The organism is Streptomyces sp. 11x1, assembly GCF_032598905.1.
In the GTDB taxonomy this organism is placed as follows: Bacteria; Actinomycetota; Actinomycetes; order Streptomycetales; family Streptomycetaceae; genus Streptomyces.
This window is the reverse complement of the sequence record NZ_CP122458.1, coordinates 5,393,638-5,508,980: the sequence shown is the minus strand read 5'-3', so window position 1 is coordinate 5,508,980 and position 115,343 is coordinate 5,393,638. Positions and strand designations below refer to the sequence as shown.

At 70.7% G+C, this 115,343-nt stretch carries 91 protein-coding genes, 6 tRNA genes, 1 other RNA gene and 7 pseudogenes (1 of these 105 running past the window's edge); 53 read left to right on the top strand and 52 right to left on the bottom strand.

Annotated features, from left to right (window positions below; genetic code table 11):
- The 6 genes from P8T65_RS24135 to ffs all read right to left on the bottom strand — a co-directional run.
- A protein-coding gene (locus P8T65_RS24135) for a phosphoribosylaminoimidazolesuccinocarboxamide synthase (RefSeq protein ID WP_316727316.1) crosses the window boundary here: on the bottom strand, positions 1-364 show its start. 536 nt of this gene lie to the left of the window's left edge; only the first 364 of its 900 coding nucleotides appear in the window; its start codon is at positions 362-364; the stop codon falls past the left edge of the window.
- Between the two features lie 120 nt (positions 365-484).
- Positions 485-2,008, bottom strand: coding sequence for a N,N-dimethylformamidase beta subunit family domain-containing protein (locus tag P8T65_RS24130; protein ID WP_316727315.1), 1,524 nt, complete (start codon positions 2,006-2,008; stop codon positions 485-487).
- Between the two features lie 255 nt (positions 2,009-2,263).
- The gene (locus P8T65_RS24125; RefSeq protein ID WP_316727314.1) at positions 2,264-4,291 is read right to left on the bottom strand and encodes a hypothetical protein; all 2,028 of its coding nucleotides are present in this window, start codon (positions 4,289-4,291) and stop codon (positions 2,264-2,266) included.
- A 546-nt stretch (positions 4,292-4,837) separates the two neighbouring features.
- Positions 4,838-6,091, bottom strand: coding sequence for a phosphoribosylamine--glycine ligase (gene purD, locus P8T65_RS24120; RefSeq protein WP_316727313.1), 1,254 nt, complete (start codon positions 6,089-6,091; stop codon positions 4,838-4,840).
- 129 nt (positions 6,092-6,220) lie between these two features.
- Complete coding sequence (locus P8T65_RS24115; protein ID WP_316727312.1) at positions 6,221-8,755, bottom strand: DNA polymerase III subunit gamma and tau; 2,535 nt, start codon at positions 8,753-8,755, stop codon at positions 6,221-6,223.
- A gap of 45 nt (positions 8,756-8,800) precedes the next feature.
- An RNA gene (ffs, locus tag P8T65_RS24110) (signal recognition particle sRNA small type) lies at positions 8,801-8,897 on the bottom strand.
- A 119-nt stretch (positions 8,898-9,016) separates the two neighbouring features.
- On the opposite strand from ffs, the gene P8T65_RS24105 reads away from it, so the two are divergent.
- A tRNA-Ser gene (locus tag P8T65_RS24105) sits at positions 9,017-9,101 on the top strand.
- 292 nt (positions 9,102-9,393) lie between these two features.
- Positions 9,394-9,574: pseudogene (locus tag P8T65_RS24100) on the top strand (IS110 family transposase); the annotation flags it as partial.
- A gap of 4 nt (positions 9,575-9,578) precedes the next feature.
- On the opposite strand, the gene P8T65_RS24095 reads toward P8T65_RS24100, so the two are convergent.
- The gene (locus P8T65_RS24095) at positions 9,579-11,915 is read right to left on the bottom strand and encodes a 2OG-Fe(II) oxygenase (protein ID WP_316727311.1); all 2,337 of its coding nucleotides are present in this window, start codon (positions 11,913-11,915) and stop codon (positions 9,579-9,581) included.
- A 229-nt stretch (positions 11,916-12,144) separates the two neighbouring features.
- Between P8T65_RS24095 and P8T65_RS24090 the strand changes: the two genes are divergently transcribed.
- The 3 genes from P8T65_RS24090 to P8T65_RS24080 all read left to right on the top strand — a co-directional run bounded on the left by P8T65_RS24090 (position 12,145) and on the right by P8T65_RS24080 (position 15,863).
- Positions 12,145-12,873 (top strand): hypothetical protein, encoded by a 729-nt coding sequence (locus P8T65_RS24090; RefSeq protein WP_316727310.1) that lies wholly within the window; start codon positions 12,145-12,147, stop codon positions 12,871-12,873.
- Complete coding sequence (locus P8T65_RS24085; protein WP_316727309.1) at positions 12,870-14,186, top strand: helicase-associated domain-containing protein; 1,317 nt, start codon at positions 12,870-12,872, stop codon at positions 14,184-14,186. Before P8T65_RS24090 ends, P8T65_RS24085 begins: the two co-directional genes overlap by 4 nt.
- A gap of 255 nt (positions 14,187-14,441) precedes the next feature.
- Entirely contained in the window at positions 14,442-15,863 is a 1,422-nt protein-coding gene (locus P8T65_RS24080) for an ATP-binding protein (protein WP_316727308.1), read from the top strand.
- 334 nt (positions 15,864-16,197) lie between these two features.
- Here P8T65_RS24080 and gap read toward each other — a convergent pair whose 3' ends face one another.
- From gap to P8T65_RS24065, 3 genes are all read right to left on the bottom strand, one after another.
- Positions 16,198-17,250 carry a type I glyceraldehyde-3-phosphate dehydrogenase gene (gene gap, locus P8T65_RS24075; protein ID WP_316727307.1) on the bottom strand — a complete coding sequence of 351 codons (1,053 nt, stop codon included), beginning with the start codon at positions 17,248-17,250 and terminating at the stop codon, positions 16,198-16,200.
- A 140-nt stretch (positions 17,251-17,390) separates the two neighbouring features.
- Positions 17,391-18,350 carry a helix-turn-helix domain-containing protein gene (locus P8T65_RS24070; protein WP_316727306.1) on the bottom strand — a complete coding sequence of 320 codons (960 nt, stop codon included), beginning with the start codon at positions 18,348-18,350 and terminating at the stop codon, positions 17,391-17,393.
- A 110-nt stretch (positions 18,351-18,460) separates the two neighbouring features.
- A complete protein-coding gene (locus P8T65_RS24065; RefSeq protein WP_316731692.1) occupies positions 18,461-18,904 on the bottom strand; it encodes a hypothetical protein in 444 nt (147 codons plus the stop codon).
- A gap of 350 nt (positions 18,905-19,254) precedes the next feature.
- Here P8T65_RS24065 and P8T65_RS24060 point away from each other — a divergent pair, with 350 nt between their 5' ends.
- Positions 19,255-19,740 (top strand): TrkA C-terminal domain-containing protein, encoded by a 486-nt coding sequence (locus P8T65_RS24060; protein ID WP_316727305.1) that lies wholly within the window; start codon positions 19,255-19,257, stop codon positions 19,738-19,740.
- Positions 19,741-19,747: 7 nt separating this feature from the next.
- A complete protein-coding gene (locus P8T65_RS24055) occupies positions 19,748-21,115 on the top strand; it encodes a cation:proton antiporter (protein ID WP_316727304.1) in 1,368 nt (455 codons plus the stop codon).
- Positions 21,116-21,201: 86 nt separating this feature from the next.
- Here the strand turns inward: P8T65_RS24055 and P8T65_RS24050 are convergent, their stop codons facing one another.
- Positions 21,202-22,131: an NAD(P)-dependent oxidoreductase gene (locus P8T65_RS24050; RefSeq protein WP_316727303.1), complete on the bottom strand. Its 930-nt coding sequence runs from the start codon at positions 22,129-22,131 to the stop codon at positions 21,202-21,204.
- A gap of 206 nt (positions 22,132-22,337) precedes the next feature.
- Between P8T65_RS24050 and P8T65_RS24045 the strand changes: the two genes are divergently transcribed.
- Together P8T65_RS24045 and P8T65_RS24040 are read left to right on the top strand one after the other, a co-directional pair.
- Positions 22,338-23,318, top strand: coding sequence for a TauD/TfdA family dioxygenase (locus tag P8T65_RS24045; protein ID WP_316727302.1), 981 nt, complete (start codon positions 22,338-22,340; stop codon positions 23,316-23,318).
- A 99-nt stretch (positions 23,319-23,417) separates the two neighbouring features.
- The gene (locus P8T65_RS24040; RefSeq protein WP_316727300.1) at positions 23,418-24,446 is read left to right on the top strand and encodes a DUF72 domain-containing protein; all 1,029 of its coding nucleotides are present in this window, start codon (positions 23,418-23,420) and stop codon (positions 24,444-24,446) included.
- 89 nt (positions 24,447-24,535) lie between these two features.
- Here the strand turns inward: P8T65_RS24040 and P8T65_RS24035 are convergent, their stop codons facing one another.
- From P8T65_RS24035 to P8T65_RS24020, 4 genes are all read right to left on the bottom strand, one after another.
- Positions 24,536-26,593 carry a copper resistance protein CopC gene (locus tag P8T65_RS24035; RefSeq protein ID WP_316727299.1) on the bottom strand — a complete coding sequence of 686 codons (2,058 nt, stop codon included), beginning with the start codon at positions 26,591-26,593 and terminating at the stop codon, positions 24,536-24,538.
- 413 nt (positions 26,594-27,006) lie between these two features.
- On the bottom strand, positions 27,007-27,489 hold the full coding sequence (locus tag P8T65_RS24030; RefSeq protein WP_316727298.1) for a cupin domain-containing protein: 483 nt from the start codon (positions 27,487-27,489) through the stop codon (positions 27,007-27,009).
- Positions 27,490-27,517: 28 nt separating this feature from the next.
- Complete coding sequence (locus tag P8T65_RS24025) at positions 27,518-28,156, bottom strand: GNAT family N-acetyltransferase (protein WP_316727297.1); 639 nt, start codon at positions 28,154-28,156, stop codon at positions 27,518-27,520.
- On the bottom strand, positions 28,153-30,501 hold the full coding sequence (locus P8T65_RS24020; protein WP_316727296.1) for a penicillin acylase family protein: 2,349 nt from the start codon (positions 30,499-30,501) through the stop codon (positions 28,153-28,155). Before P8T65_RS24020 ends, P8T65_RS24025 begins: the two co-directional genes overlap by 4 nt.
- A gap of 79 nt (positions 30,502-30,580) precedes the next feature.
- Between P8T65_RS24020 and P8T65_RS24015 the strand changes: the two genes are divergently transcribed.
- The 9 genes from P8T65_RS24015 (at position 30,581) to P8T65_RS23975 (ending at position 37,069) form a co-directional block, all read left to right on the top strand.
- The gene (locus P8T65_RS24015) at positions 30,581-31,444 is read left to right on the top strand and encodes a siderophore-interacting protein (protein ID WP_316731691.1); all 864 of its coding nucleotides are present in this window, start codon (positions 30,581-30,583) and stop codon (positions 31,442-31,444) included.
- 121 nt (positions 31,445-31,565) lie between these two features.
- Entirely contained in the window at positions 31,566-32,159 is a 594-nt protein-coding gene (locus tag P8T65_RS24010) for an HhH-GPD-type base excision DNA repair protein (RefSeq protein WP_316727295.1), read from the top strand.
- A gap of 711 nt (positions 32,160-32,870) precedes the next feature.
- Positions 32,871-33,257 (top strand): hypothetical protein, encoded by a 387-nt coding sequence (locus P8T65_RS24005; protein WP_316727294.1) that lies wholly within the window; start codon positions 32,871-32,873, stop codon positions 33,255-33,257.
- A 60-nt stretch (positions 33,258-33,317) separates the two neighbouring features.
- The gene (locus P8T65_RS24000) at positions 33,318-33,473 is read left to right on the top strand and encodes a hypothetical protein (RefSeq protein ID WP_316727293.1); all 156 of its coding nucleotides are present in this window, start codon (positions 33,318-33,320) and stop codon (positions 33,471-33,473) included.
- Positions 33,474-33,808: 335 nt separating this feature from the next.
- Positions 33,809-34,105 carry a type II toxin-antitoxin system VapB family antitoxin gene (locus P8T65_RS23995; protein ID WP_003999914.1) on the top strand — a complete coding sequence of 99 codons (297 nt, stop codon included), beginning with the start codon at positions 33,809-33,811 and terminating at the stop codon, positions 34,103-34,105.
- Positions 34,106-34,260: 155 nt separating this feature from the next.
- A complete protein-coding gene (locus tag P8T65_RS23990) occupies positions 34,261-34,668 on the top strand; it encodes a helix-turn-helix domain-containing protein (protein WP_316731502.1) in 408 nt (135 codons plus the stop codon).
- The gene (locus tag P8T65_RS23985) at positions 34,665-35,348 is read left to right on the top strand and encodes an IS630 family transposase (protein ID WP_316724412.1); all 684 of its coding nucleotides are present in this window, start codon (positions 34,665-34,667) and stop codon (positions 35,346-35,348) included. Before P8T65_RS23990 ends, P8T65_RS23985 begins: the two co-directional genes overlap by 4 nt.
- A 132-nt stretch (positions 35,349-35,480) precedes the next feature.
- Positions 35,481-36,077, top strand: a complete 597-nt coding sequence (locus P8T65_RS23980) for an HD domain-containing protein (RefSeq protein WP_316727292.1) — start codon at positions 35,481-35,483, stop codon at positions 36,075-36,077.
- A 314-nt stretch (positions 36,078-36,391) separates the two neighbouring features.
- Positions 36,392-37,069, top strand: a complete 678-nt coding sequence (locus P8T65_RS23975) for a LytR C-terminal domain-containing protein (protein ID WP_316731690.1) — start codon at positions 36,392-36,394, stop codon at positions 37,067-37,069.
- Between the two features lie 30 nt (positions 37,070-37,099).
- Here the strand turns inward: P8T65_RS23975 and upp are convergent, their stop codons facing one another.
- Positions 37,100-37,735, bottom strand: a complete 636-nt coding sequence (gene upp / locus P8T65_RS23970; RefSeq protein WP_184892106.1) for a uracil phosphoribosyltransferase — start codon at positions 37,733-37,735, stop codon at positions 37,100-37,102.
- A gap of 302 nt (positions 37,736-38,037) precedes the next feature.
- On the opposite strand from upp, the gene P8T65_RS23965 reads away from it, so the two are divergent.
- The 8 genes from P8T65_RS23965 (at position 38,038) to P8T65_RS23930 (ending at position 43,115) form a co-directional block, all read left to right on the top strand.
- Positions 38,038-38,223 carry a hypothetical protein gene (locus tag P8T65_RS23965; RefSeq protein WP_184898289.1) on the top strand — a complete coding sequence of 62 codons (186 nt, stop codon included), beginning with the start codon at positions 38,038-38,040 and terminating at the stop codon, positions 38,221-38,223.
- 389 nt (positions 38,224-38,612) lie between these two features.
- Entirely contained in the window at positions 38,613-39,140 is a 528-nt protein-coding gene (locus tag P8T65_RS23960) for a hypothetical protein (RefSeq protein ID WP_316731689.1), read from the top strand.
- A 109-nt stretch (positions 39,141-39,249) separates the two neighbouring features.
- Positions 39,250-39,735, top strand: a complete 486-nt coding sequence (tadA, locus tag P8T65_RS23955) for a tRNA adenosine(34) deaminase TadA (protein ID WP_316731688.1) — start codon at positions 39,250-39,252, stop codon at positions 39,733-39,735.
- Between the two features lie 77 nt (positions 39,736-39,812).
- A tRNA-Ser gene (locus P8T65_RS23950) sits at positions 39,813-39,897 on the top strand.
- Between the two features lie 148 nt (positions 39,898-40,045).
- Complete coding sequence (locus tag P8T65_RS23945) at positions 40,046-40,222, top strand: hypothetical protein (RefSeq protein WP_184892104.1); 177 nt, start codon at positions 40,046-40,048, stop codon at positions 40,220-40,222.
- A 58-nt stretch (positions 40,223-40,280) separates the two neighbouring features.
- Complete coding sequence (locus P8T65_RS23940; protein WP_045562519.1) at positions 40,281-40,574, top strand: Dabb family protein; 294 nt, start codon at positions 40,281-40,283, stop codon at positions 40,572-40,574.
- A 223-nt stretch (positions 40,575-40,797) separates the two neighbouring features.
- Entirely contained in the window at positions 40,798-41,685 is an 888-nt protein-coding gene (locus P8T65_RS23935; protein ID WP_184892100.1) for an RNA polymerase sigma factor SigF, read from the top strand.
- Between the two features lie 509 nt (positions 41,686-42,194).
- Positions 42,195-43,115, top strand: a complete 921-nt coding sequence (locus P8T65_RS23930) for an RNA polymerase sigma factor SigF (RefSeq protein ID WP_184892098.1) — start codon at positions 42,195-42,197, stop codon at positions 43,113-43,115.
- A 396-nt stretch (positions 43,116-43,511) separates the two neighbouring features.
- Here P8T65_RS23930 and P8T65_RS23925 read toward each other — a convergent pair whose 3' ends face one another.
- Positions 43,512-43,712, bottom strand: coding sequence for a hypothetical protein (locus P8T65_RS23925; protein WP_184892096.1), 201 nt, complete (start codon positions 43,710-43,712; stop codon positions 43,512-43,514).
- A 171-nt stretch (positions 43,713-43,883) separates the two neighbouring features.
- Between P8T65_RS23925 and P8T65_RS23920 the strand changes: the two genes are divergently transcribed.
- The 4 genes from P8T65_RS23920 (at position 43,884) to P8T65_RS23905 (ending at position 48,597) form a co-directional block, all read left to right on the top strand.
- Positions 43,884-44,372: a MarR family transcriptional regulator gene (locus tag P8T65_RS23920; RefSeq protein WP_316727291.1), complete on the top strand. Its 489-nt coding sequence runs from the start codon at positions 43,884-43,886 to the stop codon at positions 44,370-44,372.
- Positions 44,373-44,494: 122 nt separating this feature from the next.
- Positions 44,495-47,020 carry an MFS transporter gene (locus tag P8T65_RS23915; protein WP_316727290.1) on the top strand — a complete coding sequence of 842 codons (2,526 nt, stop codon included), beginning with the start codon at positions 44,495-44,497 and terminating at the stop codon, positions 47,018-47,020.
- Positions 47,021-47,151: 131 nt separating this feature from the next.
- On the top strand, positions 47,152-48,021 hold the full coding sequence (locus tag P8T65_RS23910; protein ID WP_316727289.1) for a YceI family protein: 870 nt from the start codon (positions 47,152-47,154) through the stop codon (positions 48,019-48,021).
- 111 nt (positions 48,022-48,132) lie between these two features.
- Positions 48,133-48,597, top strand: coding sequence for a PPOX class F420-dependent oxidoreductase (locus P8T65_RS23905; protein ID WP_230217350.1), 465 nt, complete (start codon positions 48,133-48,135; stop codon positions 48,595-48,597).
- A gap of 99 nt (positions 48,598-48,696) precedes the next feature.
- Here the strand turns inward: P8T65_RS23905 and P8T65_RS23900 are convergent, their stop codons facing one another.
- The 11 genes from P8T65_RS23900 to P8T65_RS23850 all read right to left on the bottom strand — a co-directional run bounded on the left by P8T65_RS23900 (position 48,697) and on the right by P8T65_RS23850 (position 61,695).
- Positions 48,697-49,458 (bottom strand): TetR/AcrR family transcriptional regulator, encoded by a 762-nt coding sequence (locus P8T65_RS23900; protein WP_184892086.1) that lies wholly within the window; start codon positions 49,456-49,458, stop codon positions 48,697-48,699.
- Positions 49,459-49,622: 164 nt separating this feature from the next.
- Positions 49,623-49,787 carry a hypothetical protein gene (locus tag P8T65_RS23895; RefSeq protein WP_316727288.1) on the bottom strand — a complete coding sequence of 55 codons (165 nt, stop codon included), beginning with the start codon at positions 49,785-49,787 and terminating at the stop codon, positions 49,623-49,625.
- Positions 49,788-49,952: 165 nt separating this feature from the next.
- Positions 49,953-52,199 (bottom strand): glycosyltransferase family 39 protein, encoded by a 2,247-nt coding sequence (locus tag P8T65_RS23890; RefSeq protein WP_316727287.1) that lies wholly within the window; start codon positions 52,197-52,199, stop codon positions 49,953-49,955.
- Positions 52,196-53,662, bottom strand: coding sequence for a glycosyltransferase (locus P8T65_RS23885; RefSeq protein WP_316727286.1), 1,467 nt, complete (start codon positions 53,660-53,662; stop codon positions 52,196-52,198). Before P8T65_RS23885 ends, P8T65_RS23890 begins: the two co-directional genes overlap by 4 nt.
- 40 nt (positions 53,663-53,702) lie before the next feature.
- Positions 53,703-55,472 carry a HAMP domain-containing sensor histidine kinase gene (locus P8T65_RS23880; protein WP_316727285.1) on the bottom strand — a complete coding sequence of 590 codons (1,770 nt, stop codon included), beginning with the start codon at positions 55,470-55,472 and terminating at the stop codon, positions 53,703-53,705.
- Positions 55,469-56,209 carry a response regulator transcription factor gene (locus P8T65_RS23875; protein WP_033526721.1) on the bottom strand — a complete coding sequence of 247 codons (741 nt, stop codon included), beginning with the start codon at positions 56,207-56,209 and terminating at the stop codon, positions 55,469-55,471. Before P8T65_RS23875 ends, P8T65_RS23880 begins: the two co-directional genes overlap by 4 nt.
- A 341-nt stretch (positions 56,210-56,550) precedes the next feature.
- Positions 56,551-57,438: a DUF2797 domain-containing protein gene (locus tag P8T65_RS23870; RefSeq protein ID WP_316727284.1), complete on the bottom strand. Its 888-nt coding sequence runs from the start codon at positions 57,436-57,438 to the stop codon at positions 56,551-56,553.
- A 212-nt stretch (positions 57,439-57,650) separates the two neighbouring features.
- Positions 57,651-57,872: a hypothetical protein gene (locus P8T65_RS23865; protein WP_033526723.1), complete on the bottom strand. Its 222-nt coding sequence runs from the start codon at positions 57,870-57,872 to the stop codon at positions 57,651-57,653.
- Between the two features lie 571 nt (positions 57,873-58,443).
- Positions 58,444-59,634, bottom strand: coding sequence for an HTTM domain-containing protein (locus P8T65_RS23860; protein WP_316727283.1), 1,191 nt, complete (start codon positions 59,632-59,634; stop codon positions 58,444-58,446).
- On the bottom strand, positions 59,624-60,313 hold the full coding sequence (locus P8T65_RS23855; RefSeq protein WP_316727282.1) for a DUF5819 family protein: 690 nt from the start codon (positions 60,311-60,313) through the stop codon (positions 59,624-59,626). Before P8T65_RS23855 ends, P8T65_RS23860 begins: the two co-directional genes overlap by 11 nt.
- 161 nt (positions 60,314-60,474) lie before the next feature.
- Entirely contained in the window at positions 60,475-61,695 is a 1,221-nt protein-coding gene (locus P8T65_RS23850) for an ice-binding family protein (protein ID WP_316727281.1), read from the bottom strand.
- A 470-nt stretch (positions 61,696-62,165) separates the two neighbouring features.
- On the opposite strand from P8T65_RS23850, the gene P8T65_RS23845 reads away from it, so the two are divergent.
- From P8T65_RS23845 to P8T65_RS23835, 3 genes are read left to right on the top strand one after another with little or no spacing between them, the layout of a single operon-like run.
- Complete coding sequence (locus P8T65_RS23845; protein WP_316731687.1) at positions 62,166-62,495, top strand: helix-turn-helix domain-containing protein; 330 nt, start codon at positions 62,166-62,168, stop codon at positions 62,493-62,495.
- Positions 62,423-62,707 carry a winged helix-turn-helix domain-containing protein gene (locus P8T65_RS23840; protein ID WP_316727280.1) on the top strand — a complete coding sequence of 95 codons (285 nt, stop codon included), beginning with the start codon at positions 62,423-62,425 and terminating at the stop codon, positions 62,705-62,707. Before P8T65_RS23845 ends, P8T65_RS23840 begins: the two co-directional genes overlap by 73 nt.
- Entirely contained in the window at positions 62,620-63,237 is a 618-nt protein-coding gene (locus P8T65_RS23835; protein WP_316727279.1) for a transposase, read from the top strand. The genes P8T65_RS23840 and P8T65_RS23835 overlap by 88 nt, the downstream gene beginning before the upstream one ends.
- Before the next feature lie 90 nt (positions 63,238-63,327).
- Here P8T65_RS23835 and P8T65_RS23830 read toward each other — a convergent pair.
- Together P8T65_RS23830 and P8T65_RS23825 are read right to left on the bottom strand one after the other, a co-directional pair.
- A tRNA-Arg gene (locus P8T65_RS23830) sits at positions 63,328-63,400 on the bottom strand.
- Positions 63,401-63,600: 200 nt separating this feature from the next.
- A tRNA-Ser gene (locus P8T65_RS23825) sits at positions 63,601-63,691 on the bottom strand.
- A gap of 212 nt (positions 63,692-63,903) precedes the next feature.
- On the opposite strand from P8T65_RS23825, the gene P8T65_RS23820 reads away from it, so the two are divergent.
- Together P8T65_RS23820 and P8T65_RS23815 are read left to right on the top strand one after the other, a co-directional pair.
- Complete coding sequence (locus P8T65_RS23820; protein ID WP_316727278.1) at positions 63,904-64,503, top strand: SSI family serine proteinase inhibitor; 600 nt, start codon at positions 63,904-63,906, stop codon at positions 64,501-64,503.
- Positions 64,504-64,846: 343 nt separating this feature from the next.
- Entirely contained in the window at positions 64,847-70,087 is a 5,241-nt protein-coding gene (locus P8T65_RS23815) for a PAS domain-containing protein (protein ID WP_316727277.1), read from the top strand.
- Between the two features lie 124 nt (positions 70,088-70,211).
- On the opposite strand, the gene P8T65_RS23810 is transcribed toward P8T65_RS23815, so the two are convergent.
- The 6 genes from P8T65_RS23810 to P8T65_RS23785 all read right to left on the bottom strand — a co-directional run bounded on the left by P8T65_RS23810 (position 70,212) and on the right by P8T65_RS23785 (position 75,999).
- A complete protein-coding gene (locus P8T65_RS23810) occupies positions 70,212-71,870 on the bottom strand; it encodes a long-chain fatty acid--CoA ligase (RefSeq protein WP_316727276.1) in 1,659 nt (552 codons plus the stop codon).
- Positions 71,871-72,035: 165 nt separating this feature from the next.
- On the bottom strand, positions 72,036-72,662 hold the full coding sequence (locus tag P8T65_RS23805; RefSeq protein WP_316727275.1) for a SigE family RNA polymerase sigma factor: 627 nt from the start codon (positions 72,660-72,662) through the stop codon (positions 72,036-72,038).
- Between the two features lie 227 nt (positions 72,663-72,889).
- Positions 72,890-74,056, bottom strand: coding sequence for a lipid-transfer protein (locus P8T65_RS23800; protein ID WP_316727274.1), 1,167 nt, complete (start codon positions 74,054-74,056; stop codon positions 72,890-72,892).
- The gene (locus P8T65_RS23795; protein WP_316727273.1) at positions 74,053-74,466 is read right to left on the bottom strand and encodes a MaoC family dehydratase; all 414 of its coding nucleotides are present in this window, start codon (positions 74,464-74,466) and stop codon (positions 74,053-74,055) included. The genes P8T65_RS23800 and P8T65_RS23795 overlap by 4 nt, the downstream gene beginning before the upstream one ends.
- The gene (locus P8T65_RS23790; protein WP_316727272.1) at positions 74,463-75,455 is read right to left on the bottom strand and encodes a bifunctional MaoC family dehydratase N-terminal/OB-fold nucleic acid binding domain-containing protein; all 993 of its coding nucleotides are present in this window, start codon (positions 75,453-75,455) and stop codon (positions 74,463-74,465) included. The genes P8T65_RS23795 and P8T65_RS23790 overlap by 4 nt, the downstream gene beginning before the upstream one ends.
- A gap of 238 nt (positions 75,456-75,693) precedes the next feature.
- The gene (locus P8T65_RS23785; RefSeq protein ID WP_316727271.1) at positions 75,694-75,999 is read right to left on the bottom strand and encodes a hypothetical protein; all 306 of its coding nucleotides are present in this window, start codon (positions 75,997-75,999) and stop codon (positions 75,694-75,696) included.
- A 390-nt stretch (positions 76,000-76,389) separates the two neighbouring features.
- Here P8T65_RS23785 and P8T65_RS23780 point away from each other — a divergent pair, with 390 nt between their 5' ends.
- The 3 genes from P8T65_RS23780 (at position 76,390) to P8T65_RS23770 (ending at position 79,377) form a co-directional block, all read left to right on the top strand.
- Positions 76,390-77,286 (top strand): bifunctional DNA primase/polymerase, encoded by an 897-nt coding sequence (locus P8T65_RS23780; RefSeq protein WP_316727270.1) that lies wholly within the window; start codon positions 76,390-76,392, stop codon positions 77,284-77,286.
- A 145-nt stretch (positions 77,287-77,431) separates the two neighbouring features.
- A complete protein-coding gene (locus tag P8T65_RS23775) occupies positions 77,432-77,821 on the top strand; it encodes a hypothetical protein (RefSeq protein ID WP_316727269.1) in 390 nt (129 codons plus the stop codon).
- A 647-nt stretch (positions 77,822-78,468) separates the two neighbouring features.
- Positions 78,469-79,377, top strand: coding sequence for a hypothetical protein (locus P8T65_RS23770; RefSeq protein WP_316727268.1), 909 nt, complete (start codon positions 78,469-78,471; stop codon positions 79,375-79,377).
- Between the two features lie 32 nt (positions 79,378-79,409).
- Here P8T65_RS23770 and P8T65_RS23765 read toward each other — a convergent pair whose 3' ends face one another.
- On the bottom strand, positions 79,410-80,663 hold the full coding sequence (locus P8T65_RS23765) for an IS256 family transposase (protein ID WP_316727267.1): 1,254 nt from the start codon (positions 80,661-80,663) through the stop codon (positions 79,410-79,412).
- A gap of 293 nt (positions 80,664-80,956) precedes the next feature.
- Here P8T65_RS23765 and P8T65_RS23760 point away from each other — a divergent pair, with 293 nt between their 5' ends.
- Positions 80,957-81,181, top strand: a complete 225-nt coding sequence (locus P8T65_RS23760) for a hypothetical protein (protein WP_316727266.1) — start codon at positions 80,957-80,959, stop codon at positions 81,179-81,181.
- 128 nt (positions 81,182-81,309) lie between these two features.
- On the opposite strand, the pseudogene P8T65_RS23755 reads toward P8T65_RS23760, so the two are convergent.
- The 4 genes and pseudogenes from P8T65_RS23755 to P8T65_RS23740 all read right to left on the bottom strand — a co-directional run.
- A pseudogene (locus P8T65_RS23755) lies at positions 81,310-82,488 on the bottom strand (tyrosine-type recombinase/integrase).
- Positions 82,488-82,700 (bottom strand): helix-turn-helix domain-containing protein, encoded by a 213-nt coding sequence (locus tag P8T65_RS23750; protein ID WP_316727265.1) that lies wholly within the window; start codon positions 82,698-82,700, stop codon positions 82,488-82,490. Before P8T65_RS23750 ends, P8T65_RS23755 begins: the two are co-directional and overlap by 1 nt.
- A pseudogene (locus tag P8T65_RS23745) lies at positions 82,697-83,782 on the bottom strand (replication initiator); the annotation flags it as partial. The pseudogene P8T65_RS23745 and the gene P8T65_RS23750, both read right to left, overlap by 4 nt.
- Positions 83,779-83,889: pseudogene (locus tag P8T65_RS23740) on the bottom strand (helix-turn-helix domain-containing protein); the annotation flags it as partial. The pseudogenes P8T65_RS23740 and P8T65_RS23745, both read right to left, overlap by 4 nt.
- 152 nt (positions 83,890-84,041) lie before the next feature.
- On the opposite strand from P8T65_RS23740, the gene P8T65_RS23735 reads away from it, so the two are divergent.
- Complete coding sequence (locus P8T65_RS23735; protein ID WP_316727264.1) at positions 84,042-85,652, top strand: ISL3 family transposase; 1,611 nt, start codon at positions 84,042-84,044, stop codon at positions 85,650-85,652.
- 142 nt (positions 85,653-85,794) lie between these two features.
- Here P8T65_RS23735 and P8T65_RS23730 read toward each other — a convergent pair.
- A tRNA-OTHER gene (locus P8T65_RS23730) sits at positions 85,795-85,880 on the bottom strand.
- A gap of 162 nt (positions 85,881-86,042) precedes the next feature.
- On the opposite strand from P8T65_RS23730, the gene P8T65_RS23725 reads away from it, so the two are divergent.
- Positions 86,043-86,486: a DUF6083 domain-containing protein gene (locus tag P8T65_RS23725; RefSeq protein ID WP_316727263.1), complete on the top strand. Its 444-nt coding sequence runs from the start codon at positions 86,043-86,045 to the stop codon at positions 86,484-86,486.
- A 286-nt stretch (positions 86,487-86,772) separates the two neighbouring features.
- Here the strand turns inward: P8T65_RS23725 and P8T65_RS23720 are convergent.
- From P8T65_RS23720 to P8T65_RS23710, 3 genes and pseudogenes are all read right to left on the bottom strand, one after another.
- A protein-coding gene (locus P8T65_RS23720; RefSeq protein ID WP_399099893.1) for an IS3 family transposase occupies positions 86,773-88,025 on the bottom strand; the annotation gives its coding sequence in 2 pieces (ribosomal slippage) (positions 86,773-87,752 and positions 87,752-88,025; 1,254 coding nt in all).
- A gap of 731 nt (positions 88,026-88,756) precedes the next feature.
- Positions 88,757-89,522, bottom strand: a pseudogene (locus P8T65_RS23715) (transposase).
- Between the two features lie 102 nt (positions 89,523-89,624).
- Positions 89,625-90,143 carry a DUF6584 family protein gene (locus P8T65_RS23710; protein WP_316727261.1) on the bottom strand — a complete coding sequence of 173 codons (519 nt, stop codon included), beginning with the start codon at positions 90,141-90,143 and terminating at the stop codon, positions 89,625-89,627.
- Positions 90,144-90,651: 508 nt separating this feature from the next.
- On the opposite strand from P8T65_RS23710, the gene P8T65_RS23705 reads away from it, so the two are divergent.
- The gene (locus tag P8T65_RS23705) at positions 90,652-90,987 is read left to right on the top strand and encodes a hypothetical protein (RefSeq protein ID WP_316727260.1); all 336 of its coding nucleotides are present in this window, start codon (positions 90,652-90,654) and stop codon (positions 90,985-90,987) included.
- A 228-nt stretch (positions 90,988-91,215) separates the two neighbouring features.
- Here the strand turns inward: P8T65_RS23705 and P8T65_RS23700 are convergent.
- Positions 91,216-91,303, bottom strand: a tRNA-Ser gene (locus P8T65_RS23700).
- A 458-nt stretch (positions 91,304-91,761) separates the two neighbouring features.
- On the opposite strand from P8T65_RS23700, the gene P8T65_RS23695 reads away from it, so the two are divergent.
- The 3 genes from P8T65_RS23695 (at position 91,762) to P8T65_RS23685 (ending at position 94,512) form a co-directional block, all read left to right on the top strand.
- On the top strand, positions 91,762-91,953 hold the full coding sequence (locus P8T65_RS23695; protein ID WP_399099888.1) for a hypothetical protein: 192 nt from the start codon (positions 91,762-91,764) through the stop codon (positions 91,951-91,953).
- Positions 91,954-92,240: 287 nt separating this feature from the next.
- Positions 92,241-93,014: a hypothetical protein gene (locus tag P8T65_RS23690; protein ID WP_316727259.1), complete on the top strand. Its 774-nt coding sequence runs from the start codon at positions 92,241-92,243 to the stop codon at positions 93,012-93,014.
- Between the two features lie 994 nt (positions 93,015-94,008).
- The gene (locus P8T65_RS23685; RefSeq protein WP_316727258.1) at positions 94,009-94,512 is read left to right on the top strand and encodes a hypothetical protein; all 504 of its coding nucleotides are present in this window, start codon (positions 94,009-94,011) and stop codon (positions 94,510-94,512) included.
- Positions 94,513-94,635: 123 nt separating this feature from the next.
- On the opposite strand, the gene P8T65_RS23680 is transcribed toward P8T65_RS23685, so the two are convergent.
- On the bottom strand, positions 94,636-96,321 hold the full coding sequence (locus P8T65_RS23680) for a trypsin-like peptidase domain-containing protein (protein ID WP_316727257.1): 1,686 nt from the start codon (positions 96,319-96,321) through the stop codon (positions 94,636-94,638).
- Between the two features lie 298 nt (positions 96,322-96,619).
- Between P8T65_RS23680 and P8T65_RS23675 the strand changes: the two genes are divergently transcribed.
- From P8T65_RS23675 to P8T65_RS23665, 3 genes are all read left to right on the top strand, one after another.
- Positions 96,620-97,429, top strand: a complete 810-nt coding sequence (locus P8T65_RS23675) for a glycerophosphodiester phosphodiesterase (protein WP_316727256.1) — start codon at positions 96,620-96,622, stop codon at positions 97,427-97,429.
- A 267-nt stretch (positions 97,430-97,696) separates the two neighbouring features.
- Positions 97,697-98,326, top strand: a complete 630-nt coding sequence (locus P8T65_RS23670; protein WP_184892023.1) for an ATP-binding protein — start codon at positions 97,697-97,699, stop codon at positions 98,324-98,326.
- Positions 98,327-98,539: 213 nt separating this feature from the next.
- Positions 98,540-99,529: a DUF5926 family protein gene (locus P8T65_RS23665; RefSeq protein WP_184892021.1), complete on the top strand. Its 990-nt coding sequence runs from the start codon at positions 98,540-98,542 to the stop codon at positions 99,527-99,529.
- Between the two features lie 255 nt (positions 99,530-99,784).
- Here P8T65_RS23665 and P8T65_RS23660 read toward each other — a convergent pair whose 3' ends face one another.
- On the bottom strand, positions 99,785-100,627 hold the full coding sequence (locus P8T65_RS23660; protein ID WP_399099883.1) for a hypothetical protein: 843 nt from the start codon (positions 100,625-100,627) through the stop codon (positions 99,785-99,787).
- 54 nt (positions 100,628-100,681) lie between these two features.
- Positions 100,682-101,347 carry a bifunctional DNA primase/polymerase gene (locus tag P8T65_RS23655; RefSeq protein ID WP_184892019.1) on the bottom strand — a complete coding sequence of 222 codons (666 nt, stop codon included), beginning with the start codon at positions 101,345-101,347 and terminating at the stop codon, positions 100,682-100,684.
- Positions 101,348-101,860: 513 nt separating this feature from the next.
- Between P8T65_RS23655 and P8T65_RS23650 the strand changes: the two genes are divergently transcribed.
- Positions 101,861-103,384: a PP2C family protein-serine/threonine phosphatase gene (locus P8T65_RS23650; protein ID WP_316727254.1), complete on the top strand. Its 1,524-nt coding sequence runs from the start codon at positions 101,861-101,863 to the stop codon at positions 103,382-103,384.
- 722 nt (positions 103,385-104,106) lie between these two features.
- Entirely contained in the window at positions 104,107-105,600 is a 1,494-nt protein-coding gene (locus P8T65_RS23645; RefSeq protein ID WP_399099878.1) for an aminopeptidase P family protein, read from the top strand.
- Between the two features lie 227 nt (positions 105,601-105,827).
- Here the strand turns inward: P8T65_RS23645 and P8T65_RS23640 are convergent.
- Positions 105,828-106,655, bottom strand: a pseudogene (locus P8T65_RS23640) (triphosphoribosyl-dephospho-CoA synthase); the annotation flags it as partial.
- 9 nt (positions 106,656-106,664) lie between these two features.
- Entirely contained in the window at positions 106,665-107,612 is a 948-nt protein-coding gene (locus P8T65_RS23635; protein ID WP_316727252.1) for an intradiol ring-cleavage dioxygenase, read from the bottom strand.
- 382 nt (positions 107,613-107,994) lie between these two features.
- Between P8T65_RS23635 and fxsA the strand changes: the two genes are divergently transcribed.
- From fxsA to fxsT, 3 genes and pseudogenes are all read left to right on the top strand, one after another.
- Positions 107,995-108,192 (top strand): FxSxx-COOH cyclophane-containing RiPP peptide, encoded by a 198-nt coding sequence (fxsA, locus tag P8T65_RS23630; protein WP_316727251.1) that lies wholly within the window; start codon positions 107,995-107,997, stop codon positions 108,190-108,192.
- A gap of 123 nt (positions 108,193-108,315) precedes the next feature.
- A pseudogene (locus tag P8T65_RS47335) lies at positions 108,316-110,738 on the top strand (FxsB family cyclophane-forming radical SAM/SPASM peptide maturase).
- Between the two features lie 44 nt (positions 110,739-110,782).
- Positions 110,783-114,430: an FxSxx-COOH system tetratricopeptide repeat protein gene (gene fxsT / locus P8T65_RS23615; protein WP_316727249.1), complete on the top strand. Its 3,648-nt coding sequence runs from the start codon at positions 110,783-110,785 to the stop codon at positions 114,428-114,430.
- A 154-nt stretch (positions 114,431-114,584) separates the two neighbouring features.
- On the opposite strand, the gene P8T65_RS23610 is transcribed toward fxsT, so the two are convergent.
- Positions 114,585-115,031: an ATP-binding protein gene (locus P8T65_RS23610; protein WP_316727247.1), complete on the bottom strand. Its 447-nt coding sequence runs from the start codon at positions 115,029-115,031 to the stop codon at positions 114,585-114,587.
- Positions 115,032-115,343 lie beyond the last annotated feature (312 nt).

The following is a 115,343-nucleotide window of genomic DNA, read 5'->3' as shown; positions in this document are numbered from 1 at the left end:
CCAGGCCCGAGCCGGTGAGATAGCCGCGGGCGACGGCCTCGACCGGGACCATCGTGAGCGACTTGCAGATGAGGGTGCGGCCCGCCCAGTCGGCGGGGGCGCCCGGCGGGAGCTCGGTGCTCAGGACGTGGTTCGGGACCAGGTCGGCGAGCTGGTCGAACCACCAGAGGGACAGCTGCGTCAGGACCCGGCCCTTGTCGGGGATCTCCGTCGGCAGTACCCAGTCGAACGCGGACGTTCGATCGCTGGCGACCATCACGAGGTCGCCCGCCTCGTTCTGGTACAGCTCGCGCACCTTGCCGGTGTGCAGGTGCACCAGGCCCGGAACCTGGATCGGCTCGGGCTTTTCTACGAATCCGGACACGGTTCCTCCCCGTGGTGATGTCCAAGTGGCTCGATTCTCCCGTATGAGGGCGACCGGTCCTGCCCGGGGTTGCCTCGCAGAGAGTCGGCACGGGACCTGGCAGTGGACCCGGTACGGGACTCAGTCACGTTTGCAGATGCGGTCCAGGAGGTTCGCGGTGGCTCGCTGGACCCGGGTGTCGACGTGGCCCGGTCGGTCCAGGGCGGGGGACCATGCGAACGTCCCGGACGCGAAGACCCAGGCACCGGAGGGGGCTCGGTAGAGGGAGGTCTCCTGGTGGCGGACGACGTCGTCGGCGACCCGGTACGGGGAGTGGGCGAGGAGGATGCGGCCCTGGTGCTCGGGGAGCGGCGTGCGCGGGAAGTAGCGGTCGGCCTCACCGGCGACCATGCCCTCCAGCTCGTCGTTCTCGTGGGCGCCGGTCGCGTCCCAGAGCCAGTGGTCGGCGTTGCGCACGATCAGGGGGTGGGGGTCGGGGACCCGGCCCTCGTACTGGATCCCCATCAACTGCTGCTCGGGGCGGTCGATTTCGCGCCACAGTGCGGGTTTGCCGGGACCCCGGCGTTTTCGGCAGGTGAGGAGACGGTCGGGGGCCCCGGACGGGGACGGGCCCAGCTCCACCTGCCAGTACATGGTGTTGGAGGAGAGGAAGACGAGCGAGGTGCCGCCGTCCCGGGCGAGTTCGGCGGTGCGGCGCATCTGCGGCGACCAGTACTCGTCGTGGCCCGGGAACACCAGGCCCCGGTAGCGGGCCGGGTCCACGCGGCCGGAGTGCACGTCGCGGGCGTCGGCGTAGGCCAGGTCGTAGCCGTAGCGCTCGGCCCAGCGGATGAAGTCGTAGGCGTGGCCGACGTGCAGGGGGAGGCCGGCGCCGGCGTACGGGCGGTCGAAGGAGACGGTCGTCGCGGCGTCGGACTCACCGAGCAGCCGGCCTTCCTCGTCCCAGGCGTGGTAGAGGCTGGCGCCCGTACGGCCGTCCTCCGGATACAGGTTGTACGCCTGCCAGGTGATGTCCGGGAGCAGGAGCAGCAGGTCGGCCGGGCGGTCGTCGCGGACGGTGAACGGCACGTGGGAGCGGTAGCCGTCGGCGGTGGTCAGCACCGCCACGTACGCGCCGGTGTTCCAGTAGCTCGGGATCTGCAGCCGCCAGGAGAGCCACCAGTGATGGCAGGAGACGGTACGGTCGGCCGTGAGGGGCGGGGGCTGGACGATGCCGGAGAGGCGGGGGCTGGTGGTGATCTTCGCGGCGCCGTCGCCGCTGTAGTGGCCGATGCGATAGATGTCGACGCCGAATTCCTGGGGCGGGTCGACCGTGATGTGGAAGTCGATGGATTCACCGGGGGCGGCGGCGCCGGTCGCGGTGAAGCCCTTGATCTGGCGGCGCACGTCGTCGGCGGAGCGGGGGCCGCCCGGTGCGGTACGGGGAGCGGGGACGCGGGCGGGCGGGCGGGTGCGGCCGCCTTTGGCCGGGGCGTCGGTCTCCGGCGGGCCCGGCTCCACGTACCAGGGGACGACTTGGCCCGTGTCGTCGAAGTACGTCACATTGCCCCGTAGCCAGGGAACGGGGCCCTGGCCGAAGGGGTCCGTCACGGCGTGGGCGAGTGCGCCCGACTCCCAACGGCGGATGTGGTGCTCCGAGCCCATGAATGGTCCCCTCCCTCGTACCCCGTGAGCTTTCGCAAGCCCTTGCTATGTACGCGATCGGTCCCAGCACATCACATTACGCACGCGCTCCGTCACCGTTCGTTGCTAATTGGCGGCAGTATGGCGAGAGTGGAACAGGTGGCTCAGGGTGGGGAGTTGGGTCGGGTCGGCGGGGTGTGGGCGGCCGGGGTGGTTCGGCCGTTCGCCAGACCATCCCGTGCTGCAGACCATCCCGCGCATCAGCCATCCCATGCCTCAGACCAGGCGGACCGGTTTCTCCGGTCGGACGCCGAGGCGGCGGAGCCAGTCGCGGAGGGGGACGGGGTCGCCGTCCTCCACGAGGGTCAGCACCTTGGGGGCGAGGTCGGCCGCTCGTTCGCCGCCGACCAGGAGCGAGGGGCCGTCCAGCCAGTCCAGGCCCGGGGTCGCGCCCGCTGTGTCCATCGCCGCGCAGCAGACCATCGCGGTGACGTGCTCCGCCAACAGCTCACGGCCCGTGCGGGGTGGCTGCATCGGGAACAGCGGCAGCAGTTCGTCGTCCCACAGCGCCCGATCCGGTCCCTGCGCCTCGGCCCCGGCTCCCGCGGGGGCCGCGGGAGCCGGGGCCGAGGCCTCCTCCCGCGCCAACTCGGCGGTCAGCGCGGCGGCGAGGCCTGCGGACCGGGCGTTGGCGAGACCGGGTTCGTCGTCGTCCTCACCGAGCTCGCCGTGGCCGTGGTCAGCATCGGTGCCTGCGCCGTCGTGGCCGTGGCCGTCGTCACCGAGGTGGGATATGTGGTGCCGGTTCGGTTCCTGGGCGGGGTTGTGTTCGCGCGCCGGGTCGGGGGCCGGAGTCGGGGTGGGGCGCGTCAGGGTCGTCAGGTGGTTCAGGACCCGGGAGAGAGTGGGGCCGCCCGGGGCCGGGCCGGTGGGGTCCGGGCTCGGGGCGCTCGCGGTGTGGCTGACGCCCAGGGTGTCGAGGACGCGGTGGAGGCGGGCCGCGTCGGTGCGCCACTTGCGGTCCACGACCTCGTCCGGGTACTCGTGCCAGTCGACCGGGGACCAGTCGGCGCCGGACTCGGCGGGGCCGCCGTGGAAGAGGCGGGCCGCGAGGAGGGACGCGGCCTCGTCGACCGTGCCGGGCTCTTCGAGGAGGTCGCAGGCGGGGCGCTCGCCGAGCCGGGAGGCGAAGCCCTCGGCCAGGCGGTCGCGGCGGGACAGCTCCGTGAGCGCGGCGACGACGCCCGCGTCCAGACGGGACGGCCAGCGCCCCATCCGCCAGGCGGGCAGCGCGACCCGGGTGAGGAGGCGGTCCCAGCCCGCGTAGGCCAGGCCGACCTGCTCCTGGGCGACGATCCGCAGACCGTAGTCCACCGCCTGTGCACGCTCGGCCGCCGCGGCGGCGACCCCGCGCTCCATCTCCGCCGCGTGCCCCCGGCAGCCGCGCAGGAGCAGCCGGGTGACCCAGCCGACCCCCGCCAGCACCGACCGTACGAGCGGGCCGTGCGCCGGCGACGAGGTGACGGCCACGGCCGCGTCCAGTCCGCGTACGAAACGGCGGGCCGCGGCTATGTCCGGGTGCGCCGAGGGCCCCGTACCGGCGACGACCGGGGCCAGCACCGCTCGTAGCTCCCCGACCCGCATCCACCACAGGAAGGGTGAGCCGATGACGAGCACCGGGGCGGTGGGTGGGCGGTGTCGGCGGGGGGAGGAGGGTCCGGGCTCCACACCTGGACGCGGGCCCGAGTTCAGCCCCGAGTTCAGATCTGAGCGCAGGCCGGGTGCGGATCCGCGGGCGTCCGTCATCTCGTCGGCCCGGTCGGTGCCCGCGCCGCCGGTGCCCCGCTCGGCCGACTCGGGCCCGGCGGTCCCCGCGCGGGTCGCGGGCGTACTGTGGGACGGGTGGGTGCGGTCCTCCAGCCAGCTGTCGCAGTCCGGGGTGAGCGCTATCGCTGAGGGGTGCGGGACGTTCAGACGGTCCGCCAGGTCCCGGACCAGGCGGTAGAGATCAGGGGCCGCCTGCTCGGTGATCGAGACCGTGGGGCTCACGGCGGGCCGGGCGCGGGCGACGACGAGCGCGATACCGACGGCGGCGAGGAGCACGACGACGGCGAGGCCGGAGACCATCCAGCTCGCCATGGCCCAGCCCGGGCCGGTCAGATGGCCGGTCGATCTGCCGGCCAGCAGGACGACGGCGGCCGCCGCGGGCAGCAATGCCACGGCCAGCGCCCTGCTGCGGACCCGCAGCACGGCGAGGGCCCGGGAGCGCGCGGCCTGCGCGCCCGCCTCCTCACCATCTGCCATACCGGTCACGACCCGACGTCACCCCCTGCTGTCCCGTGTGGCGCACACCGCGACGACTGCGACGACTGCTCGTCGAAGTGGTCGCCGCCGAATGCCCTGACGTTGCTCACTCCCCCACTGTGGCACCCACCACTGACATCGCAATGCCGGTGGGCCAAGTGCCGGAACGCTTGCGCCGCACCCTAGTTGGGGGCCCGGCCGCCGTCAGCCGGATGGACCATCGCTCACTCGATGGAATGGCTTTGGGGAGAGGTGAATGACGCCGGGCAAGAACCGGGCCCCGGATTCCGAGGAATTTTCCAGGGGTTCCTGGGGGTCTCCGAGGGGCGCCGGGGCCTGGGGTTCGTACCCGTTGGTGATGCTTCGCATGCGGATGTCGCGAAGGGGGCGGATGTGTTCGGTTGTGTGTGCGGGGGGAGCGGCGCAAGTCGCAGGCGCGCCCTTCAAGCCAGTGACCGGCTCAGCCTGTGACCGGCTCAGCCTGTGACCGGCTCAGCCTGTGACCGGCTCAGCCTGTGACGGCTCGGCCTGTGACGGCTCGGCCGGTCACGCCTCGGCCGCTGCCTTCGCCGCAATGTCCGAGCGGTGCTGGGAGCCCTCCAGGCCGATGCGGGCCACGGCGGTGTAGGCGCGGTCGCGGGCCTGGGTGAGGTCCTTGCCGGTGGCCGTGACGGAGAGGACGCGACCGCCGGCGCTGACGACGTCGTCACCGGCGCGCTTGGTGCCGGCGTGCAGGACGTACGCGTGCGGGGCGTCCACCGCGGCGACCTCGTCGAGGCCGGTGATGGGGTCACCGGTGCGCGGCGTGCCGGGGTAGTTGTGCGAGGCCACGACCACGGTGACGGCCGCGTCGGCGCTCCACCGCAGGGGTTCGATGTCGCCGAGGGTGCCGTTGGCGGCGGCGAGCAGGACACCGGCCAGCGGGGTCTTGAGACGGGCGAGGACGACCTGGGTCTCCGGGTCCCCGAACCGGGCGTTGAACTCGATCACCCGTACGCCTCGACTGGTGATCGCCAGCCCCGCGTAGAGCAGGCCGGAGAACGGGGTGCCACGGCGCCGCATCTCGTCGACGGTCGGCTGGAGCACGGTCTCCAGAACCTCGTCGACCAGCTTCGGATCGGCCCACGGGAGCGGCGAGTACGCGCCCATGCCGCCGGTGTTGGGGCCCTCGTCGCCGTCGAGCGCGCGCTTGAAGTCCTGCGCGGGCTGGAGGGGGACGACGGTCACGCCGTCGGTGATCGCGAAGAGGGAGACCTCGGGGCCGTCCAGGAACTCCTCGATGACGACCCGGCCGCAGGCGAGCGCGTGCTCGCGGGCCTGGGTGAGGTCCGCCGTCACGACGACGCCCTTGCCGGCCGCGAGCCCGTCGTCCTTCACGACGTACGGCGCGCCGAAGGCGTCCAGCGCCTCGTCGATCTCCTCGGCCGTCGTACAGACGTACGACCGGGCGGTGGGTACGCCGGCCCCTGCCATGACCTCCTTGGCGAAGGCCTTGGAGCCCTCCAGCTGCGCGGCCTCGCCGGACGGACCGAACACCGGGATGCCCGCCTCGCGCACGGCGTCGGCGACACCCGCGACCAGCGGGGCCTCCGGGCCCACGACGACCAGGTCGGCCTCCAGCCGCGTGGCCAGCGCGGCCACGGCGGCGCCGTCCAGCGCGTCGACCGAGTGCGACTCGGCCACCTCCGCGGTGCCCGCGTTGCCGGGGGCACAGTGGAGTGCGGTGACATCGGGGTCGAGGGACAGCGAACGGCACAGCGCGTGCTCACGAGCACCGGTACCAATGACGAGGACCTTCACGGGGTCAGCCTAGCCGGAGGGGGCGGGGGGCTTTGTGGGGGCTTCCGAAAGGTGGGACGGCGAGGGCTTGTCGGATCGTACGACTCGTGGCGAGGCGCCCCCTCGCTACTTGTTTCGCTATTCGTTTCACTATTCGTTCGCGATCTCCTCGATCACCGTCGCGCCCAGCTCGCGCACGATCAGGTCGTGGCCGGAGAGGGCTGTCTCGTCGAGGTCGGGATCGTCGTCCTCGGGGATGTCGTCCTCGGGGGAGACGGGCGGGGGCTCGGGAGCCGGGGGCGCCACGGGGGCGACGGGCTGAGCGGCCGGGGCCGACTGGTGGGGCGCGGCCGTACCAGGGGATGCCGGGCGGGAGGAGGGGGCCGACGCCTGGGGCGGGCCGGGGCGGGAGGACGGGGCCGGGGAGCCGCCGTAGCCACCGGCGCCCGCGCCACCGCCGTAGCCGCCGCCTCCGTAACCGCCTGCGGCCGGGGCGGGAGCGCCGTATCCGCCGGGGGTGGCCGCTGGGGCCGAGCCGCCCGAGGTGTCGATGACGGCCTCGATCTTCCAGTGCACGTTGAACTGCTCGGCCAGGGCCGCGCGCAGGACGTCCTCGCTGCCGCTGCTCGCGAAGTTGTCGCGGGCGCCCGCGTTGACGAAGCCGATCTGCAGGGTGGTGCCGTCGAAGCCGGCCACGTGGGCGTTCTGGCTGAGGAGGATCCAGGTGAAGCGGCGGCGGTTCTTCACCGTCTCCAGGATGTTGGGCCAGAGGGTGCGGGGGTCGGGTCCGCCGGGGGCCGGGTTGTAGGAAGTGGCCGGGGTCGGGCTCGCCGCGGGAGGAGCGGGCTGGGCGTACGCCGGGGGCGCGGGTGCGGGTGCGGCCGGGCCGGGGGTGGGCGCGGACTGGGCGCCGGGCGCGGAGCCGCCACCGGCGGGCGCGGCGGTCGGCCATCCGCCGGGTCGGCGGCCGCTGCCCGCGGCGGCCGGGGTGGGCCAGGAGCCGGGAGCGGCGCCACCGGGTGCGCCCGTCGCGTTGGGGTGGGCGGGGGGTGGGGAACCCGCGCTCGGCTGGGCGTGCGCGGGAGTGGTGGGGGGCCCGGCAGGGGTACCGCCCGCGGCGGCGGCCGGGGCGACGGGCGCACCCTCGTGGGGTGCGGCCGGGCCGTTCCCGGCCGGGCCGGCTGCCGGTGCTCCGGCGGCGCCGCCGGAGCCGTACCCGTCCGAACCCGAATTCGAACCCGAGCCGGGAACGGGGCCGTGGCCGGCGCCGGGACCCTGCGCGCCCTGTGCTCCGCCGCCGTGACCGGAGCCGGGAGTGGACCCGGCCCCCGCACCGCGAACCGCGGCCCGAGCCGCCGCGGGCCCACCGCCCGGCGGAACCTGCGCGGCAGCCGGAGCCTGGGCGCCGTGCGGAGCCGAGGGGGCCTGCGGATGCGCAGCCATGCCCATGGGCTGGGCCGCTCCCCCGTGCGCGGCGGGCCCGGGCAGGTAACCCATGGCCGGCGCCGAGCCGCCGCCGGAGAAGTTCACCCCTCGTTCCAGGCGGTCCAGGCGGGCCATGACGGACCGTTCGTCGCCGTAGGTGGCGGGGAGGAGTACCCGGGCGCAGATCAGTTCGAGCTGGAGGCGGGGCGAGTTGGCGCCGCGCATCTCGGTGAGGCCCTCGTTGACGAGGTCGGCGGCGCGGCTGAGCTCGGCGGCGCCGAAGACGCCGGCCTGGGCCCGCATCCGCTCCAGGACCTCGGCCGGAGCGTCGATGAGGCCCTTGTCGATGGCGTCCGGCACGGCGGCGAGGATCACCAGGTCCCGCAGCCGCTCCAGCAGGTCGGCGACGAACCGCCGCGGATCGTTGCCACCCTCGATGACGTGGTCGACGACCTCGAAGGCCGCGGCCCCGTCCCCGGCGGCGAAGGCCTCGACGACCGAGTCGAGCAACGACCCGTCCGTGTAGCCGAGCAGCGATGTGGCCATGGCGTAGGTCACGCCCTCGTCCGTCGCGCCCGCCAGGAGTTGGTCCATGACGGACATCGAGTCACGCACGGAGCCGGCTCCGGCGCGCACGACCAGGGGGAGGACACCCTCCTCGACCGGGATCTTCTCCTTGCCGCAGACCTCGCCGAGGTACTCGCGGAGCGTGCCGGGCGGGACGAGCCGGAACGGATAGTGGTGGGTGCGCGACCGGATGGTCCCGATGACCTTCTCGGGCTCGGTGGTCGCGAAGATGAACTTGAGGTGCTCCGGCGGCTCCTCGACGACCTTCAGCAGCGCGTTGAAACCGGCCGACGTGACCATGTGGGCCTCGTCGATGATGTAGATCTTGTACCGGCTGCTCGCGGGTCCGAAGAAGGCTTTCTCCCGCAGCTCACGGGCGTCGTCCACGCCACCGTGCGAGGCGGCGTCGATCTCGATGACGTCGATCGACCCCGGTCCGTTGCGGGCGAGGTCCTGGCAGGACTGGCACTCACCGCACGGCGTGGGGGTGGGGCCCTGCTCGCAGTTCAGACAGCGGGCCAGGATGCGCGCGCTGGTCGTCTTCCCGCACCCGCGCGGCCCACTGAACAGGTACGCGTGATTGACCCGGTTGTTTCGCAACGCCTGCTGCAGCGGGTCGGTGACATGCTCCTGCCCGATGACCTCGGCGAACGACTCCGGGCGATATCGGCGGTACAGCGCGAGAGACGACACGCTTACGAGGTTATAGGCGCCCACTGACAACCCGGCGCCCGAGACGGCGAAGACCCCTCACGCACCCGCCAGAGCCAACCTACCCTTGCTGCCTTCCGGCCCTGGGGGAGTTCAGTCAGATAGCGCCGCGTGAGGGGCTGACCCCAGCCTACCCGATCCCCGGGGACCACCGACCCGCCTCCCCACCCCTCGCTCCCACCTTGATCACCGGCCGTCGAACGAGTTCGCAAGCACCCTCCGCCGTCATGTAATGTTTCCGGCGGAGGATTCGCCTAGAGGCCTAGGGCGCACGCTTGGAAAGCGTGTTGGGGGCAACCCCTCACGAGTTCGAATCTCGTATCCTCCGCAGTCGCCTGACCAGGCGAAACGAGGAGCCGAGCCGCAATTGCGGCTCGGCTCCTCGTTGTACGTTGGTTGCAGTTCTGGTTGCATTTATAGGCGACATTCGGAACATATCAACCGACAGGCAGGCGTACGTCCCGCGACTCCCGGCAGGCGGTCGGCACCGACTTGCGCTGCAGAGGTCCTATGGAACTTGGCTGTGGACGTCCCGGCGATTGCCGACGGTCAGGACCGACACGATCAACTGACGATCCTCAGCGGGGCAGACAACGCGGCGGTCGCCGGCCCCGGTCAGGGACGTGATGGCCCTCAACGAGCAGATCGCCGATTTGGACGAACTCGTCGAAGGCCGGTTTCGCGAACACGAACTCGCTGACAGTCCAGGGCGTCCCCGGCATCGGCGCCACCCTGGGCGGGGAGTTCCTTGCGGCCTTCGCCGGCGTCGCGCCCGTGTCTCGTGTCTCGTGTCTCGTGTCTCGTGTCACAGCCTCGTGTCGACTCCGGCCTCGCCGGAAAGGTCCCATGTCGAGGCCAGCCAGGCCAGGTCAGCTCCGGCCTGACGGCGGGTCGCCCGCTCGCGCGTGAACAGCTCCTCGGTCTTCGTCAGCACCAGCGTGTACGGGCGTCCCTGCCTCCTGGTCACATGGCTTACGGGCAGCTCGGCCGTGTCGATCCTGCTGTGCACGTGCCGCCGCCCGTCCTTCGCCAGCGGCCACTCCAGCGTCCGCCGCGACCGGGAGCCGAGAAACTCGCCCAGGCCGCCGCACAATTCACAGCCGCACCCGGTCCACGCCACCGACCAGTCGTCCGCGGCGCGCGGCGCCCGTCGCGCGAGCGCGCCGAGCCGGTCCCCGCACTCCCGCGCCACCGCTCCGAGCCCCGCCGACCGAAGCTCGCCCTCCGTCTGTTCCCGCGCCGCGTGACGCAGCATCGGCAGCAGGCACTCCAGGACCGTGTCCTGGCAGGAACGCAACGCCGCCATGATCCGGCCGCGCAGCTGAGCATCAGCCGCTTCCAGGATGCGCAGCAGCGGCAGGCTCAGCCGGTCCAACCGCGCGCGGCGGATCTCGGCCGGCCCGGTTGCGGCCCACAGCCGCAGCTCACCGTCCACCTGGGTCCAGGCGCCGGTCAACAGCAGCTGGGCCACCGCCGGACTCCGGGCGGAGCACAGCGCCGCGCACAGCTGGGGAAGCCGCTCGGTCCAGTCGTACCGGTGTTCCTCGAAGCGGTTCCGCGCGCCGAACCAGCCCTCGGTGACCTGGCCCAGCCACGGGACGCCGTACCGCTTCGCCACCGCGGCCAGGTCGTCCGCGTGTTCCGGAGTGAGCGCGTCGATCCGGAACGGCTCAAGGAGCATCGCGGCGGTCCCGGGCGCCCGAAGGCCCTCGGCCACCCGCAGCGCGCTCCCCAGCTGCCCGGGCTGTACACCACTGCCCTTCCAGAACGGCGCGAGGGACTCGGCCGCGGCACGTGCGCCGTCCCGGTCACCCGTGGTGATACGGGCCTGCAGTTCCTCCAGTGCCCACCGTGATCCGGCCTCGCCGCGCGCCGCGAAGGCCCGCTCCCGTGGCCACACCACGACCGCGGCCCGCCGGTACCAGCGGTCCAGTGTGTTGCCGTAGTTGCCCATGTAGCCCTCGTACTGGGAGTCATAGGGCTTCAGGTCCGTACTCGGGGTACTGGCGCAGCTCTCGTAGTCGCGGACGTAGAGCGAGATCTCCTCGCCGTCGGCGCCGTCCGGACCGGTCCACCAGCCGAGGGTGATCTCGTCGTCGATCAGCTCGCCCAGCTCGTAGTCCTCGTCGGCACCCGCGCCGTCGACCGCGGCTGCTTCCTCCCCCTCTTCCTCTCCGTCCTCCTCCTCGTCGTAGCCGTAGTCGTCCCAGGGGTCGTATCCGGCCGGAGTGGCGTCCCAGGTCTCCTTCACCTCTGCGAGGGCGAGTACCGTCTCGCACCCCGCCTGGGCCGCCGCGGCGCGCAGCAGCGCGGCACGCTCCGCGTCGGCGCCCTTGAGCCGGCCCCAGCCGAGACCCCGCTGCGTGTACTCGTGATCGAGCAGGTAGACGAGACGACGGGGCGGATCGGAGTACGGGCCGCCGTAGCGCGGCCTGGCCGGTGTGTCGAAGTGCTGTTCCAGGCAGTGCGCCAGGTCGTCGAGCGGGCCGGACTCCTGCTCCGGGGCGGCCCGCTCGGCCAGCAGGTTGAGCGTGAGGGTCACCCGGTAGCCGGTCCTGACCGGTGTCACCTTGTGCGGGCAGTCGGCGTAGAAGGCCACCAGGCCCAGCTCCGTCCTCGACGCACGGTAGGTCCGGCTCTGCCCGGCGTGCCCGATGACCAGCTCGCCGCCGGTGTGGGCCGAGGGCAGCGACAGCACCAGCGTGCCCACCATGGCGTCGTCCTTCTCCGAGTCCTGGTGGGGGAGGAAGAACTGCCCCTTGCCGTATACGAGGAGCGCGTGCGGCTCGGCCCTCAGCCTGGCCGACGCGGGGAACCCGAGTTCGTCCCGGAAGTACTCCAGCGCGCCGTCGAGCAGTGTCGGCCAGGCCGGGCCGCCCAGCGTGACCTGGTCCGGCGGGATCTGCCAGGTGTCGCGCACACTGCTGTCGCTCAGGGTGGCCTCCCCCCGGCCGAACAGTGCCGGACGAGCCACCGCGATCAGCTTCTTCACCTGCGGCGCGCGCAGCGGCAGACGCACCGGTCCGACCCCGGCCACCTCAAGGCGGACGCCGTCCGCCGGTGCGTCGAGCCGGGCGCTGAACTCCGTCGCCTTCGCACCGCCGAGGAGCACGCCCAGCCGCTCCCTCGCGCTCTTGGCCATCACTCCGTCCTCCCTGTTCCCACGGCCGTGCCGCCTCGCCCCGACTCTATGGAGCATCGGAACCGCGGGTGGCCGTCTCACCCGTACGGGAACGCCTTGCCCTGCACGGACGGACGGGGTCGGGATACGCCGGCTCGGACCTGCGTGCCCACGTACGTCCCCCATCCGGGGACAACGGGAACAGCCGACTCCCGCACCTAGCGCCCCGGCGCTGCGGAACAATGGCCCCGTGAACGACGACGATGCTCAACTTCTGTCCCAGGTACGGTCGCTGCGGGAGAAGGGGAGCGGACCGAAGCAGATCGCACGGGCCCTCGGGCTGAAGCCGGCCCGGGCCGGCGCGCTGGTGCGCCAGGTGGCCCACGAACAGCAGAGCACGGCCGCACCGGCCGCGCGCCCGGTGGTGGGCTGCTGGGTGAGCGCCGGCTGGAGCACGGACCTGGAGCTGTCCGCGGCCCCCGACTGGGCGCGCGCGGACGACGAGGTCGCTGGGGATCCCGGGGTCGCCGGTTTCGCCCAGGTCCTGATCGCCCGCCAGGAGCGGGCCAGCCGGGTCACCGTCTGCGGGTTCCTCGTCGACGTCTACTGCCTCGGCGTCAAGGACACCGTCGGCCCGCAGGTGATGGGCGGAGGATCACTGGACGCCTACGTACGCGACTACTACCGGGCGTTCGACCGACCTCCGCTGCGGATCGGCCTGGAGCAGGCGCAGAGCATCGTGCACGGTGGGGTGGCCTACGCGCGCGCCCTCGGCTTCGAGCCCGCGCCGGACTTCGCGCAGGTCTCCGTACACCTCGGTGAGCCCGGCCCGGCGGCCCCGCAGGTCGGCTTCGGCCGCCAGGGCAAGCCGCTCTACATCAACGGCCCACGCGACGACGCCCGGAAGATCGTACGGACGCTGGAGCGCACCTGCGGCGCCGGGAACTACGACTACGTCGTGGGTGCGGGGCCGCTGTGACCGGCGACCACGACGAGCGTCAGGTGCGCACGACCGAGCACGAGGCACAGGCCAATCTGCGGGCGGTGCTCCAGTTGTGCGCGGTGGGCCGACTGCGCTGCAGCGAGAAGACACTCCGCCCGTCCGCGGCGACGGTCAGGACGGTCGCGGAAGCGCTCAGCAGCGGCGACTTCTACGCCGAGGAACCGATCGCGTCCTTCGCCTGGCCGCTGCTGCTCCAGGCCGGCGGACTCGCCGAACTCGCTTCCGGCAAACTCGCACTGACCGCACGCGGCAGGGCGGCGCTGACCAAACCGGCCCACGACACGCTCGCCCTGCTGTGGCGGCGCTGGCTCAGCCACGGTGTGATCGACGAGTTCTCCCGCGTCGAGGCGATCAAGGGCCAACGCGCGGCGAACGTCCTCACCGCCGTCAAGCCGCGCCGGGCCCAGGTCGGCAAGGCCCTGGCCGCCTGCGCATCCGGTGAGTGGACCGATGTCGACACACTCTTCCGCACCATGCGCAAGGCTGGTCACGATCCCGGGATCGCCCGCACCGAGCGCGCCCTGTGGAAGCTCTACCTGGAGGACCCCGAGTACGGCAGCCTCGGCTACGACGGGTTCCACAACTGGGAACTCCTCCAGGGCCGCTACACCCTCGCCGTGCTCTTCGAGTACGCCGCCGTCCTCGGCCTGATCGATGTGGACTACCGGCCGCCAGTGGGCGCCCGCGACGACTACCGCGACAACTGGGGCGCCGACTGGACCGACTGCATCAGCCGCTACGACGGCCTCCTCGCCCTCCGCCTCAACCCGCTCGGCGCCTACGCCACCGGGCAGGCCGCCACCTACCTCCCCGCCCCCGCACCGGCCGACACCGTCCCGAAGGGTTCCGGCGGTCTGAAGGTGCTCCCCAACCACGACGTGGTGGCCCTCGACGGACTCACCCTCGCCGAGACCCTCCTCCTCGACGCCTTCGCCGAGCGCACCGGCGACCGCGTGTGGGCCCTGACCTCCGCCTCGCTGCTCGCCGCCGTCGGCTCGGGCCGCGACCTCGCCGAACTCCGTCACCATCTGGAGGCCGGCGCCGCTCCGCTCCCGCAGACGGTCACCTCCCCGCTGGACGACGCCGCCCGCCGCGTCGGCCAGATCCGTGACACCGGGCCGGTGCACCTCGTCGAGTGCGCGGACCCCGCCGTCGCGGCCCTCCTCGCCACCGACCGCCGCACCCGTACCCACTGCACCCGTCTCGGCGAACGACACCTCGCCATCCCCCTCGACAAGCTCTCCGCCTTCCGCAAGTCCGCCCTCGCCCAGGGCTACCCCGTCGGCTGACACACGCCATCGCCACCAGTGCGGCCATCACGGTCGAGTACATCGCCGCCTCCGGCAACCGGCCCGTACGCAGCCTTAGCCGCCTCGTGCTCGACCTGCCCTGCCTCGGAGCCTGATGCCATCGTCGGGACGCCGAGCGCGTCTTCACTCTCTCCCGCATCCACAGCGTCATGAGCGAACTGCACCGATAAGGAGATAGATGGTATCGATGGAGATAGTATCCCTGCCGATACTATTGCCATCGGGAGGCTTGCCATGCATCGCTTCATCGGGCGGGACCGCGAGCTGAACGTGCTCGGCAACGCCTTGCAGGTGGTTCACGATGCCGTCGGGACGGCGAAACCGGGGCAGTGCGTCCTCATGCGGGGAAGACGGCGGGTCGGCAAGTCCAGCCTCGTCGAAGAGTTCCTTCGGCGCACCGAGGTGCCGTACCTCTTCTTCACCGCGGCGGGCGGCACCGCGGAGGACGAGCTGACGGAACTGCTCGACGCCGTCGCCAGATCCACCCTCCCGGGACGGGAACTGTTCACGGAGGAGGCTCCAGAACAGTGGAACGCGGCGTTCAGGCTGCTTGCGGAGATCCTTCCCGACGACAGCCCGAGCGTGATCGTCATCGACGAAGTTCCCTATCTCATGGACCGCATCGACGCCTTCGAGGGCATGCTCCAGCGGGCATGGGACCGCCTGCTCAGCCGCAAGCCGGCGCTTCTCCTCCTGGTCGGGTCCGATCTGTCGATGATGGAGGCGCTGAACAGCTACGACCGCCCCTTTCACCAGCGGGGCCGGGAAATGGTCGTGGGGCCCCTGAACCCGGCCGACATCGGCGAGATGCTCGGCCTGTCTCCGGCGGCCGCGTTCGACGCCGCCCTGATCACGGGGGGTCTCCCCCTGATCTGCGCCGAGTGGCGGACGGGAGCGGATGTCTGGGAGTTTCTCCGCGACTCGCTGGACAACCCGATCTCGGCACTGCTGGTCTCCGCCGAGCGCTCTCTGGCCGCGGAGTTCCCACCACAGGCGATGAGCAGGGAGGTGCTGCGGGCCATCGGATCCGGGGAGCGGACCTTCACCAACATCGCGCGCGCGGCCGGCGGCATCGCCCACACGACTCTCACCCGAGCCACTGACGTCCTGACCGAGAAACGGGTCGTAGCCGCCGAGCTGCCGCTCTCACTGCGGCCGTCGAAGGAACGCCGCTACCGCGTGGCCGACCCCTACCTGCGGTTCTGGCTCGCGTTTCTGGATCCGCACATGGCGGAGATCGAGCGGATGCGGGGAGATCTCACATTGAGCCGGATCAAGGAGCAGTGGACGAGCTGGCGCGGCCGCGCGATCGAGCCCCTGGTCCGGGAATCCCTCGCCCGCCTCCTGCCGGACGGGCTCCTGCCGGCTGCCCCGGCGATCGGCGGGTACTGGACCCGCAGCAACGACGTCGAAATCGACTTGGTGGGCGCCGACCGACAGCCGGTGGCCAAGCAGTTGGTCTTTCTCGGCTCGGTCAAGTGGCTGGAGAACTCCCCGTTCGACAGCCACGACCTGGCCGCGCTGCAGAAGCACCGGGCAGCGATCACCGACGAGCCGGTACCGCTCGTGGCGGTCTCCCGCAGCGGGATCGGTTGTTCCGGCCTTCAGGCGGTGTACGGCCCTGAGGAACTGCTCAGCGCTTGGCGCAGAGTGTGAGCAGGAACTGATCTCTAGTTGCAGTTCTGGTTGCATTCACTGCCGTTCAGCACCGTCCACCGCCTGCCCTCAGCCGCATTCCGTCGCAGGTCAGGACGCCGCTGATCAATCCCGAACCCCCAGACGAACATTTGGAAAGCGTGTTGGGGGCAACCCCTCACGAGTTCGAATCTCGTATCCTCCGCCAGTGCCTCACCGGGCACGATGTCGAAGGGCCCCACCGTTCGCGGTGGGGCCCTTCGACGTGTCTCAGCCTTCGTTGTCCTGGCTTTTGTCCACAGCGGGTGGGTGACGTGTCTGGGGTCACATCACGCGTTCTCGGGGTCGGGTGTCGTCAGGGGGTGGCCAGGAGGGTGAGGGTGTCTATGACTCGGTTCGAGAAGCCCCACTCGTTGTCGTACCAGGCGACCACCTTGATGTGGCGGCCGTCGACGCGGGTGAGGGCCGAGTCGAAGATCGACGAAGCCGGGTTGCCCGTGATGTCGGCGGAGACCAGCGGGTCTTCCGAGTACTCGAGGACGCCGGCGAGCGGGCCCTCCGCCGCCGCGCGGTACGCCGCCAGGACCTCGTCACGCGTCACGTCCCGGGCCACGGTCGTGTTGAGTTCCACGATCGAGCCGACCGGGACCGGGACCCGGATCGAGTCGCCGGACAGCTTGCCGTCCAGGTTCGGCAGGACCAGGCCGATCGCCTTGGCGGCGCCCGTCGTGGTCGGCACGATGTTGACGGCGGCGGCGCGGGCGCGGCGGGCGTCGCGGTGCGGGCCGTCCTGGAGGTTCTGCTCCTGCGTGTAGGCGTGCACCGTCGTCATGAAGCCGTGCTCGATGCCGGCGAGTTCGTCGAGGACCGCGGCCAGCGGCGCGAGCGCGTTGGTCGTGCACGACGCGTTCGAGACGATCGTGTGCACGTCCGGGTCGTACGCGTCGGTGTTGACGCCGTACGCGAGCGTGACGTCCGCGCCGTCGGAGGGTGCGCTGACGAGCACCTTCCTCGCGCCCGCGTCGAGGTGGGCCCGGGCTGCCTTCGCCGAGGTGAAGCGGCCGGTGGCTTCCAGGACGATGTCGACGCCGAGTTCGCCCCACGGCAGCTGCGCGGGCTCACGCTCGGCCAGCACCGTGATCCGGCGGCCGTCGACGACCAGCGTGTTCCCGTCGACGGTCACCGGGCGCCCGAGACGGCCGGCCGTGCTGTCGTAGGCGAGAAGCCTGGCGAGGGTGGCGGGCTCCGTGAGGTCGTTGACGGCGACGATTTCGAGATCGCCGTCGAGAGCGCGGTCACTGCCCTTGCCGCTGCCCTTGCCGTTGCCGCTGGTGCTGTCGCGTTCGAGCAGTGCGCGCAGCACGTTGCGTCCGATGCGGCCGAATCCGTTGATCGCGATGCGAGTCATGAGTGGTGTCCTGTCCCTTCGATTCGCCTCCAGCGTCGCGCGCGGCACACCGGCGGGACAGCGGCGTGATCGCCACGGTTCACAAGGATCGCGCCACGTGGCCGCGGGGCGGCGGATCGCGCCACATGGTGGCGGGCGGGCTACTCGCCCTGGGTGAAGGTGCGCCGGTACTCGCTCGGTGTGGTGCCCAGGACCCGCTGGAAGTGCAGCCGCAGATTCGCGCCCGTGCCCAACCCGACGTCGGCGGCGATCTGCTCCACGCTCCGCTGCGAGCGCTCCAGCAGTTCACGCGCCACGTCGATACGGGCCCGCATGACCCACTGCATCGGCGTGTACCCCGTGTCCTCGACGAAGCGCCGCGAGAACGTGCGTGGCGAGACCGCCGCGTGCCCGGCGAGAATGTCCAGGGTCAGGGGCTCACCGAGCCGGTGCAGCGCCCATTCACGGGTGGCGGCGAACCGCTCCCCGAGCGGCTCGGGCACGCTGCGCGGTACGTACTGCGCCTGGCCGCCGCTGCGGTACGGGGCCGCGACCAGGCGCCGGGCCGCGTGGTTCGACGCGGCCACTCCGAGGTCGCCGCGCAAGATGTGCAGGCACAGGTCGATGCCCGAGGCGGCGCCCGCCGATGTCAGCACGCTGCCCTCGTCGACGAACAGCACGTTCTCGTCGACCCGGACCAGCGGATGCTTCGCCGCCAGCGCCCGTGCGTAGTGCCAGTGCGTCGTGGCGCGTCTGCCGTCGAGCAGGCCCGTCGCGGCGAGCGCGAAGGCGCCCGTCGAGATGGCGGCGAGCCGCGTGCCGCGGGTGTGGGCTTCGATCAGCGCCTCTACGACGGCCCGCGGCGGGTCGTCGCGGTCCGGGAACCGGTACCCGGGGATGAAGACGATGTCGGCCCAGGCGAGCGCGTCGAGGCCGTGGGCGACGTAGTACGACAGGCCGTCGCCGCCGGTCACGAGACCGGGGGTCGCCCCGCACACGCGCACCTCGTACGGCATGCTCGCGCGGGTCGTGAACACCTGCGCGGGGATGCCGACATCGAGCGGCTTCGCACCCACGAGCACCAGGACGGCGACGCGGTGCAGGCGGGGGGACGACGGCACGGGGACAGGGTACGAGGAGCGGGGGGCCGGTCCCTACGTCCCGCGCACCAGGGAATGTTGTCCACCAGGGAATGTTGTCGCGGTCGCCGTCGCGGGCGTCGCGGTCATGGTCAGTGGGTGTGCGGCCAGTCCGGCGGCTCAAGGGTGGGTGGGGCGTGTGCCGTGGTGAGGCGGCGGTAGGCGGCGCGGGCCTGGAGGAGGCGGGCCAGGGTCGTGCCAGTGAGGGCGGCGGTGAGGAGGCAGACCAGCCAAAAGGTGTCGCGGGGGTTGGCCCAGGTCAGGACACCTGCGGGTGGGATGGCGAAGCCGTTGAGGAAGAGCCAGCACAGGGCGGCCGTACCGGGGGCCGCGATGAAGCGGGCGCAGCCGCCGAGCAGTGCGGCGAGCAGGGACAGGGCCGCCAGGGCGAGGCCGGGGCGGTCCGTGCCGACCAGTGCGTTCAGGAGGGCCACCAGCGCCATCGCGCCCCCGAAGGCCGTCGCCCACACCAAAGGGGTCGCCACGGGTCGGGGGACGGGGCGCGGGCCGCTCCCCAGGGACACCCACTGGATCACGGGCACGCTCCGGGGGTCTGGAGAGCTTTGGCAGAGGAGGGTGTCCGCGCGGTGTGGGGGCCCCTCGTCCGGCTTCTCGCGTGAGCCGGTCGTGGGGTGGCGGTCCGAGGGGCCGTGGCGTGTGCCGTCGGGGTGCCCGCTGTGCGGGGTGTGGGGACACCCGTGGGGGTCATGGTGCTGGTTCCTTTCGGTCAACCCTCGCAACCGGGTGGGTGGGCCGGTCCCGGGGGTGAAGGGGGATTGTTCCATCGGAGGGCCGACCTGGCGGCCGGAGGCCGGTTCTCGGGGTCTCGTTAGGGTGGCACCGTCGGTTGTCCGATGACATATCCGAATCAGACAGGAGGCCAGCCGTGGGTGCTCCGCGCCTCAGCAGTACGCCGTTGCCGGGGATCGGTGTCCGTTACGACCTCACGACCAGGGAGCAGCGACGGATGTCGGTGGTCGCTCATCGGGACGGTGCGCGGACGTTGAGCGCGTACCGGCAGGACGATCCGGACGCGTGTGCGCTGTCGGTACGGCTCACCTCGGGCGAGGCGACCGCCCTCGTCGACGCGCTGGCGCCGGACCACCACAGCCCGAGCCTGCTGTCCACCACGGAGTTGGGGCTCGTCGCGGAGCGGATCGAACTGGCGTCGACCTCACACTGGAACGGGCGGGTCCTGGGCGACACCCGAATGCGGACCGAGACGGGCGCGTCGATCGTGGCCGTACTGCGGCGGGCCGAGGCGATTCCGTCGCCGACGCCGGACTTCCGGCTGGCCGGCGGTGACACGCTCATCGTGATCGGCACCCGGGAGGGTGTGGACACCGCCGCCGCGATACTCGGGCGGACGTGAGCCCCTCATGCACCTCTCTGTCCACGTCACCGATCAGCCCGCCGCACTCCTTCTCGCCCAGTCGTCGTCCTCCGGGCACTCCTCCGCCGTCTTCCTGATCGAGTTCGGCGCGATCATCCTCGGGCTCGGGCTGCTGGGACGGTTCGCCGGGCGGTTCCGGCTCTCGCCGATCCCGTTGTATCTGCTGGCCGGACTCGCCTTCGGGAAGGGCGGGTTGCTGCCGCTCGGGACCAGCGAGGAGTTCGTGGCGATCGGCGCCGAGATCGGCGTGATCCTGCTGCTGCTCATGCTCGGCCTGGAATACACCGCCAGCGACCTCGTCTCCAACCTCAAGACCCAGTACCCCGCCGGACTCGTCGACGCCGCCCTCAACGCCCTGCCCGGCGCCGCCATGGCACTCCTGCTCGGCTGGGGACCCGTCGCCGCCGTCGTCCTCGCCGGCGTCACCTGGATCTCCTCCTCCGGCGTCATCGCCAAGGTCCTCGGCGACCTAGGACGCCTCGGCAACCGCGAAACCCCCGTCATCCTCAGCATCCTGGTCCTCGAAGACCTCTCCATGGCCGTCTACCTCCCCATCCTCACCGCGCTCCTGGCCGGGGCAGGGCTCGTGGCGGGCAGCGCGACCCTGGCCATCGCGCTCGGTACCGCCGGGCTCGTGCTGGTGGTGGCCGTGCGCTACGGCCGGCACATCTCGCGGTTCGTCTCCAGCGACGATCCCGAGAAACTGCTGCTCGTCGTGCTGGGGGTGACGCTCGTCGTCGCCGGGCTCGCGCAGCAGTTGCAGGTGTCGGCGGCGGTGGGCGCGTTCCTGGTGGGCATCGCGCTCTCCGGTGAGGTCGCCGAGGGCGCGCACAGTCTGCTGGCGCCGCTGCGGGACCTGTTCGCCGCCGTGTTCTTCGTCTTCTTCGGGCTGCACACCGACCCCGCCAGCATCCCGCCGGTACTGCTGCCCGCGCTCGCCCTCGCCCTCGTCACCGCCGTCACGAAGATCGCCACCGGGTACTGGGCCACGCGCCGGGCCGGTATCTCCACCAAGGGGCGGTGGCGGGCGGGCGGCACGCTCGTCGCGCGCGGCGAGTTCTCGATCGTCATCGCCGGGCTCGCCGTCACCGCCGGCATCGAACCGTCCCTCGGCCCGCTGGCCACGGCGTACGTCCTCATCCTGGTGATCGTCGGCCCGCTGACCGCCCGGTGGACGGAGCCGGTGGCGATGTGGGTCACCGACCGATGGGGTGGGCGCGGGCCGGCCGCGGCGGAAGGACTGCCGACCGGGCCAGGTGAACCAGCATCGGCCGGGCCAGGTGATCGCCCGTCGGCCGCACCAGGTGACGGGGTGTCGGCCGAACTGGGTGACGGGGTGTCGGCCGACAGGTGACCGCGCGCGGGCTGAGGCAGGAGGGCATGCCCGGCCCGGCCCGGCCCGCGTGAGTTCCGGTGCCGGAGGCGGGAGCGTCAGCCACGTCACCCTGCGGAAGCACCTGTTCCCTCGCCTTCGCCCTCCCCCTCGTTCTCTCCCTCCGCGAAGCTCGCGAAGTACGCGGCCGCCATGTCCTCGTCCGCGTGGCCCTGTGCGGCGGCGCGAGCCAGGCGTTCGGCGCCGGCGGCGGCCACGTCGAGGCGTACGCCGTACCGCTCCCCGGCCTCGACGATCAGGCGGGCGTCCTTGGCGGCGGTCGAGACCGCGAAGGACGCCGGGGACAGGCCACCGTCGAGGATCAGCGCGGACTTGGCGCGCAGATAGCCCATGTCGAGCGGGCCGCCCTCGATGATCGCGAAGAAGGAGTGCGGGTCGACATCCAGGGCCTTGGACAGGGCGAGGACCTCTCCGGCCGCGTTGGTGGCGGCCAGCACCCAGCTGTTGGCCACCAGTTTGAGCCGGGTCGCGGTGCCCGCCGCGCCGTCCTCGCCGGTCCAGACCGTACGCGCGCCAACGGCGTCGAACACCGGGGTCACCGTCTCCCGGCCCGCGACCGGCCCCGCCGCCAGCACCGTCAGCTGCCCCGCCTCGGCCGGCTGCCGTGTGCCGAGGACCGGGGCGTCGTAGAAGAGCAGTCCGTGTTCGTCGGCCAGTGCGGCCAGTTCGGCGACGGCCTCCAGTCCGGCGGTGGTGGACTGGACCCAGGCCGTGCCGGGGCTCAGCGCGGACCCCGCCTCCCGCATCACGTCCCTGGCAGCTGCCCCGTCGTACAGCACGGTGAGCACCACGTCGGCACCGCGTACGGCCTCCGCCGGGGTTCCGGCGACCTGCGCACCGTCCGCGGCGAGGGCCTCGGCCTTCTGCGGGGTGCGGTTCCACACCCGTACGGTGTGACCGGCGCGGACCAGGTTGCGGGCCATCGCGGCCCCCATGATGCCGGTACCCAGGACGCTTACGGTGAGCTTGTCAGTCATGACGCCAACTTCCTGCCGCGTACAGTGCGTTGGCAGTTTCGCAGCTCGGGGCGGGATGGAGGCCGCTACGACACCGGGTGGGAGTCACTTGACGGACACGGCGGATACCTGAACGCGAGGGACGTCAGAACCCGACGGGTTGAGGGATCAGGTCAGCTCGCGGCCGGGCCGCATGCGCGGGCGGTGGCGTGGGAAGACCGGGCCACGTGAGCATCGACACGAACAGGTCCTCGACGGGGCCCACCGGCGGCGGTCTGGACGTACGACCGGCCTCCGGGTACATCGGCGCCGCCATCCACGGCGTCGACCTCGCCGCCCCGCTCGACGACGAGACGGTCGCCGGCATCCGCGCGGCGCTGCTCCGCTGGAAGGTCGTGTTCTTCCGGGGGCAGCGGCTGGACCACGCCGCGCAGATCGCGTTCGCGCGCCGCTTCGGGGAGCCGATCCGGCTGCGGTCGCGGGGCTCGGTCTCCCCCGTCGGGCACCCCGAGATCGAGACCACCGCCGACCGTCAGGAACTGGGCCGCAAGCACGGCATGGACCAGGCCGAATGGCTGGAGCGCCGCCGCCACTCGACCCTCCGGGGCTGGCACGCCGACCACACCGCGCGCATCGACCCGCCCGCGCTGACCCTGCTCCGCGCCGAACGCGTGCCCCCGTACGGCGGTGACACCACCTGGTCGAACCTCGCGACCGCCTACGCGGGCCTGTCCGAGCCGGTACGCCGGTTCGCCGACGGGCTGCGCGCCGAGCACCGGCTCGGCGTCGGCTACCTCGCCCGTTCCGGCCCGGACCCCTATCTCCGCCACCTCCAGGACCACCAGGTCGCGTCCGTCCACCCGGTCGTGCGCGTCCATCCCGAGACCGGCGAACGGATCCTCTACGTCAACCCGTACTACGTCGAGAACATCGTCGACGTCACCCGGGCCGAGAGCCGGCTGCTCCTCGAACTGTTCGTCGAGCAGATCACCCGCCCCGAATACACGGTCCGCTTCCGCTGGGAACCGGGGTCAGTGGCCCTCTGGGACAACCGCGCCACCGTCCACCTCGCCCCCAACGACACCGCCCACCTGGACTTCCCGCGCATCATGCACCGGGTCATGGTCGCCGGGGACCCGCCGGTCGGCGTGGACGGCACCCCGTCCACGTCCCTCTGCGGCGCACCGCTGCACGACCGGAGCGAGTAGCGACGGAGGCCGCGTGGCCCGCCGCAGGCGAGTCGGCCCGTTCCGCGCGGTCGTCGGTCGGGGCGTGGTCAGGACCGGATTTCGGGTAACCGGCACCGCATGGGTGATGTACTCGTCGGAACCTGCTCCTGGACCGACCGCGCGCTGCTGGCCAGCGGCTGGTACCCACGCGGCCATCGCGACCCCGAGCCCCGACTCCGTTACTACGCCGAGCAGTTCCCGGTCGTCGAGATGGATTCCGGGTATTACGCCCTGCCCAGCCGTCGCAACAGCCTGCTGTGGGCCGAGCGGACCCCGCCCGAATTCCGTTTCGACGTCAAGGCGTTCTCCCTTCTCACCGGCCACCCGACCCGCCCGGTGGCCCTCCCCGCGGACCTGCGGGAGTCCCCGGGGGCCGAGCCGCGCCGCGGGGCCCCCGGCGCCGTACTGGACCGGGTCTGGGAGCGGTTCGCCCACGCCATCGAGCCGTTGCGGGCGGCGGGGAAGCTGGGAGCGGTGCTGTTCCAGTTCCCGCCGTGGTTCGCGCCGGGCCGAGGGCCGGAGGGGGCGAACGGGCATGGGGCGAGGAGGGCCGCTGCCCTCAGCACGTCGGTGAAGACTTCTCGGAGCGCGTCTGCGCGGGCTTCCGGGACCACGCCGGTCCGGGCTTCCGGGACCACATCGGTGGAGGCTTCCGGGAGGCTCGCCGAGAGGACTCCGGAACAGACGCTGGAGGAGTGTGCGCAGCGTACGGCCGGCTGGCCCGTCTCGGTCGAGTTCCGGCACCCGGCGTGGTGGCAGGGCGAACAGGCCGACCGTACGGCGGCGTTACTCGCCCGGCTCGGCTTCGTCGCCGTGGGGGTCGACATGGCCCAGGGCCTGGAGTCCTCCGTGCCGCCCTTCGTCCCCGTCACCTCCCGGGACCTCGCCGTCGTACGGTTCCACGGCCGCAGCCCGGCCTGGGGCACCGGCAGCAAGGAGGACCGCTTCCGGTACGCGTACTCCGAGGCCGAACTGCGCGCGTGGGCACCCCGGTTGCGGGGGGCCGCCGAACAGGTCGCCGAACTGCACGTCCTCTTCAACAACTGCTGCGCCGACGCGGCCGTCAGGGCGGCGGAGACGATGCGCCGGGTGCTGGACACGACGTGACCCCTCCGCCACCGGAAAGGCCACCGAGCGCGGCGGGACAGGCCGCCGAGGGGCCACGGAGGGGCCATGGAGAGCCCACCGGTCAGGTCCTAGCTCACCCGTACCGACTTCTCCACCGTGACCTGGTCGATGTCCGTCGTGCGGACCGTGAGCTTCATCGTCCACTTGCCGGGCAGGGGGAGTTGGAGGGTGTCCGTAGCCCAGTAGCCGCCGCGGTCGGTGAGCTTCGCGTCGATCGGGCCGATCTTCTGGGACTTCAGGGTGAACGTGAGACGCAGTTCCGGAACGGTGGCGATGCCGTCGTCGGGGCCGAAGACCACGGCCTGCACGGAGTTCTTGCCCACCCGCCCCGGACCGAGGTCGATCTGGACCTTGCCGTGGCCGTTCGGGGTGCCGACGTCGAAGGGGACCGTCGACGAGGAGGCCGTGACCCCGCCGGCCGCCTGCCCCGCCCTCTCGTCGGCGATCTCCGCCGCCGCCCGCCCCGGCAGGGTCCCCGTCAACACGGTGGTGATGACCAGCACGACGACCGCGACGGTGAACTCCGCGAGCACGGAACGCCTGAGCCCCTGGCGGGGCAGATCGCCGGGGGAATCCTCGGGCGACGGTGAGGTGGAGGAGCCGGAGGAGGTGGGGGTGGAGGAGCCGGAGGAGACCGACGTGTCGGAAGAGTTCGCCGCACTCACCGGCCTCGCCTCATTCGACGAGCCCTCGCCCTCCCCCTGATCGCCCGCACCACCCGAAGCCCGGTCGGCAGCGTCGGCCGCCTCGCCGGCTCCGACCCGCTCGGGCACCCGCTCAGGCACCCGCTCGGACACCCCCGCCGTCACCTTCACCGCCGCCGAGACCGCCACAGCCGCCGAGACCGCCGCCGGCACGGCCGCGCCAGTCTGCTCAGGAACCTCGCCCGACTCACGCACTTCTCCCTGCTCACGGGCCTCACCCCGCTCACGAACCTCTCCCTGCTCCCGCTCTTCGGCCGCCCCCACCCGGCCCGTCCAGCGCCGTGAGAACCCCGCCGCCGCCAGCAGAAGCAGCACCGCGACCAGCTTGGCGACGAGGACCTCCCCGTACGCCGTGGAGGTGAAGGCGGACCAGGAGCCGAGGCCGCGCCAGGACTGGTAGACGCCGGTGACGACCAGGACGACCACCGAGGCGAAGGCGAGCCGGGAGAACCGGTGGACCACGGCGGCCGTCAGCGTCCTCGGCGCGCGGTACAGGACGGTCAGCAGTGCGGTCAGCCCGCCCAACCAGACGGCCATCGCGAGCAGATGCAGCACGGAGGAGGTCATCGCGACCGGCACCTGGATACCGGCGGAGGCATGCTCCGCGGCCGCCCAGGTCCCGGCGAGACCGACGCAGAGCAGCGCACCGCAGACGAGCGCGCCCTTCCCCCACTCCTGCCGGTCCCCCTGACGACGTACGCGTACGAGGAGGAAGGCGGCCACCGCGAGCAGGCCGAGCCGGGCCAGCAGCGCGAGTCCCGGCCGGCTGACCAGCGTGTCGCGCAGCAGGGAGAGGTCGAGCGCGGCCCCGATCCCGCTGCCCCGCTCGTACGGTCCACGGAGCAGCAGCAGGGCCGCCGAGGCCAGCAGCAGGGCCAGCCAGCCGGACAGCAGCAGCTTGCGCAGCGCCTCGCTCGGCCCGCCGAGCACGACCGCCAGGAAGAAGGTCACGCCGATGAGCAGGGCGAGGGCGCCGTACGCGAAGTAGCGGGTGATGTCGTAGAGGGACGAGGTGAGCGGGTTCTCGGTGAGGTCGGCGGGGAGGGCCGCGGCGGTCGCGGAGGGCTCGCCGATGGAGAAGATCAGGGCGCCCGAGATGGGGTGGCTGTCGGCGGAGACCACCCGCCAGGCGATCGTGTACGTGCCGTCGCCGAGGCCGGTGGGGAGGGTGACCCGAGCCGTGTCGGCCCGGCCGCCCGCGCGCCCCGGCTTGCCCGTGTCGACCGCCCGGTTCTCCGGGTCGACGACGCGGAGGGAGTCCTCCAGGAGGCTTACCGACTCGGTGAAGCGGAGGGTGATGTCCCGGGGAGCGGCGTCGAGGACGCTGCCGTCGACGGGATCGCTTCCCTTGAGGGCGGCGTGCGCGGACGCGGTACCCGCCCCGCCGAGGAGGAACAGGACCAGCACGGTGCCCAGCAGCACCAGGCGCTGAACCCCTCGGGCCCGCCGACCGACCGGCCATCCGGCGCCCCGGCCTCCGACCCGACCCCCGAGGGAGGTCGCCGTCCGGCCTCCGGATCCGCCGGTGGCCCCGCCGGTTCCGTCATGTCGCCTCACGCCTCTGTCCTCGCCGCCGGTCTCGACCCGTTGCCGTTCCCGCGCCCAGTCCCCTTCCCATTCCTGGGTTCGGGTACGGCCTTCGTCCCGGCCCCTGGCCCTGTCGTCGACGGGGTCGCTGTACCTGCCTCGGTCCACGTAGTGCTCCGGATCCACGGTCGCCGGCTCTCGGACTCCTCGAACAGGTACGCACACCGCGAACGCCGCGTTCAACGCGATCCGTACCCTCCGCTCCAGCCCCGACGACGTCACGCCACGTCCCGCCACACGTCCAGCCCCTACGCCCGCCCCAGTTCCCCTATCTCCGCGGCCCGGTCCGGGTACAGCCGAGCCAGCTCCGCGGCGTCCCCGTGCTCGTACCCCTCGTAGGTGAACCCCGGCGCCATCGTGCACCCGAACAAGGTCCAGCCCCCACCACCGCCCAGCACCCGCGCCCCCATCCAGGTCCCCGCAGGCACGACGTACTGCACGTGCTGTCCGTCGAGCACGTCCGGCCCGAGGACGACGATCCGCGAGGACCCGTCCGGGGCGAGCAGCAGCATCCGCAGCGGATCGCCGAGGTGGTAGTGCCAGATCTCGTCGCCGGGCAACCGGTGCAGGGCGGAGTAGTCGCCGGGTTCGGTGGTGAGCAGGGCGACGATCGCGGTCCCCTCGGGCCGCCCGTCACCCCGCTCGGGCCCGGCCCACGTCTGACGGAAACGTCCGCCCTCGCGCGGTATGGGCTCCAACTCGTAGTGCGCTATGAGGTCTTCGGGAGTCATCCGCCCGAGGCTACGCCCACCACCCGAACTACTGACCGAGCACGGTCTCCCGCCGCAGGAAGGCCAACCGGGACCGCTTCTCGGGCAGATGCACCTCCGGCAGATCGATCTCCGGCAGTACGACGGCCGGCCCGGACTCGAACCCCTGCCGGGTGAACCGCGCGATCGCCTTCTCGTTCCGCTCGTCGGGGTCGACGACCACCCGCCGCCGGTCCAGCGCGACGAACACGTACGACGTGAAGGCCGCCAGCACCGCGGACGACCACCCCGGCCGCGCTCCCGCCTCCCCGGCGGGCGCCAGCAGCACATGGACGCCGATGTCCCCGGGCTGGACGTCGTAGCACTCGCCGACCCGGTCGGCCTCGGGCTCGTACGTCTGCAGCAGCCCGACGGGCTCGCCGTCGCGCACCGCGAGGTAGGCGTGGTGCGTGTCGAAGGCCTCCAGGCCCTCGTAGATCTCCCGGACCTGCTCCTCCGTGAGCCCGTGCATGCCCCAGAACGCGGCCCTCGGTTCCCGCACCCAGCCGTGCACCACGGCGGCGTCGGCCTTCGCGTCCAACGGCAGGATCCGCACGGTCCCGAACCCGTCCACCTCCTGCTCGTGCACGGCCGCACGATCGGCGTAAGACGCACGGGACTCCTGGGACTCCTGGGACTCAACGGTCATGGCGTTTCTCCTCTGTGGTCGACGTCGACGTCGACGTCGTCGTCCTTGGTGAACCGGTCCCAGTCCGTGACGACCGGTACGAGATCTCCCCTGAGCCACAGAGGCAGTTGATCGCGGTGGTGAGGTGACCCGCCGACGCCGGACGCCCCGAACGGCACAACCCAGAGGCTGTCCTCGCGCCGGGCCAGATCCCAGACGTACCGGGCGGCGGGCCCACGTGCGCTGAGGTCGGTGATGCCGGGGACGGCGGAGGTGCAGAGCACACAGTCGTGATCGCCGGCGAGCCCCGGCTCGGGGGCGACGGGAGGACGGCCGTCAGCACCGTCACCGAGACGGCCGTCGGCACCGGCACCGGCACGCTCGTCCGTGCCACCGCCAGGACGCCCGTCCGCGTCGTCGTCCGGGAGCGCACGCCACGGCACGAGCCTGTGGCTGTCGCCCCAGCGCCCCGTACCGAGGCCGGCGACCTCCTCCAGCGCCTCCCGCACGAGCGCGTCCCGGTCGATCCCGTACAACTCCTCGGCCCTCAGCAGATGTTCGAGCGCGAACCCGATCCGCACGGTCAGCGACAGCCACGGGCGAAAGACCTCGGGGTACGTCGGCGGCACCGCGAGCGCCGCGAAGGCGGGCTCCGCGGCGAGCCGCCGTACGACGGCCCCCCGCAAGGCCGCGTACGCCGCCGCGTCGACACTGTCGGCCCCCATCCGCCGATCCCACCGGAGCAGCCGCTCGCGCAGCGCGGCCGCGGCGGCGTCGGTGGTGGTGACGGCGGCCACACGCTCCAACAGGGGTCCGGCGGAGGCCAGATGGGTGTCCATGTGGATCGCGGGCATGTCCGCGGTGGACCACACCCGCTTCTCGTCCAGCAGCGCGCGAATACGTTCCGCCCGGTGCGGCGGAGCGAACTCGACGCCCAACGGGGTCGCCGGGCCACGCTGGTTGGCCATCACCGCGACACCGTCCTCGAACGTGCCGTACGGCGTCTCGTGCCACCCTTCCCACTCGTGCCCCGGCTCCCAGGCCGCGACCACCCGCGTCCGGTTGTCCCGGCTCCGCACCGGCACCCGGCCCGCCACCCGGTGCAGCACCCCGCCCCGCGTGTCCGCGGCCTGCACGACGTTCACCGGCTCGGCCCACCGGTCGAACGCGCGGTCCACGTCGGCGACCTCACGGGCCCGGAGGAGCGGCAGAAGCGCCTCGATCCCGAGCTCCCCGGTGACCCGCGGCGGATACCGGAGACTGAGGGGGCCGACCGGCTCGGAGTCACCCGGGGCGGGGTCGGTGCCGAGGCCCCCGATGACGACCGGCCCCCGAGCGGTCTCGATCACCTCGACCTCGACGGGCTCCCCGCCCGCGACCTCGATGACCTCCACGTGCCGGTGCACGGCCCGCCACACCCCATCGGGGTCCAGCGCCTCGACGACACCTCCGCCCTCCCCGGCCCGGGACCGGTGGCCGGCCTGCTCGCGCACCCTCACCCGCAGCCGCTCCCGGTACAGATCCTGGTAGTCGGCCATGGCGTTGGTGATGGCCCAGGCCACGTCGCCGGTGTGACCGAAGTGGGCGATGCCCGGCACACCGGGGACGGCGAGGCCGACGACGTCGAACTCGGGGCAGGAGAGGTGGATCTGCTGGTAGACCCCGGGCTCCTCGATGAACCGGTGCGGATCACCGGCGATGACGGCCCGTCCGGTGGCCGTCCGGGACCCGTCGACGAGCCACCCGTTGCTGCCGGAGGTGGCGGGCCCGTCGGTGGCGAAGAGCCCGATCGCGTCGGCGCCGAGATGCCGTACGGCCTCCTCGCGCCAGAGCTTGGCGGGGAACCCCGCGAACAGGATGTGCGTGGCGATCCAGACCCCGAGCGGGTGCCAGGCCTCCCAGCGCCCGGGCACGAGCCCGGCACGAGCGAACTCGGGCGCGCGCCGGGCGCCCTCGGCGAGTCCGTCGTTCACGCCCTCCACGTACGCGCGGACCCAGTCGGTGCTCTCCGGGTCCGTACGCTCCAGCCGGGCGAAGCATCTTCGGGCCGTGTCCTCCAGACGCGCCCGTCTCGCGAACCGGTCCCAGCCGAGGGAGTCCACGCCGAGGAAGGCGGCCGAGGTGCCCTGGACGCGGTGGCGTTCGACCTCCAGCTGCCAGGCCCGGTCGAGGGCCGTGACCCGGCCCTGGGCGTGGGCGAGGGCGCGGGCGTCGGCGGCGCGCAGATGCGGAATGCCCCAGGCATCACGGAAAGTCCCGTACGCCGCACGGCTCGCATGACTCGCGCGGGTCGCACGGCTCGAATGGCTCGAATGGCTTGAATTACTCCCCCGAGCATGCCCCCGCACACCGCTGATGTCCCACATCCCTGTATCCCGTCTGTTATTTAGGTTAGCCTCACCTAAGCAATCCGTGATCGAAGCGTACGTGAAGGGTGCGGAAGCCATGGGGCAGGGGCACGGCTGGGAGGGGACGGTCCTCAAACTGCTCCGGGGAAAGGACTTCGTCCTCACTGTGGCCGGTGCGGAACAAGTCACCGAGCACTACCGCCGGATCCACCTCACCGACGGCGGCATGCTCGCGGTCACCGGCGTCCATCCGACGATGTGGGTCCGCCTCTGGTTCGACGCCGCCGGCAAACCGCACCAGCGGGCGTACACCCTCGTGGACCCCGACCCGGCGGCCGGCACCTTCAGCCTGGAGTTCGCCCTCCACAACGGTCACGCCAGCGACTGGGCTCGCGCCGCGAAGCCGGGTGACACCATCGAGGCCACGGTCCAGGGCACCGCCTTCACCGACCCCGACCCGGCCCCCTCCCACCTCCTCGTCATCGGCGACCCGGCCTCCCTCCCCGCCATCAACTCCCTCCTCACCGCCCTCCCCTCGACCCCGGCGACGATCTGGTTCGAGACCCCTACGGACGCGGAGGCGACCCGCGAGACGCGGACCTCGGGGCCGGTGGGAGCGTCCAGGGCCGTCCGCTCGGGGAGGGAAGCCGGCCCAGGGCGGGAGGGCGGCTCTGGGCCGGAAGCCGGCTCGGGGACGGGCGCTGTCCCTGGCGCCGGTGGCCTCCCCTTCCGTGTCGATCCCTCACGCCACGACGTCCGCCCGATCTCCCGTCAGGACGCCGGCGCACGGCTGATCGCCCAAGTGAAGGCCGACATCCCCGCCCTGCTCGCCGACACCCCCGACCCCTACGTCTGGATCGCCTGCGACACTGCGACGACCCGTTCCCTGACAGCACACTTCCGCAAGGAACTGGGCCTGCCGAAGCAACGCATCCACGCCCTCGGCTACTGGCGCCCCTGACGACGCCCGACGCCCCGTCCTCCTCCCCACCACACACACGACCGCGCCCAGGTCCGTCGCCCCGGTGAAGCCGATCCGGGGCCAGGCTGCGGCCCGGCGGGTGACGGGTGATCATCGGGGCATGAACGTCACCCTTCACCTCGCCCAGGATCCCGAGGCGGACGACCTCCTCGGCCGCAGTCCCCTCGCCGCGCTGGTCGGCATGCTGCTGGACCAGCAAGTACCGATGGAGTGGGCGTTCAAGGGCCCCTGGACCATCGCCCAACGCCTCGGCGCCGACGACCTGGACGCCCACGAGATCGCGGCGAGCGACCCGGAGTCCTTCGCCGCGCTGCTGTCCACCAAGCCCGCGGTCCACCGCTACCCGGGCTCCATGGCGAAACGGATCCAGCAGCTGTGCCAGTACCTCGTCGAGCACTACGACGGTGACGCGAGCGCGGTCTGGCAGGACGTGACGACCGGCAAGGAGCTCCTCGCCCGCCTCGAAGCCCTGCCCGGCTTCGGCCACCAGAAGGCCCAGATCTTCCTGGCCCTCCTCGGGAAACAACTCGGTGTCCACCCCACCGGCTGGCGCGAGGCCGCCGGCTCGTACGGCGACCCCGACTCCTTCCGCTCCGTGGCCGACATCAAGGGACCCGAATCCCTGGCCAAGGTGCGCGCGCACAAACAGGAGATGAAGGCAGCAGCCAAAGCCGCGAAGGCCTCCGGCAAGTAACGGGCGCCTGGTCGCCCCCGGCAGCCTGAAATAGAGCGGAGCCGGTCAGGCACGCGGGGGCCGGGCGGCCCGGGGCGGCTTGCAAGAGCGGAAGGCCGGAAGGCTTGGGAGCGCGGAAGGCCGGAAGGCCGGAAGGCCGGAAGGCCGGGGCCCCAAAAGCCGAAAGGCAAAGACCTGGAGGACTCGGAAACTCGGAAACTCGGAAGCCAGGAGGTCGGGGCTCGGGAGGCCCGGGCTCTCGGGCTCTCGGGCTCTCGGGCGCCCGGAAGAGCACAAGGCCGGAAGGCCACGAAATTCCTGGAAGCGCGGAAGGCCGGAAAGCCGGGGCCCCAAAAGCCGAAAGGCCAGGGGCCTGGGGGGCTCGGAGGCTGAAGCCAAGAGGCCGGGAGGCCCGGGAACCGGCGCTCGGAAGGCCGAAACGCCGAGGGCACGGGAAGCACGGGAGTGTAGGAGGCCAGGAGGAGCCCGGGGGTCAGGGAGCCGCCGGGGTGATCGCCAGGCCGCCGGGGTGGCCCGTCGGGGTGGCCTCTCGGCCGTAGAAGGAGCCGCCCGGCCGCCGGTACCGGGCGACAGCGACACCGCCTCGCCCGCGGCCCCCGCCTACCCCCACCCCCAACTCTCCCCCTCCCCCACCCCCTTCCCCGTACGCCGACCGAGCGGTTCCCCGGCTTCACCCGGTACACGTACACCCGCTCCTGGAAAACATCCCCCGTGCACCCCATCGCCCGCTCCCGCCCCACGGACACCCCGTGTGCCCGAGTCAGGCGGTACGCCCGGTGCAGGGTCTGGCTGAGGGTGCTCGCGCTGACCATCGTCCTGCTCATCCCCACCGCCCACGCCGCCACCCACGCCGCTCCCTCCCTTCCGCTCATGCTGTCGAGCGAACTCCCCGCGGCCGAGTGCGACCTGCTCGAGAGCGCCCCCGGACCGCAGAACCGCTCCACGCCCCGCCCGGTCGCCCCACCTCGCTCGGCCCCGGTCGGGTCCCCCCGCCCCGCACCGACGCCCTCGCCCGGTCACCACCTCCACCCCGTCCCACCCTGGCCCGGGCCCACGTACGCCCTGCACGCCCTGCGCTCCGTGGTCCTCCGCTGCTGAGCGAGCCCCAGCTCACTCGACCCGCAGACCACACCTCAAGCACAGGACAGGAGACCCCCCATGCCCGCAGACCACTACACGGTCCTTCGCGCGCTCCTCCAGGCAGAGGCTCATCGCAGCGCCCCCGCCACCAAGCCGGAATCCGAACGGACATCCGAACACTCCCGGGCCGGCGACACCGACAAGCAGCCGCGGCGGGACCCGAACCACGGCTGACCCGACGCCGATGCCTCAACTCACCCAGGTGAAGCGCCCTGCACCCCACCAGCTCCAGGGCGTTCACCCCCCACTCACACCGGAAGCCCGGCCGAAATCCGGGCGATCCAGGCGAAGACCGGAAGAACCGCGGATGGGCTGCCCACGAGCGCCGAGAATTCCCGACACCCCGCACAGCGCCCCCTTCGCGCCCCCAAATGGCCCCACCGAGCGCCCATGACCACCACCGAACCCCCACAGAATTACCTTTTTGCCCCACTTCGCGGCGCCTTTTCGGGGGGCGCACTCCGTCGCCATGGCTGCGCCCGGAACGTCTGGACCGGTAGGCTTTCCGTGTGATCTTCAAGCGCATCGGAAACGGCCGGCCGTACCCCGACCACGGCCGGGAAAGCACCCGGCAGTGGGCGGACGTCGCGCCGCGCCCGGTCCGCCTCGATCAGCTTGTGACGACCAAGGGGCAACTGGACCTGGAGACCCTCCTCGCCGAGGACTCCACCTTCTACGGCGACCTCTTCGCGCACGTGGTGAAGTGGCAGGGCGATCTGTACCTGGAGGACGGCCTCCACCGCGCGGTCCGCGCCGCCCTCCAACAACGCCAGGTGCTCCACGCGCGCGTCCTCGAACTGGACTAGTAGACTGTCGCGACTAAGTGTCGTTATGGTTGGTGGAGTTGGTGTCGGGCAGGCTTCGCTTGATGCTTCCGTCCGGCCGGGCAGGGGGTGCTGTGTCCTCGCAGAAGAAGTATCCGGTTGTCTTGAGTGCCGAAGACCGTCGGGCGTTGGAGCGTGTGACGACGACGGGGGTCCGCAGCGCGTCGATGATCAGGCGGGCGCGGGTGCTGCTCGCGTTGGACACCTCGGCCGGCGAGGTCGCTCCGCGGGCGGTGATCGCGGAGCGGGTCGGGGTCTCGTGCGATTCGGTCCGCCTGATCTCGAAGCGGTATGCGGAGACCGGCGGCGATGTGTGGGCCACGGTCGGCCGGAAGGAACGCGCACTGCCGCCGGTGCCCTCCCCGGTGACCGGCGAGGTCGAGGCAAGACTGATTGCGCTGGCCTGCTCGACGCCGCCCGAAGGACACGCCCGCTGGTCGCTGCGCCTGCTGGAGAAGCACGTCGCGCTGGCCGAGGACATCCCGGATCTGGACCACTCCACGATCGGGCGGGTCTTAAAAAAACGGAACTGCGCCCTCACGTGAAGAAGTGCTGGACCATCCCGCCGGCCGCGAACGCGGCCTTCGCCGCGGCGATGGAGGACGTCCTGGCGGTCTATCACCGGCCCTTCGACCCGGCGCGCCCGGTGGTGTGCATGGACGAGAAGCCGTACCAGCTGCTCGGCCACGTCCGTGATCCGCTCCCCGCGCGGCCGGGCCGTGACCGGCGCGAGGACAACGAGTACGTCCGCTCGGGGACCTGCTCGATCTTCTGCTGGGTCGAGCCGCTGCGCGGATGGCGGCGCGTGGACGCGCAGTCCCGCCGGACCAGGGTCGACTGGGCGCACCAGGTCGAGCACCTGCTGACCGTGGACTATCCCGACGCCGCCACGGTCGTGCTGGTGATGGACAACCTCAACACCCACACCACCGCCTCGCTCTACGAGGCGTTCGACCCGGCAAAGGCCTTCGCGCTGGCCCAGCGCCTGGAGATCCACCACACCCCCAAACACGGGTCCTGGCTCAACATCGCCGAGATCGAGCTCTCCGCGCTCACCCGTCAGTGCCTGGACCGCCGCATCGACGACCTCACCGTGCTCAACACCGAACTCGCCGCCTGGCAGCAGCACACCAACAGCAACCAGCGCCAAGTCGACTGGCACTTCACCACCGACGACGCACGCGTGAAACTGCGCCACCTCTACCCAACCACACGACGAAATTAAGCCGCGACAATCTACTAGTGCCGCATCGGGCAAGGTTCGCCCTGCTACGGCCACCGCCGGGGCCCCCTGCGTGGCGCCCGGCTGGCTGTGTGGGCGGCCGATCGCTTGTCGGTGGGAAGGTACGTTGCCGGAGTGATCCTTCCGACGGTCAATGAGGTACGCGCGCTGCACGAGCGGTACGCGCCATCGCATGAGGCGCTGGACTTCGTCTTCACCCACTGCGAAATCGTCTGCGGCATCGCCGAACAGCTTGCGGCACAGACAGACCTCCCCCTCGACGCCGACCTCGTCCGTGTTGGCGCCCTGCTCCACGACATCGGCGTCTACCGGCTATACGACCAGGCCGGTCGGCTCGATCACCGCAACTACATCCGCCATGGCGTCCTCGGCCACGAGATCCTCCAAGAGGAGGGCTTCCCGGAGCGCCTGCGCCGCTTCTGCTCCTGCCACACGGGAGTTGGTCTTACCCGGCACGACATCCACGAACAGAAGCTCGCCATACCCGAGGCCGACTATCTGGCCGAGACCATCGAAGAGCAACTGGTCATGTACGCGGACAAGTTCCACAGCAAGACGACCCCACCTACGTTCCTCACCGCCGACTCCTATGCCGCGCACGTGGAGAAGTTCGGCGCGGACAAGGTCCACGCATTCGATCTTCTGCGTGCCCGGTTCGGCGAACCCGACCTGACCTCAGCCAGGGCGCGATATGGCCACGCGCAGGCCTGAGGTCGGCAGCGTCGTGTCAGATAGCTCGCGCCTAGCTAGTACTCCACGCTCGGCGGTTCCTCCCCCGCGCCCGCCCGACCGCCGTAGGCCTGACCGCCGTAGGCCCATCGACGTGTGGCCCCACCGCCCGTAGGACCATCGGGGCGCTTGGCCCCATCGGCCGTCAGCCCATCGGCGTTTAGCCCACCGGCCCGTCGGCCCACCGGTCTGTTGGCCCTTTCGGGTTGGACTGCAGCGCGGTGAATGATCATCTAGTAGGCATCGCCGCCCAACGGCACTACGCTGCGCCCATGAGCATGCTGACTCCTCCCGGCATGGGCGGCCAGTACCGGATCACGGGGGACAAGTACCCGAGGCTGCGCCGGCCCAGGAGGCGCCGCAGGCTCGTCCTCGCGGTCGTCGCGTCCACGGCCGCACTCGGCCTCGTCGGCTGGGGAACCCTGCAGCTCATCGACGTCTTCACCGGCGACGAGGACCAGGCCGCGGCGGCCGGCCCCAAGGCCGACTGCGCGACCAGGGTGAGCCCGTCCCCGAAGGCGAGCGGATCAGCCGGGAAGTCCGGCAAGGCCGACAAGGGCAAGGCCGACAAGCCCGGTCCGTCCGTGAACGGCTTCCCCGCGCCCGGCAAGATCACCGTCAACGTCCTCAACGCCACGCCCCGCGCGGGCCTCGCCAAGGACACCGCCGACGAGTTGAAGAAGCGCGGTTTCCGCATCGGCAACGTGGGCAACGCGACCAAGGAGTACGACAAGAAGGTCAAGGGCGCCGCGCTCCTGCTCGGCTCGAAGGCCGCCGAGGACGCGGCGCTGCCGGTCCTCAACACCCAGCTCACCGGAGCGCGGCTGAAGACCGACGGCCGTACGAAGGCCACCGAGGTGGACCTGATCATCGGTACCGGCTTCAAGGCCCTCAGCAAGCAGAAGGACGCCGACAAGGCACTGGCCGACCTGACCAGCCCCGAGCCGACGCCCACCACGACGAGGACCTGCTGAGGCGGAACCCCGCTCCGGCTGCTCGGCGGGCTACTCGGCGGCGCCGTACAGCCGGTCGCCCGCGTCTCCCAGGCCCGGCACGATGTAGCCGTGCTCGTTGAGGCGCTCGTCGACCGCGGCCGTCACGACCGTCACGGGGGCGCCGGCCAGCTCGCGCTCCATGACCTCGACACCCTCGGGGGCGGCGAGGAGCACCACGGCGGTCACGTCGTCGGCACCGCGGGCGATCAGCTCACGGATCGCGGCGACGAGGGTGCCGCCAGTCGCGAGCATGGGGTCGAGGACGTACACCTGGCGCCCGGAGAGGTCCTCCGGCATGCGGGTGGCGTACGTGGAGGCCTCCAGCGTCTCCTCGTTGCGGATCATGCCCAGGAAGCCCACCTCGGCGGTCGGCAGCAGCCGGACCATGCCGTCGAGCATGCCGAGGCCGGCCCGCAGGATCGGCACGACGAGCGGGCGCGGGTGGGAGAGCTTGACACCGGTGGTCGCGGCGACCGGCGTCGTGATGTCGACGAGCTCGGTGCGCACGTCCCGCGTGGCCTCGTAGGCGAGCAGGGTGACCAGTTCGTCGGCGAGACGACGGAAGGTCGGGGAGTCGGTGCGCTGGTCGCGCAGCGTGGTGAGCTTGTGAGCGACCAGGGGGTGGTCGACGACATGGAGACGCATGTCCACAACAGTAACCGGGGCGGCACGCGCGAGCGCCCCCGCACGGTCCGCCCTTCCCGATGGCATCAAACCCGCCATCAGAGGGAAAGTGGGATGAACAGAGCGGCGCCCGAACGAGCCGAGACCCGACGTTCGCCCACTCCGGAACCGCCGCCGATCAGCAGCCGACGGCCGAGCGGGGGCACATGACCGACAAGCCAGCACGAGCGGCGGGCGGGACCGCGCGGACCAGGGGCGGACCGGGCGAGGCGCCCCGTCGACGCGGGCAGGCCTCGGACCGTGCGACCCAGGGGGTTGAGGAGATGGCGGGAGCGGCAGAGAGCACACGCGAGACCGGCTCGGAGAGCGACGCGGCGCGACGGCGACGGCGGGCGCAGTTCCTGCGGGAGCTGACGGAGGCGCGGGAGCTGCGCGACCGCGTCCAGCCCCGCCGCGCCAAGGCCGCGCGCCTGCGCCACGCCATGCGCATGCGCACGTTCCGCTGGTGACCGAGGGGCGCCCCGCCCTCCGGGCCCTTCCTCGCCCTTCCTCCGGCCCTCGCCCCGCCCCCACCGCCGTCCCCGGCCCTCCGCGGACGCGCCCATGGGGCCCATGCGTCGGGTTCGTGGGGTATGTGTGGGGCGTTCACGGGGTGGTCGTGCATATGCGGCCAGGAACTGCGCGTACGATCCGCTGGTGGCGGCAACAGGTGCGCAGGTGAACGGCGGACCCACCGGCGATCAAAAGAGCCGGACACAGGGAGCCGAAGACGTCCCCTGTGCGCTCTGTTTCTGCCACGATTCCGAGTGGGTGGGGCTCGGACCGCAAGCCTCCCCACCCACAACCTCCGCCGGGGGGACCCCCGACCGGCACACCTATGACCAGTGGGAGAGTCACGGTGTACTTCGCCGCACTGCTCGCGCGCACCGAAGACGGGTGGGAAGCGAGCGACACAGAGCTCGACGATGTGGAAACCCTGTCGGATCTGGCCGACCTGGCCCGTGAAGCCTCGCCCGACGACGACACGGTGCTGGTGCTCATCGAGCAGGAGGACGCGTGGTTCGGCGTCGTCCGCATCGATGGCGAGGACGACCCTCGTATCTACGTGTCGGACGCCGCCGCCGCTGCCCGCAGCAGCTACGGCGAGATCCTGCTCACCGACGAACTGCTCGGGAAGGAGCCCGGCGACGACGACGCCGACCTGGAATCCCTCGACCTGGACGGGACGGAGGACGGCGATCCGGACGACGATGACGACGACGACACGGGCGCCGAGACCGTTCCGCACAGCCCCGTCGGCGACACCGAGATCCTCGACGACCTGGGGGTGAGCGAGAAGGAGCTGCGTGCTCTCGACGCCGACGACGCCCTCAACTCGATCGCCGAGGCCCTCGGAGCATCGGAAGTCCTGGAGACGGTCCGCTGACTCCGCCGTACCCGCCGGGAGTCTTCCGCCGGTGACCGAGGCAACCGGAGCGACCGGAGCGGACGCATCGGGCGGGATCGATCCCGTGCGCGACCGGTGGCGGGCCGCGATGCGGCTCGCCCTGGTCGAGGCCGGGCGGGCCGCCGAGGGCGGTGACGTCCCGGTCGGCGCGGTCGTCCTGGCCCCGGACGGCACGACCGTACTGGCCGCCGGACACAACGAACGCGAGGCGACCGGCGACCCCACCGCGCACGCGGAGGTGCTCGCCGTCCGCCGCGCCGCCGCGGCTTTGAGCGATTCAGCGGCGCGCAGCGCCTCCGGCAAGGGTGGTGGCGGGAGACGGGCGGGCGAGTGGCGGCTGACCGGCTGCACCCTGGTCGTCACCCTCGAACCCTGCACGATGTGCGCGGGCGCCCTGGTGCAGTCGAGGGTCGACCGTGTGGTCTACGGGGCGCGCGACGAGAAGGCCGGAGCCGCCGGCTCCCTCTGGGACGTCGTACGCGACCGCCGTCTCAACCACCGCCCCGAGGTCGTCGAGGGGGTCCTCGCCGACGACTGCGCCCGTCTTCTCACTGACTTCTTCCGCGCCCGCTGAGCCCCACCGACACCGGGCTCCGCCCCCGCCCGATACCGATTTCAAAGCACGCCCCACCTTGCTGTAAGGTCTCCCTCGGTAGCGTGTCCGAGCGGCCGAAGGAGCTCGCCTCGAAAGCGAGTGTGGCGCAAGTCACCGAGGGTTCAAATCCCTCCGCTACCGCTGGAGAAGGGCCCCGTCGTCAGACGGGGCCCTTTCTGCGTTCCCCGGCTCCGCCGCCTCTCCTACGAACGCATGATCGGGTTACACTCGCCGCCGACAAAGGGGGACCCATGGGGCCCACAGGGCACAAGAGGCGGGGGAGGCCGCGGTGGCGGTGCAGGGGAAGAAGATCGCACTGTACGTGCTCGTGGTCTTCGTGGCCTACGTGATCATCACGGACCCGAGAGGGGCCGCCGGCTACGTCCAGATAGGGTTCGAGGGCATATCCAACGCCGCTGGGGCCATCGGCGACTTCTTCACCTGGATCGCCGACGGGGCCCAGTAGCCCGCGCGGCCCCGGCCGCCGCTACCCCAGTACCTCGTACGACCGCTCCGGAGCGCCCATGATCCGCCACCTGGTCCTCTTCAAGCTCAACGAGGGCGTCGAGCGCGACGACCCGCGGGTCGTGAAGGGTGTGGACGCGTTCCGCGCGCTGGACGGCACGATCGGCGAGATCCGCTTCTGGGAGCTGGGCTGGAACGTCAGCGACCGCCCCATCGCCTACGACTTCGCGATCAACTCCGCATTCGACGACGCGGACGCGCTGCGGACGTACGTCGAACACCCGGACCACCAGGCGGGCGTGGCGCTGTGGCGCGAGTTCGCGACGTGGATCATCGCCGACTACGAGTTCTGAGCCGCGCCCGCCCGCGCTGGACTGCACCCTCTCGTTCTCAGCCGCACCCACTTCCGCGGTCCGGCTTCGCCCTTCCCCGACGCCTTTCCGGCGTTCGTCCCTCACGTCTTCTCCGCCCCTCGCTCCCGCAGCGCGGGGCTTTTTTCTCAACACGGCGATATGCGGTGCTTGATCACAGTGCACATGTCTTGTGATGCTATGACCGCTTTTGACGGTTGAGTTGATGGATGAAGAGGTGGCGTTGACCGTGTCGGCCAGTACTGCGCCTCCCCAGGAAGACGTCCCCGCTCCCGATGCCGCACCGGCCCAGGTCACCAGCCAGGCCACGGCCCCCGCCCCGGAAAAACGTCGCGGCGCCGACACCCGGGCCCTCACCCAGGTCCTGTTCGGCGAGCTGAAGCATCTCGCGCCGGGCACTCCGGAGCACAACCGCGTGCGCGGGGCGCTCATCGAGGCGAACCTCCCGCTCGTGCGCTACGCGGCCGCCCGTTTCCGCTCCCGCAACGAGCCCATGGAGGACGTGGTCCAGGTCGGCACCATCGGACTGATCAACGCGATCGACCGTTTCGACCCCGACCGCGGCGTGCAGTTCCCGACCTTCGCCATGCCGACCGTCGTCGGGGAGATCAAGCGGTACTTCCGCGACAACGTCCGCACGGTCCACGTCCCGCGCCGGCTGCACGAGTTGTGGGTCCAGGTGAACAGCGCGACCGAGGACCTCACCACCGCCTTCGGCCGCACCCCCTCCACCGCGGAGATCGCCGAGCGGCTGCGCATCACCGAGGAAGAGGTCCTGTCCTGCATCGAGGCGGGCCGCTCGTACCACGCGACCTCGCTGGAGGCCGCACAGGAGGGCGACGGGCTGCCGGGGCTGCTGGACCGGCTCGGCTACGAGGACCCCGAACTCGACGGGGTCGAACACCGTGACCTCGTACGGCACCTCCTCGTCCAACTCCCCGAACGCGAGCAGCGGATCCTGCTGCTCCGTTACTACAGCAACCTCACGCAGTCGCAGATCAGTGCCGAGCTGGGGGTCTCCCAGATGCATGTGTCGCGGCTGCTGGCGCGGAGCTTCGCGCGGCTGCGGTCGGCCAACCGGATCGAGGTGTAGGGCTCCGCCCGGCCGCCGGGTGCCTCTGCGCCTGCCGGGTTTATGTCGCTTTGCGGGCGCGGGTGCGTTCGAGGCCGGTCGCGCAGTTCCCCGCGCCCCTTCAGGGCGTTCACACGTGACCCTCGGTAACAAGGAACCGTCCACCCCTTCCCGGATGGACCATGGGGCACGCGGGGCGCACGATGGCAGGCGGGGCGCACAGAATCGGCCAACGGTACGCGTGCGCAGGCCATGGGCGTGACCGAATGCGCTGTCGAGATGTCACCAGTGAGAGCGAATCGCTCACTGAGGCTCTTTCAGGTCGATCCGCTCTGAAATCCCATCAGAACGCCTTTTTCCAGGGCCTATTCACCCTCTCCATGTCGACATGTCACTACATCGCGTTGCCGACGTGTGACATTCTTCCCCCAGCGCGTTTGCCGTGGCCTCGCCGCCGGTATTCAGGTGGAGGCTGCGTTCCTTACGACGGGAGCGTCCGCCGCGACCGTCCGCGACCCAAAGGGGGTGGCATGTCCGCAGACCAGGGCAGCTCGAAGGTGCTCACGCTCGCCAAGAGCGAAACCGCGCCCGAAGCTATCCAGGCCCCTCAGGACCTTCAGGCGCTCGAGGGCCTTCCCGGTCCCCAGGCTCCGCCGGCGTCTGAGTTCCCGGCCTTGTCGGCCTCGGCGAACATCGACACCCGCACCCTGTCCCGCTCCCTGTTCCTGCGGCTCGCCGCGTTGGACGAGAACAGCCCCGAGCGCGCCTACGTCCGGGACACCCTGATCGAGCTCAACCTCCCGCTGGTGCGTTACGCCGCCGCACGTTTCCGGTCGCGCAACGAACCGATGGAGGACATCGTCCAGGTCGGCACGATCGGCCTGATCAAGGCGATCGACCGCTTCGACTGCGAACGGGGCGTGGAGTTCCCGACGTTCGCGATGCCGACGGTCGTGGGCGAGATCAAGCGCTTCTTCCGCGACACGTCATGGTCGGTCCGGGTGCCGCGGCGGCTGCAGGAACTGCGGCTGGCGCTCACCAAGGCCAGTGATGAGCTCTCGCAGAAGCTCGACCGCTCGCCGACGGTCACCGAACTCGCCGCGGTGCTGGGCGTCTCGGAGGAGGACGTGGTCGACGGCCTCGCCGTCGGCAACGCGTACACGGCGTCCTCGCTCGACTCCCCGGCGCCCGAGGACGACGGCGGCGAGGGCTCCCTCGCGGACCGCCTCGGCTACGAGGACACGGCGCTGGAGGGCGTGGAGTACCGGGAGTCCCTGAAGCCGCTGCTGGCCAAGCTGCCGCCGCGCGAGCGCCGGATCATCATGCTCCGGTTCTTCGCGAACATGACGCAGTCCCAGATCGGCGAAGAGGTCGGCATCTCCCAGATGCACGTCTCCCGGCTCCTGACCCGGACCTTGGCGCAGCTCCGCGAGGGCCTGATCTCCGACTGAGGCCGCGTCCGCCACGCGTTGACGCGTGACCGCCGGGCTGCCGAGTTCCAGGGCAGCCCGGCGGTCGGCGTGTGAGCGCACGCGGCTGCGGGCGCCTATTCAGCTGCCGGTGCCCACTCGGCTGCCGGGTACGCCTGGTTGCCTGCCGGGTGCGGTGCGGTGCGTTGGTGGGTGCGGGTGGTTCGTGGTTGCTCGCGCAGTTCCCCGCGCCCCTTAGAGACAAAGACCAGGCCCTGCGGGCCTGAAAGACGGCGGAGCTGCGGCCGATGAAAAGCATGGGGCGCAGCCCCTGATTTTCGGGGGCGCGGGGAACTGCGCGAGAAGCCCCACCGGGCCCGCGGTCGCCAACGCACCTCACCCGGCCACCGAGTAGGCACCGGCAGCCCACCTACGGCCTCACGCCAGCGCGAGCCACACCACCGTGGCCACCACCGCCACCGCCGCGATCACCCCGACGATCACACCGACCCGCGGCCCGGAGGACCCCGTCGCGGCGGCCTGTCGCCCCCCCGCCGGCGTCTCGTCGACGAAGGCGCGGAACATCTGCGTGCTCCCCGCGGGGTCGTAGTTGCCCTGGGGGTTCTGGTTGTCGGCCATGGCCCGAGACCTTAGCGAATCCGGCAGGACGGGCCCAAGCGGGGTTGTCCGCCCGGGAGGCTCCGACCGTTCCCCTTTGCCAAGACTTGGGCCACGCGACCCCGTTTTCATTTGCCTGCAGCAACCATCCAGTCATATGGTTGCCCTAAGCAACAAAGCGGGAGGGAGTCGATGGCCGGGCAAGCGCACTACGAGGAGCTGGCCCGTCAGCTCAGCGCCGTCGGGGCCGTCAAACGGGAGATCGCACGGATGCTGCCGTACGAGTGCCCCGGCGGATCGGCGGGAGTCCTGACGCTGCTCGGCCGGCACGGCGAGATGCGGATGAGCAGGCTCGCGGAACTGCTCTCCGTCGACATGTCGGTGACCAGCCGACACGTCGCGCACGTCGCCGAGCGGGGCTGGATCGAACGCCTCCCCGACCCGGCGGACAAACGCTCACGCATCCTGCGCCTGACCCCCGAGGGCCGGGCCGTGGTCACCGAGCTGTACCGGCGCACCAGCCGGCTGATGGCCGCCCGGCTGAGCGACTGGTCCGACGACGAGGTCGGACAGCTGGCCCGACTCCTGGGCCGACTGCGGGAGAGCTTCGACGCCCCCGCGCCGGCCCGGACAACGGCCCCGCCGACCCCGCCGACCGCGCCGACCCGCACGTCCGTATAGCGACCTGGTTCGCCGAGCGCGGCCGAGTTCGGCCGAGGGCGCGACCCACCCGTACGTCCGCGTCGCGGCGGTCACCACCACAACCCGTACACCCGCAAAGACCCGTAGGAAAAGGAAGCCCCATGGCAACGACCACACCAGCCGGTGTGCGGGCTCACGCCAAGCACGGTGGAGGACCCGCCAAGGGTGCCCCCCACGGCGGTGGCGACCACGCCCCGATGACCCACCGGCAGATCATGGAAGCGCTGACCGGGCTGCTGCTCGGCATGTTCGTGGCGATCCTGTCGTCGACGATCGTGTCGAACGCGCTGCCGGACATCATCAAGGACCTCGGCGGCGGCCAGAGCGCGTACACCTGGGTGGTGACCGCGTCGCTGCTGGCGATGACCGCGTCCACCCCGCTGTGGGGCAAGCTCGCCGACCTGTTCTCCAAGAAGCTGCTGATCCAGCTCGCGCTCGTGATCTTCGTGCTGGGATCGGCCGCCGCCGGACTCTCGCAGAACGCCGGGATGCTCATCGGGTTCCGCGCGGTCCAGGGCATCGGCATGGGCGGGCTCTCCTCGCTGGCCCAGATCATCCTCGCGGCGATGATCTCCCCGCGTGAGCGCGGCCGGTACAACGGCTACCTCGGCGCCACCTTCGCCACCGCCATGGTCGGCGGTCCGCTGGTCGGCGGTGTCATCACCGACACCAGCTGGCTCGGCTGGCGCTGGTGCTTCTACGTCGGCGTCCCCTTCGCCGTCATCGCGCTGGTCGTGCTGCAGCGGACGCTGCACCTGCCGGTGGTCAAGCGCAAGGTCAAGGTCGACTGGGCCGGCGCGTTCCTCATCACCGCCGCGGTCTGCCTGCTGCTGATCTGGGTGACGTTCGCCGGTGACAAGTACGACTGGGTGTCGTGGCAGACGTACGCGATGGTCGGCGGCACGGTTCTGCTGCTGGGGCTCTTCCTCCTCGTCGAGGCGAAGGCGAGCGAGCCGATCATCCCGCTGCGGCTCTTCCGCAACCGGACGATCACCCTGGCCTCGCTGGCCTCGCTCTTCGTCGGCGTCGCGATGTTCTCCGGCACCATCTTCTTCAGCCAGTACTTCCAGCTGGCCCGCGACAAGTCCCCGACCATGTCCGGCGTCCTGACCATCCCGATGATCGCCGGTCTGTTCGTCTCCTCGACCGTCTCCGGACAGGTCATCACCCGCACCGGCCGCTGGAAGGCCTGGCTGCTCGCCGGCGGTGTGCTGGTCACCGCGGGCCTCGGCCTGCTGGGCACCCTCCGCCACGACACCCCGTACTGGCACGTGGCGATCTTCATGGCGCTGCTCGGGCTCGGCGTCGGCATGATGATGCAGAACCTGGTCCTGTGCACCCAGAACCAGGTCGCCCCGGGCGACCTCGGCGCCGCCAGCTCGGTCGTCACCTTCTTCCGCTCCCTCGGCGGCGCGATCGGCGTCTCGGCGCTGGGCGCGGTGCTGAGCCACCGGATCACGCACTACGCCGAGGAGGGCCTCGCCAGGCTCGGGGTCTCCGGCTCGGGCTCGGGCCACGGTGAGATCCCCGACCTGGACGCGCTGCCCGCGCCGATCCGCACGGTCATGGAGAGCGCCTACGGCCACGGCATCGGAGACGTCTTCCTCTACGCCGCCCCCTTCGCCGTCCTCGCGCTCGTCTTCTCCCTCTTCATCAAGGAGGTCCCGCTGAGGACCACCGGAGCGCTCGCCCAGGCGGCCCAGACGACCGACGTGCCTCGGGCGACCGACGCGACCCGGCCGACCGAGGCGGTCCCTGCCGGGACTCCGGCCACGGTGTCCACCGGCTCCGCCGCTGCCGACGCACCCCGGGCAACGGCCTCGGCCGAGGCCGCCCCGGTCACGGGCGCCGGCAGCGGTACCGGCGGCTGCATCCCCGTACAGGGGCAGGTCCGCGGGGCCGAGGGCGTGCCCGTGCCGCGGGCCGCCGTCACCCTGATCTCGCTCGGCGGGCGGCAGCTCGGCCGTTCGGTCGCGGGGGCCGACGGGGCCTACGCGGTGGACGCGCCCGCCGCCGGGTCGTACGTCCTGATCGCGGCCGCCGACGGGTTCCAGCCGCAGGCGTCCACGGTCGTCGTGAACGACGAGCCGGTCGCGTACGACATCCTGCTCAGCGGGACCAGCGGGCTGAGCGGTGTGGTGCGGGCCGCCGGGGCCGGACAGGGCGTGAAGGACGCCATGGTCGTCGTGACCGATGTGCGTGGCGACGTGCTGGCCAGTGGAGTCACCGGTGAGCAGGGCGAGTTCGGCTTCGGCGAGCTGGTGCCGGGCGGGGTGACCGTCGCGGTGAACGCCGCCGGGTTCCGCCCGCGTGGCCTGCCCGTCGAGGTCGGCGGCACCGGGATCACCCGGATCGAGATCGACCTGGAGGCCGGGGCCCGGCTCCAGGGGGTCGTACGGGCGCCGGGCGGGGTGCTGGCCGACGCCCGCGTGACCCTCGTCGACGCGGCGGGCAACGTGGTCGGCACGGCCACCACCGGCGCGGACGGGGCGTACGCCTTCGCCGACCTGGACGGCGGCGAGTACACGGTCATCGCGACCGGTTACCCGCCCGTGGCCACGGCCCTGACGGTCAGCGGCCCCGGCGTCGACGGCCACGACATCGAACTCGCGCACCCCGGCGAGTAGTTCGGACCTTCGGGCCTCCGAGTTCTCGGGCCTTCGGGCTCTCGGGCAGATGACAGTTGACAGTTGAACCACCGGCCGGTGGAGCCTCCCCCCGCTCCACCGGCCGGTCGCATGCTGAGGAGTTGACGAACATGGGACCGACAGGACAGGCAGGGCCCATCGGGCGGGCCGGGCGGGCCGGGCTGACCGCGAGGATTCGTACGCGGGACGGCTGGGCCGTGTCGCACGCGGTCGTCACCGTGACGGACATGACCGGTACGCAGGTGCTGCGGGCCGAGGCGGACGCCGAAGGGGTCGTGCACGACCCCGCGCCGCTCGCGCCGGGCGCGTACACGGTGATCGTGACGGCGGTCGGCTACACGCCGATGGCCTCCAGCGTCCTGGTGACCGCGACCGGAGGGGCGGAGGTCGGCACGGTCACGCTGACCCGGCTGGGCGGTACGGAACTGCCGCCGCCCGGGCCCTGGACCGTCGACCCCGCCCACTCCTCCGTCGCCGCCGTGGCACAGTATCTCGGGATCTCCAGCGTGCACGGCCGCTTCACCGACTTCTCGGCCTCCGTCGAGATCGCCCCGACCCCCGACGAGGGAACCAAGTCCCGGGTGGAGGCGGTGATCCGGGCCGCCTCGATCGACACGGGGAACGCGACCAGGGACCAGCACCTGCGCTCCCCGGACTTCCTCGACGTCGAACGACACCCCGAGATCACCTATGTCTCGACCGGCCTCACGCCCGTCGGCCCGGACCGGTGGACCGTCCACGGCGAGCTGGGCATGCGCGGGGTCGTACGGCCGGTCGACCTGGACCTGGCGTACCTGGGCACCGGGGCGGACCCGTGGGGCGGCACCCGCGCCGCGTTCCGGGCCACCGCCGAACTCCGCCGTGAGGACTTCGCCATGAACTACAACCAGGTGGTGCAGGCGGGGATCGCGGCGATCGGCACGACACTGAGGGTCGAACTGGACGTGCAGGGTGTGCAGGGTGTGCAGGGCGGCACGTAGCGCGCCCCTGCAGGGGCGCGGGGAACTGCGCGAACAGCCCCGACTCACCCGCAGCCGCCGAACCGCAGTACCCCCCGAGCTATCAGGCGCCCCCGGCCCTACGCTGAGCGCATGGCACGGAACATCGCGACCAACACCTCGGTCTCCCTCGAAGAACTGCTCGACTTCGTACGCCCCCGGCACCGGGCGCTCCTGCTCACCCGGCGGTCCGACGGAGGCCCTCAGGCCTCCCCGCTGACCTGCGGTGTCGACGACTCGGGCCGGATCGTGGTCTCCACGTACCCCGAGCGGGCCAAGACCCGGAACGCCAAGCGGGACGAGCGCGTGAGCGTCGTCGTGCTGAGCGACGACTGGGACGGCCCCTGGGTGCAGATCGACGGCACGGCCGAGGTCATCGACTCGCCGGACTCGGTCGAACCCCTGGTGGAGTACTTCCGCAACATCTCGGGCGAGCACCCGGACTGGGACGAGTACCGCGAGGCGATGATCAAGCAGGGCAAGTCGATCATCCGGATCACCCCGGTGAGGTGGGGACCGGTGGCCACCGGCGGCTTCCCGGCACGGCTGGCGCAGTAGAACCCTCTTCGCCGTCCGCGACGAGGGCGCCTCGACCTTTCGTGGCCGCCCTCGTTGCGCGCCCCTCAACCCCTCGTCGCCATCCCCGTCGAGCGCTCCTCAACCCCTCGTCGCCATCACCTCGATGCCGGCGACGAGGGTGTCCAGGGCGTAGACGAAGTCGCGTTCACGCATCTCCTCGACGGTCTCGCCGCCGCGGGCCTCCATGAGGTCGGCGGAGTGCTGGATGACCTCATGGGGTGCGAGGGAGTCGGACACCGCGCTCATGGCGTTGCGGAAGTACTCCTCCTGGGTCATCCCGGCCGTGGCGGAGCGTTGCGCGAAGTGGCCCTCGATGGTGCCGAAGCCGTACACGAACTGGAAGACCGCCGCGATGGCACCGGCCTGGCCGCGCGCCGGCAGCCCGGTGCGGCGGATCACGCGCTGCACGGCGAGCGAGAAGTCCAGCGCGCGCGGGCCGATGTTGAGGAAGGTGCCCGCGAGAGGCGACACCCAGGGGTGGCGGACCAGGACCGCCCGGTACTCCCCGGCCAGCGTGCGCAGTTGGTCCCGCCAGTCCTCGTCGGAGTCGGGCGGGGGCAGCCGCATCTCGTCGAAGACCTGGTCGAGGGCCAGTTCCAGCAGGTCGTCCTTGGTGTCCACGTACCAGTAGACCGACATCGCCGTCACGTGCAGCTCGGCCGCCAGCCGCCGCATCGAGAACTTGGCGAGCCCCTCGGCGTCCAGCAGCCGTACGGCCGTCACGGTGATCCGCTCCCGGTCCAGCCCCGAGGGCTGTCCGCCCCGCCCGCCCCGCGCCTTCTCGTCCAGCCACACACTGGCCCGCGCGGAACCTCCGGACCGACCGGCTCCCTTCACCATGACGCACCTTCCGAGAACGGCTTCCTCTGTTTCTCCGCCGGTGACGATGCTAGGCGGCGACCACCGGCTGGAAGGGCCGCGCGCAGCGCGCCCTTCCAGGGGCGCGGGGAACTGCGCAAGCAACCACGAACGACCCACAGCCGCCCGACAACAGACCCCCCACCCTATGAGGCGCCCACCAACCGCCGCTCCCCCTTCTCCGCCCTGCGCAGCAGCCCCGCCGCCACCAACCCCCCGAGCAGCACAGCCACCGCCCCGACACCGAGGATGAGCCAGCGCTGCGGGTGCCCCTGGGTGGAGGGGGCGGCGGGGACGGTGGGGGTCGACATGTTATACACCGTAGAACAGTTCCTATACGGCGTACAACGCGTTTCCCGGCCCTCCCGCCCTCCCGCCTTCCCGGCCCTCCCGGCCCTCCCGGACTACGAAAGGGGCGGCGGCCCGGGGGTTCGTCCGTACCCCGGGCCACCGCCCCGCTCCGTCGCGGCCTTGGTCTACTTCGCCTGCGTCAGGTCGTAGAACGTCGTGCCGTCGACCGTCACCGACTCGAAGTTCTCCTGGACCCAGGAGCTGATCTGCGAGGAGGTGCCGTCGCTGCCGCCGCCGCCCATGCGGCCGCCCGAGCCACCGGCGATGAAGTAGTGGATCTTGCCGTCCTCCACGTACTTCTTGAACTCCGCGAGGGTCGGGGACGGGTCGGTGCCGTTGAAGCCGCCGATCGCCATGACGGGGTCGCCGGTGGAGAGCTGGTAGCTCGCCGCGTTCTGGGCGCCGATGGCGGCGGCCGCCCAGGTGTAGTCCCCCGCGTTCTTCTCCAGCAGTTCCTTGGCCTCGTCGCTGACGGAGCTGCCGTTGATCAGGCCGCCCATGCCGCCACCACCGCCGGCCGTACGACCGCCGTCACCGTTCTGCACCTGGCCGTTGCCCTGACTCTGCTGGTTCTGCTGACCCCGGCCCTGCGGGTTGTTCTGACCGCCGCCGAAGCCGCCGGCCGGGGGCTGGCCCATCCGACCGTTGCCCTGTTGGTTGTTCTGACCCGGCATTCCGCCACCGCCACCACCGGGACCACCGCCCATACCGCCACCGCCGCCGGGGCCACCGCCCATGCCGCCGCGGGTCGACGGGCCGGCCGTCACGATCGAACCGGTGTGCCCCTCGTTGAGGGTGGTGAGGGTGTACGCCGCCGGGCCCGCCACCGCCGTGACGAGGCTCAGTCCGACGACCGCCAGGGCCAGCCGCCGCCCCAGCTTGGCCACGAAGACCAGCCCGAGCGCGGCGACCAGACCGCCGACTAGCACGACCCACTTCAGCCAGGGCAGATAGTCGGAGGAGCGGTTGAGGAGGACGTAACCCCAGACGGCCGTGGCCGTCAGGGCGGCGGCCAGCGTGATCGACGCCCAGAACTTGTCCCGCTGGTCCCAGAGCAGCGCCGCGCCCATGCCGATCAGCGGAGCGATGTAGGGGGCGAGGGCCACCGTGTAGTACTCGTGGAAGATGCCCTGCATGAAGCTGAAGACCACCATGGTGATCAGCAGCGAGCCGCCCCAGAGGAGGAAGACCGCACGGGTGGTGTCCGTGCGCTTCAGCTTCCGCGTGGCCCAGATCGCGGCGCCGAGGAGGATCAGCGCGGCCGGGATCAGCCAGGAGATCTGACCGCCGACGGAGGAGCTGAACATCCGGTCCCAGCCGGTCTCGCCCCAGTTGCCGCCACCGCCGCCACCGCCACCGCCGACGCTGCCGGTCTCCTCGCCGTTGAGACGGCCGAGACCGTTGTAGCCGAAGGTCAGTTCGAGGAAGGAGTTGTTCTGCGAGCCGCCGATGTACGGGCGGGAGGACGCGGGCCACAGCTCGACGATGGCGACCCACCAGCCGCCGGCCACGACCATCGCGAGCCCGGCGAGCAGCACCTGGCTGACCCGCTTCTTCACCGAGGCCGGTGCGAAGACGACGTACACGAGCGCGAGGACCGGCAGGATCAGGAACGCCTGCAGCGTCTTGACCAGGAAGGCGAGGCCGATGGCGACACCCGCCCAGACCAGCCACTTCGTCTGCGCCTTCTCCATCGCGCGCAGCGTGCAGTAGACCGCCGCGGCCATCAGCAGCGCGAGCGCCGCGTCCGGGTTGTTGAAGCGGAACATCAGCGCGGCGACCGGCGTGAGCGCGAACACCGCCATGGTGACGAAGCCGGCCGTGGCGTTGAAGCGCCGGCGCACGGCCGCCCACAGCACCCCGGCGGTGGCGACGGCCATCAGGACCTGCGGGAACAGGATCGCGAAGGAGTTGAGGCCGAAGAGCCGTACCGACAGCGCCATCGGCCAGAGGGAGGCCGGGGGCTTGTCGACGGTGATCGCGTTGGCGGAGTCCAGCGAGCCGAAGAAGAAGGCCTTCCAGGACTGGCTGCCCGCCTGTACGGCCGCCGAGTAGAAGGAGTTGGCGTATCCGGAGGCCGTGAGGTTCCAGGTGTAGAGCCCGCCGATGAGCAGGAGGGCGAGGAGGAAGCCGGGGCGGATCCAGCGGTGGTCCTCGGGCCTGCCTCTCCACAGGCGCTTGGCGAGGGGCTGCCCGGGCTCGCCCGCGCTCGGGGCAGGGGGCTCGGCGGGCGCCTCCGGAACGATCGGTTCCTGTACGGCGGCCGCGGAGGGCGGCGGTCCCCAGTCGGGACCGGGACCGGGGGCGGGGGCGGGGGCAGGACCGGGGGCGGGACCGCCCGGCCGGCTCGTCGTCTCGAAGCGCGTGGTCATCGTGCGTTCCTCGAATCCTGATCGTACGGGCGTACCGTCACCGTCGCCGCGGTCACGTGGACCGGCGGAGCCGGGTGGTGCGAAACCGGCTGGTGCGAAACCGGCTGGTGCGAAACCGGCTGGTGCGGAGCCGGGCGGTGCGGGGCGACGACGGTCGAGCCCGTGGCAAGGGAGCCGTCGGCACGGGAGCCGTCGACGGACGAGCTGTCGACGAACGAACCGTCACGCCGGTCCGGGAACACCCACGCCCGGAAGAGCAGGAACCGCAGCACCGTCGCCGCGAGGTTGGCCGCGACGAGGACCGCCAGTTCCGTGGAGTGCGCGGGGTCGGAGGTCGCCGCGTGCAGCGCGGCGAGCGAGCCGCTGGTGAGGGCCAGTCCGATGCCGAACACCACCAGCCCCTGCGCCTGGTGCTTGATGACACCGCCGCGGCCCCGGACGCCGAAGGTGAGCCGTCGGTTGGCAGCGGTGTTGGCGATCGCCGAGAGCAGCAGGGCGAGCGCGTTGGCGATCTGCGCGCCGGAGAAGGCCCGGAAGCCGCTGTAGAGGAGCAGGTAGAACAGGGTGGAGAGGCCGCCCACCACACAGAAGCCTAGGAGTTGGCGGGCGAGGCCGCGCGGCACGTCCTGGATCTCGCGGTCCCGGGGATCGTCCCCGAACGGGCGTGCGAGCCGGTCGAGCGCGAGGGATCCGGTGGCCAGCGCCTTGCCCACCCGCCAGACACCCTTGAGGTCGTCGGTGGCCGTCTTCACGATGTGGACGGTCGAGTTCGGGTCGTCGACCCAGTCCACCGGGACCTCATGGATCCTGAGCCCGGCCCGCTCCGCGAGCACCAGCATCTCGGTGTCGAAGAACCACCCGGTGTCCTCGACCAGGGGCAGCAACGCCTGGGCGACGTCCCGGCGTATCGCCTTGAACCCGCACTGCGCGTCGGAGAACCGGGCCTGCAGCGAGCCGCGCAGGATCAGGTTGTACGCGCGGCTGATGAACTCCCGCTTGGTGCCGCGCACCACCCGCGAGGAGCGGGCGAGCCGGGAGCCGATCGCGAGGTCCGAGTGGCCGGAGATCAACGGGGCGACGAGCGGGAGCAGGGCGTTGAGGTCCGTCGACAGGTCCACGTCCATATAGGCGAGGACCGGCGCGTCGGACCCCGACCACACCGTCCGAAGCGCCCGCCCGCGTCCCTTCTGCTCCAGGCGGAAGGACGTCACCTCGGGGAGCTCCGCCGCCAGCCGTGCCGCCACCCGCGGGGTGGTGTCCGTCGACGCGTTGTCCGCGATCGTGATGCGGAACGTGTAAGGGAACGTGCGCGCGAGGTGCTCGTGCAGTCTGAGGACACACGGCTGGAGGTCCTTCTCCTCGTTGTAGACGGGGATCACTACGTCCAGGACAGGCGTACCGGCGTTTCCGGCCGGGAGGTGCTCCCGCGCCGGCAGGGTGCCGGGAGAAGAGTCGGTTTGCATGCCAACCACATTCGCGAGCCGCTCTGTTATGTCCGTGTGCTCACACTGTGGTGCGCCTGTGAGTCCGATCGTCAGGTGTCGCGCCGGTCACCAGCCCGTTGCCGTCGAAGGCACGGTCGAAGGCGCGGTCGAAGGCGTCGTCGAACACGCCGTCGTCCCGACCGTCGTGCTGACCGTGGTGCTCACTGTGGTGCTCACCGTCGTACTGGACCTCGTCGAGCTCCCAGTTCGCGGCATCGTCGAGCAGCGGTACGTCCCGGCCGAGGGCCGGCAGATGCACGGTGAACACGGTCCTGCCGGGCCCGCTGTCGACGGTCACGGCGCCGCCGTGCGCGTCGGCGACGGCCTGCACGATGGCGAGCCCGAGTCCGGTCGAGCCGGAGGCCCTGGACCGCGACGAGTCCCCGCGCGCGAACCGCTCGAACACGTGCGGCAGCAACTCCTCCGGGATGCCCTGTCCGTCGTCCTCGACGTCGACGCACATCCACGGCCCGCGCCGCTGCACGCGTGCGGTGACGGTGGTGCCGGGTGGCGTATGCGTCCGGGCGTTGGCGAGCAGGTTGACGAGCACCTGCTGGAGCCGCGCCGCGTCCGCCGACACGAGGGCGGGCACGTCCGGCAGGTCGAGCCGCCAGCTGTGGCTCCGCCCGGCGACGCGCGCGTCGCTGACGGTGTCCACGACGAGGGGGATGAGGTCGGTCTGCTCGAACTGCAACGGGCGTCCCGCGTCGAGCCGCGCGAGCAGCAGCAGGTCCTCGACGAGCATGGTCATCCGCCCGGACTCGGACTCGATCCGCCCGAGCGCGTGCCGGGTGTCGGGCCCGATCTCCTCCCGGCCGCGCCGGGTCAGCTCGGCGTATCCGCGGATCGACGCGAGCGGCGTCCGCAGCTCGTGACTGGCGTCGGCCACGAACTGCCGTACGCGCGTCTCGCTCTCCTGCCGTGAGTGCAGGGCGCCGTGGATGTGGTCGAGCATGCGGTTGAGCGCGGCGCCGACCTGGCCGACCTCGGTGTGCGGATCGGTCTCGGATGCCGACACCCGCTCGTTGAGGGTCACCTCACCGGTGTGCAACGGCAGCTCGGAGACCCGGGTCGCGGTGGCCGCCACCTTCCGCAAGGGCCGCAGCGCGACCCCGACGAGCACGGACCCGGCGATACCGGCGGCGACGAGCCCGGCGCCGGTGACGCTGAGTTCAACGGCGATGAGGGTGCTGAGGGTATTGGTGACGGACTTGGTGGGCAGGCCCACGTAGAACGCGTCACCGTCTTGGTTGGTCTCGTACGTGACCAGGTAATTGCCCTGGTCGGGCAGACTGACCTTGTGCGTGTCGCCGTCCGTGGCGACCGTGGCGAGCGCGGCGAGGTCCGCGTCGCTCAGCGTGACGGCCTTCATGTCCGGCAGGCCGGTGGTGCTGGAGTTCGCCAGCTCGCCGACGACACCCTTGACGATGGTCCCGTTCTGCACGACGGCGCCGATCGTGTACTCCGGCGAACCGCCCCTCGTGACGAACTGGAGCTTCTCGTCCGTCGTCAACGTGCTGGTGTCGAAGTCGCCCGGCGTGACGATCCTCACGCCCCCGGGCCCCTTGGGCCCGTCGGTGCGCTTGGCGATGTCCTTCACCTCGGACGCCAGCTGCTGGTACAGATGCTCACTCAGCGCGAACGTCGTCACGGTTCCGATGACGGAGGCCACCACCGCGATCAACGCCACCGCGGAGACGACGAGCCGCGTACGCAGCGTGCGCGGCTGTCCTCGCCTCAGCCACGGCCGCGGCTGTCTCTGCGTACGCGTCCGTCGACGCCCGCTCATGACGAGGCGGGCTTGATCAGATAGCCGGCTCCACGCCGGGTGTGGATCATCGGCTCACGCCCGGCGTCGATCTTGCGCCGCAGATACGAGATGTAGAGCTCGACCACATTGGCCTGGCCACCGAAGTCGTACGACCACACGCGGTCGAGGATCTGCGCCTTGCTGAGCACGCGCCGCGGATTCCGCATGAGGAAGCGCAGCAGTTCGAACTCGGTGGCGGTGAGGTGGATGTTCGCCCCGCCGCGCGACACCTCGTGACTGTCCTCGTCGAGCATGAGGTCACCGACGACGAGCACGGAGTCGGAACGACGGTCGGCGGCACCGGACCGGCGGATCAGCCCGCGCAGTCTCGCCACGACCTCTTCGAGGCTGAACGGCTTGGTGACGTAGTCGTCGCCACCGGCCGTGAGCCCGGCGATCCGGTCCTCGACCGCGTCCTTCGCGGTCAGGAAGAGCACCGGCACGTCCGGCAGCTCACGCCGCAGCCGACCGAGGACGGTCAGCCCGTCCATGTCGGGCAGCATCATGTCGAGGACGACGGCGTCGGGCCGGAAGTCCCGGGCGGTCTGGAGGGCACCCGTGCCGTCCCCCGCACTCCGGATCTGCCATCCCTCATAGCGCAGGGCCATGGACAGCAGTTCGGTGATCGACAGCTCGTCGTCCACCACAAGCACTCGGACGGGGCTCCCGTCCGGCCTCAGCAGTTCGGTGCGCCCCTGGGGCGAGGTCGTGGTCATGCTGAACACCTTGTCGGGGCCCACTGAGAACCCCCTTTCCGGAACCTGTGATTTTTCTGAGAAACGCACAGGCGCCTCTCAGGAACCCCCCGGGAAGATCCCCGACTTCTGGGACACTTCCCCCTCCGACCAGCAGTTTTCTGATCGTCCGCACGGCGTTCCCCAGGCCGCCTCACTGGGGCCCCACAGCCCCGCGACCCCAGGAACGCCCCCGGCACGGCCCCTCACTCACCCCACTTTTACGAAAGCGCCGTCATGACGCCCCCGCACCCACGAGAGCGACGCCCCCGCACCCGTCGTCTCAGAACAACCAGTCGTGTCAGAACAACCCCGTCGTCGTCTTAGAACAACCCCTCCTGCACGCTCCCGTCCCCTCGGCTCCGCAACTCCCGTACGGGCAGGGTGAGGACGTCCCGGGAGCCCCCGCCGACGGGTGCGGTCAGCTCCCAGCCGGTCATGAGCCGTGTGTCGAGCACGACGACTCCGCGCCCGGTCTCCAGATGAAGATCGGGTCCGGCGACGGCGAGGATCTCACCGCCCACGGCCCCGCCCGGGGCCAGCTCGGTCACCACACCGTCGGCGGCCGGCAACCCGTCGAGCCCGAACGCCCCGCAGTGGTCGACGGCTTGGAAGGGAAGGCGCTCCAACGACTCGGGCCACGCCGCGAGCCCCTGGGCGCGCCCGTGCAGCTCGGCCAACTCCCCGACACGCTCCTCGACCGTCGGCAGCCCGGCCCGCACGACCCGCTTCTCGGCGTACGGAATCCGATCAGGCACGCCGAGAGCGGCCCGCAGCATCTCCTCCGACCGCCGGGCGGCCATCAACGGCCCGCGCCCGAGCCACCCGAAGCAGACCGCGCCCTGCTCCAACAACCGCGCCGGTCCCCGCTCGACGGCGGTGATCCCGACCTTCACCATGCCAGGCCCGAACCACGCGAGGTACACGTGATACGGCCGCGGGTCGTCGGCGATCGTGTCGGCGGCCACGGAGTGCGCCCGGTCGAGCCGCGCACATTCCTCGCACCGGGCGCCCGTACTACGCTCGGGCACCTCGGCCCGCACCGGACACGGATTCCCGCGAGCGCCGACGCACGTACGCCCGTCGCTCACGACCTCGAAGGCCACCGCTTTCCCCCGTGGCAGCGAACTGCCCCACCCACCCGCCCACCGCAAGGACGGCGCCCCATCCTCGCCCCAGCGCAGCCCCGTACATCTCCACACGCGTGCCATCCCTCACGACAGTAGAGGGCACCACTGACAACGCGTCCGCCCGGTGAGCGGGACGCGGACGTCGGGCACGACGACCTCGGACCGGCACGACGGACTCGGCCGGGCTCTTGCAGTCATGGCGGACTCGGGGCATGGCAGAACCGGGGGGCACACCCCTCCCGATCGAAACCCGACCGCGATGCGGACGTCCGGCCGTCCGGCCGTGCGTCGTCCTACAGCTTGCTCATCTTGCTGTATGGGCTGAGGATCCGCTGCCGCGCCGAACCGAAATCGACGAGCGCCGCGATCCCGTCCTCGATACCGATCACCCGGCCGAGACCGTACATGTCATGCGTGACCTGGTCGCCCACCGCGAAGTGCTTGGGAGGCGGGGCGACCGGGGCCTTGAAGGGACTGGTGGGCAGATAGCGCTTCGGTGCACCTGGCTTTGTCATTGCGACCAGTATGCGCCAACCACCGGGACCCCCGACCGGCCAAGAGCCACTTGATCTTCATCCGCAGAGCGCCGCACAGCGCCCCAACAGCTCTGCCAGCGTCAACACTGCCGCCCCACTCAGCCGAAAGTGGGGAGTCTCCGGTCGCTCGCGGCAGGTGAACCACGCCGGTTCAGGGCCCGGGTCAGCGGTGATCGAGCCTCGCCACCGACCAGGCCCGGGGTGGTGCGTACGCCCCTCTCCCCACTCGCCGACACGGCAACAGCCAGAGGCCCCGTGGATCACTCCACGGGGCCTCTGGTCTGCTGTGCACTCGGCAGGATTCGAACCTGCAACCTTCTGATCCGTAGGATCGGACAAGGTGCCGATCGAGCGGCTGATGGCCTCTGAGCTCGATCGTCCTCGTTAGCCATCACGTGCGTCTGTGTGCCGTCGTTGCCGTCAGCCCTGCCGTCAATCTGGACTAGACGAGTGTCCGCGCCCCTCCCAGCCTCAGCAAACCGGCCCCTGCCGTCGAAAGGCCTCACTGCTCGGCGTGGGCCCTTTCGAGCTCGTCCGGCTCGGTTACGACTCAACTGCTCTTCGGGGGCACCTCGGGGGACGCGGGCTCGGTGGCGAGCGTGGTGTCCTTCCGCCCTGCAGGAAGTGTGACTCGATACTTCGAGCCGAGTACGCCGGGTCTGCCTTGCGCAGGTACAGCTCCGGATCCTGCCGCTCGTCCGGGTACCGGACGCCGGCTGCCCGTCCGCCGCATCGCGCGTCGGCAGAGGTGGGGCAGGAAGGTGTAGAAGCGGTCGGGAAGGAACGCGGCATCCGCAACGATCATGGCGCCGGAGAAGAGAGGCAAACCCATGAGCACCGCGATGCCGATGTGCATGCCCAGCAGCATGGCGAGAACGGGGTACTTGAGCCTGCCGAAGAGGACGAACGGGAAGGCCACCTGCAAGAGCACGGTCATGTAGCCGGCGATGGCAACCATGAGCGTGTGCTCGTCCACGAAGTGGGAGAGCGCGGGCCAGGGCCGGAAGAGTTCGAGGTTCACGACGTAGTGGAGGGCGGTGCCGCTGCTCCAGGAAGGTCCCTGGACCTTGTACAGGCCAGCTGATCCGTAGAGGAAGCAGACCTGTGCGGCGATGAGGAACATGCCGCAGTTGTGCACCACCGCGACCAAGCTGGTTCGGGCATCGCGGAGCTGCCGCCCGAAGAGGCTCCCCGGCGGTTCCGGCGTGTTGCCCGCACGAAGCGCCTTCAGCCGGTTTCTGCGCGCGTCCAGGGACCAGCGCCGACCGCACGCGGTGAGGACGAGGTAGAGGGACATCAGCAGGATGAGGTTATCGCCCCCGTCCGTCATGAAAACCGCCCGGGCGTGGAACGAGGTCACCACGGCGGCGAAGAGGACGGACAGGACGCGGGTCCGCCAGCCCAGCATGAACAGTACGGATGTGACGAGAGCCAGCACATAGCAGAGCTCGAAGTAGACGCGGCTGTCGGACAGGGGCAGGATGCTGAACCAGCCCGTCTGCTCGAAGAGCTGGCGTGCCAAGGCGGGCGTCCACGCAGAACCAGGACCCCAGATCTCGGCACGATACGGGAACTCGCGCAGCAGAAAGAGCAGGTAGAGCAGCCCGTAACCGATGCGCAGCACCGACGCGGCGTACAAGGACACCGGGCGGCCGGTCAGGAGGTCCCATACGGCGTTGATCCGGGCGGCGATCCACCGGTCGGCGCCGGCGGGCGCGGTCCTCTGCGCCTCAGTTTCCATGGCGGGTCACCTTCCACCAGGGCAGGAGCCGGTTCTCGACCGGCGTCGGCGGGCGCTTGCCGGCGGCGGGGCCGGGCGCGTCGATGGGCAGTGTGACGACGCGGAGCTGAATGAAGTCGAAGGTGCGGCTCTTGTGGGCGGCAACGCGGTCCGCGGCGATGTTGGTCAGGTACTTCTGCATCATCAGGGCGCGTTCCGTGCGCGGCTTGTCGTCTCCTCCGTGCGTGTCGACGTAGCCGGTCCAGGCACGGCGCAGCATGTTCTGCGCCGTGTGGCTCGGGAACGGCTGATGTTCGACTGCGGAACGGTCCACGGCGGTCAGGTCGAACCAGGGACCCACATGGGCCGATCCGTCGGAGCCGGTGCGTGCGGTTCTCGCCAGAATCTGCCGGTTGACAGATTCCGGGTCCGGAGCAAAGAGCCGCCAGTTCTGTTCGAAGAAGGGATACACCCATGCATTGACCAGTGGGCTGTATCGCTTGGAGACGGTATTGGCCGGGGCCACGTGAAGGAACACGAGAATGACGTGGACGACAGTCGCTGCGAGGCACATGACCACGGCGGCGCGCAGCCCGGATTTCAGCGCACGGATGCTTCTCGGCGACTTGTGCGGCGCGGCCGTGACGCCAATACGTTCCTGGGTGGCCGGACCGGAGTCGGACTGCTGGATTTCCTCCAAGTCCGCTGATCCAATTCCGCTCGACACCGCCTACCTGTCTTCCTATGTCAGCTAGTCGCACCTGGATCTTGCACTGACTACCACCGCCGGCGCGCGGCGGATTCGAAAAGACTTCCGCCGCGCGCCGTCATCCGGTGAGAGGACTAACCGCAGTGCGCTGTCTAATCCTCGTAGCCCTTGGAGTTGTCGTCGCCCTCGTAGCCCTTGGGCACCTCGTCGTAGCCGTAGTTCTCGTCGTGCTGCTTGCCGTGGTCGTACTCGGCGTGGTCGCCCTTCCCGTGGTCGGGCCTGCCCCCGTCGTCCGGCCTTCCAGGCTTGCCGCCGTGATCCGGCCGGCCCGGCGCGTGGTCGTGCCCGCCACCACCGCCGGAGGTGTTCCCGGCCGTGTTGCCCATGGTGTTCCCGGAGGTGGTGTTCCCTGCAGTGTTGCCCTCAGTGTTACCAGCGGTGTTTCCTGCGGTGTTCCCGGACGTGGTGCCGGCGACGTTGCCCTCAGTGTTACCAGCGGTGTTGCCTGAGGTGTTCCCGGACGTGGCGCCGGGCGAGAGGATCGGCCCGCCCAGGACGCCACCGGTGACGAGGCCGCCGCTGACCAGCCCGCCGGTCGTGGTGCCGGTGGTCGTTCCACCAGTGGTGGAGGTAGCGCACCCGCCGAGGAAGATCCTGTTGTTGTCGAGCGTCACGGAGCCGTTACGGGCCAGCGCCCGCCCCTCGATGTTCGTCCCTGTCGTCACGCTGATCGAGGTCAGAGCCATGATGGTGCCCACGAATGTGGAGTTGGTGCCGAGCGTGGCCGAACTCCCGATCTGCCAGAAGACGTTGCACGCCGAAGCCCCGTTGGTGAGGAGCACTCGGCTGGACGACGCAGTCGTCAGAGCTTCAGGAATCTGGAACACCCAGACGGCGTTCGGGTTCCCCGCGGCGTCCAGGATCAGGTCACCGGTGAGCCCGACACCGGAGACAGCGGTGTGGACGCCCGGAAGCAGCGTCTGGCCGCTGCCGATTGCCGACGCGAGTGCGAAGTCCGTGGCCTGGCCGGCCGCATTGTTGTACGCCGTGACCAGGTCGGACTTGGCCTGAAGCGCGACAGCGTCCGCCGCGTGTACGGCGCCGAGTACCTGGCCGGGCGGGAATCCGGTGATGGACGGATTCGGGTGCGTCCCAAGGTCGTGGGTGATCAGCGAGGGGCCGGTATTGGTGACTCCCTGACCCGCCAGAACGGAGAAACTCGCGGCCGTGGCCAGAGGCACCTGCGTAGCGATGGCCAGCGCCTGCGTCGGCGTCAGGGCGACCATCACGGCGGCAACCGTCGCTGCAAGGGCCGAGGCCAGAACGCCGGACAAACGACGACGGCGAACCGCTTGAGGGATCTTCAGCTTCATCGATAGGCCATTTCTTGTGGGGAGCCGTGACCGTACCGGGCTACCGATAACCCGGGAAGCCTTGCTGCTACTTCCGCCGCATATTACGCAGAAATATCTTTAAACCGACCCAGGCAGGACAGGGAGGAATTTCCCGCTCATTCGAACGGCTCACGGCGCCAGGAAAGTAATTTCATTCAGAAATCCGACTATTCTCAATACATTCAAAAGGTGGACTCCCCAGCAACGTGATGCCCAAGCCAGGCGCCGCCCAGTCGGGCGATTGGGCGCGGTTTTCGTGATTGAGCCGGTCCAGGCAAGGTTGCCGCGCGGGCCGGAGAGGAGGGATCGGGCAGGCTGTTGGGTGGAGGCGCCGCCTTCATCTGAAGTGATCGTTGACGGCGGCGATCGATGGTCTCTGTGTGCCCTCGTTGCCGCTGAGGTTGAAAGGGTGGGGTGACAGCGGACGTTGGTGGTGCTACGTCCTCGTCATGAGGTACGCGGATGGGGGCGGCCTGACCGCTGTGGGGCGGGCGAAGCGTGAGGCAGTGCGCTTTGAGGGCGCGGAGATGTTCGAGCGAGGCGTGCGGCCGCCGGAGGTGGCCCGCAGGTTACGGGTGTCGCGAAAGTCGGCGTACGCCTGGCACGCCGCCTGGCGCGAGGGCGGCAGCGCGGCTCTGGCCTCCAAGGGGCCTGGCGGCTTCCGTGTCAGCTCAGCGATGCCCAGGCGGAACGACTGCAGGCCGAGTTGGAGGCGGGGCCGGCGGCGCACGGCTGGGCGGAGGACCGGCGGTGGACCCTGGCGAGGGTCACGGAGCTGATCCATAGCCTGGACGACTACCGGTACACCCCGCGTGGAGTGTCGTATCTGCTGCACCGGCTGGGCTGGTCACGGCAGGCCCTCACCCACAGGGCCGTCGAGCGCGATGAGCAGGCAGTGGCCAGGTGGCGGACGCAGTGGTCACGGGTGAGAGGACAGCCCAGCTCCTGGGCGCGTGGATCGTCTTCGAGGACGAAGCAGGGCAGGACCTGAAGCCCGGCAAGGGCCGCACCTGGTCGAGGCGGGGCAGAACGCCCCTGGTCAAGGTCGTGGGCAAGGGCTCGGGCCGGGTCCTGATGGCCGGGATGATCTGTGTGTGGCCAGGCCACGAGACCCGTCTGATCTACCGGACCCAGACGTACCGCGGCCGTACCGGCGAGAAGAAGGGCTTCCGGTCCCGCGAGTTCGCGGACCTGTTGAACTCTGCTCGTCGGCAGCTCGGCGATGCCCCGCTGATCGTGGTGTGGGACAACGCCAGCACCCATCACGCCAAGCCCTTGCGGGAGTTCTGCGAGCGCAACAGCGACTGGCTGACCATCGTCAAGCTCCCGCCCTACGCGCCCGACCTCAACCCCGTCGAAGGCGACTGGGCCCACGTGAAGAAGTCCCTGGCCAACCTCGCACCCCGCGCGGTCGAAGACCTCACCCCGCTCGTGAAGAGCCGCTTACGCGGCATCCAACGCAGACCCGGAGTACTCGACGGCTTCATCGCCGAGACCGGACTGGCACAGAAGCCTCCGTAACGCTGTCACCCCACCCTCAGCGTCAATCACTGCCGTCACGACATAAGCCAGAGGCCCTGTGGATCACTCCACAGGGCCTCTGGTCTGCTGTGCACTCGGCAGGATTCGAACCTGCAACCTTCTGATCCGTAGTCAGATGCTCTATCCGTTAAGCTACGAGTGCTTGTTCTGTTTTTCGCCGGTCCCGGCCCTTTCGGCCCGCTCGCGGCGACAGGAAGAACATTACATGACTGCCGTCGGCATGTGAAATCCGTTTGCCACACCCCTTGTGACCTGGGAAAACGCCTTGTGAGGGTGGTCTTGGGGCGAGGGCGGGAACGACGAAGCCCCGGTCACGTGGACCGGGGCTTCGGTGATCAAGCGCGGAGGCGGAGGGATTTGAACCCTCGATGGGATTGAAGTCCCAAACCGCATTAGCAGTGCGGCGCCATAGACCGGACTAGGCGACGCCTCCAGCACAACCGCCCACGCGAGCGCGAGTGGTGCGTGCAGATGATGACACAGCCTGGTGGGCTGTCACCAATCGCCTCCCACGGTACTAGGCGGAGAGGCCGCAGAGCAAAGCCGTATGGCACGTCGGGAGCGGTGCGGCGCACCGGCCGCGCGGGGCGGACACGGCGGACGACGGCACCGCAACCGTAGGGCGGGCATGGCGTTAGTCAGGTCATGTTGCAGAGCCTTCCCGGCGCGCGCCGGAAGCCCCCCACAGGTTCCTCCACCCCCCTCGCCGCCACGTCTCCCTCCGCACTCCCCACCGCCACACCCCCCACCCCGAACCCCACCCGCCCCGCCCCCACCCTGGGCCGGGTCCTCCTCGGGGTCGTCGCCTCGGTCGCCGCGGGTGCCGCCGGCACCCTCGCGCCGGCGGCACCGGGCGCGTACGCCGCCGAGGCCGTGTCGCGTCCCGCGCCGCCCATGCCCAGCCCGGCCGCCGGGCCCGGGGACCGGCTGACCGTCACCGTGCGCAAGGCCGGCGGCGGCGCGGACGGGACCTTCGAACTGCGGTGCCATCCGGAAGGGGGCACGCACCCGGACGTACGGGAGGCGTGCGGGCGGCTCGATCGCCGGACGACCTGGGGGACGGATCCCTTCGCACCGGTCCGGTCCGGCACCGTGTGCACGATGCAGTACGGCGGACCGGCCACTGCGCACGTGACCGGGACCTGGGCCGGACGCCGCGTCGACGCCCGTTTCGACCGCGGCGACGGCTGCGAGATCGCCCGCTGGGACGACATGGTTCCCGTCCTGCCCGACCTCCGCGCGTAAGAGGAGAGGAGAGGAGAGGAGAGGTGTAAGAGGGAGGAGAGGAAAGAGGAGGGGCGCGAAATCGGCCACGCCTCGGGCGGCGCATACACCCATCCCGGTGCCCGCGCCCAGGCCGTACATATGTGCCTTCGTCAAGGTCCTCCGGCAAAACACACGGTCACGGCATCCCCGTCCGTGCGGTCACGGCATCTCCGTATGTTCGGTGTGCGACCTCCCTCTCATCCGGCGTCGCGAGCGCAACCTCTGCCCGTAGACTCCCTCGCGTGACACGTTGCGGGCCGGTTGGCAAGATGGCCATGGGCCCAGCGGTCGGCAAGGTGCGGTAACAGGGAGGAAGCGTCTCGTGAGCAGCAGGCCATCCCGAGGCGCTGCTCGCCTCGCAGCCATACTGGACGCACTGCCCGATGCGTTGGTGCTGGTCAACGCCAATGGGACCGTCGTCAACGCCAACACCATCGCGCTGGAGGCCTTCGAGGCCCCCGGCACCGCCCTGGTCGGACGCGGCCTGCTGGACCTGCTGCCCGAGTTCGACTCCCGGCTCATCCCGGGCTCCATGCGGCGGCCCGACACCATGGACCCGACGGGGCGGACCAAGCCGACCCGGATGATCGCCCGCCGGACCGACGGCAGCGAGTTCCCGGTCGAGGTCACAAGCGCGAATCTGGAGAACGGGCAGCAGGCGTACGACGGTTACGGCTACGCCAATGACGAGCTGCTCATGCTGGTCGTACGGGATCTTTCGGGCACTGTCGACACCGAGGCCGAACTCGCGCGTTCGCAACGGCAGACCGAGATGATCCTGCGGGCCGCGTCCGAGGGCGTGGTCGGGACCGACACCGACGGTCGGATCGTCCTCGTCAATCCGGCCGCCGCTCAGATACTGGGCTATCGGGCCAGTGACCTCGGCGGACGCGAGCTGCACACCCTCGTGCTGCACTCCCGCGAGGACGGCGCCCCCTTCCCGTACACCGAGTCGCCGCTCGCGGACACCTTGAAATCCGGGCGCAAGCACCGGGTGCGCGGGCAGGTGCTGTGGGCGAAGAACGGCGAGAAGGTGTCGGTCGACCTGACGACCGCGCCGGTGCGCGACGGGGACCAGCTCGTCGGTGCCGTGATGACGTTCACCGACCGGCGACCGTACGACAAGCTCGCCGAGGAGAAGGACGCCGAGGCCGAGACGCACGCGGAGGAGCTGGAGCGGCTCGCCAAGGAGCACGCCGAGGAACTCGCGAGTGTGCGCGAGGAGCACGCCGCCGAGCTGGCCGAGCTCGGCGAGCAGCACGCCGAGGAACTCGCCGCCGGGGACGAGCGGTACGCGGCGCTCGGGGAGCGCGAGAAGGACCGGTACGAGGCGCTGGCCGCGCGGCACGAGCAGTTGCTCGCCGTGCTGGGCACCTCGCTGCGCGGTCCGCTCGACCAGCTCCGCAGCGAGCTGGGCACGCTCGCCGCCGACGACGCCGGGCAGCTGTGGCCCGAGGCGAACCAGGTCCTGCACCATCTGACCGCCGGGTACTCGCGGATCACGACACTCATCGACAACGTGCTCGGCTACCAGCGCATCGACGCGGGCGAGGACGACCTCGTACGTACGGCGGTGATGCTCGACGCGGTCGTCGCGGCCGGTGTCGACGGGGCCGTGGAGCTGGTCGGGCCGGGGCGGGTGCAGTTTGCCGTGCACGCGCCGCCCATCGAGGCCGAGGTGGACCAGGCGCGGCTCGCGACCGCCCTCGCGCATCTCGTCGCCGATGTCGCCGGTGTCGACGCGACGGGCAACGCGCCCATGTCCGTCGGCGGCTACATGGACAACACCGTCGTCGTGGCGGCCGCGCAGCGTGGTGAGGTCGTGCGCATCGAGGTGCGCGGGCCGTACGCCGGGGGAGACCCGGTGCACCAGCCCATCGTCCAGGGGATCGTGCGGGCGCACGGCGGTGTGCTCCAGACGGTCGAGGTTCCGGGGATGAGCGGCAGCGCGTATGTGCTGGAGGTACCGCTCGGCGGTGGCGCCGGGGCGATGCCGGTCGCGCAGCTGCCCGCCGCGATGGGCGTCGAGGCCGATCCCGGGGCCGTGGCCACCGGTGCGGAGGTCGCCCTGCCCGAGCAGGCCCCCGTCGGTGGCGGGCGGCGGCGGGCGCGGCGTTCGTCGGTGGACGCGTTCCTGGAGAGCGAGGACGCTCCCGAGGGCCCGGACGCCGAGGCCTCGGTCGCTCCGACCGGGCGGCGCCGGCGCAGGGCGGAGGACGCGGCGGGTGCGCCGGGCGCGGCCGTCGGCGCGACCGGTTCCGGTGAGGGCGCCGAGGGCGAGGGCTCCGGGGGTACCGGACGGCGCCGTGGACGTGCCGCCGCTGCCGAGGCGGCCAGTGAGGGCGTGGCCACCGAGGGTGCGGTCGTCACGGCGGCCGAGCACGCGGCGGGTGCGGCTGCCAACGCCACCGGATTGGGCGGGACCGTACCGCCGCAGGGTGTGCCCGCGCCCGGCGGACGGCGTGCGCGCCGGGAGCCCGCGGCGCAGAACGGTCCACAGAACGCGAACGCGCCACAGAACGCGTTGCCGCCGGCGCTGCCGGCCGGGCCGGGCGCGGTCAACGAGGCGACCGCCGACGCCACCGCCGCCGAGGCAGGCGGCGCCCAGCAGCCCACCGGTCGCCGTCGACGTGCCCTCGGGGGCGTCGAGGAGCGTGCCGCCGCAGCCGAGCCGGGCCCGCGAGCCGTCTTCGCCCTGCCACCGGCCGAGGCCGACCGGGGTCCCGAGCACACGGAGGCCACCGGCCTCGGCCCGGTTGCGCTGCCGGGGGCGCCCGGCGCCCCCGGCGGACCGATGCCGATGCCGTTGCCCGCCGGAGCCGCGGGGACGGCTGTTCCCGTCCAGGCCGGGGAGGGGTACGACGGCGAGGGTGACCAGGGTGCGGCGGCTGCCGCTGCCGGGGTGCCCGCCGTCGGTGGACACGTCCCCGTCGGTGGGCCCGTGCCGCCCGGGGGAGTCGTGCCGGGCGCAGGGGCGGTGCCTGCCGGAGGGCCGGTGCCCGCCGCCGGTGCGGGGCAGCAGTTCACCGGAGCCGGCGTCGGTGTCGGTGTCGGTGTCGGACAGCCGCTTCCGCAGAGCGGTCCGGGGGCGCCGGGTGGCGTTACCGGGCCCGGCTCGGGGCAGGTGGCCGGTGCCGGGCCGGCACCCGGAGCTGGCCAAGTGGCCGCCGCGGGGGCGCTGCCGGGAGCCCCGGTCGGCGGTGCCGACGACGGTCGCCATGACGCCGCTTTCCACGACGCCGGTGACGACCACACCCCGCCGCAGCCGCACCCGGTGCCCACGCCCACGGGCCGACGCCGCGCGGTACGGCAGCCCGCCCCCCAGCAGGGCGACGGCGCGGGCATGACGGCACCGGGGCAAGGGGCGACGCCGCAGGGCATTCCCCCGCAGGGGGGCCCTGCTCAGCCGGTCCCCGCCCAGGGCGGGCCGATGGCCGCCGCGCAGTCCGTTCCCGCGCAGGGGATCCCAGGCGCTCCACAGACCGTACCCGTACAGGGTGTCCCCGGCGGCCCGCAGCCCGTGCCCGCCCAGGGCGCCGGGGTGGTTCCCGGTCAGCCCGTCCCCGCGGGGATCGCGGCCGCGCAGTCCGTCGCTCCGCAAGGGGTCCCCGGCGTCGCCGCTCAGTCAGCCCCCGGACAAGCTGTTCCTGGTCAGGACCTCCCCGGGCAGGCGGCCATGGGGCAGCCCGTCGTCGGACAGCCCGGTGCCGTCCAGGGAGTCGTCCCGCCGCAAGGGGCGCCCGGTGACCGGCAGCAGGTGCCCGCGCAGGCCGGAGCCCTCGGGCACTCCGTCGTCGTACCGGGCGCACAGGGCGTACCGGGGATCCAGGCCGTGCCCGGGATGCAGGGCGTGCCCGGCGCTCAGCCCTCCCCTGCCCAGTCCGCTCCCGCTCAGGTCGCCGCCCCCGGAACGGCCCAGCCGCAACAGCCGCCGCAGTCCTGGCCGGACCCGCGCCACGAGACCTCCGGCGCCGGCATCCCCGGACCGACTCCTCAGGCACCGCTGCCCCCGCAGCCGACCCCGTCCTCGGGCACCCCGCTGCCGCCCGAGGTCGCCGTCCAGCAGCCGCGCGCCGCACAGCCGCTGCCGGCCGAAGCCGCAGCCCCGGCCCGAGCTCAGACCCAAGCCCAAGCTCAGGCTCAGGTGAAGGCGCAGACGCAGGCGCAGGCCGCACCGACGCCGACCGCGCCCGCCGCGGGAACCGCCACCCCCGCCGCCCCTGTAGACCCCAACTCCACGCAGGGACGGTCGATCAGCGTGCGGACGCTCGGCCAGGGTGTCCCCTTCTCCCGTCAGGGCGGTCCTCAGGCTCAAGCGCAGGCGCAGGCGCAGGCAGCACGGTCCGGCGTACAGGCCGTCGCGCAGGCGCAGCCCCAGGCCGGGTCCACGCCCGCCCCGAACCAACCCGGCGGTTCCGGCAGGCGCCGCAAGCTGGGCACACCGCCCCAGCCGACCGGCGACCGCCCCGAGACGGCCGCGCGCCCCCACCCGCAGTCCACCCCGAGCAATGGCACGGGTCTGCGGGTCGGCACCGGTCAGACTCCGCCCGCCGGCCAGGCCGCGGCCCAGCCGCAGACGGCCGCGCAGGTGTCGCAGCCCTCTCTCGCCGGGCAGGTCCCGCTCCCGCCGCAGCCCTCGCTCGCCGGCCAGGTTCCGCTTCCGCCGCAGCCGTCCCTCGCGGGGCAGTCCCGGCTGACGGGCCGTACGGAGGGTGCCGGGCGGTCGTACGCCATAGGGGCGCCCGACGAGAACGCGGACGAAGGTCCCGAGCCTCTCGACGGGCCCGGCGGCGCGGTGGAGGTCCCCGACCGGCCGCATCCGCAGCCGATGGACGACGAGTTGCCGCCGGAGCCGCTCGACAATCCGCGTCGGCTGCTGGTGTGGCCCGCGCCGGACGTGACCACCCACCAGGCGCTGAGCGACCGGGGCTACCGGCCCGTCATCGTGAACTCCCGCGAGGACGTGGACGCCCAGATCGCCGCGTACCCGGCCGCCCTGTTCGTGGACCCGCTGACCGGTCCCATCACCCGCACGGCCCTTCAGTCGCTGCGGCAGGCCGCCGTGGCCGCCGAGGTCCCCGTCCTCGTCACGGCGGGCCTCGGTCAGGCGACGCGTGAGGCGGCGTACGGGGCCGACCCGGCCATCCTGCTGAAGGCGCTCGCTCCGCGTGACTCCGAGCAGCATCCGCCGCGTGTGCTGCTCATCGAGGAGCACGCGGAGATCGCGCTCGCCCTGACCGCGACGCTGGAACGGCGTGGCATGCAGGTCGCGCGGGCGGCGTCGGACGCGGACGCCGTCACCCTGGCCGCGCAGATGCGGCCCAACCTCGTGGTGATGGACCTGCTCCAGGTGCACCGCCGTCAGGCCGGCATCATCGACTGGCTGCGGGCGAACGGCCAGTTGAACCGCACCCCGCTCGTCGTCTACACGGCCGCCGTCGACCAGTCCGAACTCCCGCGCCTGGCCTCGGGGGAGACGGTCCTCTTCCTCGCGGAACGCTCGACGAGCCCCGAGGTACAGACCCGGATCGTGGACCTGTTGGCACGAGTCGGTACGAACTGAACCAGAACTGAGCCCACGGACAGCAACAGTTGGGGCGGTGTTTCACGTGAAACACCGCCCCAACTGCCTTACGTGCACGTCCTGGATCTGCGTCAGACTGCGTCCAGATCGACGTATATCTGCGTCAGATCTGCGTCACATCCAGCGAGCCCTCCGCGTACTGCCTCCGCAGCACCTTCTTGTCGAACTTGCCCACGCTCGTCTTCGGCACCGACTCGATGATCGTCCAGCGCTCGGGGAGCTGCCACTTGGCGATGTGGCCATCGTCGGCGAGGAAGGACCGCAGGGCGGCGAAGTCGGCGGTGGAGCCCTCCTTCAGCACGACCGTGGCGAGGGGGCGCTCGCCCCACTTCTCGTCCGGCACGGCGACGACGGCGGCCTCGGCGACGTCCGGGTGGGCCATGAGCGCGTTCTCCAGCTCGACCGAGGAGATCCACTCACCACCGGACTTGATGACGTCCTTGGCCCGGTCGGTGAGGGTGAGGAAACCGTCGGGGCTGATCGTGCCGACGTCGCCCGTCTTCAGCCAGCCGTCCTCGCTGAACTTGTCGTCGGGGCGGATGGGCTCGGCACCCTGGCCGCCGAAGTAGGCACCCGCGATCCAGGGACCCCGGACCTCCAGCTCACCGGCGGACTCGCCGTCCCAGGGGAGGCGTTCGCCACCGGGACCGGTGAGGCGGGCCTCGACGGAAGCGGGGAAACGGCCCTGGGTGAGGCGGTAGGCGAACTCCTCCTCCGAGCCCGGCTCCACACCGGCCGGCGGCCGGGCGATCGTGCCGAGCGGGGAGGTCTCCGTCATACCCCAGGCGTGGCAGACGCGCATGCCCAGCTTGTCGAAGGCCTGCATGAGAGCGGGCGGGCAGGCCGAGCCGCCGATGGTCACCTGGGTGAGCGAGGCGACCTCGCGCGGGCGGGCGGACAGCTCCGCGAGCAGGCCCTGCCAGATGGTGGGCACGGCGGCGGCGTGCGACGGCTTCAGCGTCTCGATCATCTCGGCGAGCGGGCCGGGCTGCAGGAAGCGGTCCGGCATCAGCATGTTGACGCCGGTCATGAAGGTCGCGTGCGGCAGACCCCAGGCGTTGACGTGGAACTGCGGGACGACGACGAGCGAGAGGTCCTCGTCCGTCAGGCCCATGGACTGGGCCATGTTGACCTGCATGGAATGCAGGTAGATCGAGCGGTGGGAGTAGACGACGCCCTTGGGGTCGCCGGTGGTGCCTGAGGTGTAACACATGGCCGCGGCGGTGCGTTCATCCAGCTCGGGCCAGTCGTAGATGCTCGGCTTACCGGCGATCAGGTCCTCGTACTCGTGCACCTGGACGCTCGCTCCGGCGAGCAGCGATCGGTCGCCGGGCCCGGCCACGACGACGTGCTCCACCGGCTTGAGGTGCGGGAGGAGCGGCGCGAGGAGGGGGAGCAGCGAACCGTTGGCGATGATCACGCGGTCGGCGGCGTGGTTGACGATCCAGGCGAGCTGCTCGGGGGGCAGCCGCAGGTTGAGGGTGTGGAGGACGGCGCCCATGGAGGGGATCGCGAAGTACGCCTCGACGTGTTCCGCGTTGTTCCACATGAGGGTGGCGACCCGTTCGTCGCCGTCGACGCCGAGGTCCTCGCGCAGGGCGTGGGCCAGCTGCGCGGCGCGGGCGCCGATCTCGGCGTAGGAGCGGCGGTCGGGCTCACCCTCGCCGGTCCAGGTGATCACCTGCGACGTCCCGTGGATGCTCGACCCATGGGCCAGGATCCTGGAGATCAACAGCGGTACGTCCTGCATGGTGCTCAGCACGGCGTCCTCCCGGGGCGGCTCTGCCTACGCGGTGGTAACGGTTGCGCTGATTCTGCTCACATACCGCGCGGTATGTCACTAGGTGTCGGGATGATCGATCAGAGAACGTTGCCCGAGGAGCTTGGAAAAGCTTGATCGCAGCCGCATGTCAGGCCAACGATCGGGCTAGCGGACGGGTTCCAGCTCCGGGTCCTCGCGCAGCTTGCCCAGCGCGCGGGACACCGCCGACTTCACCGTGCCGACCGAGACGCCGAGTACCTCCGCGGTCTGGACCTCGCTCAGGTCCTCGTAGTACCTGAGCACGACCATGGCCCGCTGCCGCGCCGGAAGCTTCATGATCGCCCGCCACATCGCGTCGTGCAGCGCCTGCTGCTCGGCCGGGTCGGCGGCCTGGACCCCGTCGGGCTCCGGCAGCTCGTCGCACGCGAACTCGTCCACCTTGCGCTTGCGCCACTGGGACGTCCGGGTGTTCAGCAGCGCCCGGCGGACATAGCCGTCGAGGGCCCGGTGGTCCTCGATGCGCTCCCAGGCGACGTACGTCTTGGCCAGCGCGGTCTGCAACAGGTCCTCGGCGTCGCACGGGTTCGCGGTCAGCGAGCGGGCGGTCCGCAGCAGCACCGGCTGGCGGGCCTTCACGTACGCCGAGAACGACGGGTACGACAGCTCCGCCAGGCCCGGCAGGGTCTGCCGGGCGGAGTGCGAGCGGGCCGTGGTCGAACGAGCCGTGGTCGACAGGGTCCGCGGCACTGGTGCAGCGGCCTGCGAAGCGCTGGTGCAGACGGGTGTGGTCATGGCTCCACGCTAGGAGCGGGCCCCGCCCGGCGGATCGGCCGCAGGTCCCGAAGACGAATCCCCCTCAGGTTGTAGGAGTGGGGCAGACCCCACCTACTGGAGGTGGATGAACAGCCCCCAGGTACTGAGGGTGTAGCCCTGAGAACCACCTGCCCAGGGTGTACGGCGCCCGTCCCCCCGGACCTCCGAGTGCCCGAAGCCCCCCTCAGCCGCCCCGCCCGCACCGCTCACCCGTCCGTCCCCAGCACCAACCCCGAGGTGGGCACCCCCGTCCCCGCGGTGACCAGCACCCGCTCGGCACCGGCGACCTGGTTCACGGAGGTGCCCCGCAGCTGTCGTACGGCCTCCGCGATGCCGTTCATCCCGTGCAGATACGCCTCGCCGAGCTGCCCGCCGTGCGTGTTGAGCGGCAGCCGGTTCTCGGCGACGAAGTCCGCCGCCTCCCCCGGCCCGCAGAACCCGAACTCCTCCAACTGCATCAGCACGAACGGCGTGAAGTGGTCGTACAGAATGCCCACGTCGAAGTCGTCGGGGCCCAGCCCCGAGGTACGCCGGAGCTGCCGGGCGACGACGCCCATCTCCGGCAGCCCGGTGAGATCGCTGTCGTAGAAGCCGGTCATCTGCTGTTGCGCCCGGCCCGCGCCCTGGGCGGCGGCGACCACCACCGCGGGCGGTCTCGGCAGGTCCCGCGCGCGCTCCACCGAGGTGACGACGAGCGCCTGACCGCCGTCCGTCTCCTGGCAGCAGTCGAGCAGCCGCAGCGGCTCGACGATCCAGCGCGAGGCGGCATGCTCGTCGAGGGTGACGGGGCGGCCGTGAAAGTACGCCGCCGGGTTCGTCGCCGCGTGTCTGCGGTCGACCACGGCCACGTGCCCGAACGCCTCCGGGGTCAGCCCGTACGCGTACAGATAGCGCTGCGCCGCCATCGCGACCCACGAGGCGGGCGTGAGCAGCCCGAACGGCAGCGTCCAGCCCAGGGCCACGCCCTCCGCCGACGGCTCCCGGTGCCGTACCCCGGACCCGAACCGGCGCCCCGAGCGCTCGTTGAAGGCCCGGTAGCAGACCACGACCTCCGCCACGCCCGTCGCGACCGCGAGCGCCGCCTGCTGCACGGTCGCGCACGCGGCACCGCCGCCGTAGTGGACACGGGAGAAGAAGGACAGCTCGCCGATGCCGGCCGCCTGCGCGACCGTGATCTCCGGGCTCGTGTCCATCGTGAACGTCACCATGCCGTCCACGTCCGCCGGCGCCAGCCCCGCGTCGTCCAGCGCCGCGCGCACCGCCTCCACGGCCAGCCGCAGCTCGCTGCGCCCCGAGTCCTTGGAGAAGTCGGTCGCGCCGATGCCGACGATCGCGGCCCGCCCGCCGAGCCGGTCCTTGGTCCGTACGCTCACACCGCCTCCCCCGGGGTCAGGGGTCGGGGCAGGGTCAGGGTCACCGTGCCGGTGACGTGCCGCCCGACGCCGTTGTCGCCGATCACCTTGACCGTGACCGTCGGCCCGTCGGCCGTCTCGACCGTGCCGGTCAACACCATCGTGTCGCCCGGATAGTTGGGCGCGCCGAGCCGGATCGCCACCTTGCGCAGGACGGCGTCCGATCCGAAGTGGTCGGTGACGTACCGCCCCACCAGCCCGTTCGTCGTCAGGATGTTCATGAACACATCGGGCGACCCGCGCCGCCGCGCCAGCTCCGGATCGTGGTGCACGTCCTGGTAGTCGCGCGAGGCGATGGCCCCCGCGACGACGAGTGTGCGGGTGATCTCGATCTCCGACGGCGGGATCACGTCCCCTGCCTCGACCCTCACGCCGACACCGCCCCCTCCTCCGCCTTCGCGGGCCCCGCCGGCTCCGCGGGACTCGTCGGCTCCGCGGCCCCCTCGGGTCCCGCGCGGAACACCGGAAGCTCCAACTCCTCGTCGTAGCGCGCGAATTCGAGCCGGACGGGCATCCCGATCCGCACCTTGTCGTACGGCACCCCGACGACGTCGCTGACCATCCGCACCCCCTCCACCAACTCGATCAGCGCAACGGCGTACGGCGGATCGAAGGCCGGGAAGGGCGGGTGGTGCATGACGACGTACGAGTACACGACCCCCTCGCCGCTCGCCTCGACCGTGTCCCACGCGGCCGAACCGCACGCGTTGCAGCCGGGCAGCCAGGGGAGGCGGAGCGTGGCACAGTCGGCACAGCGCTGGATGAGCAGCCGGTGCCGTGAAACGCCTTCCCAGAAGCCCGCGTTGTCGCGGTTGACGACGGGGCGGGGACGACGGGGCCGTTCCTGGGGTGGGGACGTTCTGGGGGACGGCCGGGGCGCGTGGGCCGGGGCGTACTTGAGGATCCGGAAGCGATGGGTGCCCACGAGTTCGTCGCCCACGCGCACATCCATCCGGGTCGTGACGAAGTACCCGGTTCCGAGCCTGGTGGTCTTCCGCTCCGACACCGACTCGATGACCGAGTCGAAGGTGACCTCGTCCCCCGGCCGCAGCGCCCGCAGGTACTCCTGCTCGCAGTCCGTGGCGACGACGGAGGTGCATCCCGCGTCGTCGAGCAGCGCGAGGAGTTCGTCGTATGCCGGTGCGCGGGTCTCGTGGCCGCTCAGTCCGCCCATCGTCCACACCTGGAGCATGGTCGGCGGCGCGACGGCGTCCGGTCCGGTGTACGCGGGGTTGGTGTCCCCCATGGCCTCGCACCAATGCCGGATCATGGGCGAGTTGACGGGATCCTTGCCACGGCCGCCGAGGACGGCCGTGCGCCCCTCGTAGGCCTTGAGCCGTACGGACAGGTCCTCGACCATGGTGGCGCAGCCCCCTCCGACTTTTCTGACTGTCCGTCAGATTGAGGGCCTGCCGCCACGACTGTCAAGGTCGCCGTGGGACGGGAAACGCCTGTGCGGCGATGCCGCAGCACCGCCGCACAGGCGTGTCACACCCCACAAAACATGCCCCACTCTCCTACGTGGTCCGAGGGCGGCGGCCCCGAGGCCGGGGCGACCTCATCCGTCCACCCCCGGCCCGCCGGCCGCCCTCGCCGGCTCACCAGAGGTTGGTGAAGCTGACGACCGCGTTGTCCTGGTCGATGGCCGTGAAGCCGGAGCCGTTGACCTGGGCGGTGTTGTTCTGGTTCGAGGCACCCGAGCCGTTCGCCTGCTGCTGCGAGGTCGACGAGTTGCCGTTGTTGTCGTGGCCGACACCGCTGCCGACGATGTTCGCCACGCCGGCGTTCGATCCGTTGTCCGCAATGGCACCGTTGCCGGCCGTCGCGACGCCGGTGAACAGGGCGGCGGCGAGCGGGAGAGCCGAGACGGCGGCGAGAACGCGGGCGGTACGGATGCTTGCCATGTGTATTTCCTCCAGGGCCTTTCACACAAGTACGGGTTGCGCCAGGGCAGTTGGCCGACCGCCTCGGTGCGGGTCTTCGGGCCTTCGGGCCTTCGGGCCTTCGGGCCTTTCTTCGACGTCGCGAATCAAGAGTTGCCCACCGAATCCCCGGCGAACCACCCCGAAAGCTCCCGTTCCCTCTGAAGCGTGATGACAAGTCAATAAACCCCCTTGGATCAAGGAACTCCCAGTTCAGACGGGGTGGCGGCGAGAGGCGAACGCAAGATCAAGCGAGACAAGGGATGAAGCGTTCCGGCGCATTTCCGGCCAACCCGCGAACAGGTCCGTGACGGCCGAAAGCACACCCCGAACCCTCTTCCCTTTATCGAACACTCGTACGAACATGGAGTTATGGCCACCACGGACCGGCAGGCCAGCACCCTGGCCCTGGCACACGCGCTCTCCGCCGCCGAACGCGGACTGGCGGTGATCCCCCTGTCCCGCACCAAGCTCCCGGCCCTACGCTCCCCCCACCGCCCCGCCGCTCCCGCCTCCACCACACCGGCCCCCGCCCCAGCCCAGCCCCCATGCCATGGGGAGTGCGGGCGCTTCGGTCACGGGGTGTACGACGCCTCCACCGACCCCCGACGCATCCGCGAACTCTTCGCCGCGGCCCCGTGGGCCACCGGCTACGGCATCGCCTGCGGTGTCGGCCCCCACCACCTGATCGGGGTCGACCTCGACACGAAGTCCGGTACGGACTCCTCGGCGGCCCTGCGTGAGCTGGCCCTGCGCCACCTCTTCACGATCCCCGAGACGGTGGTCGTGCTGACCCCCAGCGGCGGCCGCCACATCTGGCTCACCGGCCCGCCCGACATGGCCGTCCCCAACTCGGCCGGTCGTCTCGCCCCCGGCATCGACATCCGCGGCGCCGGCGGCTACCTCGTCGGCCCCGGCTCCCGCACCGAACACGGCGCCTACGCCGCGGCCCCCGGCACGTCCCACCTCCTCCCGGCCCCCTGTCCTCCGGCGCTGCTCCACCTCCTGCTGCCGCCCCCGCGCACGGACTCCGCCCGGACGACGGGCGGCCAGGGCAACGGCCACGGCCTCGTCCACTTCGTCCTGACCGCGCAGGAGGGACAACGCAACACCCGCCTCTTCTGGGCGGCTTGCCGCGCCTACGAGAACGGCCTCGGCCCCGAACTCGCGGGCGCCCTGATCGAGGCGGCCGTCCGCACGGGCCTCACGGAACGCGAGGCGAGGTCGACGATCGCGTCGGCGGCGCGGATGTCGAGGGGCGGCCGGTGATCAGACCGTGGACGGGAGCGGGGACCGGTGCGGGCGTTTCGGGGGACCGGTGGTTGGAAGAACTGAGGTGCTGAAGATGCCGTGGTCCGACGTGCTCCGTCGGGGCACGGCCCCGCGCGACGAACCGCCGCTCCGGAGGCACGCTTTGGACTTCTTGGACTCCGACAGGGAACACCGCCAGGAAATGCTCGCCGAGGTCCACCGGGAACGGGACCGCCTGCTCCCCCTCCGCGCGGAGGCGACGGAGACCACGATCGAACTGATGCGCACGAGCACGGGCCAGGTCTCGGAACCCGATCTCGTGCCCTACCTGAACCTCATGTATCTCCTGACGGTCAAGCGAGCCTACGGCGACGACCAACTCCTGGCCTTCGCACTCTCCTTGGCGAACTGGGCGGTCGTCGCCGTCGACGAGGTGGCGAAGTACACGGGCCGCACGGCGGAACAGGTCATCGACCAGTACGAGACAGAAATCATCGCGGCCCGCGAATCGACCCCACCGGAAGAGCCCGGCCCCGACACCGACACGACCTGAGCCCCCGCCCCGTCGGCCCACCCGGCCCGCAGCACTCCCCGGACCCACGTCCAGCAACCCCACCACACACCACAAAGGGGCGCCCCAGAACCGGGACACCCCTTCGGACCAGCACTTACGTGCCGATGGCGGTGGGTGTGGGATTTGAACCCACGGTGACTTGCGCCACGACGGTTTTCAAGACCTTTCGGCGATCATGAGCGTCCGCTTCTCCGACGCAGGTCAGCCGCATGGGCGTGGCCCGCGTGCGCCGTCGTCCTCGCCCTCGTGCCCGCTACGTGCCCGACCGCGATCGCGCCTCCTGTCGTGCCCGTTCCCCTCCGCCCGTGCACGCCCCCGACGCGGCTGTCCCGATGACTGGAAGTAGCCGTGCCGGTGCCTCCGTGCCGCACGCCACAGGACATGTTTGTGCGGGCGGGTCACCACCGCGCGGCTTTCACACGGCCCGAACGACCTCTCCGAGCAGCACCTAATTGCCCTGGCTGGCCGAAAGCAGCCACCGAAGATAGCGCGACACGCCAAGATGTTCGAATCTCACGAGCTCTTCGCGGAGTCTTCACCTACGCTCCCCTCCGAGCGGTCGAAGCCGTCGACGCATGACCAGCGCCGCATGACGGTCGGCCGAACTCTACGGAGGAGAAAGCAACTTGAAGATCACGATGCGCTGGGCTGCCCGAACGGGTGCCATCGCTTTCGTCACCGCCACCCTTGCAGTTGGTTCGACTACTGGGGCTCTCGCGACCGACAGCACCCTGAAGGCCGAACCGTCCAATGGGCCGCAGATCGTCAGCCCATCCGAATACGCGAGTGAAGGTGGCACAGACCCTCAGTCCATGGCTCCCGTCGGTGAAGTTGCACCCGCGCAAGGCGCCAGCGTCCAGAGGCTCACTGACCTAATGACCGAGACCACCGGGTTGGAGCTCTTCCAGGCACCTAGCGTGGAGGAGTACGAAGAGTTGGGTCAGACGCTCACGTTCAGCCTCGGAGATGGGAACTACGCACACCCACTCAACATCACGCGCCTGACCGTGCACAACGACGTGCCGTCTTCGGTGCTTTCTTCGGACGGTGACGAGACGAGCACAACGACTCTGCCCAATGGAAGCCACCTGATGACCGCCGTGGGTGCTGACGGCATCAGAGTGAGCACGCTGTCCAAGGACGGCCAACTGACCCAGTGGGAGGCCCCGGCCACCACCGAGCAGAACGCCTACAGCGTCGAGACGCTGGTGCGTTGGGCCCGTACCGTCGACGACCAAGGGATCAGCGCCTCACACTCCCCGCTCCGCGCCATCGCGGCAGCCAAGCCCAAGTGCCAGCTCACCCAGACCAGGGCCCCGCGTCGGCACGGAGGATCCCTCCACATACAGGCTGAAGCCTCGATGCTCTGCAACCAGACGGGCAGAGGGAACTTCTCCGCGCAGTTGCGCCAGTACCACGGGCTGGGCATCTGGAAAACCAAGGACAACCGGGGTTACACGAACAAGCGGGGGAGGACGTTCCCGGTGGTCTTGCACTTCGAGTGTTCACGGCTCACCACGAGCGGTTGGGAGTAATTGTCAAGAGTTGTGGTTCGGGTGACGTGTGATCAGGCAGCGGCGGCCTCCGAACGCTCGACCAGGACGCCGTTCTCGAACGTGGCGCCCGCGCGGACCAGGGCGACGAGGTGGGCTCCTCGGATTGCGCGCCAGCGGGCCTGGGCAGACTCGACGAGCTTGAACACCATTGCGAGGGCTGCGGCCGGGCTGCCGGCGCCGCGGGTGACCTTGGTGCGGAGCTTGACGGTGGAGAACGTCGACTCGATCGGGTTCGTGGTCCGCAGGTGGATCCAGTGCTCGGCGGGGAAGTCGTAGAACGCCAGCAGCTCGTCGCGATCCTCTGTGATCTTCGCGAGGGCCTTGGGGAACTTGGCGCCGTAGGTCTTGGCGAACGCCTCGATCGCCTTCTCGGCGTGTGTGCGGTCCTCGGCGTTGTAGATCTCCTGCATCGCCTTCGTCGCGCCTGGCTGCGCGGACTTCGGCAGGGCGTTCGTGATATTCCGGGCCTTGTGGACCCAGCACCGCTGGTGGCGGGCGGCCGGGAACACCTCCGCCAGTGCCTTCCACAGGCCCATCGCTCCGTCGCCGACGACCAGCTCGGGATCGCGCATGCCCCGGCGGCGGCAGTCGCGCAGCAGGTCGGCCCACGACTCGGTGGACTCGCGCAGCCCCTCGGCCAGGGCGATCAGTTCCTTGGTGCCGTCCAGGCGCACGCCCATCAGCACCAGGACGCAGGAGTGCGCCTGCCCGAGCCGGACCTTGGGGTGCACCCCGTCGGCCCACACGTACACGTAGTCGGCCTCGGTGAGGTCGCGCTGCTGGAAGGTGGTGTGGTCGTCGCTCCACTGCTTCGTCAGCCGGGTCACGGTGGCCGGCGACAGGCCGGCCGAGCTGCCGAGGAACTGCTCCAGCGCGGGCACAAAGTCCCCCGAGGACAGTCCGTGCAGGTAGAGCAGCGGCAGTACCTCGCTGACCTTGGGCGACTTGCGGCACCACGGCGGCAGGATCTTCGAGGAGAACCGCATCCGCTCGCCGGTGGCCGCGTCGACCCGCTTGTCGTTCACGCGCGGGGCCGTGACCTCGACGGGACCTGCGGCGGTGGTCACGGTGCGGGGCCGGTGACGGCCGTTGCGGACCACCAGGCGCCGCCCGGCCTCGTCCGTCTCGGCGGCCAACTCGGCTATGTACTGGTTGACCTCGGCCTCCAGCGCGGCGGCGAGCATCCGCCGGGCGCCCTCACGGACGATCTCGTCGATCAGGGAGCCGGACTCGGTCGAGCCGTCGGCATTCACTACGCTGAGCACGGGCGTGCCTTCCCGACCCGCGCTGCGAACGCGGGCCTCTACTCGGTGACTTGTAGATCACTCGGGAAGGTACGCCCTTCGCGTCCCGCCCCGAAGACCGATCCACAAGTCCTGAGCATTGCTCAGCGGTTGGCGATACCGCAGCAACATAGGTAACGCCACGCTACGCAACAGCAACGGTACCTGGGGCGATCACAACGTCTTCTCCCAGACGGCCGTCATCCACTGCGCATAGCCGGCCTGTACCTGCCGTCACGTGCCGAACGGCGTACCGTTGGGAGCCGTGAAGTCGCATGCGTGAGTCAGCTGGCGAGAGCCTCGAATGGAGAACCGTGGAGAACGAGCAACCCCGCCCTGACGGCGCTCACCTCGCCACGGCTGGGTGCGGGTGGCTGCTGATCGTGGCTGTGATCGCGATGCCCGGTCTCCTGCTGAACGACGGGCCCGTGACTGTGTACCTGATGGTCGTGGGCGGCGTGATCGGGGCTCTGTGGGTGCGCAAGAAGCTTCGCCGCTGAGCCGGACCTCCAAAGGAGGTTCCCGGCGAACGTGTATGAGCAGACCGTACCGCTAGCAGCCGAGTCGCCCTGGAGGAGCTGAGCTTTCAGCTCCTCCAGGGCGACTCGCTTCGTCAACCCTCCGCAGGTCAGACGGGTACGAGCACACCGGCGGAGCCGTCGTCATCGTCGTCGTGCCTGCTCCGTGCCCCTGGGGCCGGATCGTGCCCGCTGAGCCAGAAGTCCGCCGCTTCGGCAACCTGGTCATCACGACCGGCGACCGGCCGGGCGTAGTGCCGAGTCGTGACGCTCGCGTTCGAGTGGCCTAGCCGGTGAGCGGCGGTCATGACGCCGTAGCGGTCGGCGACCCACGTCCCATGTGAGGCCCGAAGGTCGTGCGGGGTCACGTCGGTGAGCCCGGCCGCCGAGACGGCGGGGTCGAAGTACGCCTTGCGCCACTGGTTGTAGCGCAGCGGCTTGCCGCCGGGTGTTGTGAACAAGAGTGCGTCATCCCCGCCGGACAGAGTCTCCAAGTGCCGGCCGAGCCGCTTCGCGAGCGACGGACCGACGCGAAGAAGCCGCTTCTGATGGGACTTCGGTGTGTCGAAGACCAGGGCGCCGTTGGCTTCGGCCAGGTTCTCGTCGACCAGGACAAAGCCGCCGGACACGTCGATGTCAACGCGCCGGAGGGCGAACGCCTCCCCCACCCGCAGGCCCGCGTAGGCGAGGAGCGCGATCAGCACGTCATGCGGCTTGGCAGCGCTCCGCACGATCCGGGAGGCTTCGAGCGGGGTCAGGATGTGCGGCTCTGTCTGCGGCATACGCGGCAGCTTCACGCCCCGGCACGGCGTCTGCGGGATCATGTCGTTGTCGACAGCAGCCCGCATGATCTGCGACAGCACCCGATACGCCTACCGTATGCGCGAGGCGCTGAGCCCTCGGGTGTTCATGCTGGCCACCCACTCAGTGACCGTGATCGGCCGGAGGCCGGACAGCTCACGGTCGCCGAGCGCCGGATCGATCAGCGAGTTGATCAACGACCGGTATGACGCTTGGGTCTTGTGCTTGAGCTGAGGAGAGACGGCAGCGAGCCAGCGAGCCGCCCAGTCGCGCACGGTCGTCTGCCCCTCGGCAGGGTCGAGCCAACGCCCGTCTTCGATCTCGATGCGCTTCTTGGCCAGCCACCGGTCAGCGTCCGTGGACGTCGCGAACGTACGATCCGCAGGCCGCAGCACGCCGCCGGGCCCCGGGTACCGGGCTTGGAAGCGGCCCGAGGGGAGCTTGCGGACACGGCCGAAGTTCCGGCGGGACTTGCGCTTGCCAGCCATCAGGCAGCCCTCCGCGGGCCCGTTGGCCGCAGAACGATCGGCTCCACGGTGTTGGCGGCGATGAACTCCCGAACGGCGCTCTCCGGGATACGAACGTGCCGGCCGACCTTCACGAACCGGATGCGCCGCTCCTCGACCAGACGCCGAGGAAAGCGGATGGTCGTGCCCAGCAGCTCGGCGACCTGGTCCACGGACATGTAGCGGTCGTTCATGCGGTCGGCTCTCCTTGCCCCGCGCCCGTGCGCGGATCGGGCGTGGGCGGTGGTGTGCCAAGGGCGACGAGGTGTTCCGCAGCGGTCCATCCGGTCCCGGCGAAGCGCCAATGCGACAGGACGAGGACGGTGTCCGGGTCGGGCAGGGGGTGCCCTGCTTCGGCGGCGCGGGCGCGGGTGAGTGCTTCGTTGTGGTCGGCGCGTTCCTGGCGGAGGGCGCCGAGGGTGACGGAGTAGGCGCGGGACTTGGTGGAGAAGTGGCCGCGGAAGCCGAGCATGTGGGCCCACTTGCGCAGGCGGAGGGCTTCGAGTTCGGGGCGGGCGCCGAGGTGCCAGCAGGTGAGGATCAGCTGTCGGGCGTGGTCGGTGACGCCGGAGCCGATCAGGTCGGTGATCGGGTTGCGAATGGGGCGGTCGAGGGTGCCGGCCGTCTCGGCGCCCTTGGTGGCGTACTTCGCGATGTACGAGGCGACGGCGCGGCTGGAGAGTTCCGAGGTGCCCGCGAAGTCGGCCGAGCGGATGGGGCGGATGTCGAGCTGTTTGCCGAGGCGGAAGGTGTGGGGGCGTCCGTCGAGGACCGGGCCGGGTGTTTCGGCGAGGCGGGCCGCCGTGCGGATGGCGTCGGTGAGGAGTTCGGTTGTGGCCCACGGCGGTGGTAAGTCCTCGGCGCCTTCCGGGCCGTCGAGGCGGATGACGGCGTGGAAGTGGACGGCGCCGCGTTGCTGGTATTCGGCGACCTTGGCGTACGAGACCTTGAGGGAGTCGCGGAGTTCCGAGCGGGTGAGGCCCGCGCGGGCGGCGAGCTGTTGGCGCAGGTAGGTGGTGAAGCGGGCCCAGAGGGCACCGGCGTGCGCGTTCCACAGGACGGCCGCGCGGTAGTCGTACCGGTCGGGGTCGAGTGGGGTTCCCAGGGTGGGGTCGCCCTCCGGGTGGGACTGGCCGCAGCGGCACCGGCCGCCGGTGGGGCGGTTGTGGACGGGGCCGAAGGAGGGGGCGGTGAAGGTGGCGAAGACGCGGGGGTGTTGGGCAACGGCGGGGCCGATGCCCTTGCCGCCGCTCAGTCCGGCCGTGACGAGGTGGAATGCACGGTGTTCCGGGCGATCCCCAGATGCCGCGCGATCCCCTTGATCGACATGCCCTCCGCACAGTGGAGCCGCCGGATCTCAGCCCAGTCCTCCACACCGATCACCTCTTCCACCTGACTCCCATGGAGCCAGACTGATCACTTGATCACGGAAGGGGTCACTTTTCATCGACCGATAGGGGGTCACGGTTCAGGTTCTGGATCACTTTCCGTGCTGGAGCCACGGAGGGTTACCACGACCGCGATCATGGACGGCCGTGGGTGATGTGTTCCTCCAGGGCCTGTGGTTCCACAAGGCCGAAGGCGTTGTGATCGAAAAGGCAGTAGTGGATGGCGAGTTGGTGCTCGTGCGGGCCCGTGCGTCGGCAGAGCAGGCCGCGTGTCATGCCTGCGGGACGACGTCGGGCCGGGTGCACAGCCGATACGTACGCCGCCTCACCGACACCGCGGTCGCCGGGCGTCCTGTGGTGATCGAGTTACAGGTCCGGCGGTTCCGCTGCCGTGAACGCGCCTGCACGCAGGCCACGTTCGCAGAGCAGGTCGAAGGGCTGACCTTCCGGTACGGGAGGCGAAGCACCGGGCTGCAGACGGTGCTGCAACGGGTGGCCGTGATGCTGGCGGGCCGGGCCGGCGCCCGCCTGGCGGACACACTCGCGGTCCGGGCGAGCCGGTCGACTCTCCTGCGGCTGATACGCCGCCTCCCGGAGCCCGAGGTGCACACGCCGCGGGTGCTCGGAGTGGACGAGTTCGCCCTGCGCAAGGGACACAATTACGGCACGATCCTGGTGGACATCGACACCCGCCGCCCGGTTGATCTGCTGCCCGACCGCACCACGGCCACGGTGTCCGCCTGGCTCGCCGACCACCCCGGCGTCGAGGTGATCTGCCGTGACCGGTCGACCGCATACGCCGAGGCCGGACGGCTCGGCGCCCCGGACGCGGTCCACGTCGCGGACCGGTGGCACATCTGGAAAAACCTCGTCGAGGCCGTCGAGAAGACGGTCATCCAGCACCGCGCCCTGCTGCGCGAGCCAGAGGAGACCAGCCCGGTCCGCACCAACACACCCGTGAACACCACGGGGTTCCCGCCGCGTCCCTCAGGCGAACCGCGACACTCCGGCCGCCTGTCGGACCGGGTCCGCGAACAGCACACAGCCGTCCACGCCCTGCTCGACGACGGGCTCGGCCTCCGGCCGATCGCTCGCCGGCTCGGCCTGGCCCGCAACACCGTGCGCCGCCTGGCCCGCGCGGCCACCGCGGACGAACTGCTGGTAGGACAGTGGACCGGCCGCAGCAGCATCCTCGATCCCTACAAGCCTTATCTGCATCAGCGGTGGGCCGAGGGCTGCACCGTCGCCCGCCGTCTGTTCGAGGAACTGCGTGAGCGCGGCTACCCCGGCGGCGAGAGCGTCGTGAAGAGGTACGTGCAGCAGCTCCGTGAAGCGTTCCCGCACGACGATCCGCCCCGCAAGCACCCGTCCGTGCGAGACGTGACCAGCTGGATCACCCGCCGCCCCGACCGCCTCGACAGCGACCAGGTCCAGCGGCTCAAGGCGATCCTCGCCCGCTGCCCCGAACTCGGCCGCACCGCCGAACACGTACGTTCCTTCGCCGAGTTGATGAACAACCGCCAAGGAAAGCAGCTGGACCAATGGATCGAGTGTGTCCAGGCCGATGACCTGCCCGCCCTGCATGCCTTCGTCACCGGCCTCGGCCAGGACCTCGACGCCGTCGTCGCCGGGCTCAGCCTGCCCTACAGCTCTGGCGCAGTCGAAGGCCATAACAACAAGATCAAGATGCTCAAGCGGCAGATGTTCGGCCGCGCCAACTTCGACCTGCTCCGCAAACGCGTCCTCCTCGCGGCGTGAGGCCGTCCATGATCGCGGTCGTGGTAACCCTCCGTGGCTCCAGCACGGAAAGTGATCCAGAACCACGGTTCACGGAACGGCGACACCCGTAGTGCGCATCGGAGAGGGCAGGCCGACGCGGGAAGGTGTGGACGTGTCGAGGTGGCCACGGCCCGGATTCGAACCGGGGTTTCCGCATCGGGGCGAACCCGAGTGCGACGTCTTGGGCCGCTAAAACGACTCATGGCCAGGCGGATCGTACTGCCTCAGAGGCCGGCAAGCCCACCTCTTTGAGGGATGACGCCTCAGGTCGCGCCGATCTCCGCGCTTGGATGACTGCGCCCCTGATCGTCGGATGAGGCCAAATCACGACCTACCGGGATCCGGTCAGATTCGCCCACACTCAAACACATGGGGGCGATTCGGGATCGTGACCAGTCGGCATGCCATCGCTGCGGGGAGACCAGCCACACCGTGCGTGAGCGCGGACGGTTCGGCCTCATGGCGAGCTACTGCGAGAGGTGCTGGAACACCTTCGCCAACGAGATGACCGAAGCCGACGGAGCCACAGCCGCACCCAGACCGGACCTTGACCCCGACGACGTGACCTGGATCGAGCCGCCCGTTTGCCCCGAATGCGGAAGCTTGGTCCGCATATGCCCCACGAACTACGACCGATGGGTCAGTCTCGCCATGGTGGAGTTGCCCGCCAAGGACGTCCCAGAGGCCTTCCGGTGGCGTTTGACGGGGCTTCCGGACCGATCCCCCATCCCCACGGATATCGTGGCCGTACGGGTCCGTGGAATCGATCCACTTAACAGACGAATAACCGCTTCGGAACGCATCATGGCATGATGATCATCACCTACGACCCGCATTGGGGTGGCACAAAGGCGTCATGGTGGGTAAAGGCGAATCGCGCAAAGGAGCACATCAACACACTTCGCCGCCTGGTAGAAGAATTCCGGCAGTCCGAACCATACTCACTGACGCCAGAGCCAACGAGCAATCCAGACATCCTGGCCTACCGCCTCACACACTTGAAGGCGATTCCTGCAGATATCTCCGCAACCATCGGAGATGCATTACATAACCTACGTAGCGCCCTAGAGAGTGAACCGTTCCGGGTTCCGTAGAGAGCTCAGATGTTGGGCGTGACCTGGGGTTTCGTGGTGCTGAGGTAGTGGTTTGCTTCGTACTCGACGGGCGGGATGTGCCCTATCTCACCGTGGAGTCGACTGTGGTTGTACCAGTCGACCCACTCGGCGGTGGCGAGCTCGACCTGGGAGAGCGTTCGCCACGGCCGCTGGGGCTTGATCAACTCGGTTTTGTAGAGTCCGATCGTCGATTCCATCAGGGCGTTGTCCAGGGCGTCCCCGACCGAGCCGATGCTCGCCGCGATGCCGGCGGCATCCAGATGGTCGGCCAGCTTGAACGACGTGTATTGCGACCCGGCGTCCGAGTGATGTATCAACTCGCCTCGAATGTGGGGGCGTTGGTCGCGGTCGCGTTGCCACAAGGCCATCTCCAGCGCGTCCAGGACGAGCCGGGTCTCCTTCGTGGTGGCGGCCGACCAGCCGACGATGCGGCGCGAGAAGGTGTCCACGACGAAGGCGACGTAGACGACGCCGGTCCAGGTCGCCACGTGGGTGAAGTCTGCGACCCAGCAGCGGTTCGGTGCGTCGGCGACGAAGTCGCGGTCGACCAGGTCCGGTGCCCTGGGTGCGATGGGGTCGGGGATCGTGGTGATCACCTTCTTGCCGCGGACGGCGCCGGTGATGCCGAGTTCGCGCATGAGGCGTTCGACGGTGCAGCGGGCCACGGAATGGCCTTGTCGGTTCAGGTGGCGCCAGATCTTTCTGGCACCGTAGACACGGTAGTTGGTGTCGTACGCCTCCTTGATCAGGGGCTTCAGTTCGGTGTCGCGGACGGTGCGGGCCGCGGGGGCGTCCTGGCGTTTGCGGTGTGCGTAGTAGGTGGAGGGGGCGATCTTGCAGTCGTGGTCGGTGAGGACCCGGCAGATCGGCTCGACGCCGCCGAAGCGGCCCTTGTGCTCGTCGATGAACGCTACGAGCGTGTGTGTGGCCGGTCGAGCTCGGCCGCGAAGAAAGACGCTGCTGCCTTGAGGATGTCGTTCGCCCTCTTCAGCTCAGCGTTCTCCTTCCTCAGCCGCTTCAGCTCCGCCGACTCATCCGTCGTCGTGCCCGGCCGGGCGCCGGCGTCGATCTGGTCCTGCCGCACCCACTTACGCAGCGTCTCGGTCGTGCCGATGCCGAGTTTCGACGCGACGGCTTTCATCGCGGACCACTCGGTGTCGTACTCCGGCCGCACCTCGGCGACCATGCGGACAGCTCGCTTGCGCAGCTCAAGCGGGTACTGGGAAGGGCGTGCCATGACTCGATCCTCTCAAATGATCGAGTCCCTACCGAACCCGGAACGGTTCAGAGCCTGGCGCACTCGGTTGCCGCGCAAGGGCAAGGTGGAACCTTGACTGCGGACCAAGAGAGGGTACCAGCGTTCCCCATCCGCAATACCCCCACAGTGTTTCAAGATTTCTTCAAGGGAAAGAAGGGGAAACTATACAATAGCCAGGCTCGTTCAGCATTCAGATCCGTTCAAGATTTCGCAAACCTTGAAGAGGCCCACCGACTTGGCGTCGCACTAGATCGAAAGTTCGAGGACGCAGCCCACTGGGGCATCCTTCATCGTCTTGACACCCTCTGGAATGTAGACAAGCATCGACGCCATGCCCTACTGACCTGGTGGCCGGATCTAATTTACTGGACCAGCGACGGACCCTCCAACCGCCGCCTACTTCCAGGTGATGACACATTCGCCGATGGGTCCATTTTGTTTCACATTCAAGGATCCGATGAGGGTCAAGGGACCTCACTGAGCCATACCTTTAATCTGACCTTGAAAGATGACCCAGCATTTTCATCCGACGGGAACGGGGCAACGGAAGATGTAGTCGACCTGCTGGAAGCCTGTCATCAACACATCGTCGACCTTGTTGTATTCCCAAGAGTTTTTACACTCATGTCGCAGACCTCTATGCCAAGGCTTGTCCCGTAAAGATCTTCGAGTCAGCGGGGCCGTGATCGGCTACCACCCGCTCTGCTCGCCTATCGGCTGAGTGCGAGGTTGTGTAGGCGGGCGATTCCGCTCATCGCGTGATGGACGCCGTCGCCCTTCAAGCGGCAGTCGCGGAGGATCTTCCAGGTCTTCATGCGTGCGAAGGCGTGCTCAACACGGGCACGGACCTGGCGGTGAGAACTATTGTGCTCTTCCTTCCAGGCCGGCAGTGCGCTCTGCCCGCGCTCGCGGCGGTGCGGGATGACCAGGCCGGTGCCCCGGTAGCCGCCGTCGGCGATCACAGTGGTGCGGCCGACAGCGGCCTTGGCTCCGGACAGTGCCCACGCCTTGCATTCGTTGCGGTTGCCGGGCAACGGCCGACCACGACGACGCGCCGGGTGTCAGCGTCGATGACGACCTGGTGGTTGGTGGAATAGCGGTAGTTCTTCGACCGCTCGGCCACCGTGTGGTCGCGGCTGGGCACCAAGGTTCCGTCCACGATGAACACGGTGGCCATGCGAAACCGGCTGCGGGACTTGAGCGCGAGCAGGGGACCAAGGTGTCTGATGATGCGGTCAGCCGCGGATTTCGAGACACCGAACAGCGGGGCAAGCTGGCGCAGTGTCAAGTTGGTGCGCCAGTACGCCGTGACCAGCAGCACCCGATCTTCCAATGGCAGGCTCCACGGCCGACCTCTGCGGACCGCGTCAGCTCCCTCGTGCCGCAGCTGCGCCACCAACGTCCCGAAACAACGGGGGCTCACCCAGTGAACGGGGCTATCCACGACGGCTGCGACGCCGTAATCACAGCAGACACCGCGAGATCATTTCACTCGTCGCCAGACGTCCCGCTCACGGCAGGTCTCGACGTCCCACCCAACCTTGAGCGGCGGTCCCCACCGGCCCCTGGCGATTTGGTTCAGTCGAAGAGGGCAACGACTCCAATTACCCAGATCACGAGGAACGCCAGGCAGCCGACGCCCGCCAGTACACCGCCGACCGTCCACGGCCCGGAGGGCGCCTCCTCGTACTTCTCTTGCAGGCCGTCCCGGTAGGAGGCGGGGTCGTCCCAGTCGACGAGGTGCCCCAACTCCTCGGCGCAGGCGTTCCGCACTGCGACCAGCTGCTTCTCCGCGAAGGAGGTGGCAGCCATCGCCTCGGGGCCGCGCCAGGCGAGGGCCTTCATCCGCCACCCGGGAGACCCGTACCGCGCCTCGAAGGCGGCGGTCTCGTCGGCGTTGCGGTCCTCTTCGAGGTACATCCAGCGTCCGGCCTCGGCGCTATCGCCGTAGAGCCGGTATACCTCGGCCAGACGCCGACGGAGCGTCAGGTCATACGGAAAGGATGAGACGAGACCGCGCAGACGCTGGCGCGCGACGGGAACCCGGCCGGCGGCCAGGTCTGCATCGACTCGGGCAATGGTCTCTCTCAGGGGCATGAACGCATCATCGGGTACCGCACTGATCCACGTCGACCTGGTTTGTTGCTCAACACTTGCCGCTCTCAACGGCATCGACGGAAACCCACTGAGACGGGACACCCTCACTTACGGGACAGCCCTTAGATGATGCATAGAATTCGCACCCCTCCAGCCTCGAAAGTCGACTGGAAGGCTCTCCGAATCTTCACGTGCTACACCTTCCGCATCCGGCGTCCGTCCGCGCCGCCTACTGGCCGAATGACGAGCCACGCAACACGGTAGTGACAGGCTGACTGCAGCAGCCCGCGCCGTCTCAGTTTCCGTCTCATTCAGCCCCGTTCACGGCCGTACAGCCGAGACTCAAGGCAGTCCCTGCACCGGCAGCCACCCGCCCGTGAATCCAGGTGAACGCCCCTGCACGGAGGCCCGGGTGACACCACCACAGTTGGAAAGCATGCACGTTCCAGCCGGGTGGGGGTATGCCTGTTGAGGGCGCGTTGTCAGGGGCAGGTGACATCGTGCGCTCATGGATACGCTGTTCGATCTCCCCGAACCGGAGACACCGGAGCACGCCGTCATTGCCCACTATCGGCTGAGCAATGACCAGTACGGCTCACGTGCGGAGCGTGAAGCAATCTTCGATGCTGAGCGCGCGATGGCCGCCGCAGTCGAGAAGGCTGGAGTCGGTGAGGTCGATGGGAACGAGTTCGGCGGAGGCGAAGCCGTGCTGTACGCCTACGGGGCGGACGCCGAAGCGCTCTTCAAGGTCATGGAGCCGACCCTTCGCGGCCTACTGTTCAGGCCGGCGTACGTCAGGTTGAGGCAGGGGAGTCGCGAGACGGAGTCCCGAGTAAACCTGTGAGCGGTACAGCAGCGAAGTACAGCAACCCCAGCGACCGACACCGACCCTCATGGCTCTCCCGGTCTGCATGACCTCCAATGACCGATCTCTGCAGAGCTACGGATCAGAAGGTGCACGTGCCCCATCCGTGCCCGATCCAGCGGGAAGCCACGGGGAACCACGGTGCTGAGCGGGAACCGCAGAAGACGACGGCCCCTGACCAATTGCCTGGTCAGGGGCCGTTTCATCTGGCGGTGGGTGTGGGATTTGAACCCACGGTGACTTGCGCCACGACGGTTTTCAAGACCGTTCCCTTAGGCCGCTCGGGCAACCCACCTGCGCCCCGGCCCACCTGGGGCGGAGCGGGTACAGCGTACCGGGCGCCGGCCAAGCGCGGGGCTCTTGGTCCACACGGGGTCCACTGGCATGACTCGGCCCAAGATCTCTGGATCGGTCCTTGACCCGAGGCTCACGCTGACACCGGGCAAGCCTACTGTCGTGCCGTCCACGCCCTCGCGCTTGGTTCCCGCACCTCTGGTGGCGGAGCCTGGGCGGCGGAGCAACTTCTGATCCGTAGGAGCGGGCAGCCTCCTTTCTAGGGGCTTCCGTGGTCGTCCGCCGTGATCGCTGACAGTTGTGCTGGACAGCCTGTGTGTGCCGTGGTTGCCGTCGAGGTGGCCGTCGCCCACTCCCGCACTGCGGGGGGAACCTCACTCCAAGGAGTACGGGGCGGCGTGGAAGGCAGCCCGGCGTGCAGCGCTGACAGCCTCCGAAGCTGCCTCACCGCTGGCTGACGTGCCGTACTCCATGCGCCACGCGGGCGTATCGCTCTGGCTTGAGTCCGGCGTCTCCCCAGCGGAGGTCGCGCGCCGGGCGGGCCACAGCATCGCAGTCCTGTTCCGCTTCTACGCCAAAGCGATTCACCGCAACCAACAGCGCTCGAACCAGCAGATCGAGCGGGCCTTGGAAGCTGCCGAGGAGGCATAGACGCGCGACCGTCCCGGAGAAGAGGCGCCGTGTCAGACAGCCCAGCCGGGGATCGGGCAGCGCCTCTACACTCCCCGAAGATGGTCCATGCGTTTGGCCAAGTGTGTTCGGGCATAGCCCTAGTCGACACAGACGACTGCCCTGCGCTCATCGAAGAAGACAGTGGTGAATTCTTGGATCAACCTCTGAGCTTCCTCAATTCTGTTCCCTACCTGAGTGATTGATCCTAAGTTCACTGATGACCAGCAAGCGGGATCAGTCCAACTTGCTTATCTTCAGGGGGAATCATGCTGCTGATGCGATCGTCACTCTCTCGCGCCACCGGGTCTCGCCGCTTCGGAGTCAGGGCCTCGATCGCCGCTGCGGCGATCGTCGCGAGCACTTTGACTGGTATGACCACTTCGGTCGCCGCTACCGAGTCAGAGGTTCCGACCGTTCAGGAATACGTCGCCTGGCTCAAGAAGCAGAAAACTGCCGAAGCCGACCAGATCGCAGAACAGTTCACCGCACTGTCGGCCGGGAACCAACAGAAGTTCCTCAACTACCTCGCCAATCCGGAGGTGGTAAAGGCTCTGGCGGGAGAGCAAGGTGACGCCGACACCGCAATCGCTCCAAACGCCACGTCCATCACGACGAAGCTCGCTGGTGGGGACGTCGTTACCACTGTTGGTGCCGAGGCCGCACCCACTACGGTTGGCGCCGAGGCCGCACCAATGGCGACGGCGGCTAAGGCTGTTGACTGGAAGTGCTCGTACTGGATCAACCAGAAGGTCCTGGGCATCGAAGTCACACGGCACACGCTTACCCAGTGGTATCGCGCAAACTCGACAAAGGTCACCAAGGTCTACGTTGCGTCTGCCACCCACAAGAATCTCAACCCTGGCGTGTCGGTCGACAACCAGCCGGAAGACCAGTGGATCTCAGCTGCCGGAAACGCTCTCGCCTACGTCACCTGGAACGTAGACTTCATCTTCAAGGGCAGCGAAATCCACCTGGACAAGCGTCAGCACCTCCGCTGCGACGAGACTGGCTTCAGGTACGGCTCCATCAAAAACCCCTAAAGGGCACCTTAATGGACTCCCTCAGGAAGGCAGTTGAATGACGCGACGCACAATCTGGACGATCACCTTGATCGTGGGCATTGTTTTGGCGATATGTGTCGCCGGGGCAGTCTTCTACGCAGGACTTGAGGGCGAGCTTTCCGCAAAGTGACGTAGAGGGCCTGCCGGTTGGTGGCGATATAAACCAATCCGCATGAGTTGTGTCACCGAGTTCCTCTGTGATCAACAGGAACCGGTCGCGAGGTCACTGGACTTCTATGAGCGTTCTTGACGCCCTCACTGCTTGTACTGCTCGACATCAGGTGGGGTAAAGCTGGTGTACGGCTACGTGCCCACCCATTAGAGGTGCGGCGCCCATACTTGGGTCACCACCCGCTCCAGTGTCGCTGACGCTCAGCGTCGACGTGCTCTCTGGTTCGAGTGGCCGGCCCTGCGCCCCAAGTCGCCGCTGTCGCTTCTACTCGTAGCTCTCCATCGTCCCGGCCCGACCACCGAGCGGGCCGGGACGACTGCTCTCCACCGAGCCGCGCCCGGAATGCAGTCTCCTGGTGCCGATCACCTGCGGGTCCGGATCATGGCGAGGTGCCCCGACCGTCGGCCAAGTGCGCCCATGACCAGCGAGTCTGAAGCTCCTGGCTGGTCGAACTCTGGTCCACGCCTGGTCCACACGCACTGATCCACACCGCGACAGCGCCGGATCAAGGTGAGACAGCCACACGCAGAAGGGGTGCCCCTCAATGAGAGGCACCCCTTCTGACCAGCATGTCTATGCCCTGCGGAGTGGGCAGGTTCCGGGCCCACGGGGACGCTTTTCGCGTCCTCACGTTATTCAAGACCGTTCCCTTAGGCCGCTCGGGCAACCCACCCACGCCCCGGCCCACCTGGGGCGGAGCGGGTACAGCGTACCGGCTGCGTTCATGATCACGAGAAGGCGGCCCACAACGGGCATATGGCGAAGGGCGACCGGCTACGACGGTGAGCGAGGGAGGGGCCCATGAAGCCGGAGATGCTGATCTCCGTGTCGGCGACCGTGATCGCACTCGCTTCGCTCTGGGTGAGTTTCACCGAATCGAGAAGCATCCGGTCCCACAACCGTCAGTCGGTGAGACCTCTCCTGCAGATCCGGCGGGTGCTGAACTTCGAAGGGACGAGGACGGGCATCCAGCTCGTCAACGCCGGTCTGGGACCGGCCATAGTCACCACGAGCGTCGTGCGGGTGGACGGCGAGGTGGTCGGTGGGTGGGACCTGCAGACGTACAGGCAGCTCACGCGAGGGCACTCGGTCTCCCCGAAGGTGTCGACGCTGCAACCCGGTGTTCCCGTCCTCACCGGACAAGTCGTGTATCTGCTGTTCCTCGACGACTTCGACGGGGACGAGCACGCGTGGTTCTGGAGGCTCGTCAGCGAGCGTCTGATGGTCGAGATCTTCTACGAGTCGCTGTACGGCGGTGAGAACTTCAGGGCCGTGCTGGTCCCGCCGTGGGAACCCCCTGCCTGATGCCCGCCTGAGGCCGAGCCGCCCCCGTCACAGCCCGGCCAACGCCCACGCCCCGCCCCGCCCCGTCCCACAGCGGACAGCTGAAGGGACGGGGACGGCGAAGCCGGGCGGTGGCGGCGTCGGTCAGCTGTCGCCCTCGCGTTCGCCCAGAGTGACGTCCGCCGTGTGGGTCTTGCCGTCGCGGGTGTACGTGAGGGTGACCTTGTCGCCGGGGAGGTGGGTCCAGATCTCGCCGATGAGGGTGGGGCCGCTGTCGATGACGTGGTCGTCGAGCTTGGTGATGACGTCACCGGGCTCCAGGCCGGCCTTGTCGGCGGGGCCGCCCGGGGTGATGGAGTCCGACCCGCCCTGGCCCGAGTTCGTGATCTTCGCTCCGCCCGTGCCCTCCTCCAGGGAGACCGAGGCACCGATCACCGGGTACACCGGCTTGCCCGTCCTGATCAGCTGCTGGGCCACGTTCTTGGCCTGGTTGATCGGGATGGCGAAGCCGAGGCCGATGGAGCCCGCCTGGCCGGAGCCGAAGCTGCCGTTGCTGGCGGACTGGATCGCCGAGTTGATGCCGATGACGTTGCCCCGCGCGTCGAGCAGCGGGCCGCCGGAGTTGCCCGGGTTGATCGACGCGTCGGTCTGCAGGGCGCTCATGTAGGAGGCCTTGCTGCCGGAGGAGCCGTCGCTGGAGGCCACCGGACGGTTCTTGGCGCTGATGATGCCGGTCGTGACCGTGTTGGAGAGCCCGAAGGGCGCGCCGATCGCGATCGTGGAGTCGCCCACCGCGACCTTGTCTGAGTCACCGAGCGTCAGCGGCTGCAGGTTCGACGGGGCGTTCTTCAGCTTGATGACCGCCACGTCGTAGCCCTGCGCGTGCCCGACGACCTCGGCGGCGTACTTCTTGCCGTTCGGGAAGGTGACCGACACCTTGCCGCCGTCGACGGCCTCCGCCACCACGTGGTTGTTGGTGACGATGTGGCCTTCCTTGTCGAACACGAACCCGGTGCCCGTGCCGCCCTCGCCGTCGTTGCCGGACGCCTCGATGGTGACCGTGCTCGGCAGCGCGGCGGAGGCCACGGCGGCGACCGTACCGGCCGCGCGCTTGACGTCACCGCCGTTCTGGGAGGCCGAGACGGTCGTGGAGCCGGTGGAGTTGTCGTTGCGTTCGGCCAGCGTGTAACCGAGGCCACCGCCCACACCGCCCGCGACCAGCGCGGCCACGAGGATCGCGGCGATCAGACCGCCGCGTTTGTTGCCGGCCGGCTTGGGGGCCGGCTGCTGCGTCTGCTGCCAGGAGGAGCCCCAGCCGCCGTCGCCCGGACCGCCGTGACCGCCCGCGCCACCGGCGCCTGAGGCCGCGCCCGCGTTGCCGTACGCGCCGGCGGCGGCGCCGTTGTCCGCGTACGACGGGACGGCGGGCGGCGGCGGGGGAGGCCAGGAGGCGTCGGGCGCCGAGGACCCGCCGGGTCCGGCCGGGCCGGCCGGACCGCCGGGTGCCTGTGCGTAGCCGCCGCCACCGGGCGCCTGGCCGTATCCCCCGCCGGGCACCTGGCCGTGGCTCGCCGCGTATCCGGGTGCCCCCGTGGACACCAGCTCGGGCTGCGGCTGCTGCGTCGGCGGCGGGACGGGCGGGAGCTGCGTCGTCGGCGCGTTGTCGGCGGCGGTTCCGGCCGAGGGGGCCGGGGCGGGGGCGGTGGGCTCCGCCGGTGCCGCGCTCGGCTCGTGCGTCGGGGCCGGCGCGGAGGCAGCGGGAGCATCCACCGGCACGGGAGGTGCGGACGGGGCCGGGGGTACCGCGGTGCCCTCGTTCTCGGTGCTCACAGCTTTTCTCCTCGGTCCACGGCTTCACCTGGTAGGCGGTCGACTGTTCTTGCTTGCGTGCTCTTGCGCCGCGTGCTTTCGCGCCGCGTGTTCTTGTTCGCACAGAGGGCTGTGCGAGAGTTTTGTCTGCGGTCAGCTTTTCCCACGAGCCGTCAGGGCACCATAAGCGGTGCCTGTGGGTCCGGGACCATCCTTTATATCGGACCTATCGGACTAACGACGCGTACTGTGCGTACGAACCCGGTCGTCCACGGTCACCACCACCACGCGTACCCCGTCACGGTGGCACCATGACGCGGTGACCCACGCACGACAGCTCCCGATTCAGGTCGTCGCCCACCGGGGCGCATCCGAGGCGGCCCCCGAGCACACCCTGGCCGCGTACAAGAAGGCGATCGAGGACGGCGCGGACGCCCTCGAGTGCGATGTCCGGCTGACCGCGGACGGCCACCTCGTCTGTGTCCACGACCGACGTGTCAACCGTACGTCGAACGGCCGCGGCGCGGTCTCCGCCCTGGAACTCGCCGATCTTGCGGCCCTGGACTTCGGCTCCTGGAAGACCGGCGACGAGGCGCCCGACTGGGAGGTCACCCCCGAGGACCGGGCGGACACCTCCGTCCTCACCCTCGAACGGCTGCTCGAACTCGTGGCCGACACCGGGCGCCGGGTGGAGCTGGCGATCGAGACCAAGCACCCCACGCGCTGGGCCGGACAGGTCGAGGAGCGGCTGCTGGTGCTGCTGAAGCGGTTCGGCCTGGACGCCCCCGAGTCCGCCGCCGACTCGCCGGTGAGGGTCATGAGCTTCTCGGCGCGCTCGCTGCACCGCGTCCGGGCCGCGTCCCCGACTCTGCCCACGGTCTATCTGACACAGTTCGCCTCGCCCCGGCTGCGCGACGGCCGACTGCCCGCCGGTGTCCGGATCGCGGGTCCCTCGATCAGGATCGTGCGCAACCACCCCACCTACATCGAGCGCCTGAAGAGCGCCGGGCACCAGGTGCACGTGTGGACCGTGAACGAATCCCAGGACGTCGACCTCTGTGTCGGGTTGGGTGTCGACGCCATCATCACCAACCGCCCGCACGCGGTTCTGCACCAACTCGGCCGCTGAGCGCACGCGTTCCCACAACTCCGAACACACGGTTCTCGACAACTCCGCACACGCGCCTCGGCGACAGCTCCGAACACGCCTCGGTTCACATCTGCGACGACCCCGTCCGCCCCCGGCGGCGCCCCCGCGCGGCGCTTGACGGAGGTAAGAATTCCGCCAAGACGACCAACCTGTGAGCAGGGACAAGTCGGTATATCGGGGACGAAATTCAGCCATTCGACTACGGGGTGTGCACCGGCGCGTTCGGTCCGTATTCGAGCGTGCGGAGTGCGTCAGAGCACGTGGTTTGGCCGGTTTCCAGTCCAGTCCAATGGGGCATTCACACCGTGGCGTGGGGCGAAGGAGGTCTCGGGGGTGGCGTTGGTGGTGGCACAGGAGGTGCCCACGTCGTCGAGCATGGCCGTACCCCATGGCCCTGCGGGCGTGGGGGAAGCAAGGCACCGGATGCGTGATCAGTTGCGCACGGGAGGTGTGGCGGAATCGGTCATCGACGATGCCCTACTGATCCTTTCCGAACTGCTCAGCAATGCCTGCAAACACGGCAGACCGCTCGGTGACGCGCTGGCCGGCGACGGCGACGTGCGCTGCGCCTGGCGAATGGATCCCACGGGGCGGCTCACGGTCGAGGTGACGGACGGCGGTGGTCCGACCCGCCCTGTTCCGTCCACGCCCTCGGTCACCGCACACGGCGGCCGCGGGCTGAACATCGTCACGGCATTGGCGGACGACTGGGGCGTGCGGGACGACGCCCGCGGCGAGGTCACGGTGTGGGTCGTCGTCCAGGACGACGTCTACCGGGCCCACCGCCGGGACGACTTCGCCTCCCGCGTCGTCGCCCCCTCGGTCTCCGCCCTCCCCGACCTGGACTTCGCGGACGCGTTCGACGACCTGGACTGACGGGCCGGACTGACAGGCCCGGACCGGCAGACCGGACTGGCAGACCGGACTGGCGGGCCCGGACACATCCGGCCACGGCACCGGTGCACATCCCGGCCCGAACCACCGGTTCCGGGACGACTCGGTGCGTTGTCCACAGGGTCCCGTCGGGCGTCGTACGAGCGGCTAGGCTCGCGCGAGTACGAGACGAGCCGTGATCGGGAGACACCCACGATGGCCAAGAAGCGACCCCACACGAAGGCCAAGCGCCCGCAGGGCACCGGCGGAGTCGGCGCCGCAGGCGCCGATGGGCAGGTTCCGGTTGTCGGCGCGCGCGAGCAATGCCCCTGCGGCAGCGGCCGCCGCTACAAGGCCTGCCACGGCCGGGCCGCCGCCCAGGCCGTGACCGAGCTGGTGCAGCGCCCCTTCGAGGGCCTGCCCGGCGAGGCCGACTGGATCGCGCTGCGCGAGCTGGTGCCCGCCGCCACCGTCGAGCTGAAGCTGAAGGACGCGCTCCCCGAAGGGGTCCCGTCGGTGACGCTCGCCACCGTTCTGCCCATGGCGTGGCCCGCGCTGCGCCGCGACGACGGCTCGGTCCTGCTCGGCCTGCAGAACGACACGGCCTCCGGTGACATCAGCCGCGACCTCGCCGACACCCTGCAGCGCGCACTGGTCGCCGAGCCGGGCACTCCGGTTCAGGGGCGGCGCGCCCCGGCCGACGGTCCGCGGTTGCAGGACCTGATCGACCCCGAAGGTGAGTTCGAGCCAGTTGTGCACACGGGCTTCGAGTTCTGGGTCCCGGACACGGAGAACTCCACGCCGGAGGTGACCGCCTCCCTGGAGCGCGCCAACTCCGCGGCGATCCCCACGGTGAAGCTCGCGGGCGTCGACGCGGCCTACTGGTGCGAGACCCCGGAGAAGAACCACCTGCGCTGGGTCATGCCGCACGCCGAGGAGCGGCTTCTGGACGCGCTGGCCCGGCTGCACGCGGCCGGGCGTTCGAGTCTCGGCGAGGGCACCCGTCTGGTGGGCTCCTTCCGTGCTCACGGCCTCACCGTGCCGGTCTGGGACCTCCCCAGCGGGGTCGGCGCGGACGACATCGAGAAGCCGGCGGCCGAGTTCGCCGAGCGGCTCGCCGGCGCCCTGGCCGACGAGTCCCCGCTCACGCCGGAGGAGCGCCGGGCACGCGGTGGTCTCACCAACCGACAGGTCACGCTGAGCTGACGTTCGCTCCCGCGCCGTAGGGGACGTCGGACGACCGAGCGCGTTCGAAGTGTGGTGACTCCTGTCACAACTCCCCTACGTGACAGGCAAATTCGTGTCCGAATAGCCGAGATCGAATTTGCGAAGCGCCGATCTCTTGTTACGGTTCCATTAGCCCGGTTGCTGGTGCATCCCCCGTCGCCAGCAACCGGGTCTTTTCATGCCCGGGTTCCGCGGCGGCTCCACTGGACGGAAACCCCGCGGGCGTCAACGCCCTTACGAGCGGCCCGAGTTGCTCCCTGAGCGCAGCAACAGCGGCCCCTCGCCCTCCGGTGCGGCGAACTCCGCGACGGCCGTGTACGCGCCCGTCCCGCCCCGCGTGCGCTCCCTCGGCGTCTCGCACACCCCCGGCTCGTCGTGCCCGCCCACGGCGCAGTGGATCCGTACGGTGTGCCCGCCGGGCGCCATCATGCTGAGGACCGAGCTGAGTTCACGTCCGGTGGCGTTGCGGTAGTACGTGCGGGCCCAGGTCCGGTCGCCCTGGGTGAGGACACACGTCTGGGCCTCGATACCGTCGGGGGAGGTGAGGTCGGGGCCGCAGCGGGCGGCGGTGGCGAGTCCGAGGCCGAGCAGCTGCGAGGAACCCCCAGCCTGGTCCGGCGCGTCGGCGTCGTCCGCGGCCCTCGTGTCCGGCCCGTCGGCGCCGCCCGCCTTCTGATCGGCGCGGTCGGCGGACTTCTCGACGTCACCGCCGGATTCGTCCGCGCCGTCGGCGCCACCGGCACCCCCATCACCGCTGTCGCCCCCGGCCCCGAGGCCGGCGGCGGCACCGACGCGCCCGGCGGCCCGGTCGAGTTCGGCGGCGAGAGCCCGCTCGGAGGTGGAAGCCCGCTCGGGAGTGGAGGCACGGTCGGACGCGGGGACGTCGCCGAGCGGGCCGGCGGAGGCGACGAGGGGGAGACCGAGGGCGACCGCGACCGCGGCGATCAGTCCCGCGAGGCGGAGGCGGCGCGGATCCGGCCCGCCGCGCGCCGACGCGGGTGCTCTACGGCTCCGAGGTGGGGGAGCGCTGTGACGGCCGCGCGACGGGGCCCCGTGGCCCCCGGGAAGACGCTGCATGTCCGGAAGATAACGACCGACCGGGGGCGCCCGGCCCGCGCGCGCCGGGCGGGCTCAGAACTCGGGCGCGCTCACACCCGTACGAGTGAGGGCGTCGACGACCGCGTCCACGACCGCCTCGACGTCGGGCACCCAGGGCGCGGCCGAACCGGGCAGCGGCGCGCGCTCCCAGCGGATCAGGCCGTGGCCGGTCTCGGAGGGGGGCAGGGCGAGATAGCCGCCCTGGCTGTGGAACCGCAGCGAGCCGGGGACGAAGTCCTTGGCGTAGAGCAGTTCGCCCAACTGCTCCATGGAGTAGGGCGCGACGAGGATCGCCCAGCGGTGCGGGGCGGCGACCACGGGGCCGAGGCGCATGCCGGTGCGGTCGAGGGCGGCGAGGGCGCGCGAGGCGGCCGGCGCCGGCAGGCTCACCGCGCAGGGGGCGGTGCCTCCGGTGGCCAGCACGATCGGCGCGGTGGGCCGGTTGGTCCACCACCAGCGGACCATGCGCTCGTCGGTGGTGGCGGCCAGCAGGCCGGGGTCGAAGGGGTGAGCGCCGGGCACCACGCACTCCGGGTCCGGGCAGCCGCAGCGGGCACGCCCCTGCGGGTCCGGCGCCACCCCCGGGAGTACGGGCCACTGCCATTGCGTCGCGAACGTCAGGGCCTGCTCAAGAAGCTCGGGCCTCCCGCCGTTGCGCTTGGACAGGAGCCTGCGTCGCTTTCCGGGGATCTCGCGCATGAGCGCTCGTCCTTTCCGTTGCACGCATGGCAACACCGTGGGTCACATCACAACATGTGTCGTTCACTGCACTGTGCGTACCTGCTGGCGCATCACACCCTTGTCGCGGACAAGGGGAACCCCTGCGGGCCGAGCTCGGTTACGTCCGCGTCCATCGCTTGCGTCGACTTGCGTCTGTCAAAAGCATGGGCATGGCGTAGGGGTGGCGGCGCCTGGCGTTTTACTGTCCCGCATGTGCTCGCCGCCTCCGCCACGGGAGGATGGGGCTCGGTCGTCGGTGGATAGGACGCCCGGGTCCGTCGCCAGGTTCCGGGTGGCCTCCGCCGCCCCTGGCCTTCACCGGGTACGTACCCATCACGACCGCTGTGACGCTCTGTTGAACAAGGCCAGTCGACCTCAATACACCGTTCACCACAACACTTTTAGGCCAACTTAGCTTTCTCCAAAGGACTGGACAAGAAGTCGGCGGCAGTCCAACGACGCCTCACGGACACCAGATATCCCAGCAGGACAATGCTGGACATCCCCTCACGAGTGCGTGTACATGTGGAGAGACTGCTAGCGGCGCAGAATGACATGGGGGTTTGCGATGCTTTTGAGCAATACGCACCGGTCGGAAAGCCGGACACCATGAACGCCCCGCACCCTCCGAAAGTGGCTGGAATCGATTCAACGGTTCCCTCCCCCGCACACACTGTCGCGCCCGCGCCCGCCACCCCGAGCACCCCGGCGGCCCCTCCCGCCACAGGACCGGGCACCGCCCCCGGGGCCGTGCTGCAGGACCGGCTCGCGGGCTGGGTCTCGGACCTCACGACGCTGCACGAACTCACCGAACGTCTGACCCGCACGGACTCACTGGACAGCGCCCTGACCGAACTCCTGCACGCCGGAGCCGCCCTCGTCGGCGCCCGTCGGGGTCTCGTCGTCCTGGAACCGGCCGACGGGCTGGGTCCGGACACCACGATCGGTCTCGGCCTAGGCCGCGCCGACCTCGGGCACATCGAGACCGTGCCCCGCAGCTCCCTGCCGTACGGCCGCATCCTGGACGGACTGCCCGGCGGCGACGGTGAGATCGCCCAGCCCGACCTGTTCGCCGAGGACGGGCTCGACCCCCGCCACCGCGAGGTCGCCGCCCGGCTCGGATACGCGGCGAGCTACGCGCTCCCCCTGTCCACGGACAGAGCCGGCCGGCTCGGCGCCGCCGTGTGGCTGTACGACGAGCCCGCGGAGCCGGTCGAACGGCAGCGGCACCTCGCCGGGCTGTACACGCGGTACGCCGCCGAGCACCTGGCACGGCTCGTCGAGGTCGAGTGCACGCGCGCGTCCATGGCGACCATCGCCGAGGAGCTGCTGCCCTCCCGGTTGCCCCGCGTCTCCGGCGTCCAGCTCGCCGCCCGGCACCGCACCGGGCCGCGCGGCGGCGGCGACTGGTACGACGCGCTGCCGCTGCCGGACGCCGCGCTCGGCCTCGCGGTCGGCTCGGTCACGGGGGCGGGGCCCAGCGCGGTCGCCGCGATGGGACGGCTGCGGGCCTCGCTGCGCGCCTACGCCGTGATGGAGGGGGAGGACCCCGTCGCCGTCCTCTCCGACCTGGAGCTGCTCCTGCGGCTCACCGAACCGGCCCGCTCCGCCACCGCGCTCTTCGCCTACGTCGAGCCCGCGCTGCGCAAGATCACCCTGGCCGGGGCCGGACACAGCCCGCCGCTGGTGATCGGCGAGCGGCGCACGGAGTACGTGGAGACGTCCCTGTCGGCGCCGCTCGGCATGCTCGCCTGCTGGGAGGCGCCCAGCGTGGAGCTGACCGCCGAGCCAGGAGAAACCGTTTTGCTCTACACCGACGGCCTCCTCCAGCGCACGGGCGAGTCCGTCGACCGCGCCTTCACCCGCCTGCACGCAGCCGCCACCGGCGTCCCCCGGGCCCTGCGCACCGACCCCGGCGCCCTGGCCGACCACGTCCTGCGCACGATGCTCCCGAACGGCCTCGACGAAGCGGACGACACGGAGGACGTGGTGCTCTTGGCGGCGCGGTTCGAGTAGGGCCGACCTGGCCGACCGGGGCTTGTCCGGCTCCGGGTCGCGGACCTCGGCCACGTGCATGCGTGATGCCGGTCGCCGCGTGGTGGAGGCTGCAGGGGGCTGTGACGGGGGGAAGCGGAAGCACGGGGCTGGTGACTCGCGCGCTGAGGCCCGGACACCGCGTGGCGTGGGCGGTTGGGGATCCCCCGCCGTGGGAGGGGTCCCGTGCCGGGTGACGTTCCACGCGGCCGAGTTCGGTGCCGCGCGTCCTCGCGACGGCCGTGCGAGCCCGACCGGCTATGACCGCTTACTGGGGGACACGCGCCGTGAGCCGGGCCATGCGCGGGACGAGGTGCGAGGGGGTGGGCGCCGTGCGACGCCGACCGCCGTACCCCGGCCGCATGGGGCGGCCGGTTCGGCCGCTGCTGGGCGGACGCGGGGCGTCGGGCGGGCCGGCGGCCGGCGCGGAGCCGTGCGCCCGACCGGCGCGGAAGGCGATGGCGGGTGCGCGCCCTGACGCCGTGGCGTCGGGCGCCAGGAGTGCCGGGTGCGACCGTCGGCCGGACACGCTGCGTCGGCACCGGTCGCCGGGCGAGGCCGGGACGTGCGCGTCCGGTTTCGGACAGACCCCGTGGCCGCTTGTCGTGAGGGGGTGGTGACCGGTCGTAAGCGGGGGTCACGCGCCCTTCGGGCTGCTCGGTACGACCGTACGATGGACGGGGTCCAGTGCCGTACCTAGGAGGATGACCGTGGCGGACGAGCTCGAGCCGGCGATCCCGGAGACCGAGGCGACCGAAGCCGAGGAGCCCATCAAGCAGCGCAAGAACGGCCTGTACCCGGGCGTGTCCGACGAGCTGGCCGAGAGCATGAAGTCGGGCTGGGCCGACACCGAGCTGCACGGCCTGGAGCCGATCGCCCAGGCCGCCGAGACCGCCGCCCGCCGCGCCGCGCTCTCCGCGCGCTTCCCGGGCGACCGCCTGGTGATCCCCTCCGGCAACCTCAAGACTCGCTCGAACGACACCGAGTACCCCTTCCGCGCGTCGGTCGAGTACGCGTACCTGACCGGCAACCAGACGGAGGACGGCGTCCTCGTCCTGGAGCCCTCCGCCTCGGGCGAGGGCCACGACGCGACGATCTACCTGCTGCCGCGCTCCGACCGGGAGAACGGCGAGTTCTGGCTCTCCGGCCAGGGCGAGCTGTGGGTCGGCCGACGCCACTCGCTGACCGAGTCCGCGAAGCTGTACGGCATCCCCGCCGCCGACGTGCGCGAACTCGCCGACAAGCTGCGCGAGGCCACCGGCCCGGTCCGCGTCGTCCGCGGCTACGACGCCGGCATCGAGGCGGCCCTCACCGACAAGGTCACCGCCGAACGCGACGAGGAGCTGCGGGTCTTCCTCTCCGAGGCTCGGCTGATCAAGGACGAGTTCGAGATCGGCGAGCTGCAGAAGGCGGTCGACTCGACCGTGCGCGGCTTCGAGGACGTCGTACGCGTGCTGGACAAGGCCGAGGCCACGTCGGAGCGCTACATCGAGGGAACGTTCTTCCTGCGCGCCCGGGTCGAGGGCAACGACGTCGGCTACGGCTCCATCTGCGCCGCCGGCCCGCACGCCACCACTCTGCACTGGGTCCGCAACGACGGCCCGGTCCGCTCCGGCGACCTGCTCCTGCTGGACGCGGGCGTCGAGACGCACACGTACTACACGGCCGACGTCACCCGGACACTGCCGATCAACGGCACGTTCAGCGAGCTCCAGAAGAAGATCTACGACGCCGTGTACGACGCCCAGGAGGCCGGTATCGCCGCCGTGCGGCCGGGCGGCAAGTACCGCGACTTCCACGACGCCGCGCAGCACGTCCTGGCCGAACGACTGGTCGCGTGGGGGCTCGTCGAGGGCCCCGTGGAGCGGGTCCTGGAGCTGGGGCTCCAGCGTCGCTGGACGCTCCACGGCACCGGGCACATGCTCGGCATGGACGTCCACGACTGCGCCGCCGCGCGCGTCGAGTCGTACGTCGACGGGACGCTGGAGCCGGGCATGGTGCTGACCGTAGAGCCCGGCCTCTACTTCCAGGCCGACGACCTCACCGTCCCCGAGGAGTACCGGGGCATCGGTGTCCGCATCGAGGACGACATCCTGGTGACGGCCGACGGCAACCGCAACCTGAGCGCCGCGCTGCCTCGCCGTTCGGACGAGGTCGAGCTGTGGATGGCCTCGCTGAAGGGTGATGCGCGGGGCTGAGGGGCCGGTTCGTCGTCTGCGGGTGAGTGGGGGCTGGTCGCGCAGTTCCCCGCGCCCCCGAAGGTGCCTTCGGCCCTTCGTCAAAGAGCACGGGGCGCAGCCCCTGCTCTTTGAGGGGCGCGGGGAACTGCGCGAGCAACCCCCACCGGACCGGCGGAGGGGGGTCGAAGGGGCGCAGCCCCTGGGATGGGACGGGTAAGGGCGGCGGGGGCGAAACCCTGGACGGGGGCCTTCGCGGCGGCAGCCACCGGCAACGCGTCCACGAACAACGCCCCCGCCAGCAACGCCCCGCTCCCTCGAGGACTCCACCCCCGCTTCTGAAGATCCACGTCGAACGCGGCCAGCGCCGCCCTCCCCTCAGACGTCCCCGTACCCCCCACGTCGATCACCCCCCGCGCCGCCCCCTGCACATGCCGCAACCCATGCGGCCCGGCGGTGTGAAGCAACTCGGTGTCCTGCAACGTCGACATGACCGTGAGCAACGCGTCGAGCCGGGCGTCCGCCTCCGGTGTCCCCGCCGCACGCGCCTTCGCCAGCACGTCCAACGCCCGCCGCACATGCGGGAATCCGGCGCGCGCCTCCCCCCGCGCCCCGGCCGCCCCGTACTTGGCGGACACCGACGACCCCCGGGACGGCCGCCGCGGCGCCCGCCGGTCGGGATGCGCGGCGATCTTCTTCGCGGTGGCGGCCAGTTCACGCCCCCGCGCCCCGGGATCCATGGCCGCCGCGGCGACCAGCAGCCCGAGCACCCAGGTGGCGCCCCGGTGGCCGCCCCCGGCGAGCCGCATCGAGTGCTCGGTGCAGCGCCCGATCGCCCCGAGTTCGGCCCGGAGTTCGGGCGTCGCCGCACCGTTGCGACGGGCGCAGGCCGCCATCGCCGCGAGGCCGGGCATCAGCGCCTTCGCCGACCAGCGCAGGGCACGATGGTCCTGCCGGGTGATCCGGGCGCCGAGATCGCGCGGGTCGGGCAGGCCGGGCTTGGGCATGAGTTCCAACTGCCGGGTCAGCGCGGCCACCGCGGCCCGCGCGAGTGTCTCGTCCTCGCGGCTGCTCATGGCCGTGCCCTACGAGGCCGACTCGGTGGCCGTGGCGCCGGCGGTCGGGGCGTCCGCCGGGGGCTCGCCGGACGGCGGCGTACCGCCCACGCCACCGCCGCCGCCCACGCCACCACCGGCACCGGTGTTCTCGGCGTCGGGGTCGATGCCGAGGGTGAGGAAGCCCTTGTAGCCGCGGGCCGGGTTCGCCTTCTTCACGGCCTCCAGGGTGAGCAGGCCGCTCGCGGCGCCGCCGCCGTCGTAGACCATGTCGTCGTCGAGGGTGGTGTAGCTGCCGGTGTGCCGGGAGTAGGGCTCCAGCGTGAAGACCTCCTGGGCGATCTCGTCGTCGAAGAAGAACTGGCCGGTGTGGTTGACCTTGCCGCCCTCGTACGTACCGTCCTCCTTCTCGCCGCCGGTGTGGACCTTCACGTGGATGTGGCAGGTGCGCGGGGTGTACCAACCGGGGAAGATGGTCTCGAACTTGACCACGCCGTTCGCGTTCGCGATCTGGTAACCGCGGAGGTAGGTCGCGTCGTCGGCGGTCGAACCGTCCTCGCTCTCGGCGGGCGCCGAGCCGCCGGGATTCGCGGTGGTGAAGCCGGAGTAGTAGCCCCAGGCGTCGCAGTGCCAGATCTCCACGGCCGCGCCGGGAACCGGGGTGCAGCCGTCGGTGGCGTCCACGACCGTGAGCCGGAGCGTCAGGGGAACGCCGCTCTTGCCTTCGGTGATGTCCTTGCGGACCAGGGCGCCGTCCAGGTAGTACGGGCCCTCGGTGACGCTCGACATCAGCGTCATGCACGCGTCGGAGGTGCTCGTCACGGAGGCGGTGGCCGTCGCCTCGGCGGTGCTCGTCGTTCCGTCCGCGAACGCCGACTGATAGCCGGCGACCGCCAGACCGCCGGCGGCGACCGTTCCCCCGGTCACCGCGAGGGCGCGACGCCGCGTGATCGTTTTGCTTGTGTGCTTTCCCGTCATACGGGTGAAGTTAGGGACGCAGTCCGTCAGCGGCCTGGGACGTGGCTGTGCGGGGGCTGAGAGTCGAAGGAGCCCCGGAGTCGGCCGGAATGGGCGGTCTTCCGCTCAACTGCCGTGCTTGCGCCGGGCCGTGAGACGGTTCTCACGTTTGCCGCCCCGAATACGGACGAGGCTTGTGGTGCCGTCCGAACCACTCCTCGGCGTCGGCTATCTTCTGGTCGCAACCGGCAGCCGACCGGATATTCGGCTCTGTTCGCCCGCTTGGCCGCTAACTTCTTCTGCGGCCGGCGCTTGAGTGAGAAATTTCTGTCGGCATCTGCTTCATCGAGCCGCAAGACTCCGCAACCCCGTCAGTTTCCACGCACAGATTGATGAGGTCCCCATGAACGCATCCCTCGACCCCACGGCCGACGAGTCGCACGCCACGGCCGCCGTCGCTCCGGAGCGGGTGTCCTTGGTGCAGTTGGCGGCGCGGAGCGGCGGCGCGCTGTCGCCCGCCCTGACCCGTGCCGTGGCGAACGGCGCCGAACGCCGGGGCCCGGAAAGGGTCGCGGTGGCGGCCTTCCAGTCCTCCCTGTGACACGGCCCGCACCCACCCGACCCCGCCGAGACCACCGACGTCACCTGACGACCGAGACGACCGAGACGACCGACATCACATGACCGTCGAGACCACATGACCGTCGGGATCGTCGGGACCGTCATGGGCCGACCGCTCCTGCCGCTGCGTCAGTACGTGCTGAAGATGCACAGTCGCTGCGATCTCGCGTGCGACCACTGCTATGTGTACGAGCACGCCGACCAGAGCTGGAGCCGTCGGCCCGTGGTGGTCTCGGACGAGGTCCCGCGCGCCACGGCGGAGCGGATCGCCGAGCACGCCGGGGCGCACGGGCTGCCCGCCGTCCACGTGGTCCTGCACGGCGGTGAGCCCCTCCTCGCGGGCCGGGCCCGGCTGCGCGGGGCCGCCACGGAACTGACGGCGGCCCTGAGCGGTGTGCGCGAGCCGGACCTGCGGATCCACACCAACGCTGTCACGCTGGACGAACGGTTCCTGGACCTGTTCGACGAGTTCGGCATCAAGGTCGGCGTCTCGCTGGACGGCGACCGGGCAGCCAACGACCTGCACCGCCGCTACGCGGACGGGCGCAGCAGCCACGACCGCGTCCTCAAGGGCATCGCCCTGCTCAGCCGGCCGCGCCACCGCCCTCTCTTCGCCGGCCTCCTGTGCACCGTCGACCTGCGCAACGACTCGGTCGCCGTCCATGACGCGCCGGCGGCCCTCGCCCCTCCCCGCGTCGACTTCCTCCTCCCGCACGCCACCTGGGACGAGCCGCCCACGCGTCCGGCCGAGGACACCGACGTCACGGCGTACGCGCGCCGGCTGCCGGCCGTCCACGACCGGTGGACCGCGGCCGGTCGCGCCATGGACGTCCGGATCTTCGACTCGGTGCTGCGGACCCTGCGCGGCGAGAGCAGCCTGACCGAGTCGCCGGGGCCGGCGCCCGCCGATCTCGCCGTGATCGAGACCGACGGGACCTTCGAACAGGCGGACTCCCTCAAGACCGCGCACGACGGGGCGCCCGCCACCGGAAGGGCGTGCTCCGCAACTCCCTGGACGAGGTCGCCGGGCATCCGGGCACCGTGGCCCGGCAGCAGGGCCTCGACGGGCCGGCCGAGCAGTGCCGGTCCTGCCCGGTGGTGCGCTCGTGCGGCGGCGGTCTCCACGCCCACCGGTACCGATCCGACGGCAGCGGCTTCCGCAACCCGTCCGTGTACTGCTCCGATCTGCTGGCCCTCATCACCGACCTCCGGGACCGTCATATGACCGACCAGTCCGCGCGGCCGGCGCTCGCCGACCACCACCTGGCCGAACTGGCCACCGGACGCGGCTCGGGCGCCACCGTCGACCTGCTGGCCCGCCGCCAACTCGCCCTGGCCCGTGAGCTGCTGGGCCTCGTCCGGCACGAGACGACGCTCGCGCCGGCCCCCGAGGGCGGCCGGCAGGACGGCCAAGAGGCGTGGGACACGCTGACCGCCCTCGACGCCGAGGCCCCCGAAGCGGTGGACCGGGTCCTGGCCCACCCCTATGTGCGGTCCTGGGCGCTGAGCGCCCTCGGGGCCCGCCCGTCGCCGGGACCGACCGCGGGCGTCACGGGCGCCGCGGCGACGGCCGTACGCGGGACGGCGGAGATCGCGGCCGCCGCCGCGTTCCGGTCCGGCCGCCGGGCTTCGGTGGTCGTCCCGGTGCACGCCGGGCTGCTGCGACTGCCCACGCTCGGGACCCTCACGGTGGAGGCGGGCACCGAGCGGGTTCTGGTGCGCACGGACGCCGACGGCTGCACGGTCCGGGCGGGCGGCCGGACGTACGCGATCCCCCGGAGCGGCCGCGCGGACCCCGCCTGGCGGGGCAGCCGGCGGTTCGAACTGGACGGCTGGTCCGTGACCTTGGAGGACACCGACCCCTGGCGGGACTGCCACGGCCATCCGGCGCACCCCCGGCTCGGCGAGGACGAGGCCGAGGCGTGGCGGTCCGACCTGACCGCGGCCTGGGCCTGGATCCGGCGCGAACTGCCCGAGTACGCGCCGGGAATCGCCGCCGGGCTCCGGACGATCACCCCGCTCACGCCCTCTCCCGAGGGCGCCGACATCAGTTCCGCGGCCCGCGACGCCTTCGGCGCGGTGGCCGTCGCCCGACCGTCCGCGCCGGAGACCCTGGCGCTGCTCCTCGTCCACGAGTTCCAGCACGTGAAGCTGGGGTCCGTACTGGATCTGGTCGACCTGTACGACCCGACCTGCGCGACGTTGTTCTACGCGCCCTGGCGTCCCGACCCGCGTCCGCTGGAGGGGCTGTTGCAGGGGACGTACGCGCATCTGGCGGTCGTCGACTTCTGGCGGGCCCGGTGGCGCGGCGGGGGCGGGCCGGATGCCGAGACGCGGTTCTCCCGGTGGCGGGACCAGACGGCGGAGGCGGTGGGGACGCTGGCGGACTCCGGGGCACTGACGGAGACCGGGCAGCGGTTAGTGGCCGGCCTCCGGGAGGCGCTGGCCACGGACGAGGTCGGCGCGGAGGCCCTGGGAGCGGCCCGGCGGGCGGCGGAGGAGCACCGGCGGACGGTCCGGCCGTAGGGGGCGAGGGGCGCGACACCCACTTTATTCCGCTTACCTGTTCGATGACTGCGCATCGGCGGGCCGAGGCCGGGACATTGAGCCTGTTCGGCAACATGGACTGGGACCTCTTCTACGCCAGCTACGGCGGCGGCCAGTTCTTCGAGGCGATGCGCGCGGACATGCGGCGCCACTACGACTACACCCTGATCGACAGCCGTACCGGACTCAGCGACCTCGCCGACGTCTGCACCGTGCAGATGCCCCACACCCTTGTCGTCTGCTACACCCTCAGCGGCCAGAGCATCGAGGGCGCCGCCGCCGTCGCGCAGAGCATCCGGGAGCGGTTCGGCCACAAGGGCATCCGCGTCCTGCCCCTCGCCATGCGCATCGACCTCGGCGAGAAGGACAAGCTCGACGCGGGACGCGCCCTGGCCCGGGAGCGCTTCGCCGGACTGCCCGCCGGCCTGGACGGCGATCGGCTGGCCGACTACTGGTCGTCGATGGAGGTCCTCTACCAGCCGTACTACGCCTACGAGGAGATCCTGGCGGCCTTCGGCGACCCGCCGAAGACGGCCAACTCCATGCTGAGCGCCTGCGAACGGGTCACCTCCGTCATCACCGAGGGCCGGGTCACCCGACTCCCCCTGATCGGCGAGGAGAAGCGGGCCCGGTACAAGGCCGCGTACACCCGGCGGCGCCCGCTGCCCGTCTCCCGGCTGGTGCTGTACTACGTCTCCGAGGACCGGATGTGGGTCGACTGGCTGGAGTCGGTGCTCCGCAACGCCGGTTTCGACGTGGCGCCGATGGACGTCCGGGCGCTGCCGCAGGACGCCGGCGGGCTGCCGGGGCACGAGGACCGGGCGGCGTCCGGCGCCGAGGACGCGGCCGACGGCTCGGAGCGGCTGCTCGCCGTGGTCTCGCCCGCCTTCCTCGACTCCCGCAGGGCGCGCCGGGCCTGGGAGGACGCCGTGCACGCCGACGGGCGCAAACCGGGGAACCGGCCGGTGGCGGTCCGCGTCGACGACGTCCGGCTCAGCCTGCCGCACTCCTCCCGGGGCGCCATCGACCTCACCCGGCTCGACGAGGACCGGGCCCACCGGACCCTGCTGACGAGCCTCGACCACCCGGACGTCCTGGCCGCACCGCCCGACGGCGGCGCCCGCTTCCCCAACACCGGCACCCGGATCTCCAACGTCCAGCCACGCCACCCGTGGTTCACCGGCCGCTCACCGATCCTGGACCGGCTGCGCGAACGCCTGGTCAGCGGCCGCTCCGGGCAACGGCTGCCGCAGGTGCTGCACGGTCTGGGCGGGGTGGGCAAGTCCCAGCTCGCCCGCGAGTACGCCCACCGGTTCAAGGCGGACTACGACCTGGTGTGGTGGATCGACGCCGAACAGCCGGACCTCGTGCTGCCGAAGGTGGCCGCCCTCGCGCAGGAACTGGACCTGCCGGTCGGCGACGACGTCTCCGAGGCGGCCGAGGCCGCGATGCGGGCCCTGCGGCAGGGCGACCCGTGCGCCCGCTGGCTGCTGATCTTCGACAACGTGCCGGACCTCAACCGGGCGTTGCCGCTCTTCCCGGGCCAGACGGCTCCGCTGCGGGACCACGTGTACGGCCACATCCTGGTCACCACCCGCGACCGGCCCGGCTCGACGGTGGTGCAGTCGCTGGAGATGGAGGTCTTCACCCGCGAGGAGAGCGTGGAACACCTGTGCCGCCGGGTCCCCGGACTGCGCGACGCCGACGCGGACCGGGTCGCCGACGCGCTGGGCGACCTGCCGCTGGCCGTGGAGGTCGCGGCGGCCTGGCTGGAGGCGACGGCCACACCGGTGGAGGAGTACATCGACCAGCTGCGGGAGCAGTCCACCCGGGTGCTGTCGGTGCAGGAGGCGGTGAACGCGGTCGAGTACCCGTCCTCCGTCGGCGCCACCTGGAACATCTCCATCACCCGACTGCGCGAGGAGTCCCCGGCGGCGGCCCGACTGCTCGAACTGTGCGCCTTCTTCTCGGCCGAGCCCATCTCCATGACCCTGATCAGCAGCGACGCGATGATCGACGCCCTGTTGCCGTACGACCGGGACCTGCGCGCCCGTTACATGCTCGGCCGCGTCACCCAGGCCCTGAACCGCTTCGCCCTCGCCAAGGTCGACTCCGCCGACAACTCCATCCAGGTGCACCGGTTGGTGCAGGCGGCGGTGCGGGACAGTCTGGACGACCAGCGGTACGTGGAGACGATTCACGAGGTGCACCGCATCCTGGCCGCCGCCCGGCCGCGCGAGGGCGCCGTGGACGATCCCGCGCAGTGGCTCGGGTTCGAGGTGATCTGGCCGCATCTGATGCCCTCGAACATCCGCGAGTGCGCGGAGGAGGAGCCCCGCCAGCTGATGGTGGACCGCGTCCGCTACCTGGGCAAACGCGGCGAGCTGCAGGCGGCCCGCGACCTGGCCACCGACCTCGACGAGCTGTGGACCAACGAGATCCTCGACGCGGACGACGAGCAGGTCCTCAACCTCCGCTTCCAGCTGGCCAACGTGATGCGCGCCCAGGGCGACTACCAGGCCGCGCGGGCCATGGACGAGAAGACCCTGGAGGGCCAGCGCCGACTGCTCGGCGAGGACCACCCGAACATCCTGATCACCTCGGGCAGTCTGGCCGCCGACCTCCGGGCCCTGGGCCGCTACAAGGAGGCCCTGGAACTGGACCTGCGCATCCATCTGGGCTTCCGCGAGACCTTCGGCGAGGACCACGCGCGGACGCTCTCGGCCGCCAACAACCTGGCCATCGACCTACGGCTGGCCGGCGACAGCGAGGCCGCCCGCCGGCTCACCGAGGACATCGTTCGCCGCCGCACCGCGCTGCTCGGCCCGACCCATCCCTACACGCTCGCCACCAAGGGCCACCGCGCGCGTGACCTGCGCGACCTCGGGGACTACCGGACCTCCGCCGAGCTCCTGCGCGAGGTCCGCGAGAGCTTCGAGCAGGTGTTCAACCCGGGCGTGCCGGAGGTGTTGCAGGCCGACAAGAGCCTCGTGGTCTCCCTGCGCAAGGCGGGCCGTACCGCCGAGGCGCTGCGGATCACCGAGGAGACCTGGAAGACGTACGCCCGCTACCACGACCGCTACGGCAGCACCATCCCCGAGATCCTGGCCTGCGGGCTCAACCTCGCCGCGGACTACTTCGCCACCGATCCCGAGGACGGTCCTGCGCGGGCTGTCCGCCAGGTCGAGGAGGTGCTGGACGGGTACCAGGACTCGTTCGGATTCGAGCACCCGTTCACCATGTACTGCTTCAACAACCTCGCCATGTACCACCGGGCCCTGGGCAACACCGAGAAGGCGGAGGAGCTGAGCCGGCACGCCCGCGACTGTCTGGCGGCGACGCTCGGGGACGACCACCCGGCCGTCTGCTCCGCGGGCCTCAACCTGGCCAACGCCTACGGGGACCGGGGCCTGTACGACCACGCCGAGCGCTCTGAACGCCAGGCCGTGGAGGGGCTGCGCCGACGGTTCGGCGCGGACCACCCCGATGTGCTGGTCGGCATGGGCAACCTGGCGATCACCCTGCGGGACAAGGGTCACGAGGAGGCCGTACGGCTCCAGGAGAAGGCGGCGACCCGGCTCACCCAGCTACTGGGCAGGGGCCATCCGGTGACCGTGCTGGTCCGCTCCTGGCAGCGGGTGGGGAGGGACTTGGAACCGCACCAGATCTGATGCGGGACGCCGTGGACACGGCTGCGTTGTCGCCTGCCGACGGGTGGGTGACGGGCGGCTGTCGGCAGGTGCGCGACGGACGGCCGTCGGCGGGTGCGCGACGGACGGCTGCTTGGCGGCGCGTGAGTGCTGGACGGCTGCCGACGGGTGCGCTCTAGACGGCCACCAGCGGTGCGTCGTCACGCCACTTGAGGATCTTGTCGAAGCTGACGATCGCGCCGCCGCGGCCCGGCTTGTTGCCGATGTGGACGTGGTCGGCAAGTTCCCGGATGAGGCAGAGGCCACGGCCGTCCTCGGCGTCGGCGGGGGCCGGACGGACCGGGTGGCGGCGCGGGAAGCCCGGGCCGGAGTCGGCGACCTCGATCCGGCACTTCTCACCGTCGAGGTAGGCCGTCACCCGGTACGCCTCGCCGCTGGTGCCGGCCGGGATCGCGCCGCCGTGCTCGACGGCGTTGGCACAGGCCTCGCTGAGGGCGATGGAGAGGTCGTAGGAGACGTCGGGATCGACGCCCGCGGTCTCCATCGTGCCGATCAGCAGCCGCCGGGCGAGGGGCACGCTCGCAGCCTCGCGCCGCAGATGGAGTGACCACCAGATGCTCATGCTCCAGCCTCCTGGCCGCGGCTCGACATACCGTTACGTATTGCCGCCGAGGCCCGCCCGCAATCGCCCGGAGCCCGTCTCTCCGCCCATACGGCGGATGCGTCCCCCGCACATTCGGTGTATGCGGACCGAACCCTTCCGAATCATCCACAACTTCCACCACTCCACCACGCCACCACGGCCGGACAGCGCCGGGGCCAACGGCGGGACGGCGACGGTGAGGACCGAGCGGTGGCCGCGCTCGCATCGGGATGGCTGCCCTGAGGATCAAGCGGTGGGCGCACTGGTTTCCGCCTTCGCACGGTGGTCAGC

Coding starts and splice junctions, on each gene's coding strand:
- P8T65_RS24050 (WP_316727303.1), bottom strand. CDS start 22,131: ATGACTGACAAGCTCACCGTAAGCGTCCTGGGTACCGGCATCATGGGG.
- P8T65_RS23895 (WP_316727288.1), bottom strand. CDS start 49,787: ATGTCGACCCCCACCGTCCCCGCCGCCCCCTCCACCCAGGGGCACCCG.
- P8T65_RS23665 (WP_184892021.1), top strand. CDS start 98,540: ATGGCCAAGAAGCGACCCCACACGAAGGCCAAGCGCCCGCAGGGCACC.
- P8T65_RS23710 (WP_316727261.1), bottom strand. CDS start 90,143: ATGCCCCTGAGAGAGACCATTGCCCGAGTCGATGCAGACCTGGCCGCC.
- P8T65_RS23875 (WP_033526721.1), bottom strand. CDS start 56,209: ATGACCACGACCTCGCCCCAGGGGCGCACCGAACTGCTGAGGCCGGAC.
- P8T65_RS23865 (WP_033526723.1), bottom strand. CDS start 57,872: ATGACAAAGCCAGGTGCACCGAAGCGCTATCTGCCCACCAGTCCCTTC.
- P8T65_RS23650 (WP_316727254.1), top strand. CDS start 101,861: ATGCTGGACATCCCCTCACGAGTGCGTGTACATGTGGAGAGACTGCTA.
- P8T65_RS23785 (WP_316727271.1), bottom strand. CDS start 75,999: ATGGCAAGCATCCGTACCGCCCGCGTTCTCGCCGCCGTCTCGGCTCTC.
- P8T65_RS23805 (WP_316727275.1), bottom strand. CDS start 72,662: ATGACCACACCCGTCTGCACCAGCGCTTCGCAGGCCGCTGCACCAGTG.
- P8T65_RS24025 (WP_316727297.1), bottom strand. CDS start 28,156: ATGACCGTTGAGTCCCAGGAGTCCCAGGAGTCCCGTGCGTCTTACGCC.
- P8T65_RS23705 (WP_316727260.1), top strand. CDS start 90,652: ATGGATACGCTGTTCGATCTCCCCGAACCGGAGACACCGGAGCACGCC.
- fxsT (WP_316727249.1), top strand. CDS start 110,783: ATGACTGCGCATCGGCGGGCCGAGGCCGGGACATTGAGCCTGTTCGGC.
- P8T65_RS24080 (WP_316727308.1), top strand. CDS start 14,442: ATGCATCGCTTCATCGGGCGGGACCGCGAGCTGAACGTGCTCGGCAAC.
- P8T65_RS23975 (WP_316731690.1), top strand. CDS start 36,392: ATGGGCGGCCAGTACCGGATCACGGGGGACAAGTACCCGAGGCTGCGC.
- P8T65_RS24055 (WP_316727304.1), top strand. CDS start 19,748: ATGCACCTCTCTGTCCACGTCACCGATCAGCCCGCCGCACTCCTTCTC.
- P8T65_RS23900 (WP_184892086.1), bottom strand. CDS start 49,458: ATGGTGAAGGGAGCCGGTCGGTCCGGAGGTTCCGCGCGGGCCAGTGTG.
- P8T65_RS23725 (WP_316727263.1), top strand. CDS start 86,043: ATGGGGGCGATTCGGGATCGTGACCAGTCGGCATGCCATCGCTGCGGG.
- P8T65_RS24130 (WP_316727315.1), bottom strand. CDS start 2,008: ATGGGCTCGGAGCACCACATCCGCCGTTGGGAGTCGGGCGCACTCGCC.
- P8T65_RS24040 (WP_316727300.1), top strand. CDS start 23,418: ATGGGTGATGTACTCGTCGGAACCTGCTCCTGGACCGACCGCGCGCTG.
- upp (WP_184892106.1), bottom strand. CDS start 37,735: ATGCGTCTCCATGTCGTCGACCACCCCCTGGTCGCTCACAAGCTCACC.
- P8T65_RS23860 (WP_316727283.1), bottom strand. CDS start 59,634: ATGGAAACTGAGGCGCAGAGGACCGCGCCCGCCGGCGCCGACCGGTGG.
- P8T65_RS24095 (WP_316727311.1), bottom strand. CDS start 11,915: ATGGCCAAGAGCGCGAGGGAGCGGCTGGGCGTGCTCCTCGGCGGTGCG.
- tadA (WP_316731688.1), top strand. CDS start 39,250: ATGCGGCTCGCCCTGGTCGAGGCCGGGCGGGCCGCCGAGGGCGGTGAC.
- P8T65_RS23935 (WP_184892100.1), top strand. CDS start 40,798: ATGGATGAAGAGGTGGCGTTGACCGTGTCGGCCAGTACTGCGCCTCCC.
- P8T65_RS23930 (WP_184892098.1), top strand. CDS start 42,195: ATGTCCGCAGACCAGGGCAGCTCGAAGGTGCTCACGCTCGCCAAGAGC.
- P8T65_RS23940 (WP_045562519.1), top strand. CDS start 40,281: ATGATCCGCCACCTGGTCCTCTTCAAGCTCAACGAGGGCGTCGAGCGC.
- P8T65_RS23760 (WP_316727266.1), top strand. CDS start 80,957: ATGCGTGAGTCAGCTGGCGAGAGCCTCGAATGGAGAACCGTGGAGAAC.
- P8T65_RS23920 (WP_316727291.1), top strand. CDS start 43,884: ATGGCCGGGCAAGCGCACTACGAGGAGCTGGCCCGTCAGCTCAGCGCC.
- P8T65_RS23635 (WP_316727252.1), bottom strand. CDS start 107,612: ATGACGGGAAAGCACACAAGCAAAACGATCACGCGGCGTCGCGCCCTC.
- P8T65_RS23750 (WP_316727265.1), bottom strand. CDS start 82,700: ATGAACGACCGCTACATGTCCGTGGACCAGGTCGCCGAGCTGCTGGGC.
- P8T65_RS23890 (WP_316727287.1), bottom strand. CDS start 52,199: ATGACCACGCGCTTCGAGACGACGAGCCGGCCGGGCGGTCCCGCCCCC.
- fxsA (WP_316727251.1), top strand. CDS start 107,995: ATGAACGCATCCCTCGACCCCACGGCCGACGAGTCGCACGCCACGGCC.
- P8T65_RS23915 (WP_316727290.1), top strand. CDS start 44,495: ATGGCAACGACCACACCAGCCGGTGTGCGGGCTCACGCCAAGCACGGT.
- P8T65_RS24010 (WP_316727295.1), top strand. CDS start 31,566: ATGAACGTCACCCTTCACCTCGCCCAGGATCCCGAGGCGGACGACCTC.
- P8T65_RS23910 (WP_316727289.1), top strand. CDS start 47,152: ATGGGACCGACAGGACAGGCAGGGCCCATCGGGCGGGCCGGGCGGGCC.
- P8T65_RS23885 (WP_316727286.1), bottom strand. CDS start 53,662: ATGCAAACCGACTCTTCTCCCGGCACCCTGCCGGCGCGGGAGCACCTC.
- P8T65_RS23880 (WP_316727285.1), bottom strand. CDS start 55,472: ATGAGCGGGCGTCGACGGACGCGTACGCAGAGACAGCCGCGGCCGTGG.
- P8T65_RS23685 (WP_316727258.1), top strand. CDS start 94,009: ATGAAGCCGGAGATGCTGATCTCCGTGTCGGCGACCGTGATCGCACTC.
- P8T65_RS24030 (WP_316727298.1), bottom strand. CDS start 27,489: ATGACTCCCGAAGACCTCATAGCGCACTACGAGTTGGAGCCCATACCG.
- P8T65_RS24125 (WP_316727314.1), bottom strand. CDS start 4,291: ATGGCAGATGGTGAGGAGGCGGGCGCGCAGGCCGCGCGCTCCCGGGCC.
- P8T65_RS24015 (WP_316731691.1), top strand. CDS start 30,581: ATGGGGCAGGGGCACGGCTGGGAGGGGACGGTCCTCAAACTGCTCCGG.
- P8T65_RS23850 (WP_316727281.1), bottom strand. CDS start 61,695: ATGAAGCTGAAGATCCCTCAAGCGGTTCGCCGTCGTCGTTTGTCCGGC.
- P8T65_RS23870 (WP_316727284.1), bottom strand. CDS start 57,438: ATGGCACGCGTGTGGAGATGTACGGGGCTGCGCTGGGGCGAGGATGGG.
- P8T65_RS23780 (WP_316727270.1), top strand. CDS start 76,390: ATGGCCACCACGGACCGGCAGGCCAGCACCCTGGCCCTGGCACACGCG.
- P8T65_RS23845 (WP_316731687.1), top strand. CDS start 62,166: ATGAGGTACGCGGATGGGGGCGGCCTGACCGCTGTGGGGCGGGCGAAG.
- P8T65_RS24000 (WP_316727293.1), top strand. CDS start 33,318: ATGCCCGCAGACCACTACACGGTCCTTCGCGCGCTCCTCCAGGCAGAG.
- P8T65_RS24020 (WP_316727296.1), bottom strand. CDS start 30,501: ATGTGGGACATCAGCGGTGTGCGGGGGCATGCTCGGGGGAGTAATTCA.
- P8T65_RS23660 (WP_399099883.1), bottom strand. CDS start 100,627: ATGCAGCGTCTTCCCGGGGGCCACGGGGCCCCGTCGCGCGGCCGTCAC.
- P8T65_RS23905 (WP_230217350.1), top strand. CDS start 48,133: ATGGCACGGAACATCGCGACCAACACCTCGGTCTCCCTCGAAGAACTG.
- P8T65_RS23820 (WP_316727278.1), top strand. CDS start 63,904: ATGTTGCAGAGCCTTCCCGGCGCGCGCCGGAAGCCCCCCACAGGTTCC.
- P8T65_RS23610 (WP_316727247.1), bottom strand. CDS start 115,031: ATGAGCATCTGGTGGTCACTCCATCTGCGGCGCGAGGCTGCGAGCGTG.
- P8T65_RS23790 (WP_316727272.1), bottom strand. CDS start 75,455: ATGGTCGAGGACCTGTCCGTACGGCTCAAGGCCTACGAGGGGCGCACG.
- P8T65_RS23965 (WP_184898289.1), top strand. CDS start 38,038: ATGGCGGGAGCGGCAGAGAGCACACGCGAGACCGGCTCGGAGAGCGAC.
- P8T65_RS23925 (WP_184892096.1), bottom strand. CDS start 43,712: ATGGCCGACAACCAGAACCCCCAGGGCAACTACGACCCCGCGGGGAGC.
- P8T65_RS23655 (WP_184892019.1), bottom strand. CDS start 101,347: ATGCGCGAGATCCCCGGAAAGCGACGCAGGCTCCTGTCCAAGCGCAAC.
- P8T65_RS23690 (WP_316727259.1), top strand. CDS start 92,241: ATGCTGCTGATGCGATCGTCACTCTCTCGCGCCACCGGGTCTCGCCGC.
- P8T65_RS23645 (WP_399099878.1), top strand. CDS start 104,107: ATGACCGTGGCGGACGAGCTCGAGCCGGCGATCCCGGAGACCGAGGCG.
- gap (WP_316727307.1), bottom strand. CDS start 17,250: ATGACTCGCATCGCGATCAACGGATTCGGCCGCATCGGACGCAACGTG.